The sequence below is a fragment of the Massilia aerilata genome (assembly GCF_042656905.1).
Taxonomy (GTDB): Bacteria; Pseudomonadota; Gammaproteobacteria; order Burkholderiales; family Burkholderiaceae_D; genus Telluria; species Telluria aerilata.
The window spans coordinates 112,737-225,595 of record NZ_JBHSMZ010000006.1; the positions used below are offsets into that span (position 1 = coordinate 112,737).

Annotated in this window: 104 protein-coding genes (2 of these 104 cut by a window edge); 43 read left to right on the forward strand and 61 right to left on the reverse strand. The window is 66.1% G+C overall.

What is annotated here, in order from left to right; genetic code table 11:
• The 7 genes from tssF to tssA form a co-directional block, all read right to left on the reverse strand.
• Nucleotides 1–62 carry the beginning of a type VI secretion system baseplate subunit TssF gene (gene tssF / locus ACFPO9_RS09680; RefSeq protein WP_379769960.1) on the reverse strand. The gene continues 1,807 nt to the left of window position 1, outside the view, so 62 of the gene's 1,869 nt are visible here — the first part of the coding sequence; its start codon is at nt 60–62; its stop codon lies beyond the left edge, outside the window.
• Nucleotides 59–571 carry a type VI secretion system baseplate subunit TssE gene (gene tssE / locus ACFPO9_RS09685; protein WP_379769962.1) on the reverse strand — a complete coding sequence of 171 codons (513 nt, stop codon included), beginning with the start codon at nt 569–571 and terminating at the stop codon, nt 59–61. Before tssE ends, tssF begins: the two co-directional genes overlap by 4 nt.
• Nucleotides 564–1,352, reverse strand: coding sequence for a type VI secretion system accessory protein TagJ (locus tag ACFPO9_RS09690; protein WP_379769964.1), 789 nt, complete (start codon nt 1,350–1,352; stop codon nt 564–566). The genes tssE and ACFPO9_RS09690 overlap by 8 nt, the downstream gene beginning before the upstream one ends.
• An 87-nt stretch (nt 1,353–1,439) precedes the next feature.
• Nucleotides 1,440–1,928 (reverse strand): Hcp family type VI secretion system effector, encoded by a 489-nt coding sequence (locus ACFPO9_RS09695; RefSeq protein ID WP_379769967.1) that lies wholly within the window; start codon nt 1,926–1,928, stop codon nt 1,440–1,442.
• 95 nt (nt 1,929–2,023) lie between these two features.
• The gene (gene tssC, locus ACFPO9_RS09700) at nt 2,024–3,511 is read right to left on the reverse strand and encodes a type VI secretion system contractile sheath large subunit (RefSeq protein WP_379769969.1); all 1,488 of its coding nucleotides are present in this window, start codon (nt 3,509–3,511) and stop codon (nt 2,024–2,026) included.
• A 17-nt stretch (nt 3,512–3,528) separates the two neighbouring features.
• Entirely contained in the window at nt 3,529–4,035 is a 507-nt protein-coding gene (gene tssB, locus ACFPO9_RS09705; RefSeq protein ID WP_230028867.1) for a type VI secretion system contractile sheath small subunit, read from the reverse strand.
• Between the two features lie 28 nt (nt 4,036–4,063).
• Nucleotides 4,064–5,122 (reverse strand): type VI secretion system protein TssA, encoded by a 1,059-nt coding sequence (gene tssA / locus ACFPO9_RS09710; protein ID WP_379769971.1) that lies wholly within the window; start codon nt 5,120–5,122, stop codon nt 4,064–4,066.
• Between the two features lie 545 nt (nt 5,123–5,667).
• Here tssA and ACFPO9_RS09715 point away from each other — a divergent pair.
• Complete coding sequence (locus tag ACFPO9_RS09715; RefSeq protein WP_379769973.1) at nt 5,668–7,425, forward strand: protein kinase domain-containing protein; 1,758 nt, start codon at nt 5,668–5,670, stop codon at nt 7,423–7,425.
• A 12-nt stretch (nt 7,426–7,437) separates the two neighbouring features.
• On the opposite strand, the gene ACFPO9_RS09720 is transcribed toward ACFPO9_RS09715, so the two are convergent.
• Nucleotides 7,438–7,986 (reverse strand): OmpA family protein, encoded by a 549-nt coding sequence (locus ACFPO9_RS09720; RefSeq protein WP_379769976.1) that lies wholly within the window; start codon nt 7,984–7,986, stop codon nt 7,438–7,440.
• Between the two features lie 512 nt (nt 7,987–8,498).
• Between ACFPO9_RS09720 and ACFPO9_RS09725 the strand changes: the two genes are divergently transcribed.
• The 5 genes from ACFPO9_RS09725 (at nt 8,499) to ACFPO9_RS09745 (ending at nt 22,363) form a co-directional block, all read left to right on the forward strand.
• The gene (locus ACFPO9_RS09725; RefSeq protein WP_379769978.1) at nt 8,499–10,019 is read left to right on the forward strand and encodes a ShlB/FhaC/HecB family hemolysin secretion/activation protein; all 1,521 of its coding nucleotides are present in this window, start codon (nt 8,499–8,501) and stop codon (nt 10,017–10,019) included.
• Nucleotides 10,020–10,042: 23 nt separating this feature from the next.
• Nucleotides 10,043–16,606 (forward strand): YDG domain-containing protein, encoded by a 6,564-nt coding sequence (locus ACFPO9_RS09730; protein WP_379769981.1) that lies wholly within the window; start codon nt 10,043–10,045, stop codon nt 16,604–16,606.
• A gap of 43 nt (nt 16,607–16,649) precedes the next feature.
• Nucleotides 16,650–16,826, forward strand: a complete 177-nt coding sequence (locus tag ACFPO9_RS09735; protein ID WP_379769983.1) for a hypothetical protein — start codon at nt 16,650–16,652, stop codon at nt 16,824–16,826.
• Nucleotides 16,799–16,969, forward strand: coding sequence for a hypothetical protein (locus tag ACFPO9_RS09740; protein WP_379769985.1), 171 nt, complete (start codon nt 16,799–16,801; stop codon nt 16,967–16,969). The genes ACFPO9_RS09735 and ACFPO9_RS09740 overlap by 28 nt, the downstream gene beginning before the upstream one ends.
• Nucleotides 16,970–17,320: 351 nt before the next feature.
• Nucleotides 17,321–22,363, forward strand: coding sequence for a diguanylate cyclase (locus tag ACFPO9_RS09745; RefSeq protein ID WP_379769987.1), 5,043 nt, complete (start codon nt 17,321–17,323; stop codon nt 22,361–22,363).
• A gap of 18 nt (nt 22,364–22,381) precedes the next feature.
• Here the strand turns inward: ACFPO9_RS09745 and ACFPO9_RS09750 are convergent, their stop codons facing one another.
• Nucleotides 22,382–24,586, reverse strand: a complete 2,205-nt coding sequence (locus ACFPO9_RS09750; protein WP_379769990.1) for an OsmC domain/YcaO domain-containing protein — start codon at nt 24,584–24,586, stop codon at nt 22,382–22,384.
• Nucleotides 24,587–24,686: 100 nt separating this feature from the next.
• On the opposite strand from ACFPO9_RS09750, the gene ACFPO9_RS09755 reads away from it, so the two are divergent.
• Both ACFPO9_RS09755 and eutC read left to right on the forward strand, forming a co-directional pair.
• Nucleotides 24,687–26,072 (forward strand): ethanolamine ammonia-lyase subunit EutB, encoded by a 1,386-nt coding sequence (locus ACFPO9_RS09755; RefSeq protein WP_379769992.1) that lies wholly within the window; start codon nt 24,687–24,689, stop codon nt 26,070–26,072.
• 15 nt (nt 26,073–26,087) lie between these two features.
• Nucleotides 26,088–26,873 carry an ethanolamine ammonia-lyase subunit EutC gene (gene eutC / locus ACFPO9_RS09760; protein WP_379769995.1) on the forward strand — a complete coding sequence of 262 codons (786 nt, stop codon included), beginning with the start codon at nt 26,088–26,090 and terminating at the stop codon, nt 26,871–26,873.
• Here eutC and tcuC read toward each other — a convergent pair.
• Nucleotides 26,828–28,120 carry an MFS transporter gene (gene tcuC / locus ACFPO9_RS09765; RefSeq protein ID WP_379769997.1) on the reverse strand — a complete coding sequence of 431 codons (1,293 nt, stop codon included), beginning with the start codon at nt 28,118–28,120 and terminating at the stop codon, nt 26,828–26,830. The two genes, eutC and tcuC, sit on opposite strands and share 46 nt — an antisense overlap.
• A 103-nt stretch (nt 28,121–28,223) precedes the next feature.
• Between tcuC and ACFPO9_RS09770 the strand changes: the two genes are divergently transcribed.
• The gene (locus ACFPO9_RS09770; protein WP_379770000.1) at nt 28,224–29,138 is read left to right on the forward strand and encodes a LysR family transcriptional regulator; all 915 of its coding nucleotides are present in this window, start codon (nt 28,224–28,226) and stop codon (nt 29,136–29,138) included.
• On the opposite strand, the gene ACFPO9_RS09775 is transcribed toward ACFPO9_RS09770, so the two are convergent.
• From ACFPO9_RS09775 to ACFPO9_RS09795, 5 genes are all read right to left on the reverse strand, one after another.
• Nucleotides 29,139–30,497: an MBL fold metallo-hydrolase gene (locus ACFPO9_RS09775; protein WP_379770003.1), complete on the reverse strand. Its 1,359-nt coding sequence runs from the start codon at nt 30,495–30,497 to the stop codon at nt 29,139–29,141.
• Between the two features lie 16 nt (nt 30,498–30,513).
• The gene (locus tag ACFPO9_RS09780; RefSeq protein WP_379770005.1) at nt 30,514–30,741 is read right to left on the reverse strand and encodes a hypothetical protein; all 228 of its coding nucleotides are present in this window, start codon (nt 30,739–30,741) and stop codon (nt 30,514–30,516) included.
• 381 nt (nt 30,742–31,122) lie between these two features.
• Nucleotides 31,123–32,325, reverse strand: coding sequence for a 3-oxoadipyl-CoA thiolase (gene pcaF, locus ACFPO9_RS09785; protein ID WP_379770008.1), 1,203 nt, complete (start codon nt 32,323–32,325; stop codon nt 31,123–31,125).
• A complete protein-coding gene (locus ACFPO9_RS09790) occupies nt 32,318–32,989 on the reverse strand; it encodes a CoA transferase subunit B (protein WP_379770010.1) in 672 nt (223 codons plus the stop codon). The genes pcaF and ACFPO9_RS09790 overlap by 8 nt, the downstream gene beginning before the upstream one ends.
• Complete coding sequence (locus ACFPO9_RS09795) at nt 32,986–33,651, reverse strand: 3-oxoacid CoA-transferase subunit A (RefSeq protein WP_379770012.1); 666 nt, start codon at nt 33,649–33,651, stop codon at nt 32,986–32,988. Before ACFPO9_RS09795 ends, ACFPO9_RS09790 begins: the two co-directional genes overlap by 4 nt.
• 128 nt (nt 33,652–33,779) lie before the next feature.
• On the opposite strand from ACFPO9_RS09795, the gene ACFPO9_RS09800 reads away from it, so the two are divergent.
• Nucleotides 33,780–34,604: an IclR family transcriptional regulator domain-containing protein gene (locus tag ACFPO9_RS09800; RefSeq protein WP_379770014.1), complete on the forward strand. Its 825-nt coding sequence runs from the start codon at nt 33,780–33,782 to the stop codon at nt 34,602–34,604.
• A 12-nt stretch (nt 34,605–34,616) separates the two neighbouring features.
• On the opposite strand, the gene ACFPO9_RS09805 is transcribed toward ACFPO9_RS09800, so the two are convergent.
• Nucleotides 34,617–35,525, reverse strand: coding sequence for a LysR family transcriptional regulator (locus tag ACFPO9_RS09805; protein WP_379770017.1), 909 nt, complete (start codon nt 35,523–35,525; stop codon nt 34,617–34,619).
• 103 nt (nt 35,526–35,628) lie between these two features.
• On the opposite strand from ACFPO9_RS09805, the gene ACFPO9_RS09810 reads away from it, so the two are divergent.
• The 10 genes from ACFPO9_RS09810 (at nt 35,629) to ftsZ (ending at nt 45,314) form a co-directional block, all read left to right on the forward strand.
• Nucleotides 35,629–36,738 carry a muconate/chloromuconate family cycloisomerase gene (locus tag ACFPO9_RS09810; RefSeq protein WP_379770020.1) on the forward strand — a complete coding sequence of 370 codons (1,110 nt, stop codon included), beginning with the start codon at nt 35,629–35,631 and terminating at the stop codon, nt 36,736–36,738.
• A 9-nt stretch (nt 36,739–36,747) separates the two neighbouring features.
• Nucleotides 36,748–37,038, forward strand: coding sequence for a muconolactone Delta-isomerase (gene catC / locus ACFPO9_RS09815; protein WP_379770023.1), 291 nt, complete (start codon nt 36,748–36,750; stop codon nt 37,036–37,038).
• 43 nt (nt 37,039–37,081) lie between these two features.
• A complete protein-coding gene (catA, locus tag ACFPO9_RS09820; RefSeq protein ID WP_379770026.1) occupies nt 37,082–38,002 on the forward strand; it encodes a catechol 1,2-dioxygenase in 921 nt (306 codons plus the stop codon).
• Nucleotides 38,003–38,011: 9 nt separating this feature from the next.
• Complete coding sequence (gene benA / locus ACFPO9_RS09825; protein ID WP_379770028.1) at nt 38,012–39,409, forward strand: benzoate 1,2-dioxygenase large subunit; 1,398 nt, start codon at nt 38,012–38,014, stop codon at nt 39,407–39,409.
• Nucleotides 39,406–39,909, forward strand: a complete 504-nt coding sequence (benB, locus tag ACFPO9_RS09830; RefSeq protein WP_379770030.1) for a benzoate 1,2-dioxygenase small subunit — start codon at nt 39,406–39,408, stop codon at nt 39,907–39,909. The genes benA and benB overlap by 4 nt, the downstream gene beginning before the upstream one ends.
• Before the next feature lie 18 nt (nt 39,910–39,927).
• Nucleotides 39,928–40,971 (forward strand): benzoate 1,2-dioxygenase electron transfer component BenC, encoded by a 1,044-nt coding sequence (gene benC, locus ACFPO9_RS09835; RefSeq protein ID WP_379770032.1) that lies wholly within the window; start codon nt 39,928–39,930, stop codon nt 40,969–40,971.
• Nucleotides 40,971–41,753 (forward strand): 1,6-dihydroxycyclohexa-2,4-diene-1-carboxylate dehydrogenase, encoded by a 783-nt coding sequence (locus tag ACFPO9_RS09840; RefSeq protein ID WP_379771001.1) that lies wholly within the window; start codon nt 40,971–40,973, stop codon nt 41,751–41,753. The genes benC and ACFPO9_RS09840 overlap by 1 nt, the downstream gene beginning before the upstream one ends.
• A 10-nt stretch (nt 41,754–41,763) precedes the next feature.
• Nucleotides 41,764–42,540, forward strand: coding sequence for a 3-oxoadipate enol-lactonase (gene pcaD, locus ACFPO9_RS09845; RefSeq protein ID WP_379770035.1), 777 nt, complete (start codon nt 41,764–41,766; stop codon nt 42,538–42,540).
• 28 nt (nt 42,541–42,568) lie between these two features.
• Entirely contained in the window at nt 42,569–43,984 is a 1,416-nt protein-coding gene (locus ACFPO9_RS09850) for a sodium:solute symporter family protein (protein ID WP_379770037.1), read from the forward strand.
• A 187-nt stretch (nt 43,985–44,171) separates the two neighbouring features.
• A complete protein-coding gene (gene ftsZ / locus ACFPO9_RS09855) occupies nt 44,172–45,314 on the forward strand; it encodes a cell division protein FtsZ (protein ID WP_379770039.1) in 1,143 nt (380 codons plus the stop codon).
• 4 nt (nt 45,315–45,318) lie between these two features.
• Here ftsZ and ACFPO9_RS09860 read toward each other — a convergent pair whose 3' ends face one another.
• From ACFPO9_RS09860 to ACFPO9_RS09890, 7 genes are all read right to left on the reverse strand, one after another.
• The gene (locus ACFPO9_RS09860) at nt 45,319–47,379 is read right to left on the reverse strand and encodes an alkaline phosphatase D family protein (RefSeq protein ID WP_379770041.1); all 2,061 of its coding nucleotides are present in this window, start codon (nt 47,377–47,379) and stop codon (nt 45,319–45,321) included.
• A 311-nt stretch (nt 47,380–47,690) separates the two neighbouring features.
• Nucleotides 47,691–49,046 (reverse strand): HlyD family efflux transporter periplasmic adaptor subunit, encoded by a 1,356-nt coding sequence (locus ACFPO9_RS09865; protein ID WP_379770043.1) that lies wholly within the window; start codon nt 49,044–49,046, stop codon nt 47,691–47,693.
• A complete protein-coding gene (locus tag ACFPO9_RS09870) occupies nt 49,030–50,577 on the reverse strand; it encodes an FHA domain-containing protein (protein WP_379770045.1) in 1,548 nt (515 codons plus the stop codon). Before ACFPO9_RS09870 ends, ACFPO9_RS09865 begins: the two co-directional genes overlap by 17 nt.
• A 14-nt stretch (nt 50,578–50,591) precedes the next feature.
• Entirely contained in the window at nt 50,592–52,022 is a 1,431-nt protein-coding gene (locus ACFPO9_RS09875) for an efflux transporter outer membrane subunit (protein WP_379770047.1), read from the reverse strand.
• A 25-nt stretch (nt 52,023–52,047) separates the two neighbouring features.
• Complete coding sequence (locus tag ACFPO9_RS09880) at nt 52,048–53,988, reverse strand: HD domain-containing phosphohydrolase (protein ID WP_379770050.1); 1,941 nt, start codon at nt 53,986–53,988, stop codon at nt 52,048–52,050.
• A gap of 7 nt (nt 53,989–53,995) precedes the next feature.
• Nucleotides 53,996–54,418 (reverse strand): DUF4399 domain-containing protein, encoded by a 423-nt coding sequence (locus tag ACFPO9_RS09885; protein ID WP_379770053.1) that lies wholly within the window; start codon nt 54,416–54,418, stop codon nt 53,996–53,998.
• A gap of 39 nt (nt 54,419–54,457) precedes the next feature.
• The gene (locus ACFPO9_RS09890) at nt 54,458–54,883 is read right to left on the reverse strand and encodes a DUF4399 domain-containing protein (RefSeq protein ID WP_379770056.1); all 426 of its coding nucleotides are present in this window, start codon (nt 54,881–54,883) and stop codon (nt 54,458–54,460) included.
• Between the two features lie 116 nt (nt 54,884–54,999).
• Here ACFPO9_RS09890 and ACFPO9_RS09895 point away from each other — a divergent pair, with 116 nt between their 5' ends.
• Nucleotides 55,000–56,124: a formylglycine-generating enzyme family protein gene (locus ACFPO9_RS09895; RefSeq protein ID WP_379770059.1), complete on the forward strand. Its 1,125-nt coding sequence runs from the start codon at nt 55,000–55,002 to the stop codon at nt 56,122–56,124.
• 15 nt (nt 56,125–56,139) lie between these two features.
• Here the strand turns inward: ACFPO9_RS09895 and ACFPO9_RS09900 are convergent, their stop codons facing one another.
• Nucleotides 56,140–58,227, reverse strand: a complete 2,088-nt coding sequence (locus ACFPO9_RS09900; protein ID WP_379770061.1) for a serine/threonine protein kinase — start codon at nt 58,225–58,227, stop codon at nt 56,140–56,142.
• Between the two features lie 327 nt (nt 58,228–58,554).
• Between ACFPO9_RS09900 and ACFPO9_RS09905 the strand changes: the two genes are divergently transcribed.
• The 15 genes from ACFPO9_RS09905 to ACFPO9_RS09975 all read left to right on the forward strand — a co-directional run bounded on the left by ACFPO9_RS09905 (nt 58,555) and on the right by ACFPO9_RS09975 (nt 64,229).
• On the forward strand, nt 58,555–58,833 hold the full coding sequence (locus tag ACFPO9_RS09905; RefSeq protein ID WP_379770064.1) for a hypothetical protein: 279 nt from the start codon (nt 58,555–58,557) through the stop codon (nt 58,831–58,833).
• Between the two features lie 50 nt (nt 58,834–58,883).
• On the forward strand, nt 58,884–59,162 hold the full coding sequence (locus ACFPO9_RS09910; protein WP_379770065.1) for a hypothetical protein: 279 nt from the start codon (nt 58,884–58,886) through the stop codon (nt 59,160–59,162).
• Between the two features lie 45 nt (nt 59,163–59,207).
• Nucleotides 59,208–59,483, forward strand: coding sequence for a hypothetical protein (locus ACFPO9_RS09915; protein WP_379770068.1), 276 nt, complete (start codon nt 59,208–59,210; stop codon nt 59,481–59,483).
• A 12-nt stretch (nt 59,484–59,495) separates the two neighbouring features.
• Nucleotides 59,496–59,744: a hypothetical protein gene (locus ACFPO9_RS09920; RefSeq protein ID WP_379770070.1), complete on the forward strand. Its 249-nt coding sequence runs from the start codon at nt 59,496–59,498 to the stop codon at nt 59,742–59,744.
• 87 nt (nt 59,745–59,831) lie between these two features.
• A complete protein-coding gene (locus ACFPO9_RS09925) occupies nt 59,832–60,026 on the forward strand; it encodes a hypothetical protein (protein ID WP_379770073.1) in 195 nt (64 codons plus the stop codon).
• A 333-nt stretch (nt 60,027–60,359) separates the two neighbouring features.
• Complete coding sequence (locus ACFPO9_RS09930; protein ID WP_379770075.1) at nt 60,360–60,638, forward strand: hypothetical protein; 279 nt, start codon at nt 60,360–60,362, stop codon at nt 60,636–60,638.
• A gap of 50 nt (nt 60,639–60,688) precedes the next feature.
• Nucleotides 60,689–60,964 carry a hypothetical protein gene (locus tag ACFPO9_RS09935; RefSeq protein WP_379770077.1) on the forward strand — a complete coding sequence of 92 codons (276 nt, stop codon included), beginning with the start codon at nt 60,689–60,691 and terminating at the stop codon, nt 60,962–60,964.
• 13 nt (nt 60,965–60,977) lie between these two features.
• A complete protein-coding gene (locus tag ACFPO9_RS09940; RefSeq protein ID WP_379770079.1) occupies nt 60,978–61,229 on the forward strand; it encodes a hypothetical protein in 252 nt (83 codons plus the stop codon).
• Between the two features lie 451 nt (nt 61,230–61,680).
• Nucleotides 61,681–61,959, forward strand: coding sequence for a hypothetical protein (locus ACFPO9_RS09945; RefSeq protein ID WP_379770081.1), 279 nt, complete (start codon nt 61,681–61,683; stop codon nt 61,957–61,959).
• A 46-nt stretch (nt 61,960–62,005) separates the two neighbouring features.
• Nucleotides 62,006–62,284, forward strand: a complete 279-nt coding sequence (locus ACFPO9_RS09950) for a hypothetical protein (RefSeq protein ID WP_379770083.1) — start codon at nt 62,006–62,008, stop codon at nt 62,282–62,284.
• Nucleotides 62,285–62,333: 49 nt separating this feature from the next.
• Nucleotides 62,334–62,612 (forward strand): hypothetical protein, encoded by a 279-nt coding sequence (locus ACFPO9_RS09955; RefSeq protein WP_379770085.1) that lies wholly within the window; start codon nt 62,334–62,336, stop codon nt 62,610–62,612.
• A gap of 64 nt (nt 62,613–62,676) precedes the next feature.
• Entirely contained in the window at nt 62,677–62,931 is a 255-nt protein-coding gene (locus ACFPO9_RS09960; RefSeq protein ID WP_379770087.1) for a hypothetical protein, read from the forward strand.
• An 8-nt stretch (nt 62,932–62,939) separates the two neighbouring features.
• On the forward strand, nt 62,940–63,167 hold the full coding sequence (locus ACFPO9_RS09965; protein WP_379770089.1) for a hypothetical protein: 228 nt from the start codon (nt 62,940–62,942) through the stop codon (nt 63,165–63,167).
• Nucleotides 63,154–63,444 (forward strand): hypothetical protein, encoded by a 291-nt coding sequence (locus ACFPO9_RS09970; RefSeq protein WP_379770091.1) that lies wholly within the window; start codon nt 63,154–63,156, stop codon nt 63,442–63,444. Before ACFPO9_RS09965 ends, ACFPO9_RS09970 begins: the two co-directional genes overlap by 14 nt.
• A 26-nt stretch (nt 63,445–63,470) precedes the next feature.
• Entirely contained in the window at nt 63,471–64,229 is a 759-nt protein-coding gene (locus ACFPO9_RS09975) for a PP2C family protein-serine/threonine phosphatase (protein ID WP_379770093.1), read from the forward strand.
• A gap of 18 nt (nt 64,230–64,247) precedes the next feature.
• Here the strand turns inward: ACFPO9_RS09975 and ACFPO9_RS09980 are convergent, their stop codons facing one another.
• The 5 genes from ACFPO9_RS09980 to guaB form a co-directional block, all read right to left on the reverse strand.
• On the reverse strand, nt 64,248–65,531 hold the full coding sequence (locus tag ACFPO9_RS09980) for a sigma-54 interaction domain-containing protein (protein WP_379770095.1): 1,284 nt from the start codon (nt 65,529–65,531) through the stop codon (nt 64,248–64,250).
• Nucleotides 65,528–68,596 (reverse strand): peptidase domain-containing ABC transporter, encoded by a 3,069-nt coding sequence (locus ACFPO9_RS09985; RefSeq protein ID WP_379770097.1) that lies wholly within the window; start codon nt 68,594–68,596, stop codon nt 65,528–65,530. The genes ACFPO9_RS09980 and ACFPO9_RS09985 overlap by 4 nt, the downstream gene beginning before the upstream one ends.
• A gap of 37 nt (nt 68,597–68,633) precedes the next feature.
• Nucleotides 68,634–69,395 carry a peptidylprolyl isomerase gene (locus tag ACFPO9_RS09990; protein ID WP_379770099.1) on the reverse strand — a complete coding sequence of 254 codons (762 nt, stop codon included), beginning with the start codon at nt 69,393–69,395 and terminating at the stop codon, nt 68,634–68,636.
• Between the two features lie 241 nt (nt 69,396–69,636).
• Nucleotides 69,637–71,247, reverse strand: coding sequence for a glutamine-hydrolyzing GMP synthase (guaA, locus tag ACFPO9_RS09995; RefSeq protein ID WP_379770101.1), 1,611 nt, complete (start codon nt 71,245–71,247; stop codon nt 69,637–69,639).
• Nucleotides 71,248–71,297: 50 nt separating this feature from the next.
• A complete protein-coding gene (guaB, locus tag ACFPO9_RS10000; RefSeq protein WP_379770104.1) occupies nt 71,298–72,758 on the reverse strand; it encodes an IMP dehydrogenase in 1,461 nt (486 codons plus the stop codon).
• A gap of 177 nt (nt 72,759–72,935) precedes the next feature.
• Between guaB and ACFPO9_RS10005 the strand changes: the two genes are divergently transcribed.
• Entirely contained in the window at nt 72,936–73,436 is a 501-nt protein-coding gene (locus ACFPO9_RS10005; protein WP_379770107.1) for a DUF4124 domain-containing protein, read from the forward strand.
• Nucleotides 73,437–73,491: 55 nt separating this feature from the next.
• Here ACFPO9_RS10005 and ACFPO9_RS10010 read toward each other — a convergent pair whose 3' ends face one another.
• Together ACFPO9_RS10010 and ACFPO9_RS10015 are read right to left on the reverse strand one after the other, a co-directional pair.
• Complete coding sequence (locus ACFPO9_RS10010) at nt 73,492–73,785, reverse strand: RnfH family protein (protein WP_379770109.1); 294 nt, start codon at nt 73,783–73,785, stop codon at nt 73,492–73,494.
• Nucleotides 73,775–74,209 carry a type II toxin-antitoxin system RatA family toxin gene (locus ACFPO9_RS10015; protein WP_379770111.1) on the reverse strand — a complete coding sequence of 145 codons (435 nt, stop codon included), beginning with the start codon at nt 74,207–74,209 and terminating at the stop codon, nt 73,775–73,777. Before ACFPO9_RS10015 ends, ACFPO9_RS10010 begins: the two co-directional genes overlap by 11 nt.
• 67 nt (nt 74,210–74,276) lie before the next feature.
• On the opposite strand from ACFPO9_RS10015, the gene smpB reads away from it, so the two are divergent.
• Both smpB and ACFPO9_RS10025 read left to right on the forward strand, forming a co-directional pair.
• A complete protein-coding gene (gene smpB / locus ACFPO9_RS10020; protein WP_379770113.1) occupies nt 74,277–74,726 on the forward strand; it encodes an SsrA-binding protein SmpB in 450 nt (149 codons plus the stop codon).
• A gap of 117 nt (nt 74,727–74,843) precedes the next feature.
• Nucleotides 74,844–78,977 carry a CheR family methyltransferase gene (locus tag ACFPO9_RS10025; protein ID WP_379770115.1) on the forward strand — a complete coding sequence of 1,378 codons (4,134 nt, stop codon included), beginning with the start codon at nt 74,844–74,846 and terminating at the stop codon, nt 78,975–78,977.
• A 15-nt stretch (nt 78,978–78,992) separates the two neighbouring features.
• On the opposite strand, the gene ACFPO9_RS10030 is transcribed toward ACFPO9_RS10025, so the two are convergent.
• From ACFPO9_RS10030 to ACFPO9_RS10055, 6 genes are all read right to left on the reverse strand, one after another.
• Nucleotides 78,993–79,361: an amidohydrolase family protein gene (locus tag ACFPO9_RS10030; RefSeq protein ID WP_379770118.1), complete on the reverse strand. Its 369-nt coding sequence runs from the start codon at nt 79,359–79,361 to the stop codon at nt 78,993–78,995.
• Nucleotides 79,340–79,861 (reverse strand): amidohydrolase family protein, encoded by a 522-nt coding sequence (locus ACFPO9_RS10035; RefSeq protein WP_379770121.1) that lies wholly within the window; start codon nt 79,859–79,861, stop codon nt 79,340–79,342. Before ACFPO9_RS10035 ends, ACFPO9_RS10030 begins: the two co-directional genes overlap by 22 nt.
• A gap of 30 nt (nt 79,862–79,891) precedes the next feature.
• Nucleotides 79,892–81,082: a multidrug effflux MFS transporter gene (locus ACFPO9_RS10040; RefSeq protein WP_379770123.1), complete on the reverse strand. Its 1,191-nt coding sequence runs from the start codon at nt 81,080–81,082 to the stop codon at nt 79,892–79,894.
• 57 nt (nt 81,083–81,139) lie between these two features.
• The gene (gene lepB, locus ACFPO9_RS10045; protein WP_379770126.1) at nt 81,140–81,823 is read right to left on the reverse strand and encodes a signal peptidase I; all 684 of its coding nucleotides are present in this window, start codon (nt 81,821–81,823) and stop codon (nt 81,140–81,142) included.
• Between the two features lie 122 nt (nt 81,824–81,945).
• Nucleotides 81,946–82,125 (reverse strand): hypothetical protein, encoded by a 180-nt coding sequence (locus ACFPO9_RS10050; RefSeq protein ID WP_379770128.1) that lies wholly within the window; start codon nt 82,123–82,125, stop codon nt 81,946–81,948.
• Nucleotides 82,122–83,324: a PepSY-associated TM helix domain-containing protein gene (locus tag ACFPO9_RS10055; RefSeq protein ID WP_379770130.1), complete on the reverse strand. Its 1,203-nt coding sequence runs from the start codon at nt 83,322–83,324 to the stop codon at nt 82,122–82,124. Before ACFPO9_RS10055 ends, ACFPO9_RS10050 begins: the two co-directional genes overlap by 4 nt.
• Nucleotides 83,325–83,417: 93 nt before the next feature.
• On the opposite strand from ACFPO9_RS10055, the gene ACFPO9_RS10060 reads away from it, so the two are divergent.
• The gene (locus tag ACFPO9_RS10060) at nt 83,418–85,607 is read left to right on the forward strand and encodes a TonB-dependent receptor (protein ID WP_379770133.1); all 2,190 of its coding nucleotides are present in this window, start codon (nt 83,418–83,420) and stop codon (nt 85,605–85,607) included.
• 9 nt (nt 85,608–85,616) lie between these two features.
• Here the strand turns inward: ACFPO9_RS10060 and ACFPO9_RS10065 are convergent, their stop codons facing one another.
• The 6 genes from ACFPO9_RS10065 to ACFPO9_RS10090 all read right to left on the reverse strand — a co-directional run bounded on the left by ACFPO9_RS10065 (nt 85,617) and on the right by ACFPO9_RS10090 (nt 90,679).
• Nucleotides 85,617–86,777, reverse strand: coding sequence for a porin (locus ACFPO9_RS10065; RefSeq protein WP_379770136.1), 1,161 nt, complete (start codon nt 86,775–86,777; stop codon nt 85,617–85,619).
• 72 nt (nt 86,778–86,849) lie between these two features.
• Nucleotides 86,850–87,788, reverse strand: coding sequence for an RNA-guided endonuclease InsQ/TnpB family protein (locus tag ACFPO9_RS10070; RefSeq protein ID WP_379770138.1), 939 nt, complete (start codon nt 87,786–87,788; stop codon nt 86,850–86,852).
• Nucleotides 87,701–88,066: a helix-turn-helix domain-containing protein gene (locus tag ACFPO9_RS10075; protein ID WP_379770139.1), complete on the reverse strand. Its 366-nt coding sequence runs from the start codon at nt 88,064–88,066 to the stop codon at nt 87,701–87,703. The genes ACFPO9_RS10070 and ACFPO9_RS10075 overlap by 88 nt, the downstream gene beginning before the upstream one ends.
• A gap of 417 nt (nt 88,067–88,483) precedes the next feature.
• Nucleotides 88,484–89,290, reverse strand: a complete 807-nt coding sequence (locus tag ACFPO9_RS10080) for an SDR family oxidoreductase (RefSeq protein WP_379770142.1) — start codon at nt 89,288–89,290, stop codon at nt 88,484–88,486.
• On the reverse strand, nt 89,290–90,210 hold the full coding sequence (locus ACFPO9_RS10085) for an SPFH domain-containing protein (RefSeq protein ID WP_379770144.1): 921 nt from the start codon (nt 90,208–90,210) through the stop codon (nt 89,290–89,292). Before ACFPO9_RS10085 ends, ACFPO9_RS10080 begins: the two co-directional genes overlap by 1 nt.
• A gap of 46 nt (nt 90,211–90,256) precedes the next feature.
• The gene (locus tag ACFPO9_RS10090; RefSeq protein ID WP_379770146.1) at nt 90,257–90,679 is read right to left on the reverse strand and encodes an NfeD family protein; all 423 of its coding nucleotides are present in this window, start codon (nt 90,677–90,679) and stop codon (nt 90,257–90,259) included.
• 126 nt (nt 90,680–90,805) lie between these two features.
• Between ACFPO9_RS10090 and ACFPO9_RS10095 the strand changes: the two genes are divergently transcribed.
• Together ACFPO9_RS10095 and ACFPO9_RS10100 are read left to right on the forward strand one after the other, a co-directional pair.
• Nucleotides 90,806–91,975, forward strand: coding sequence for a GGDEF domain-containing protein (locus ACFPO9_RS10095; protein ID WP_379770148.1), 1,170 nt, complete (start codon nt 90,806–90,808; stop codon nt 91,973–91,975).
• A 21-nt stretch (nt 91,976–91,996) separates the two neighbouring features.
• Complete coding sequence (locus ACFPO9_RS10100) at nt 91,997–92,329, forward strand: YnfA family protein (protein ID WP_379770150.1); 333 nt, start codon at nt 91,997–91,999, stop codon at nt 92,327–92,329.
• 57 nt (nt 92,330–92,386) lie between these two features.
• Here the strand turns inward: ACFPO9_RS10100 and ppsA are convergent, their stop codons facing one another.
• Nucleotides 92,387–94,828: a phosphoenolpyruvate synthase gene (gene ppsA / locus ACFPO9_RS10105; RefSeq protein WP_379770152.1), complete on the reverse strand. Its 2,442-nt coding sequence runs from the start codon at nt 94,826–94,828 to the stop codon at nt 92,387–92,389.
• Nucleotides 94,829–95,010: 182 nt separating this feature from the next.
• Between ppsA and ppsR the strand changes: the two genes are divergently transcribed.
• Nucleotides 95,011–95,859, forward strand: a complete 849-nt coding sequence (gene ppsR, locus ACFPO9_RS10110) for a posphoenolpyruvate synthetase regulatory kinase/phosphorylase PpsR (protein WP_379770154.1) — start codon at nt 95,011–95,013, stop codon at nt 95,857–95,859.
• Nucleotides 95,860–96,090: 231 nt separating this feature from the next.
• On the opposite strand, the gene ACFPO9_RS10115 is transcribed toward ppsR, so the two are convergent.
• The 17 genes from ACFPO9_RS10115 to rpsB form a co-directional block, all read right to left on the reverse strand.
• Nucleotides 96,091–97,302, reverse strand: coding sequence for an EAL domain-containing response regulator (locus ACFPO9_RS10115; RefSeq protein ID WP_379770156.1), 1,212 nt, complete (start codon nt 97,300–97,302; stop codon nt 96,091–96,093).
• A gap of 50 nt (nt 97,303–97,352) precedes the next feature.
• A complete protein-coding gene (locus ACFPO9_RS10120) occupies nt 97,353–98,147 on the reverse strand; it encodes a TrmH family RNA methyltransferase (protein WP_379770158.1) in 795 nt (264 codons plus the stop codon).
• Nucleotides 98,144–98,812 carry a ribonuclease HII gene (gene rnhB / locus ACFPO9_RS10125; RefSeq protein WP_379770161.1) on the reverse strand — a complete coding sequence of 223 codons (669 nt, stop codon included), beginning with the start codon at nt 98,810–98,812 and terminating at the stop codon, nt 98,144–98,146. Before rnhB ends, ACFPO9_RS10120 begins: the two co-directional genes overlap by 4 nt.
• 1 nt (nt 98,813) lies before the next feature.
• Nucleotides 98,814–99,971: a lipid-A-disaccharide synthase gene (gene lpxB / locus ACFPO9_RS10130; RefSeq protein ID WP_379770163.1), complete on the reverse strand. Its 1,158-nt coding sequence runs from the start codon at nt 99,969–99,971 to the stop codon at nt 98,814–98,816.
• On the reverse strand, nt 99,955–100,758 hold the full coding sequence (lpxA, locus tag ACFPO9_RS10135; protein ID WP_379770165.1) for an acyl-ACP--UDP-N-acetylglucosamine O-acyltransferase: 804 nt from the start codon (nt 100,756–100,758) through the stop codon (nt 99,955–99,957). Before lpxA ends, lpxB begins: the two co-directional genes overlap by 17 nt.
• Nucleotides 100,758–101,264 carry a 3-hydroxyacyl-ACP dehydratase FabZ gene (fabZ, locus tag ACFPO9_RS10140; protein ID WP_379770168.1) on the reverse strand — a complete coding sequence of 169 codons (507 nt, stop codon included), beginning with the start codon at nt 101,262–101,264 and terminating at the stop codon, nt 100,758–100,760. The genes lpxA and fabZ overlap by 1 nt, the downstream gene beginning before the upstream one ends.
• Complete coding sequence (gene lpxD, locus ACFPO9_RS10145) at nt 101,261–102,319, reverse strand: UDP-3-O-(3-hydroxymyristoyl)glucosamine N-acyltransferase (protein WP_379770170.1); 1,059 nt, start codon at nt 102,317–102,319, stop codon at nt 101,261–101,263. Before lpxD ends, fabZ begins: the two co-directional genes overlap by 4 nt.
• Nucleotides 102,320–102,406: 87 nt before the next feature.
• Nucleotides 102,407–102,946, reverse strand: coding sequence for an OmpH/Skp family outer membrane protein (locus ACFPO9_RS10150; RefSeq protein WP_379770172.1), 540 nt, complete (start codon nt 102,944–102,946; stop codon nt 102,407–102,409).
• 11 nt (nt 102,947–102,957) lie between these two features.
• Entirely contained in the window at nt 102,958–105,318 is a 2,361-nt protein-coding gene (bamA, locus tag ACFPO9_RS10155; RefSeq protein WP_379770175.1) for an outer membrane protein assembly factor BamA, read from the reverse strand.
• 54 nt (nt 105,319–105,372) lie between these two features.
• On the reverse strand, nt 105,373–106,719 hold the full coding sequence (gene rseP, locus ACFPO9_RS10160; protein ID WP_379771003.1) for an RIP metalloprotease RseP: 1,347 nt from the start codon (nt 106,717–106,719) through the stop codon (nt 105,373–105,375).
• 4 nt (nt 106,720–106,723) lie between these two features.
• Nucleotides 106,724–107,902: a 1-deoxy-D-xylulose-5-phosphate reductoisomerase gene (gene ispC, locus ACFPO9_RS10165; RefSeq protein ID WP_379770177.1), complete on the reverse strand. Its 1,179-nt coding sequence runs from the start codon at nt 107,900–107,902 to the stop codon at nt 106,724–106,726.
• 12 nt (nt 107,903–107,914) lie between these two features.
• Complete coding sequence (locus ACFPO9_RS10170) at nt 107,915–108,742, reverse strand: phosphatidate cytidylyltransferase (protein ID WP_379770179.1); 828 nt, start codon at nt 108,740–108,742, stop codon at nt 107,915–107,917.
• A 3-nt stretch (nt 108,743–108,745) separates the two neighbouring features.
• Entirely contained in the window at nt 108,746–109,498 is a 753-nt protein-coding gene (uppS, locus tag ACFPO9_RS10175) for a polyprenyl diphosphate synthase (RefSeq protein ID WP_379770181.1), read from the reverse strand.
• Nucleotides 109,499–109,600: 102 nt separating this feature from the next.
• Entirely contained in the window at nt 109,601–110,161 is a 561-nt protein-coding gene (gene frr / locus ACFPO9_RS10180; RefSeq protein WP_379770184.1) for a ribosome recycling factor, read from the reverse strand.
• Between the two features lie 40 nt (nt 110,162–110,201).
• Entirely contained in the window at nt 110,202–110,918 is a 717-nt protein-coding gene (gene pyrH / locus ACFPO9_RS10185) for a UMP kinase (RefSeq protein ID WP_230020738.1), read from the reverse strand.
• Between the two features lie 173 nt (nt 110,919–111,091).
• Entirely contained in the window at nt 111,092–112,000 is a 909-nt protein-coding gene (gene tsf / locus ACFPO9_RS10190) for a translation elongation factor Ts (RefSeq protein ID WP_379770187.1), read from the reverse strand.
• A gap of 115 nt (nt 112,001–112,115) precedes the next feature.
• A protein-coding gene (gene rpsB / locus ACFPO9_RS10195; protein WP_379770189.1) for a 30S ribosomal protein S2 crosses the window boundary here: on the reverse strand, nt 112,116–112,859 show its 3' portion. It continues 3 nt past the right edge of the window; only the last 744 of its 747 coding nucleotides appear in the window; its start codon lies off the right edge, out of view — the gene reads right to left on this strand; it ends in the stop codon at nt 112,116–112,118.

A 112,859-nucleotide genomic window follows, 5' to 3' on the forward strand; every position in this document is an offset into this window, starting at 1 on the left:
CCGCCCATCTCGCGCAGGTGCTGCAGCTCCTGGCTGTAGTAACGCAGGAAGCGCGGGTTCATGCCTCGCCCCTGGCGCCGGCGTCCGCCAGCGTGACGGCGCCGCGCTCCAGATCGAGCTCGGTCCGCAGGTACAGCCGCTCCGGATACGGCTGGGCCCACATGTCGGCCTCGATCTCGAAGGTGATCTTGTTGTGGTCGGCGCCGCCGTCGGGCAGCGCCCGCACCTTGACGGTGGCGCGGATCAGGCGCGGCTCGAAGTCCCAGATCGCCTGGCGGATGGCGCGTTCCAGCTTGCCCGGATTGATGTTGGAGATCGAGTTGCCGGACAGGTCGGGCACGCCGTAGTTCAGCACCGAATTGGCCACCTGCGGCAGGCGCGGCGCGTCGAGCGCGGACAGCAGCGCGGTGGTGTTGAACAGCCAGCCCAGGTCGCGCAGCACGCCTTCGCGCAGCGCGCGCAGCGACAGCACGCGGCGCTCGCGCGGCTCGGCCTTGTTATCCGGCTCTTCGTCGGTCAGGCGGTCGAGCAGCGAGGGCTGCAGCCGCTCGCGTGGCGCCAGGTCAGCCATTGTCCGCACCGTCTCCATCGAACACGATTTCGCGCACATTCATCAGCGGATGGTCGCCGGCGTCGCTGACCAGCATGCGCTGGCCGCAGACCTCCCCGCCTATCCATTCGGTGCGGCGCGCCAGCAGCAGGGCGTCAATGGCCGTGGCGACCGTGCCGCTGTAGCGCGTCGGAATCAGGCCGACGCCGGTGGCGCCGTTGGTCCAGGTGAAGCTGGCGGGCGTCCACACCGTATCGCGCAGGTCGGTGGGCGGGTCCAGCTCGATGCGCCGGATGCGGGACAGCGGGATCCAGAAGTAGCGGCCGTTGACGACGGCCTCGAGCACGGGGCCGAGGCGCTGGTCGGCGTCGGCCAGCCAGGCGAAGGGCGCGCCGTCGATCGCGCCGCTGGATGCCGGCGCGGCCTCGAAGGCCTGCTCGCGCGCGGCGGCGGCGCGGGCCGGGTCGGTGGCGTCGTGCTGCAGCGCGTCGGCCAGCTGGGCCAGCCAGGGTTCGGGCTCGCCGAAGATCAGCGGCGCGCGCAAGCCGGCAAAGATGTCGGCGCGCAGGGCTTCGCACTGGATCGCCGGGCCGTAGGTATTCACCATCGGCAGGGTGGCGGCGTCGAGTTCGCCGGCCACGTTCAACTGGTTCAGCGCCCTGCTCCACTGGCCCATCACGGCCAGCAACTGGAACAGGAAGATGCGCAACTTGACATCGGCCGCATCCTTGCGCACCGCATCCTGCAGTGCGGCCAGCGCGGCGCCGGGCTTCCCTTCACGAACAAGCTGTTGCGCGAGCATGCATGGTCTCCTCGGCCTGGTTGGGATGCGCGCCTTTGCCGCGAGCGGCGCGGCAAAAGCGTTCGCATATAGGGCTTGGACTCGGGTTCAGGCCACGTTGCCGTGGTTTTCGGCGATATCCCAGGTGAAGGTCTTGTCGCCGGCAACGGTGCCCTTGCTGTCCTGCGGCGTGTAGGCGAAGCTGACCTTGCCGAAGTTGAGCGTGACGTTTTCGGTCAGGCGGTCCTCACCGCCGCTGCCGCCGGTCGAGATCGAGGTCACCAGCACTTCTTCCATCGTGATCAGGATGTACTTCTGCTGTCCCTCGCCGGCCTTGCGGACCAGCAGCGTGCACTTCGGCAGGTGGCTGCCCTTGGCCAGCGCGTTCATCAGCGCGTTCGACGAGCTGTCGATGTACTTGGTGAAGGACAGGTCCTGGAAGTTGGCCTTGCCGGCGCCGCCGCCGCCGCCGGTGTGGGTGGTGCCCGATTGGCTCATCCCCCAGCTCCAGGCGAGGATGTCGATCTTGTCCTTGTTTTCCTTGTCGCGCGACTCGCCCTTGATCGCACCCATGTCGACGAACATATCTAATGCCATGTCACTCTCCGGTTATTGCCGGGCGCCTCGGCCCGGCATGGTTGCACACCTCCGCGCGGGCGGCCCACCCGCCCGCGCGGCACAAATCCGAACCTTCAGGCCTTCGCCGACGGCAGCTTGGACACCAGCCGCAGCGACACCGTTAGTCCTTCGAGCTGGTAATGCGGCCGCAGGAAGAATTTCGAGGTGTAATAGCCTGGGTTGCCCTCGATCTCCTCGAGCACGACCTCGGCCGCGGCCAGCGGTTTCCTGGCCTTGGTCGACTCGCTCGAGCTGGCCGGGTCGCCGTCGACGTACTGCATGATCCACTTGGTCAGCCAGCGCTGCATCTCGTCTTTTTCCTTGAAGGAGCCGAGCTTGTCGCGCACGATGCACTTCAGGTAGTGCGCGAAGCGCGTGGTCGCGAACAGGTAAGGCAGGCGCGCCGCCAGGTTGGCGTTGGCGGTGGCGTCCGGGTCGTCGTACTCGGCCGGCTTGTGCAGGGACTGGGCGCCGATGAAGGCGGCGAAGTCGGTATTCTTCTTGTGCACCAGCGGCATGAAGCCGTTCGCGGCCAGCTCGGCCTCGCGCCGGTCCGAGATGGCGATCTCGGTCGGGCATTGCATGTCGACGCCGCCGTCGTCGGTCGGGAAGGAATGCACCGGCAGTCCTTCGACCGCGCCGCCCGATTCGATGCCGCGGATCCGCGAGCACCAGCCGTATTCCTTGAACGAGCGGTTGATGTTGACTGCCATCGCATAGGCCGCATTGGCCCAGGCGTAGTTCTTGCTGCCCGGCGCCGAGGTGTCTTCCTCGAAGTCGAAGGCTTCCACCGGGTCGGTGCGGCTGCCATAGGGCTGGCGCGCCAGGAAGCGCGGCATGGCCAGCGCCACGTAGCGCGAATCCTCGGACTCGCGGAAGGAGCGCCAGGCGGCGTGTTCCGGGGTCTGGAAGATCTTGGTCAGGTCGCGCGGATTGGCCAGCTCCTGCCACGATTCCATCAGCATCACCGAGGGCGCGGCGCCGGCAATGAAAGGCGCATGGGCCGCGGCCGCCACCTTCGACATCGAGCTCAGCAGCTCGACGTCGGGCGCGCTGTTGTCGAAGTAGTAGTCGGCCACGATGGCGCCATAGGGCTCGCCGCCGAACTGGCCGTACTCCTCCTCGTACATCTTCTTGAACAACGGGCTCTGGTCCCAGGCCGTGCCCTTGAACTTCTTGAGGGTCTTGCCGAGGTCGTTCTTCGAGATGTTCAGCACCCGGATCTTCAGCATCTCGTCGGTTTCGGTGTTGTTGACCAGGTAGTGCAAGCCGCGCCAGGCTCCTTCGAGCTTCTGGAACTCGGGGGTGTGCATGATCAGGTTGATCTGGTCGGTCAGCTTCTTGTCGAGGGCGGCGATCAGGCTTTCGATCGTCCCCAGCACGTCGCCGGAGATGACCTTGCTGTCCTTGAGCGCGACCTCCGCCAGCGTGCGCACCGCGGACTCGACCGACTCCTTGGCCTTGTCCGACTGCGGTTTGAATTCCTTTTGCAGCAGGCTGCCGAAGTCGCTTGCTTCGAGTGTGCCGCCTTCCTGTTCCATCCGTTCCTGTAGTTCAGCCATCGTCGTCTCCGCGCTTGTCAGGTAGATTCTTGGGGCTTCGGTGCCGATGCCAGGGCCTGCATCAGGGCAGGCTCGGCGAGCAGCCTGGCGATCAGTTCCTCGGCGCCGGTCTTGCCGTCCATATAGGTCATCAGGTTGGACAGCTGGGTACGCGCTTCGAGCAGCGTATTCAGCGAACCCACCTTGCGGGCGATCGCCGCCGGCGTGAAGTCATCCATGCTTTCGAAGGTCATCTCGACCGCAAGGTTCCCTTCGCCGGTGAGGGTATTCGGCACCTGCACTGCCATGCGCGGCTTCATCGCCTTCAGGCGCTCGTCGAAATTGTCGACGTCGATCTCGAGGAACTTGCGCTCGGCCACCGGCGCCAGCGGGTCGGCCGGCTGGCCCGACAGGTCCGCCATCACCCCCATCACGAAGGGTAGCTGCACCTTCTTTTCCGCGCCGTAGACCTCGACGTCGTACTCGATCTGCACACGCGGCGCGCGATTGCGTGCGATGAACTTCTGGCTACTCTCTTTGCCCACGATTGACACCCCCTTGATTGAACGTCATTCAATAATCCTTGTCCTGCTTCGAACCATCCGGTCCGCGTATCACCGCCAACTGCGCGACGCCTTCCGGCGCCAGGTCTTGCAAGAGCTCGAAGAAATTCATGGGTACCAGGCGCTTGGCACGCTCGAGCAGGATGGGGATCGGGCTCGAGGGCTCGTGCTGGCGGTAGTACTGGACCAGGCGGTCCAGCGCGCGGACGACGTCGTCGCGGCTGGCGATCTCGGCGCTGGCGGCCGGGCCGCCGCGCGCGGCCGTGGCCATGGCGGCCGGCAATGCGGCGCCGTCGGCCTGGGCGCCTTCTTCAGGGGCGCCGGCGGCCGCGCCTTGCTGGCGCTGCAGGAAGTCATGGGCCTTGCGCAGCGGGCGCGTGAGCCCGTCGAGGTTCAGCGCCTGCGAACTGCCCACCTGGCGCACCAGGATGACTTCGATGTTGACGGCCGCGGCCAGTGCGCGGCCGAGCGCATCGACGGCTTCGGCCAGCTTGTCCGGGTCGAGATCGGCGATCGCGCTTTCGATCGAGGACAGCGCGAGCGCTTCCTGGCCGGCCGGCGGCTGCAGTTCGCCGTTGGCGATCTCGAGCATCTTGATGTTGAGCGGGCCGAGGCCGGGCAGCACCAGCAACGGCGCGTCCTTCAGCTCGCGCACCAGGGTGCCGGCGTCGGCCAGGATGGCCAGCGAGTTGATGCGCTCGGTGGGGTCGTTGCCGTCGTCGGCGTCGAGTTGGGGATGGACGCTGTCCCAGCGCGTGTCGAGCAGGCGCTCGATCAGCGCCACGCCGTCGGCCATGCCGGCGATGCCGTGCAAGGCCAGGTTGGCGCGCAGCAGGTGGATGGCCAGGCGCAGGTCGCGGCTGCGCTGCAGCAGCTCGCCGGCCATGCGGCGCACCACCTTCCAGTCGGGCGGCACGGCCGGCGTGATGGTGGCGCCGTACTGCACTTCGGGCTTGCCTTCCGCTTCACGGTCCAGGAGCTGGTAGGCCGGGTCTTGTTCGAGGTTCGGCCCGCATGGCTTCCCCGCTTCGACTTCCACCAGCAAGGCATCGATATCGACAGTGCTCATCCGTACTCCGAAACATGCTGCGTTAGCAAAACATGAAGAAACGGCCTGGCTTTCCTTGCGCTCGCTGAAACCCGTCGCGTGCGCGGTCGCGATATTCCGGCCTATTTCAAGAGCATGACCGAAAGATATTGGACGGGGTAAATACTAAAACCAATTACAAAAATTGGATACAAAAAAAAATATCTTTTTTTCTCGAGCATTTGTTACCGAAACACAGCAATATGCATGATGAGAATGCGAACACAATATGCATGCGTGGCGCATTAATGGATGCGCGCGCATGCATTTTGTATTCAATAAATGAATCAGAGTTATTAGCCGGTGAGAATGACGATCCCTGGCATCCATCCCTGTGTTGGACCGTCCATTATTATGCTCGCAAGCCAGTGCGGCGGAAAACAAATCGTAGTCTTTCGCAAATAAACAACAAATTATCTATTTTGGGTAAATAACCACAAGTTAACAGCTGGCAGCAGGCATAAGATGACTAGCAGGCTGTTGCCAAGTAGATCATAATGAATCAACCAGCCAGCCCGTTTTCTCCCATGAGCCAAGTACCCGAAGACGACCGTACCGTACTCGCCGCCGCCGCCCTGCAGGCGCCGGCCGAGGGCAGCGAGCCTCAGCGTCCGCACACGCTGCCGCCCGGCACCCGGCTGGGCGAATTCGAGATCACCGGCGTACTGGGCGAAGGCGGCTTCGGCATCGTCTACCTGGCGCACGACAGTTCGCTCGAACGCCAGGTCGCGCTGAAGGAATACATGCCCTCGTTCGCGCGGCGCTCGACCCAGGCCCACGTCAGCGTCAAGTCGGCCCAGAACGCCGACAGCTTCGAAGCCGGCCTGCGCAGCTTCATCAACGAAGCGCGGATGCTGGCCCAGTTCGACCACCCCGCCCTGGTCAAGGTCTACCGCTTCTGGGAGGCGAACGGCACCGCCTACATGGTGATGCCGTATTACCACGGCCTCACCCTGAAACAGACCCTGCAGGAGCGCAGCGCGCCGCCCGACGAGGCCTGGCTGAAGGCCCTGCTGGGGCCGCTGCTGGACGCGATCGAGGTCATGCACCAGCACCAGTGCTTCCACCGCGACATCGCGCCCGACAACATCCTGATGCTCGACGAGGGCCGGCCGCTGCTGCTCGACTTCGGCGCGGCGCGGCGCACGGTCAGCGGCATGAACCAGGCCTTCACGGTCATCCTGAAGCAGAACTACGCGCCGATCGAACAATATGCCGAGATGCCGGGCATGAGCCAGGGCGCATGGACCGACCTCTATGCGCTGGCCTCGGTGGTGCACTTCGCCATCGACGGTCATGCGCCGCCGCCGGCACTGAGCCGGATGATGGCCGATCCCTATGTGCCGCTGGCCAGCCGCCATGCGGGCCGCTATAGCGAAGGCTTCCTCCAGGCCATCGACCAGGCGCTGGCCTTCAAGCCGGGCGACAGGCCGCAGAGCGTTGCCGCGATGCGCGCCATGCTCGGGCTGGATGCCGCGGCGCCGCACGAGCCTGCGCGGCCGGCGCCGGCGCCCGTGCCTCTGCCTGTGTCCGAGCCGCCCCTTGCCGCGCCGCCCCTTGCCGCGCCGCCGGCGCCTGGCAGCGTGGATGCGGCGCCAGGCACGAGCCGGCTGCTGATCGCGGGTATCGGGGTGGTGGTGCTGGGCGCGGCCGGGCTGTTCGGCTGGTCCAGGCTCAAGAGCCCGCAAGCGCCCGCCGCGCCCGCAGCCGCCAGTGCGCAGCCGGCGGAAACTGCCAAGCCGGCAAGGTTGCCGCCGCCGCCGGCTGCGCCCTTCAGCCCCCTTGCCGCCCTCGATGCGGTCCTGGCGGGGGCCAGCCCGGAGCGCAAAGTGAGCGTGCAGGTGGAGAACCAGCATTTACGGATCAACAAGGATAAAGTCGGCTTCACCGTCCGTGCGGCGCATGCCGGCTATCTCTATGTCTATGTGGTGAGCACCGAAAACAACTTCCAGTTGCTGTTCCCGAACGCGCTCGACCGCGCCAACCGTATCGCCGCCGATGAAGCGGTCAAGCTTCCCAGGCGCCCTTGGCTGTTGACGGCCCTGGGCCCGGCGGGCACCAATCATTTCGTGGCGATGGTGTCGGATGCGCCCAGGGATTTCAGCACGGCTGGATTGACAGAGGGCAATCCCTTCTCCGGATTCCCCCTTGACCGCGCCACCCGGCTGCACGCGGCGCACGCGGGAACGCGTCCCTTGTTCGCGGGCATCCCGGCATGCGCCGCCACGCCATGTCCCGATGACTACGGTGCGGCAGCTTTCTCCATCGAAGAGGTCGCGAAATAGACGGAGCCGGCCTTACCGCGACAGATTGACGATGGTAACGCGGCGGTTTTCCGGGGCCTCGGGTACGTTCTTGTTCAATGGTTCACGGTCGCCTTTGCCGATTGCTTCCAGCCTGGCCTTGTCGATGTTTTGTGCCTGGACCAGGTAATCGCGCACCGATTGCGCGCGCAGCTCCGACAGTTTCAGATTGGCGGCGGCACTGCCGCGTGGATCCGCGTGGCCTTCGATCGCAAAACGGTAGGTCTGGAGCTTCTCCGACGCCAAGGCCTGCCCAACGACATCCAGCGAATGCCTGGCGGCCGGCGTCAGGTCCGCGGAGTTGGTCAGGAAGGTCACTTGCAAATTCACGTTCCCGTGACTGGCCGAACCACCGGTCGCCTCCACGTCTTCGCGCGCAATGCCCAGGCTGCGGGTGCGCACCGGACGGTTCTGCGCCGGCGCCAGTGCGTCGATCAGTTTATTGGCGTCGACCTGCCCCTCCTTGATCAACTGTCCCTCCTGACCCGTCGCGGGCAAGGCCGCGACCATGAAGCAAACCGCAATCAGCGAACGTGCATTCATTTCCGACTCCTCAGTAATTAACGGGATTGAAAACGGCAACAAATCGTATCCATCGGGGAATCCTAGCCGAGCTCTTACCAATATTCAACGAATTTAATCGCCACCAGAAAGGCGCCTGGGCATCCACTTAATCCCACCGAATATTTTGCCATTCGGGAAAAATAAAACAAATGGATTCCCGCACTCTCTTATCGAGAACGCAGCAGTATAAAAAGGCGCATTTATTGAATGCGCATATTCCAAAAGTTATTAAAAAATTATCAGCAGTATAGAAGCGGATTCGTAAATACGCAAGCGGCGTTTTCGGAGCAGTTGCGGCTTATTCACAATTGAAAAAATATTTATGCCGCCCTCATCCTTCAGTCCGATAATCTGCCTTGCCAAATGCTCGTTTGTCGAATAAATGCATTAAATAAATTAATTCGATGCGCGGACGATGTCCCGCCTCGGCGAGTGGAGACAATATGAAGCTCACGCCTTTCGGTCTCTTGATGCTTATTCCCGGTATGGCAATGGCTCAGCAGCAAAAAATACCGGTGACCAGCGTGCACATCGAGGGCAATACCTTGCTGCCGGAGCCTGCACTGGCCAAGATGACGGCGGACCTGCCGGGCACCGAACGCAGCCTCGCGGAACTGAATGCGGTGGCCGTCCGCGTGCAGGACGCCTACCGAAACGCCGGCTACGGTGGGGTCGTCGCCTACGTCCCGCCGCAGGAAAATCCGGACGGCAAGGTCGTGGTAAGGGTGGTGGAAGGCCGGCTGGCCCAGGTCCGCGTGAGCGGCAACAGCTGGTTCGATAGCGCGAACGTGCGCGCCGGGCTGCCCAGCCTGCGCGAAGGCGCGACCCCGCGCGTGCGTGACATCGACCGCGACATCCAGTCGACCAACGACAATCCCGCCAAGCACGTGCGCGTGACGCTGATGGCCGGCGCCAGGCCGGGCGAGATCGACGCCGACGTCGGCGTCACCGACAGCAAGCCGCTGCAATACCTGATCGGTTTTAACAATACCGGCACCAGCGCGACCGGCACCCAGCGCCTGAGCGCCGGCATCCAGCACGCCAACCTGTTCGGCCTGGACCACGTCGGCACCTTCCAGTACCAGACCTCGCCCCAGCATACCGACCGCGTGCGGATCTACAGCCTGGGCTATCGTGTGCCGCTGTACGCGCAGGCCCTGTCGATCGACGCCTTCTACGCGCATTCCACCGTCAGCAACGGCACCACGGCCACCACCGCGGGGCCCCTGTCCTTCACCGGCAAAGGCACGGTGCTGGGCCTGCGCCTGAACCGCAACCTCGACCGCATCGGCGAGTACGACCATCACCTCACCTTCGGCATCGACCGCCGCGTGTACGACGACGACTGCTCGGTCGGCGTATTCGGATCGCTGGGCTGCGGCCCGGCCGCCGTCGACGTTTCGACCCTGCCGCTCAGCCTCGCGTATTCGGGCCAGAAGCAGAGCCCCGCGCTGGCCTACGGGATCAGCGCCGCGCTGTCGGCGAATGCCGGCGGCAGTTCGGACGCCACCTTCGAGGCCGCGCGCCCCGGCGCCAAGCGGCATTACGTGATCGCGCGCGTGGTGGGCTTTGCCGAAAAGGCGCTGCCCGCGGGCTTCTCCATCAACGGCCGCGTCGAGTTCCAGTACAGCCCCCACGCCCTGATCAGCGGCGAAAAATTCGGGCTGGGTGGGGTCGGCAGCGTGCGCGGCTACGCCGAGCGCGAACTGGCGGGCGACAATGGCTACCTGCTGCGCTTCGAGCTTGCCCCGGCCGCGCTGGAGCCGAAGGAAGGCTGGCGCCTGCGGCCTTACCTCTTCCTCGACCACGGCCGGGCGATGAACCACGGCGACATGCCATGCCGCGACGCCACCGAAACCAGCTGCGCGCTGACCGGCGCAGGCATCGGCGCGCGCCTGAACATCGGCAGGAAAGCCGGCTTCAGCCTGGACGTCGGCCGCGCATCGACGCGCGGCGTCGGCACGACCTCCGGCGACGTCCACGCACATTTCGCGCTCAATCTGGTCCTTTGATCGTCCCGCTAGGGGGTGCCATCATGAAGCAGTCCATCCGTATCAATTCCGTCGCCGCCGCCGTTGCCGCGGCCTTCGGCGCCGTCGCGGCGCCGGCCTTCGCCCAGCTGCCGAGCGGCCCGACCGTCGTCAACGGCAGCGCGGGCGTCGCCAGCGACGGCACCCGCATGACCATCACGAACAGCGCCAACGCGGTGCTGAACTGGCAGTCGTTCTCGATCGGCGCGCCGAACAGCGTGCGCTTCGAGCAGCCCAGCGCCTCCAGCCAGGTGCTCAACCGCGTGGTCGGCAACGATCCCTCGAACATCCTCGGCAGCCTGTCGTCCAACGGCGGCGTGTGGCTCGTCAATCCGCACGGGGTCCTGTTCGGGAATAGCGCGCGCATCGACGTGGCCGGCCTGGTCGCATCCTCGCTGGGGATCTCGAACGACGATTTCCTCGCCGGCCGCGTGAAGTTCGACGGCGGCGGCCTGCCGTCCGGCCAGGTACTGAACCGCGGCGAACTGCAGACCAGCTTCGGCGGCCATGTGTGGCTGGTGGGCGGCTCGGTGAGCAACGAAGGCCTGGTCCGCAGCCCCGGCGGGAGCATCGTGCTCGCCGCCGGCAAGAGCATCGAACTGGTCGATTCCGGCGCACCGAATGTCGCCGTGCGCGTGGCGGCGCCGGACAACCAGGCGCTCAACCTGGGCCAGCTGCTGGCGCCGGGCGGCGGCAGCATCGACATCCATGGCGGCATCGTCAACCAGCAAGGGATCGTGCGCGCGGACAGCGTGGGGCTCGATGCGGCCGGCCGGGTGACGATCAAGGCGCTCGGGGAGATCCAGCTGGGGGCCGGCAGCGAGACCAGCGCCAGCGCCGCGGGAGCGGGTACCGGCGGCAAGGTGCTGGTCGAGTCCGCGGACGGGGATACGCTCGTGCAGGGCGGCGTGAGCGCGGCCAGTGGCGCCGGCGCCGGCGGGCAGATTCACCTGCTCGGCAAGAACGTCGGCGTGTACGGACAGGCGCTGGTCGATGCGTCCGGTGCGGCCGGCGGCGGCGAAGTGCTGGCCGGCGGCGACTACCAGGGCGGGAATCCGGCGGTGCGGAATGCGGCCGCTACCTACCTGGGGCCGAACGCCACGGTGCGTGCGGATGCCACCGCGGCCGGCAATGGCGGCAAGGTGATTTTCTGGGGCGACGACAACACACGTATCTACGGCGGCATCGGCGCCAGGGGCGGGCCGCTGGGCGGCGATGGCGGCTTCGTCGAAACCTCCGCGCACGTGCTGGACGCCAGGCCGAAGCGCATCGACGTGGCTGCCGCCAGTGGCAAGGCCGGCACCTGGCTGCTCGACCCGGGTAACGTGGAAATCGTGGGCTGCTGTTCGCTGGAAGGCGGTATGGCGAACGACGACGTACCTGGCTTCAGCCGCATTTCGGACAGCGACAATGCCGCCATCGAAGCCAACACCATCGCCGACGCCCTGGGACAAGGCAGCAATGTCACCATCCGTACCGGCGGCGGTAGCCGCACGACGCAGCTGGGCGACATCGTCGTCTCGGAAAGCATCATCCTGGACAATCCGGAGAAATCCGGCTCGCTCACACTCGAGGCCCATAACGACATCGTCATGCGATCGGGCGTCGAGATCCGGTCCGGCGACATGCCCTTGCCCGTCAACTTCCTGGCGGACCGCGACCATAACGGCGTGGGCAGCATCCGCCTTGAAACCGGCGCCAAGATCATCACCAGCGGCGGCGACATCAATCTGACAGTGCCGGTACTGGCCCGGCTCTTTAGCGGCCAGATCAACCTCGCGGGCAAAAACGCGCTGGATGCAGGTACCGGACAGGTCAGCTTCACGGCCGCCTCGGTCTATGCCCGGGATGCGAGCACCGTCACCGCCAAGAATATTTTTGCAACCGGCGGCTACATCCAGCTGGACGATTCGTCGTTCACGGCCCAAGGCCTGAACGAGAGCACCATCAGGATCGACGTCAACGAAGTGCAGATGACGAATGCGCATCTCGACGCTTCCGTCACCGGCAGCTCGTCGACGGGAGATGCCCACGTTGGTTTGAACGTCAATTGGCTCAAGATGACATCGGACAGCGGTATCAGGGCCACCAGTGTCGCGCTCGACACCTCCGAAGCCAACATCGCCAACTCGGGCATCGACGCAAGGACCATCGGGATAGACGCATATTACCTCACGCTCGACCATGCAAATCTTTCCGCCAGCGCGAGCCTCGGCGAAAACAGCGAAGCGATCCGGATCACCACCAATACCTTGTCGAATACCGCGAGCACGCTGTCGGCGCCCCAAAGCCGCTGGATTGCTTATCTCAACCTGTATGACGGACCGTCTTTCCCGGCCGCCGCGCTCGGCGACCTCGATTACAAATTCGTGCAGGTCAATGCTGGCAGCTCCGCTCCAGGACCCGAGGCCGACGTCGGCCTGAACGGCATCCTGATCGCCCATCCGCTCGATGTGCAGATCAAGCTGAACGTGGACCGGGAATACGACGGCACGCGGCAGGCCAGCTTCACGGATGCGCTGTCGCACAATGCCTGGACCGGCCTGACGCTACAGAACAATACCCATGGCGCGACGCTGCTGGGAACATTCGACGACAAGAACACCGGCACCGGCAAGTCCATCGCCTATGTGTCGCAGACCCTGCCCTTCCTGGTCGTGACGGACGACGGCAGACCGGTCTACGGCAGTACCCAGTCCTATACCGGCGACATCCGCCCCCGCACGATTTCCGCTTCCGGCCTGGTTGCCGAGAACAAGGTCTACGACGCGACCCGCACCGCCACCATCTCCGGCACACTGTCCGGCATCGTGCCCGGCGACAGCGTGAGCCTGGCCGGCGCCACGGGCCTGTTCGACACCAAGAATGCCGGCACCGGCAAGACTGTCACCATTTCCAATGCCTCGCTCACTGGCGCCGATGCCTATAACTACACCATGTCCGACAGCGCCACCACCACCGCGGACATCACCCCGCGCCCGCTGGCGTGGGGCGGCATCCGGGCGGACGACAAGGTCTATGACGGCACGGCTCTGGCCACCCTGTCGGGCAGCCTGAACGGCGTCCTGCCCGGCGACGAGCTCGGAATCGACATCGCGTCCGCGCATTTTGACGACAAGAAGGTCGGCAACAACAAGCCCGTGACCATCACAGGCGGCGCACTGAGCGGAGCGGACGCAGCGAACTACGTCCTCGACGGCTCCTTGACGACCACCGCGTCCATCACACCCAAGCCGGTAACGATCGGCCTTACCGGCGAGACAGCGAAAGTTTACGACGCGACCACGAGCGCCAGCCTCGCCACGAACAACTTCACCCTGCAAGGCCTGGTTTCCGGCGACAGTGTCAGCATCAGCGGCCCTGCGCAAGGCAGCTACGACACACGCAAGGTGGGCCAGGAAAAGCTGGTCAGCGCCAGCGGCAGCTTCACCATTGCCGGCGTCGACGCGTCGAACTACAGCATCGGTGCGACGGTGCTGACCAGCGCGAACAACCTCATCGAGGCCAGCGCCAGCGGCAACATCGGCACGATCACGCCGGCATCCATCTCGGCGAGCGGCCTGAAAGCCGACAACAAGGTGTACGACAGCACCCGCACCGCCACGGTGTCCGGCACCCTCTCCGGCGCCATCGGCAACGACGACGTACACGTGACCGGGATCAGCGGCCTGTTCGACACCAAGGATGCCGGGCCAGGCAAGACCGTCACGCTCTCCGGCGGCTCCCTCACGGGCGCCGATGCGGGCAACTACCTGTTCACCGGCGGCGCTACCACCACGGCCGACATCACGCCGCGCCCGGTCTCGGCAGGCGATGTCCGCGCCGACGACAAGGTCTACGACGGCAATACCGTGGCGACGCTGTCGGGCAGCCTGTCGGGCGTCTTGCCAGGGGACGCGTTGTCCATCGGCGCGCTTTCAGCGTATTTCGACAACAAGAACGTCGGCAACGAAAAGCTGGTCACCATCACCGGCGGCGTCCTGAGCGGCGCCGACGCCGCCAACTACATGCTCGGCGGCCCGCTCACGACGACCGCGTCGATCACGCCCAGGCCGGCGGCCATCGGCCTCACCGGCGAGGTCGCCAAGGTGTACGACGCCACCACCGGCGCCACCCTGGGCGCCAGCAACTTCACCCTGCAAGGCCTGGTCGCCGGCGACGCCGTCAGCATCGGCGGCCCGGTCCAGGGCAGCTACGATACCCGCAACGCCGGCCAGAACAAGCTGGTCAGCGCTAGCGGCAGCTTCACCATCTCCGGCGCCGACGCCATGAACTACCGTATCGGATCGACCCCGCTAAGCGGTGCGACCAACATCATCAACGCCAGCGCCAGCGGCAACATCGGGTCGATCACGCAGAAGGCGATTTCCGCCGCCGGCCTGAGCGCCGAGAGCAAGGTCTACGACGGCACCCGGACCGCGAAGATGTCGGGCGCACCCTCCGGCATCATCGGCGGCGACAATGTCAGCGTGACCGGCATCAGCGGCCTGTTCGACACCAAGGACGCCGGCAACGGCAAGACCGTCACCATCGCCGGCGGCACGCTGTCGGGCGCCGATGCGGGCAACTACAGCTTCAGCGGCGGCGCCACGACCACCGCCAACATCACCCGGCGCCCCATCACCGCTGCCGGCATCCTCGCCGGCGACAAGGTCTACGACGGCACGACCGCTGCCGCGCTGTCCGGCGGATTCTCGGGCGCGCTACCCGGCGACACCCTGGTCATCGGGAGCACGGCGGGCGAGTTCGATACGAAAAACGTGGGGGCCGGCAAAACCGTCAGCTTCACCAGCAGCGTGCTGGCAGGCGCCGACGCCGCCAACTACATGCTGACCGGACCATTGACCACGACGGCATCCATCGCGCCGAAGCCGGTGACGATTTCCATCACGGGCGAGGTCCGCAAGGAATACGACGCCACCGCCAACGCCAGCCTGGGCGCCGGCCAGTTCGTCCTGAACGGCTTGATCGCGACCGATGCGGTCAGCGTCCGCGGTCCCGGCCAGGGCAGCTACGACTCGCCGAACGTCGGCCAGCAGAGGGCGGTGAGCGCGACCGGCCCGTTCGAGATTGCCGGCGCCGACGCGCCAAACTACAGTGTCGGCGGCGCAAGGCTGACGGGCGCCAGCAACACCGTCAACGCCAGCGCCAGCGGCAACGTCGGCGTCATCACCCCAGCAACCCTGGTCTATACTGCGAATCCGGCCACCGGCGAACCCGGCCTTCCCGCCACCGGGCTTGGCGGTACGATCACCGGCTTCAAGGGCAGCGACACGCTTGCGAACGCGACCACCGGCACGCTGGTGTGGCAGAGCGAGGCCACGCTGCAGTCGATGCCCGGCGCCTATCCCGTGAACGGCGCCGGTTTGAGTTCCGCCAATTACAACTTCGTGCAGGCGCCCACCAACGCAAGCGCGCTGGCCGTGAAATTCGACCTGTCGCCGGCCAAACCGCAGCTGCAGGCCCAGGAAAGCAGCATACAGGCGATCGGCACCGCGCTGCGCACGGCCATCCTGGCGGCCGAACAGCACGCGAGCGGCGGCGGCGTGTTCGACACATCGGGCCCGGCCGCCGCCCGCAGCTTCGGCAACATACGCATCGGTGCAATGAGCCAGAGCGAGCTGGCGCAACTGCTGGCCCAGCGTCGGGAATTCAAGCGCAAGCTGTTCGCGGAAGCGGTGTACAAGCTGGAAATCGATCCCAGCCTGGCCGACGTCCAGCTGTGCGCCAGCGCCGCGGATGCGGCAACCGGCGCCTGCCGCCTGACGCCGGCCCAGGTGGAACTGATCCATGCGACGAAACGTCCGGCACATTTGGCCGCGAAGAGCGCGAGCGGCCGGGTCGCCGCCCTACCCCAGATCGAGCGCAAGATCGTGGTCCTGTTCGGCATCAACGACTACCAGGACAAGGCCATTCCCCAACTCGAGAACGCCCTGCCCGACGTCGACGCCGTATCCCGCACCTTCGCCGAGAAGCTCGGCTACGAGGTGCGCGTGGTGCGCAACCCGAACAAGGCCGAGATGATCCGTACCCTCAACGGGCTGGCCGCCGAGATGAACAGCGCGGACAGCGTCATCATTTATTACGCTGGACACGGCTTCGCGCCCAAGGCGAACGGCCCCGGCTACTGGATTCCGTCGGACGCGAAGTCCAGCGACCCGCGCACCTGGATTTCCAACAGCGACGTCGCCAAGGCCATGGCCAATATCAGCGCAAAGCAGATGGCGCTCATTTCCGACAGCTGCTATTCGGGGGCCTTCGCGCGCGACGGCGTGGACGCGGTCGGCCACGACGTGAGCGTCGCCGACGTGCTGGCCAAGCGCTCGGTGGTGGTGCTGTCCTCGGGCGGCGACGAGCCGGTCGCCGACGAAGGCAAGGAAGGCCACTCGATCTTCGCATGGAACCTGATGCAGGTGATCGGCTCGGTGACCGACTGGAAGCCCGGCAGCACGATCTTCACGAACGTGCAGGCGGCAGTGAAGAAGGAATTCCCCCAGACGCCGCAGTATGGGTCGGTGACGGCTGCCGGACACCAGGCTGGCGGCGAGTACCTGTTCGAGCTGCGCTGAGGCGGCGCTTTCTTCGGTTGAGCTGGGGATGTCGACGCCGGTGATGAACACCACGTGCGAGCGGCCGGTCTGGGCCGAGGATTCGGCCCGGACCGGCAGCAAGGCTGTCGTCACCTTGCGCATACCGGCCGGAGCGGAAGGCGCGGTCAAGGACCTGAAGATTGCGAGGAGCAACGGCTACCGCGGCCTCGAATGGCCAGCTACCTCGACATCGACTTGAAAGTGCCGCGCGGCTTTGCAGGCGCGGAAGCAAGGCTGGAAGAACGTGTCGTGCCATTTCTGCGGCAGATATGGATCGCGGACTATTTGCTTCACACCATGGAGCATGAGATTGTTGCGGTGGCGCTGGACCGGTTTTCCTGAACATCGGGGAATTCCGCCGTCTCGAAAGACTTGCCGTCGCCAACCCGGGCGCGCTTTACTTCACCTACTGGCAGTACGCTCCCGCGGAAAACGGCACGCCGGCTTTTGTCGTCCAGGGCCTGCTGATTCCCGGGCAGCCCGCGGACATCGTCACGCACGCCAACTAGCGTAAAAGCGGCGCGTTACGCCGCCGTTGCCGCGCATCGCATCGCATCGCGCCGTACAGCCTGACCGACTGCGGCGGCGCCGTGCCGTTCGCCGTTCTCCTCCAGTATCGGCTGAGTTGAATCATCGTTTTTCAACCCGACCAACCCGCCTGATATAATTATTGCCATACCGCAAGGCCACCCTATGGACGCCCTCCTCGACCACGAGATCATCGAACAGCTGCACGACAGTTCCCGCTCGCTGGTCTATCGTGCCCGCGCCGGGGACGGCACTGCGCTGATCGTCAAGCTCCCGAACCAGGAATTCCCCTCCTTCCAGCAGCTCGCGCAATTCAAGCGCGAGTATGCGATCGCGCGCCGTTGCCGCCATCCGGGCGTGGTGCGCCCGCTCGCGCTGGCGCTGCGTGGCGGACGCTGGATGATGATCCAGGAAGACGTCAATGGCCTTGCGCTGGACAAGGTGCTGAGCGAACGGCTGGCGGCAGGACGCGCGCCGACCCAGCCCGCGCTGGCGCTGGACGATTTCTTCGACATCGCGCTGCAGCTGTGCGCGGCGCTGGAAGAAGTCCACGGCCATGGCGTCATCCACAAGGACATCAATCCGTCCAACCTGGTGTGGAGCGAAGAACGGCGCGTGCTGCAGCTGATCGATTTCGGCATTGCCTGCGAGCTGCCGCACGAGGTCCAGGGCATCGTCAATCCGCATGCGCTGGAAGGCACGCTGCGCTACATGGCGCCGGAGCAGACCGGGCGCATGAACCGGCGGGTCGACTACCGCGCCGACTTGTATGCGGTCGGCGCCACCTTCTACGAGCTGCTGACCGGGCAGGCGCCGTTCGAGGCGCGCGACGAGATGGAACTGGTGCATTGCCATATCGCGCGCAGCCCCGACTGGCTGCACCCGGTGCTGACCGCCCTGCCCGGCGCATTGCCGGCGATCGTCCAGCGCTTGCTGGAAAAGAGCGCCGAGCAGCGCTACCAGAGCCTGCAAGGCCTGCGCAGCGACCTCGAAGCCTGCCGCGCCGGCCTGTCCACCGTGGCGCCTGCCGCCCCGCTCAGGCTCTCCAGGCACAATGGCCGCTTCATGGTGCCGCAAACCCTGCACGGGCGCGAAGACGCCATCACCGCGCTGCTGGCGGCCTTCGAGCGCTGCGCCGAAGGCAGCTGCGAGATGCTGCTGGTGGCCGGCTACTCCGGCATCGGCAAGTCGGCGGTGGTGAACGAGGTGCACAAGCCGATCGTCGCCCGGCGCGGCTGCTTCCTGGCAGGTAAATTCGACCAGTTCCAGCGCGACCTGCCCTACGCATCGCTGATCCAGGCCTTCCAGGGACTGGTGCGCCAGCTCCTCGGCGAGCCGGAGGAAACGCTGCGGCGCTGGGCCGGCAAGCTGCACGGCGCCCTGGGCACGGGCCTGGGGGTGATGGTCGAACTGATTCCCCAGCTGGCCCTGATCGTCGGTCCCACCGAGGCCGTGCCTGCCCTGCCTCCGGACCAGGCCCAGCGCCGCCTGGCCCGCGTCTTTCCCCGCTTCGTCGAAGTGTTCGCCTGCGCCGGGCATCCGCTGGTGCTGTTCCTCGACGACCTGCAATGGGCCGATGCGGCCACCCTGCGGATGATCGAGCTGTTCATGGTGTCCGGCGACAGCGGCCACCTGCTGGTCATCGGCGCCTACCGCGACAACGAAGTCGACGCCGCCCATCCGCTCGTCGCCCTGCGCGACAAGCTGCGCGACAAGGGCGTGCGCCTGGCGACGCTGGCTCTGGACGCGCTGACCGGGCCGCAGGTGGCGCGGATGGTGTCGGCCACCGTGCGCGTGCCGGCTGCGGACTGCGCCCCGCTGGCCCGCCTGTGCTACCGCAAGACTGGCGGCAATCCCTTCTTCCTCAACCAGTTCCTGGGCTCGATCCACGATGCCGGCCACCTGCGCTACCGGCCCGCCGGCGATTGCTGGGACTGGGACCTGGCCGCGATCGAACAGGCCGCCTATACCGACAACGTGGTCGAGCTGCTGCTCGATAAAATCCGCCGCCTGCCCGCCGTCACCCAGCAGATGCTGCAGCTGGCGGCGTCGATCGGCAACCGCTTCACGCTCGACGCGCTCGCCCTGATCGAGGAACGGAGTCCCTGGCTGACGCAGCAGGATTTGTGGCCGGCGCTGGATGCGGGCCTGATCCAGCCGCTCGACGTAGTCTACAAATACATTGACACCGGCGCCGCCGCCGGCGACACGGGTGTCGGCTACCGCTTCCTGCACGACCGCGTCCAGCAGGCCGCCTACCTTGTCGCCGGCGCTGAGGCGCGCGCGGCGAACCACCTGCGCATCGGCCGCCTGCTGCTGCGGCATACGGCGCCGGCGGCGCAGGACGGGAAACTGTTCGAGATCGTCGAGCAGCTCAACGCCGGCCGTGCGCTGATCCTCGATAACAGCGAGCGCCTGCAGCTGGCCGGGCTGAACCTGCGCGCCGGCGCCAAGGCGCGCCGCTCCGCCGCCTTCCAGGCCACGCTGGAACATATGCGGACCGGTCTCGCGCTGCTGCCGCCGGCGGCATGGCAGGCGCACCCCGCACTCTGGCTCGACCTGCAGCTGGGCGCGGCCGAAGCGTCCTACCTGTGCGGCCAGTTCGACGCCGCCGAGGCGATCTACCCGCTGGTGCGGGCGCGCTGCGCCGCACCGCTGGACCAGGCCCGCTGCGTCGCTGTGCAGGCGCACCAGTACCAGTTGCAAGGGCGCCTGCCGGACGCCATTGCCGTGCAGATCGAGGGCCTGGCGCTGCTCGGCTTCGACATCCCGTACGAGGCGGCGCAGCGCAAGGCGCTCGCCGACGAGATGATCGAAGATCTCGGCGGCCAGATCGCTGCGCGTTCAGCCGACGCGCTGCTGGCGGCCGGCGAGATGCGCGATCCGATAGCGGTCGCGGCGATGCAGATGATGCACGGCTTGTGGATGGCGGGTTACTATGCCGGCCACCAGGACATCAGCGCCCTGATGGTGGCGATGACGACGCGCCTGTCCGTGCAGAAGGGAACCTGCGATATCAGCCCGATCGCCTACGTCGCCTACGCATTCTTCGTCACCCAGCAGAGTGGCGACGCCGGGCGCGGTTACCGCTTCGGCGCGATGGCGCTGGCGCTGGCCAGGTCGCGCGCCAATCTGCAGGCGCGCACCCAGACGGCATTGATGTTCGCCGCCATGATCCAGCACTGGACCCGCCCGCTGCGCGACTCCGAGTCGCTCTACGAAGAAGCCTTCGGCTGGGCGCTGGAGATCGGCGATTTCGTCCAGGTCGGCGTGGTCGCCGCGGTGCGCGCGACCGACCGCCTCATCCTCGGCGACTACCTGCCGGACCTGACGCAGGCCATCGAGCGCGATCTGGCGCTGATGCGCGCCAACGGCCAGCGGGCGATGGCCGACTGCTGCGTGGCGGCGGCGATCCAGCCGATCAAATCCCTGATGGGCCAGTTGGAGCGCAGCGACAGCTACGACGAGGAGCACTTCAGCGAGGCGGACTTCCTCGGCCGCTACGGCGACTCGCGCCTGTACCGTGCCTACTACCTGCAAGGCAAGATCCGCAACGCCTACCTGTTCGACGCCGCGGATGCCGAAGCCCTGGCCGGCCAGCTCGACGTCATCGCCCAGATCATGCGCGGCCAGGCCAAGGTGAACGAGTCCAGCTTCTATACCGCGCTGGTCCTGGTCCGCGCGCTAAGGCGCGCCCCTGCGCGGCCGGATGCGGCCGAGCTCTTGCAGCGCATCGACGCGCTCCAGGCCAGCCTTGGCCGCTGGGCGGCGCAGGGCCCGGACGAGAGCCGCGCCAGGCAGCTGCTGGTCGAGGCCGAGATGGCGCGCTGCCGCCAGGACCTGCCGCTGGCGACGCGCCGCTACCAACAGGCGATCGATGCCGCCGGCCTGGCCGGCTACGTGAACCTCCAGGCGCTGGCGAACGAGTTATGCGGCGAAGCCTGGATCGAGCAGGGCCAGCCGCGCGTGGCGGCGGTCTTCCTCAGGGACGCCGTCGCCCGCTATGGCCAGTGGGGCGCGCAAGGCAAGGTGGCGCAGCTGCGCGCGCGCCATGCCGGCCTGCTGTGGAAGGTGGAAGCCCGCACCATGCAGTCCGGTTCCGGCAAGCACGGCGCGGCCGCGCTCGACCTGGTCTCGCTGCTGAAAGCCACCCGCGCCCTGTCGAACGAAGTCGGCCTGCGCAGGGTGCTGCAGCGCCTGATCGCCATCGTGGGCGAGAATGCCGGCGGCCAGGTCGCGCGCCTGCTGCTGCTGGAAGACGGCGTCTGCCGGCTGGAGGCCGACAGCGACGGCGACGCCGTCACCGTGCTGCAGTCGCGCCGGGTCGACCTCGACGCCGACGCCGATCCGCAGTTCCCGCTGTCGGTGCTGCGCTACGTGATCCGCACCGGCGCCGAGGCGATCGAAGACGATATCGCCGAGAACGCGCGCTACGCCGCCGATCCCTATGTGCTGCTGCAGCGCCCGCGCGCCGTCATGTGCCTGCCGATCCGCCATGGCGGCCGCATCGGAGGCGTGCTGTATTTCGAGAACCGGCTGGCCGAGGCCTCGTTCACCGAGGAGCGCGTCGAGTTCCTGCGCATGCTCGGCGCCCAGGCCATGATCTCGATCGCCAGCGCCAGGCTGCACGACAGCCTGGAACAGCGAGTCGCCGAGCGCACCGCCCAGCTGGAGGACGCCAACCGCAAGCTGGCGGCGCTGTCGACCACCGACGGCCTGACCGGCGTGGCCAACCGGCGCCGCTTCGACGAGGTCCTGCGCAGCGAATGCGCGCGCGCTGCACGCCAGAAGCATCCGCTGGCACTGGTCATGCTCGACGTCGACTACTTCAAGCGCTACAACGACCACTACGGCCACCAGGCCGGCGACGCCTGCCTGGTCCGCGTGGCGCAAACCCTGGCGGCCGGTCCGCGGCGCGCGAGCGACCTGACGGCGCGCTACGGCGGGGAAGAATTCTGCGTAGTGCTGCCGAATACCGATGCGGAAGAGGCGCGGCAGATCGGCGAGGCCTTGCGCTGCGCGATCGAAGGCCTGGACATTCCGCACGCGGGGTCGAAGGCGGGACTGGTGACGATCAGCGTCGGCATCGCAGTCCAGCCGGCGCTGGACGCCAGCGACCCGGAAGCCCTGCTCCGGATCGCCGACGCGGCGCTCTACCGCGCCAAGGACGCGGGACGCAACCGCGTGATGCTCGGCGCCGCGCTTTAAAGGAAGCGCGCCTCGACTTTAACGGGAGCGCGCCGCGGCCTTCGCCCGCGCCGCATGCAGCTTGCGGTAGCTGTCCATCAGGCGCTGGTGGCGGTCCAGGCCTTCCAGCCCCATGCCGGTCGGCGTCAGGCCGTGGAAGCGCACGCTGCCGTCCACCGAGCCGAGCACCGCATCCATGCGCGGGTTGCCGAACATGCGGCGGAAGTTGGCGACGTAATCGTCCAGTTCCATCTCGTCGTCGAGCACCACTTCCAGCACCGCGTTCATCGCCTGGTAGAACAGGCGGCGCTCGACGGTATTGTCGTTGTACTGCAGGAAGGCGCCGACCAGTTCCTGCGCCTCCTCGAACTGCTCCAGCGCGAGATTGATCAGAAGGCGCAGTTCGAGCACCGTCAGCTGGCCCCAGTCCGTGTTCTCGTCGAACTCGATGCCGATCAGGGTGGCGATATCGGAATACTCGTCCAGCTCATTGTTCTCGAGGCGGTCCAGCAGCGCGGCCAGCGCTTCGTCGTCCAGGCGATGCAGGTTCAGGATGTCTTCGCGGAACAGCAGCGATTTATTGGTGTTATCCCAGACCAGGTCTTCGACCGGGTAGATTTCCGAATAGCCCGGCACCAGTATGCGGCAGGCGGTGGCGCCCAATTCGTCGTACACCGCCATGTACACTTCCCTGCCCATGTCTTCGAGAATGCCGAGCAAGGCGGCGGCTTCCTCGGCATTCGACTCCTTGCCCTGCCCCGAAAAATCCCACTCGACGAAATCATGGTCCGACTTCGCGCTGAAGAAGCGCCACGACACCACGCCGCTGGAATCGATGAAGTGCTCGACGAAGTTATACGGCTCGGTGACGGCTTCGCTGGCGAAGGTCGGCGGCGGCAGATCGTTCAGGCCTTCGAAGCTGCGGCCCTGCAGCAATTCCGTCAGGCTGCGCTCCAGCGCGACCTCGAAACTCGGATGGGCGCCGAAGGAGGCGAATACGCCGCCGGTGCGCGGATTCATCAGGGTCACGCACATCACCGGATACTGTCCGCCCAGCGATGCGTCCTTGACCAGCACCGGGAAGCCCTGCTCCTCGAGGCCCTGGATGCCGGCCACGATACCGGGATATTTCGCCAATACCTCCTGCGGCACATCCGGCAAGGCGAGTTCGCCTTCCAGGATTTCGCGCTTGACCGCACGCTCGAAAATCTCGGACAGGCACTGCACCTGCGCCTCGGCCAGCGTATTACCGGCGCTCATGCCATTGCTGGCGTAGAGGTTTTCGACCAGGTTGGACGGGAAATACACCGTCTCGCCATCGGAATGGCGCACATAGGGCAGCGACACGATGCCGCGTTTCACATTGCCGGAATTGGTGTCGACAAGGTGCGAACCGCGCAGTTCGCCGTCCGGGTCATAGATGCCGAGGCAGTACTCGTCGAGAATCCCGGCCGGCAGCGCATCGCCGGGGCCGGGCTGGAACCAGCGCTCGTCCGGATAATGGACGAAGGGCGCGTTCGCGATCTCCTCGCCCCAGTAGGCGCCCGCATAGAAATGGTTATTGCTGATGCGCTCGATGTATTCGCCCAGGGCCGACGCCAGCGCGCTTTCCTTGGTCGAACCTTTGCCATTCGTAAAACACATCGGCGAATGGGCGTCGCGGATATGCAACGACCACACGTTCGGCACGATATTGCGCCAGGATGCGATCTCGATCTTGATGCCCAGATTGGCCAGCAGGCCGGACATGTTCGCAATCGTCTGCTCCAGCGGCAGATCCTTGCCCGGAATATAGGTGCTCGACTCCAAGGACGGGTTCACGGTCAGCAGCGCCTGCGCATCGGCATCCAGGTTCGCGACTTCTTCGATCACGAATTCCGGACCGGCCTGCACGACTTTCTTCACGGTGCAGCGTTCGATCGAGCGCAGGATGCCCTGGCGGTCCTTTTCGGAGATATCCGGCGGCAGCTCGACCTGGATCTTGAAAATCTGCTGGTAGCGGTTTTCCGGATCGACGATATTGTTTTGCGACAGGCGGATATTTTCGGTCGGGATGTCGCGGGTATTGCAGTACAACTTCACGAAATAGGCTGCGCACAGGGCGGACGACGCCAGAAAATAGTCGAAGGGGCCGGGCGCCGAGCCGTCGCCCTTGTAGCGGATCGGCTGGTCGGCGATCACCGTGAAGTCGTCGAACTTGGCTTCGAGACGCAGCTTGTCGAGAAAGTTGACCTTGATTTCCATGGAAAAATACTCTTGCTTGATTAAGTAGTCGCTATTATCCGTTGTTTCAGTGGTGCGGGATAGGCACAGGCTTCCAGGGAAATGTGGCAGGATGCCTGACATGAGCCAGATTACCCATCTTGTCGGCAGCCGGACCTACCTTTTTGCGGACCTGCGCGAGTTGCTGGCCAAGGCCTCTCCCGCGCGCTCGGGCGACTACCTGGCCGGCGTGGCGGCCGGCAGCGCCGAGGAAAGGGTGGCGGCGCAGATGGCCCTGGCGGATCTTCCTCTCACGCGCTTCCTGAACGAGGCGCTGGTCCCCTACGAAACGGACGAGGTAACGCGCCTGATCCTGGACCGCCACGATGCCGCGGCCTTCGCGCCTATCCGCCACCTGACGGTCGGCGGCCTGCGCGACTGGCTGCTGGGCGACGAGGCCATCGAGCCCGTGCTGGCGCGGCTCGCCCCCGGCATCACGCCGGAAATGGCGGCCGCGGTGTTGAAGATCATGCGCATCCAGGACCTGGTGCTGGTCGCGCGCAAGTGCCGCGTCCTCACGCGCTTTCGCAACACCATCGGCCTGCCCGGCACCCTGTCGACGCGCCTGCAGCCCAACCACCCGCTGGACGCCCCCTCGGGCATCGCGGCCAGCCTGCTCGACGGCCTGATGTACGGCAGCGGCGACGCCGTCATCGGCATCAACCCGGCCACCGACAACGTCCCGCAGGTGATCAAGCTGCTCGGCATGCTCGACGAGATCATCGCCCGCTACGCGATTCCGACCCAGTCCTGCGTGCTGACCCATGTGACGAACACGATGGCCGCGATCGAACGGGGCGCGCCGGTCGACCTGGTGTTCCAGTCGATCGCCGGGACCCAGGCGGCCAACGCCAGCTTCGGCGTCGACCTGGCGCTGCTGGCCGAGGCGCGCGAGGCCGCCCTCTCGCTGCGCCGCGGCACCCTGGGCGACAACGTGATGTACTTCGAGACCGGCCAGGGCAGCGCCCTCTCCAGCAACGCCAACCACGGCCTCGACCAGCAGACCTGCGAAGCCCGCGCCTACGCGGTCGCGCGCGAATTCAAGCCCTTACTGGTGAACTCCGTGGTCGGCTTCATCGGCCCGGAATACCTGTACGACGGCAAGCAGATCATCCGCGCCGGCCTCGAAGACCACTTCTGCGCCAAGCTGCTCGGCCTGCCGATGGGGGTCGACGTGTGCTATACCAACCACGCCGAGGCCGACCAGGACGACATGGACGTGCTGCTGACGATGCTGGGCGCGGCGGGCTGCACCTATGTGATGGGTGTGCCCGGTGCGGACGACATCATGCTGAATTACCAGACCACGTCCTTCCACGACGCCCTGTATGCGCGGCGCGTGCTGGGCCTGCGGGCGGCGCCGGAATTCGATGCCTGGCTGCGCGGCATGGGCATCTTCACCGGCGCCGGGCCGGCCACCCTGAGCGGCGCGGTGCCGGCGGCCTTCCGGCCCGCGCTGCTGCCTTGAGCGCAAGGAGACGCGATGGACGATCCGGTTCCCGATCCGTGGCAGGGCCTGCGCCGGTTCACCGCCGCGCGTATCGGGCTAGGCCACAGCGGCATCAGCCAACCCACCCGCGCCCAACTGGACTTCCAGCTGGCGCATGCGCGTGCGCGTGACGCGGTGCACGATGCGCTGGACAGCGCGGCGCTCGGCGCAGCGCTGCGGCAGGCCTGGCCCGGTGCCCCCTCCCCGCTGGTGCTGCATAGCGCGGCGGCGGACCGCAAGGTCTACCTGCAGCGGCCGGACCTTGGGCGGCGGCTGGATACGCCGTCGCGCGAACGCCTGCGCGCCCTGCGTGGCGGCGACGATGCGCACGAACAGCCTGTTGACCTGTCCGTCGTTGTTGCGGACGGCTTGTCCGCCCGCGCCGTTGCGCAGAACGCCGCGCCCTTCCTGCAGGCCCTGGCCGCCCGGCTGGACGGTGCCGCCTGGCTACTGGCGCCGCTGACGATCGTCCAGCAGGGCCGCGTGGCAATCGGCGACGAAATCGGCGAACTGCTGGGCGCGAAGATCGTCGTGGTCCTGATCGGCGAGCGGCCCGGCCTCAGCTCACCGGACAGCATAAGCATCTACATCACCTGGGCGCCGTCGGCCGGCCTGACCGACGAGCGCCGCAACTGCATCTCGAACGTACGGCCAGCGGGACTGGGCGTCGAGGAAGCCGCGGACAAGCTGCACTGGCTGCTCGGCGAGGCGCGCAGCCGCCAGCTGAGCGGCGTTCAGCTCAAGGACGAGACCACGCGCGCGCTGGCCCAGGGACGATAGAGCGTGAGCGCCGCCACCAGGCCACAGGCCGCTGCCGCCGCCATCCAGTAGCCAGGCGCCGCCTTGTCGCCGGTAGTTTCGATCAGCCAGGTCGAAACCACCGGCGTGAAGCCGCCGAAGATGGCCGTCGCCAGGCTGTAGGCCAGCGAAAAGCCGACCGTGCGCACTTCCGGCGGCATGATTTCGGTGAGGGCGACCACGGTGGCGCCGTTGTAGCTGGCGTACATGAAGGACAGCCACAGCTCGGCCACCAGCATGTGGGCGAAGCTCGGGTCGTGCACCAGCCAGGACAGCACCGGATGCGCGGTCAGGATGGGCAGCACGGTGAACGTGACCAGCAGCGGCCAGCGTCCGATGCGGTCCGACAGCGCGCCCATCACCGGCAGCCAGATGAAGTTCGACAGACCGACGCAGAAGGTCACCAGCAGGCTCTCCGCGGCGCCCAGGTGCAGCACGCTCTTGCCGAAGGTCGGCGCATACACGGTGATCAGGTAGAAGGACACGGTGGTCATCACCACCAGCATCATGCCCAGCAGGACCAGGCGCCAGTTGCCGGCGATCGAGCGCAGGACTTCGCGGAAGGACGGATGGTGCCTGCGCGCCTTGAACGCCGCGGTTTCCTGCAGCGAGCTGCGGATGATGAAGACCACCGGGATGATGCTGCAGCCGATGAAGAAGGGAATGCGCCAGCCCCAGGCGCCGATGACGGCCGGCGCCAGCCACTGGTTCAGCAGGAAGCCGATCAGCGCCGCGGCCATGATCGCCGCCTGCTGGCTGGCGGACTGCCAGCTCACGTAAAAGCCCTTGCGGCCCGGCGGCGCCATCTCGGCCAGGTAGACCGAGACGCCGCCGAGTTCCACGCCGGCCGAAAAGCCCTGCAGCAGGCGGCCGCTCAGGACCAGCAGCGGCGCCAGCATGCCGATCGTGTCGTAACCCGGCACGAAGGCGATCAGCACGGTGCCGAAGGCCATGATGGCCAGGGTCAGGATCAGGCCCTTGCGGCGGCCGATGCGGTCGATGTAGCTGCCGAGGATGACCGCGCCGAGGGGCCGCATCAGGAAGCCTGCGCCGAAGGTCACGAAAGTCATCATCAGGGAGACGTACTCGTTCCCCGACGGGAAAAAGGTCTTCGCGATATAGCTCGCGTAAAAACCGTACAGGAAAAAGTCGAACATCTCGAGGAAATTGCCGCTGATGACGCGCAAGATGGTCGAGAACTGCGAGGGGACCGGGGCGACCTGGTGCATGATGTGCTCCTCTACTGCATTGGTTTATTGGTATTGCTGTTGTCGGCCAATGATCCTGCGTGTGGGATAATAAGTAAATTGCATAATAGTGATTGATCGATGCATGAACCGGATTGATCTCGAATTTGGCGACCTGCAGGCCTTCGTCGCCGTCGCCGAGGGCCTCAGCTTCCGTGCGGCCGCCGCGCAGCTGTTCATCTCCCAGCCGGCGCTGAGCCGGCGTATCGACAAGCTCGAAGGCGTGCTGAAGGTGCGCCTGCTGGAACGCACCAGCCGGCGCGTGTCCCTTACCGAGGCGGGCAGGCAGTTCCTCGAGCATGCGCGCGCGGCGATCGCCGAGATGCAGGTGGCGCTCGGCGCCCTCTCCGCGGCGGCGGCCAAGCGCAGCACGGTGGTGACCGTGGCTTGCGTGCCCTCGGTGGCCAACTATGTGCTGCCGGTCGCGCTGGAGGCCTTTTCCGCGCGGTTCCCCGAGGTGCGCCTGCGCGTCCTCGACGAAAGCGGCGCCCAGGTGGTGCAGTCGGTGGTGCGCGCGGAAGCGGACTTCGGCGTCAACTTCATCGGCGTCCAGGAAGCGGAGCTGGACTTCAAGGCGATTTATACCGAGGGCTATGTGCTCGCGCTGCAGCGCAGCCATCCGCTGGCGCGCGGGAAGACGGTGAAGTGGAAGGACTTGTGCGGAAGCCGGCTGATCTCGGTGTCGGCGCGCAGCAGCAACCGCGTCCTGCTCGACAACGCGCTGGCGCGGCTGGAGCAGCGGCCCGCCGTGTTTTGCGAAGTGAATCACGTGACGGCCGCGCTGGCGCTGGCGGACGCCGGCGTCGGCGTGACGGCGGTGCCGGCGCTGGCCTATTCAAAAGTGCGCTATCCCTCGCTGGTGACGGTGCCCCTGGTCGAACCGGAGGTACGGCGCACGCTTGGGCTCATCACGCGCAAGGGCGCGGCCCTGTCGGCGCCGGCCCAGGCCATGTACGACTTGCTGGAAAGCGCGGCGCGGAGCGGCTTCGACTTTCCCTGATCAGGCGCGCGCCAGTAGCCGGCGCAGCTGGGCCGCCTGGTAGGCGCCGAAGGTATCGCTGAACAGGCAGCGGATCAGTGGATCGTCGACCACGTCGGCGTCCAGCAGCGCGCGCTCGGTGTCGGCATCGAACACGGTGTCGTTGATGCGCATGTACATCGAGGTCAGGGACTCGCCCAGTTCGAGCGCGGCGTACAGTTTCGCCATCGGGATTTCGGTGGTCCAGCCCGGCGGCGCATCGCTATCGTCGACGGCTGCGCCCTCCGCGGGATCGAGTCGATAAAGGAAGCGCGTGACCTGTCCTTCGTGATCGACAAGCGACAGCTGCCAGATGCGCGGCCTGTCGAAGTATTCCGAGGCCGCCTCGACCTCGCCGTATTTTTCGAGCAGGCCTGCGCGGCAGTATTCCAGCACGCGCGCATGCTGGGCCGCCGTCAGCGGCGCGAAATGGCGCGCGATGTCGGCCGTGGACGGCGGCGCGGCGTTGCCCTCGTAGACATAGTCGACATCCTGCGCGCCGACCGGGATCACCCAGTCCAGCGGCAGCGCCGGCCGCAGCGAGGCGGCATCCAGCCGCACCGAGACCGATGGGTCGAGCCGCACCACCTGCGCGTCCGGCAGCGCGGCGCCCACCTCCTTCGCGAACTGCGCATACGTGATCGGGAAGAAGGCGCGGTTATACCAGGACCACGGCTCCTGCAGGAACTGGCAGGAGCTGGGCACGACGTAGCGCGGCGCCAGCGCCTGCAGCTGCGGCAGCCATTCCTCGGGCAGTTCCGGCGGCGCCGCGCTGGCCCGCGAGGGCGCCAGCACTTCGAGTTCGCGCATGGTCTGGAAGGGCCACAGCACCATGTCCCATGGTCCCTCCTCCACCAGTTTGGCCAGCGTGCCCTCGTCGATCCAGGAGTCGACCACGTTCAGGACATTCATCCCCGCCGCCTTCACCTGGAACATCGAATCGACATCGGCATCCATCGCTTCGCGCGGTATCACCTGGAAGGCGCCCACGTCCACCGGCTCGTTCAGGCGCAGTGCCTGCACCTGGCTGAAGCCCAGCTGGCGCACCATGTCGAACAGCTCGTCGAACAGGCAGTAGATGTAGAGCGGCGTGGCGCGGTCCAGCAGATCCAGGCTCTCCAGCGAGCAGTGATCGTCATGGAAATGCGAGATGAAGACGGCATCGAAACGCTGGCGCCGGATCTGCTCGTGGTCGAAGCGCACGGCTGGAAAGGCGTGGCAATTGCGGCTGAACGGGTTTTCGAAGATCGTATCGAAGGCGATGCGCGTGCCCGCGCATTCGAACAGGTAACCGGCGTGCAGGATGCGCGAGATGGTCAGCGACGGAGTCGAAGTCGGCATGCTTGTTCTGCGCGTCTCAGCCCAGGCGCATCAGGCGCTGGCCGTGGATGCCCCACTTGCACTCGGCGCCGTCGACGCTGCCGCACAGCGCCCAGCCGGTGCCGATCTTTTCGACCGTGACCGGGCTTTCGATCTCCCTGGCCAGCTTTTCGGCCCACATGCTGGCGGCGCCGCGGCCCTTGAAGAGTTCTTTTCCTTCGTAGATGACGGTGGCGTCGAAAACAGGGGCTGCAAATATGGTCATGACTTCCTCGGGTAGGTCGGTTGAGGGCGGTATCCTAACATTTGCCGCCGCGCCTCCTGAAGATTGGACTGTAAAAAGATCCATCGCGGGTAGTGCCACGTCTCTTCCAGCACCAGCTCCTGCTCGGCATCCGTAGGGGCTGAGCTTGAGCAGCACGCCATTCCACAATCCCTCGAGACGGCGGACCTCGAGACGCTCGTCCCGATAAGCCGCTGTGCACACCGGGTAGAGGCGGTCGTGGAACAGCGGCATGCCGAGATAGCCGTCCGCAAAGACGACGCCATGTGCGGCCGGTATCACACCACCCCATGGCGGCGTCCTGTTATCCGACCGAGGGACGCGCCACCGGCGTGTCAAAGCGCCGCGGCCCCGGCGCGGCGCTCAGACGCGCTCGATCGCGATCGCAATCCCCTGCCCCACGCCGATGCACATGGTGCACAGCGCATAGCGTCCGCCGCCGCGCTGCAGCTGCCAGGTCGCGGTGGTCACCAGGCGCGCGCCGCTCATGCCGAGCGGGTGCCCGAGGGCGATCGCGCCGCCGTGCGGATTCACGCGCGGGTCGTCGTCCGGCAGGCCGAGCATGCGCAGCACCGCCAGGCCCTGCGAGGCGAAGGCTTCGTTCAGCTCGATCAGGTCGAACTGGTCGAGCCGCATGTCCAGCTGGCGCAGCAGCTTCTGCACCGCCGGCGCCGGGCCGATGCCCATCACGCGCGGCGCCACGCCGGCCGTGGCCATGCCCAGTACGCGGGCGCGCGGCGCCAGGCCGTACTGCTGCGCCGCTTCGGCATTCGCCAGCAGCAGCGCGCAGGCGCCGTCGTTGACGCCGGAGGCATTGCCGGCCGTGACCGTGCCGCCGGGGCGCACCACCGGCTTCAGTTTCGCCAGCGCTTCCAGGCTGGTTTCGCGCGGATGCTCGTCGCGGGCCACGCGCAGCGGCTCCCCTTTTTTCTGCGGCACCAGCACCTGCACGATCTCCTGCTCGAAGATGCCGGCCTGCTGGGCGCGCGCGGCCCTGGCCTGGCTGGCCAGCGCGAAGGCGTCCTGGTCGGCGCGGCTGATGCCGTAGTCGTCGGCCACGTTCTCGGCCGTCTCCGGCATGGCGTCGGTGCCGTACAGCGTTTTCATCAGCGGATTCGGAAAGCGCCAGCCGATGGTGCTGTCGTAGATGTTGGCGCTGCGCGAAAACGCCGACTCGGCCTTGCCCATCACGAAAGGCGCGCGCGTCATCGACTCCACGCCGCCGGCAATCACCAGCCGCGCCTCGCCGCTGCGGATCGCGCGCGCCGCCACGCCGACGGCGTCCATGCCCGAGCCGCACAGGCGGTTGACGGTGGTGCCTGGCACTTCCTGCGGCAGCCCGGCCAGCAGCGCGGACATGCGCGCCACGTTGCGGTTGTCCTCGCCGGCCTGGTTGGCGCAGCCGTAGACCACTTCGTCGACGGCGCGCCAGTCGACGTCCGGGTTACGGCGCATCAGTTCGCGGATCGGCACCGCGCCAAGATCGTCCGCGCGCAGGTCCTTCAGGGCGCCGCCGTAGCGGCCGATGGGCGTGCGGATCGCATCGCAGATGAAAGCCTCAGTCATGGGAATTCTCCTTGTCGGTGAGCGGCAGCAGCGGCGCCGCGGTCATGGCCTGCAGGTCCTGGAAGCGCAGGCCGGGCGCCATCTCGCGCACCCGCAGGCCGTCCGTGGTCACGTCGAGCACGGCCAGGTCGGTATAGATGCGGCTGACGCAGCCGATGCCGGTCAGCGGATAGCTGCAGCGCTCGACGATCTTCGACTCGCCGCTCCTGGTCTGGTGCTCCATCATCACGAACACCTGCTTGGCGCCGATCGCGAGATCCATCGCGCCGCCGACGGCGGGAATCGCGTCCGGCGCGCCGGTGTGCCAGTTGGCGAGGTCGCCGCCGGCCGAGACCTGGAAGGCGCCCAGCACGCAGATGTCGAGGTGGCCGCCGCGCATCATCGCGAACGAGTCCGCGTGATGGAAGTAGGCGCCGCCGGTCAGCAGGGTCACCGGCTGCTTGCCGGCGTTGATCAGGTCTTCGTCTTCCTCGCCGGGCGCCGGCGCCGGGCCCATGCCGAGCAGGCCGTTCTCGCTGTGCAGGAAGACCTCGCGCTCGGGCGGCAGGAAGTTGGCCACCCTGGTCGGCAGGCCGATGCCGAGGTTCACGTAGGCGCCTTCGGGAATGTCGCGGGCGACCCGCTCGGCCATCTGTTCGCGGGTATAGCGGCTGGCGGTGCTCATGCGGCCTCCTTGACGACGCGTTGGACGAAGATGCCGGGGGTGACGATGGCTTCCGGATCGAGCTCGCCGAGCGGCACGATCTCCGCCACCTGGGCGATGGTGGTCTTCGCGGCGCTGGCCATGATCGGGCCGAAGTTGCGCGCGGTCTTGCGGTAGACGAGGTTGCCCCAGCGGTCGCCGCGCAGGGCCTTGATCAGCGCGAAGTCGGCGTGGATCGGGGTCTCGAACACATGGTTGCGGCCGTCGATGACGCGGGTTTCCTTTCCCTCGGCCAGCAGGGTGCCGTAGCCGGTCGGCGTGAAGAAGCCGCCGATGCCGGCGCCGGCGGCGCGGATGCGCTCGGCCAGGTTGCCCTGCGGGGTCAGTTCGAGTTCGATCTCGCCGGCCCGGTACAGGGCGTCGAAGTGGTGCGAATCGGCCTGGCGCGGAAACGAACAGACGATCTTGCGTACCCGCCGCGCGCGGATCAGCGCGGCCAGCCCGGTTTCGCCGTTGCCGGCATTGTTGTTGACGATGGTGAGTTCGCGGGCGCCCTGTTCTAGCAGGGCGTCGATCAGCGCGGACGGCATGCCGGCATTGCCGAAGCCGCCGATCATGACGGTGGCGCCGTCGGGGATGCCGGCTACCGCCTGCGCCAGCGATTCGCATGTTTTATCGATCATGGTGGACCTTTCGAGTTTGTGCGATAAACGAACACATATTCGCTTACCGCACAAAAAGTCTACGCCTGCGCCGCGCTGCCGGTCAAGCGAAAAAACCGGGGCCCGCGCCCATCGATTACAATTTCACCATGTCATCCACTACCGATCCCGTCGCCGGCCGCCAGGTCCGGCCCAGCGCCGCCGAAGAAATCGACGCCCTGACCGCCCCCGATTTCATGACCTCGTTCGCGCGCGGTCTGGCCGTGATCCGGGCCTTTGCCGACACGCGCAAGCCGCAGACCATCGCCCAGCTCAGCCAGCAGACCGGGATTCCGCGCGCCGCGGTGCGGCGCTGCCTTCACACGCTCAGGCAGCTCGGTTACGCCGACGCGGAAGGCAATAATTTCAGCCTGCGGCCGAAGATCCTGACGCTGGGCTACGCCTGGCTGTCGTCGACCCCCTTGACGCTCGCCGCCCAGCCCTGCCTGGACGGGATCAGCAAGGCGCTGGGCGAATCGAGCTCGCTGGCGGTGCTGGAGGAAGGCGATGTGCTGTATGTGGCGCGGGCCGCGACCGCGCGCGTGATGTCGGTGTCGCTCAGCGCGGGCAGCCGCCTGCCGGCCTACTGCACCTCGCTGGGACGCGTGCTGCTGGCGCACCTCCCGGAGCAGGAACTGGAGACCTACCTCGGGCGTACCGAACTGTTGCCGAAAACCGAGCGCACGATCACGGACAAGGCCAGGCTGCGCGAGGTGCTGGCGCAGGTGAGGCGCGACGGCTATGCGCTCAACGACGAAGAGCTGGAACTGGGCCTGCGCTCGATCGCAGTGCCGGTGCGCGGCGCCTCGGGCCGGGTGCTGGCCGCCCTGAACGTGGGCGCCCAGGCGCTGCGGGTACCGGCCGAGCGGATGGAACGCGAATTCCTGCCGGTGTTGCGCCAGGGCGCGCAGGAACTGTCGGTGCTGCTGCGCTGACAGCCGTCGCGATCAGAGGGATTCCCTGGTGTAGGCGATGCCCAGGTCGTCGTAGACCGAGTAGACCGTCGCCAGCATGTTCTCGAGTTCCGGCGAACGGTCCATGTGGCGCACGCTGAACAGGACCGGGGAGAACGCGTGCTTGTCCTCGATCGCGCTATAGACCACGTTCCGGTGCATGCCCTGCACGCTCTCGGGGACGACCGAGACGCCCTGCCCGGCCGCCACCAGTCCGATCGCGATCTGCAGTTCGCGGACCTCGGTCACGTGGTCCGGCACCAGGTTCGCTTCACTGAACACGCGCAACACCTGGTCGGCAAAGCTGGGCCGCGGCGCCTTCGGGTACAACAGCAGGTTTTCGCGCACCAGTTCGGTCAGGCGTAGCGCGCCTTTCCCCGCCAGCCGGTGCCCGCGCGACAGCGCCACCACCATCCTTTCGTCGCGCAGCAGGATCCGGCGGATGCTCGGGTCTTCGCTCTTCAGGCGCCCGAAGCCGACGTCGATCGCCCCTTCCTTCAGGGCCTTGAGCTGTTCCACCGTCGTCATCTCGTGCAGCGTCACCTCCACCTCGGGATGGCGCTCGCGGTAGCGGCGCACGATCTCGGGCAGCTGCCCGTACAGGGTCGAGGCCACGAAGCCGATCGACAGCGTGCGCTCCAGCTGGCCCACCCGCTGGGTCATGGCCTTCAGGTCGCGCACCTGGTCGAGCAGGGGCTTGGCGTGGGCCAGGAAAAACTGCCCGGCTTCGGTCAGGCGCAGCGGCCGCGAGCCCTTTTCGATCAGCGCCACGCCCAGGTCCTCTTCCAGCTGCTGGATCTGCCGGCTCAGCGGCGGCTGGGCGATATGCAGACGTTCGGCGGCCCGCGTGAAGTTCCTCTCCTCCGCGACGGCGACGAAATAACGCAGATGCCGCAATTCCATTTTCCATACCTTTCAGGTATTGAGCTGATACCAAAACGGTGTTGGACGCCCATCATGCACGGGAATATCGTGTCATCACCTCAGCGCATTATACGCAACGAATATGATACAGAAAATTGAAACCTTCCTCGTGGACGTGCCCACGATCCGGCCGCACAAGCTCTCCGTCGCAACCATGCACACCCAGACGCTGGTGCTGGTTCGCGTCACCTGCGCCGACGGCATCGAAGGCTGGGGCGAAGCCACCACCATCGGCGGCCTGGCCTACGGCGAAGAAAGCCCGGAAAGCATCAAGACGAATATCGACGCCCATATCGCACCGCTCCTGGCCGGCATGGACGCCACCCAGCCGGCCAGGGCCATGGCCAGGGTGCGCAAGACCATCCAGGGCAACCGCTTCGCCAAATGCGCACTCGAAACCGCCCTGCTCGACGCCCAGGCGCGCCGCCTGGCGCTGCCGCTGTCCGAACTGCTGGGCGGGCGGGTGCGCGACGCCCTGCCGGTGGCCTGGACCCTCGCCAGCGGCGACACCGCCAGGGACATCGCGGAAGCGGAACACATGCTGGACATCCGGCGCCACCGCATCTTCAAGCTGAAGATCGGCCTGCGCAGCGTGGCCGATGACGTGGCCCACGTGCTGGCGATCAAGCGCGCCCTCGGCGAACGCGCCAGTGTGCGGGTCGACGTCAACCAGGCCTGGAGCGAGCTGGAGGCGGTGCGCGGCATCGCCATGCTGGAAGCGGGCGGCATCGACCTGGTCGAACAACCGGTCAAGGCCGGCAACCGCGCCGCGCTGGCCCGCCTGAAGGAACGCTTTGACGTCGCCATCATGGCCGACGAAGCGCTGCACGGCCCGGAGGATGCGATGGCGCTGGCGCGCATGGACGCCGCCGACGTCTACGCGGTCAAGATCACCCAGTCCGGCGGCCTGACGCCGGCGCTGGAGGTGGCGACCGTGGCGCGCCTGGCCGGCATCGGCCTGTACGGCGGCACCATGCTGGAAGGCGGCATCGGCACCGCGGCCACCGCCCACGTCTGCGCGACCTTCCCCGAACTGGCCTGGGACACCGAGCTGTTCGGCCCCTTGCTGCTGACCGAGGAAGTGCTGCGCGAGCCGCTGGTCTACCGCGACTTCATGCTGCAGGTGCCGAGCGGCCCGGGCCTGGGCGTCGACATCGATACCGAGAAACTGCGCCGGATGCAGCGCAAATAAGGAGCCACCATGCTGTTCCATGTACGAATGAACGTCAAGCTGCCGGCATCGATGCCGGCTGAAGAAGCCGCCCGGCTCAAGCAGGTCGAGAAGGAATACTCGCAGCGCCTGCAGCGCGAGGGCAAGTGGCGCCACATCTGGCGCATCGCCGGCCAGTACGCCAACGTCAGCATCTTCGATGTCGACAGCGTCGAGGAGCTGCACACGCTGCTGACCTCCCTGCCTCTGTTCCCCTACATGCAGATCGAAACGATGCCGCTGTGCCGCCATCCGTCCTCGGTCCGCGAGGACGATCGCTGATCGCCTTTCAACCAAGCCTTTGAAATCCACGAGGAGACATGCAATGAATCACGAACAGATCGAAACCCTGGCCAGGCAATGGGTGGTGGAGGCCGCCGACCGTCCGGCCGACCCGCGCGTGCAGCAGGTGGTGCTGCGCCTGCTGGGCGACCTGTGCAAGGCCATCGAGGACCTGGACATCAGCCCGAGCGAATTCTGGAGCGGCGTCGCCTACATGGCCGCCGCCGGCGCCGCCAACGAACTGGGCCTGCTGGCCGCCGGCCTGGGCCTGGAGCGCTTCCTCGACATCCGCGCCGACGAAGCCGAGCAGAAAGCCGGCCTCGAAGGCGGCACCCCGCGCACCATCGAAGGCCCCCTGTATGTGGCCGGGGCGCCGGAAAGCGTGGGCTTCGCCCGCCTGGACGACGGCAGCGAGAACGGCAAGGGAGAAACCCTGTTCATGCAGGGCGCCGTGTTCGACCAGGCCGGCCGCCCGGTGCCGGGCGCGAAGGTCGAGGTCTGGCATGCCAATTTGCTGGGCAACTATTCGTTCTTCGACCGCACCCAGTCCGACTTCAACCTGCGCCGCACCATCGTCACCGATGAAAACGGCCGCTACCAGTTCCGCAGCATCCTCCCGTCCGGCTACGGTTGCCCGCCGGACGGCAGCACCCAGCAGCTGCTCGACCTGCTGGGCCGCCACGGCCAGCGCCCCGCGCACATCCACTTTTTCGTGACCGCGCCCGGCCACCGCAAGCTGACCACCCAGATCAACATCGACGGCGACGAATACCTCTGGGACGACTTCGCCTTCGCCAGCCGCGAAGGCCTGGTGCCGGCGGTCGTGCGGATTGACGACCCCGGGCAACTCGACCAGAAGCAGCTGGACCAGCCCTTCGCCTCGATCGACTTCGATTTCCGCCTCTACCGCGAGACCGAAGCCGCGCCGAGCACCCTGGTCGACCGTCCGCGCGCCGCCGCCTGAGGAGCCGCCATGATCCCCATCCTTCCCGTCAACGCGTTCCAGCCGACGCATCAGAAGCCGCGGAACCTCGACGACTACCTGGTCGAGGATGCGGCCACGGGCGACCACCGCCTGCACCGCAGCGCCTTCACCGACGAGGCCTTGTTCGAGCTGGAGATGAAGCACATCTTCGAGGGCAACTGGATCTACCTGGCGCACGAGAGCCAGGTCGCGAACGTCAACGACTACTACACGATCCATATCGGCCGCCAGCCGGTGTTCATCGCCCGCAACCGCCAGGGCGAACTGAACGCCTTCATCAATGCCTGCAGCCACCGCGGCGCCCAGCTGTGCCGCCACAAGCGCGGCAACAAGGCGACTTATACCTGCCCGTTCCACGGCTGGACCTTCAACAACAGCGGCAAGCTGCTGAAGGTGAAGGACCCGGCGGACGCGGGCTACCCCGAGTGCTTCAACAAGGAGGGCTCGCACGACCTGAAGAAGCTGGCCCGCTTCGGCAGCTACAAGGGCTTCCTGTTCGGCAGCCTGAATCCGGACGTGGCGCCGCTCGACGAGTTCCTCGGTGAAGCCGGCAAGGTCATCGACATGATCGTCGACCAGTCGCCCGAGGGCCTGGAAGTGCTGCGCGGCTCCTCGACCTATACCTTCGAGGGCAACTGGAAGCTGCAGGCCGAGAACGGCGCCGACGGCTACCACGTGACCGCGGTGCACTGGAACTATGCGGCCACCACCAGCCGGCGCAAGCAGGAAGAGCAGGCGGCGCGCGAAGACAAGATCCGCGCCATGGATGCCGGCAACTGGGGACGCCAGGGCGGCGGCTTCTACGCCTTCGAGAACGGCCATATGCTGCTGTGGTCGCAATGGGCGAATCCGGAAGACCGCCCGAACCATGCGCGCCATGCGGAATACACGGCGAAGCATGGCAAGGCCATGGCCGACTGGATGGTCGAGCGCTCGCGCAACCTGTGCCTGTATCCGAACCTCTACCTGATGGACCAGTTCAGTTCCCAGATCCGCGTGCTGCGCCCGCTCGCGGTCGACCGCACCGAGGTCACGATCTACTGCATCGCGCCCAAGGGCGAACCGCTTGACGCCAGGGCGCGCCGGATCCGCCAGTACGAGGACTTCTTCAACGTCAGCGGCATGGCGACGCCGGACGACCTGGAAGAGTTCCGCGCCTGCCAGCAGGGCTATCAGGGCGGCGCCATGCAGTGGAACGACATGTGCCGCGGCGCCACGCACTGGATCCACGGCGCCGACCAAGCCGCCAGGGACATCGGCCTGGCGCCTGTCATGAGCGGCGTGCGCACCGAGGACGAAGGCCTGTACACCGTGCAGCACCGCTACTGGCTCGACGTGATGAAAAAGGCGCTGCCGCAGCAGCCCGCCCCGGGAGAACCGGCATGAACGCCGCCGTGCCCATGATCGCGACCCAGGACGTCCTCGCCTTCCTCTACCGCGAAGCGCGCCTCCTCGACGACGGCGAGTGGGACGCCTGGCTCGCCTGCTACCACCCGGACGCCCGCTTCTGGATGCCGTCCTGGGACGACGACGGCACGCTGGTCGAGGACCCGGAGCGCGAGATTTCGCTGATCTACTACCCGAGCCGCCAGGGCCTGGAAGACCGCGTCTTCCGCATCCGGACCGAGCGCTCGAGCGCAACCATCCCGGACACCCGCACCAGCCACAACATCGCCAACGTGGAACTGGAAAAGGCCGACGGCGCGCTGCTCACGGTGCGCTTCAACTGGCACACCCTGAGCCACCGCTACAAGACCAATTACAGCCATTTCGGCATGTCGCGCTACTTGATCGATTTCTCCGGTCCGCAGCCGCAAATCCTGGACAAGTACGTGGTCCTGAAGAACGACTACGTCAGCCAGCTCATCGACATCTATCACATCTAGGAAATGGAGGAGCCGGTCATGAGCCATACGATCGCGCTGCAGTTCGAAGACGGCGTCACCCGCTTCATCAGCTGCCATCCCAATGAGAAACTGGCCGACGCGGCCTATCGCCAGAAGGTCAATATTCCGCTCGACTGCCGCGACGGCGCCTGCGGCACCTGCCGCGCCCTGTGCGAATCGGGCAGCTACGACATGCCGCCCGACAGCTACATCGAGGACGCGCTCGACGAGCAGGACGCCCGGGCGGGCCACGTTCTGGCCTGCCAGATGCGCCCGACCTCGGACTGCGTGGTGCGCATTCCCGCCACCGCGGCCAGCTGCAAGACCGGCAACAAAGCCTTCCCCGGGAAGATCGCCGCGGTAGAGCAGCTGTCGGCGTCGACCATCCGCTTTGCGGTGGCCCTCGACGACCCGGACCAGCTGGACTTCCTGCCCGGCCAGTACGTCAACGTGAGCGTGCCGGGCACCGGCCAGACCCGCTCGTATTCATTCAGCTCGGCGCCCGGCGCCGACCAGGCCAGCTTTGTGGTGCGCAACGTGCCCAATGGCCTGATGAGCAGCTGGCTGACCGGCCAGGCCAGGGCCGGCGACGCCGTTTCGTTCACCGGACCGTATGGCAGCTTCTACCTGCGCCCGCTCCAGCGTCCGGTGCTGATGCTGGCCGGCGGCACCGGCATCGCGCCCTTCCTGGCTATGCTGGACGTATTGGCCAGGCAAGGCTTTACCCATCCGGTGCGCCTGGTCTACGCGGTCACCAAGGACCACGACCTGGTGGCACTGGAGCAGCTGGAGCGCATCGCCGCGGCCCACCCGCGGTTCACCTACGTGACCTGCGTGGCTTCGGAGGCGAGCAGCCATCCGCGCAAGGGCTATGCCACTGCCCACGTCGAGCCGGGCTGGATGCACAAGGGCGACGTCGACGTCTACCTTTGCGGGCCGGTGCCGATGGTGGAAGCGGTGCGCGGCTGGCTGGCCGAAACCGGGGTCAAGCCTGCCAGCTTCCATTTCGAGAAATTCTCCGCCACCAGCACGGCAGACGCGAAAACCGGAGGCCCGGCATGATGCACCCGGACCGTTTCAAGGACCAGGTCATGATCGTGACCGGCGCGGCGCAGGGCATCGGCCGTGGCGTGGCGCTGGCCGCGGCAGCCGAAGGCGCGCAGCTCGTCCTGGCCGACCGTTCGCCGCTGGTGCACGAAGTCGCCCAGGAGGCGGCGGCGCTGGGCGCCCAGGTCGTGGTGCTGGAAGCCGACCTCGAAACCTGGGCCGGCGCTTCAAGCCTGGCCTTGCGTACCCTGGCCGACTACGGCCGCATCGACATCCTGGTGAATAACGTCGGCGGCACCATCTGGGCCAAGCCCTACCAGGAATATGCCGAAGCCGAGATCGAGGCCGAGATCCGCCGCTCCCTGTTCCCGACCCTGTGGTGCTGCCGCGCCGTGCTGCCGGCCATGATCGAGGCCGGCGCCGGCGCGATCGTCAACGTGTCCTCGGTGGCGACGCGCGGGATCCACCGCATCCCGTACTCGGCGGCGAAGGGCGGCGTGAATGCCCTCACCGCCAGCCTCGCGTTCGAACATGCCCAGGACGGCATCCGCGTCAACGCGGTCGCCACCGGCGGTACCGAGGCGCCGCCGCGCAAGGTGCCGCGCAACCCCAATCCCCTGAGCGCGCAGGAGCAGGCCTGGTACCAGGACATCGTCGACCAGACCAGGGCCACCAGCCCGATGCACCGCTACGGCACCATCGCCGAGCAGGTTGCGGCGATCCTGTTCCTGGCCTCGCGCGAAGCATCCTACATTACCGCAACCGTGCTGCCCGTCGGCGGCGGCGACCAGGGATAAGGAACCCGACATGCCAATCATACAAACGGATGAGGTCCGCCTGCACTACCGCACCGACGGCGAGCGCGGACGCCCCTGCCTGGTGCTGTCGAATTCCCTCGGCACCGACCTGTCCATGTGGGACGTCCAGGCCGATGCCCTCGCCGCCGATTTCTTCGTCCTGCGCTACGACACCCGCGGCCACGGCGCGTCGTCCACCGGCGCGCGCGCATTCGGCATCGAGCGGCTGGGCCGCGACGTGCTGGCCCTGCTCGACCACCTCGACATCGAACGGGCCGCGTTCTGCGGCATCTCGATGGGCGGCCTGACCGGGCAGTGGCTCGGCAGTCACGCGCCGCAGCGCATCGTCAAGCTCGTGCTGGCCAACACCGCGGCGAAGATCGGCAGCGCCGATGCCTGGACCGCGCGTGCGGACCTGGTCCGGGCCGCCGGCATGGACGCGGTGGCCGACGGCGCCGCGGCGCGCTGGTTCACGCCGCCCTTCATCGCCGACGCGCCCGCGACGGTGGCCGCCATGGTCGCCACGCTGCGGGCCCAGCCGGCGCAGGGCTACGCCGCCTGCTGCGACGCCCTTTCCGCCGCCGACCTGCGCGGCGCGGTCGGCCACATCGCCGCGCCGACGCTTGTCATCGCGGGCGAGCACGACCCGGTGACCACCGTGGCCGATGGCGACTGGCTGCGCGCACGCATCGCCGGCGCCCGCCTTGCCACCGTGCCGGCATCGCACATCTCGAACGTCGAGGCGGCGCCGGCGTTCACGCGCGCCCTGCGCGAATTTCTTTCATAAAAATAGAGAAGCAGTACTGGAGCAGACAATGGAAACGAGACTGGTCATCATCGCAGCGATCACGGTGGGCTACTTCGCCCTCATGTCCTGGATCACCTTCAGCGTGCGCAGGCACGCCAACAGCAGCGACGGCATGACCGCCGGAGGCCGCAACTATCCCGCCTACCTGATCGGCGCGCTGCTGCTGTCCGAATTCATCGGCAGCTCGGTCAGCATCGGCACCGCCCAGAAAGGCTTCGAGCTGGGCATCTCCGCCGCCTGGAACCTGGTGGCGCTGTCGCTCGGCTTCCTGCTGCTGGCGCTGGTCCTGGTCCGCAAATACAAGGAGAGCGGACAGTCGACCATCTCCGGCATCCTGGCGAGCGCCTACGGTGAACCGATCCGCTACGCCGCATCGGTGCTGACCATCGTCGCGCTGTCGATCGTCGCGGTGGCCCTGTACGCCGGCGGCGGCGCCGTGCTGGCGGCGGTCCTGCACATCGACAAGACCGTCGCCATCCTGCTGGTGGGCGCCATCACCGTCGCCTACGTCAGCCTGGGCGGCATGCGCTCGGTCGTGTACACCAACTTCGCCCACTCGATCATGAAATACGTCGGCATGATCCTGGCGCTCGCCTATGCGCTGGAAGCAACCGGCGGCATCCACACCCTGCAGGCCAGGCTGCCGGCGGCGATGTTCGACTGGACCGCCATCGGCTGGGGCCAGATCTGCGCCTGGATGATCGGCGGGATCGGCTCGATCTTCGCGACCCAGTACGTGATCCAGGCGCTGGTCAGCACCGACAACCCGGCGGTCGCCAGGCGCGCCTGCTTCTACGTGTCCTCGCTGATGATCCCGTTCGGCCTGATGGCGGCCCTGGTCGGCATGTGCGGCGCGGTGCTGTATCCGGGCGTGAAATCGATCGACGCCTTCCCGACCCTGATCGCGCACATGCCGGCGTTTTCGGCCAGCGTGATGGTGGTGGGCCTGGCCGGCGCGCTGTTCGGCGGCATCGCCGCGACCACCCTCGCCTCGGCCACCCTGGCCATGAAGGACTTCTACGACCCGATGTTCAACAAGGAGAAGAACGACCGCAAGTCGGTGCGTTTCATCCGCATCGCCATCCTGGTGGCAGGCCTGCTGCCGCTGGTGCTGGCCCTGTCCGCCGAAAAGCTGCTGCTGATCGCCTTCCTCGGCAAGGCCCTGCGCGCCACGCTGGCGGTGCTGGTCCTGATGGCCTTCTACGCGCCGCGCTTCGGCACGCCGCGCGGCGCCTTCGTCGGCGTGATCCTGTCGGTGATCGCGACCATCGGCTGGTTCCTGGCCGGGAACCCGTATGGCGTCGACAGCTCCTACCTGGCGCTGGCCGTGCCGCTGCTGACGATGGGGATCAGCCAGGTGTTCAAGCAGCCGCCGGCCGAGGCGCCGAAAGTGCCGGCTGCGCGGTCGACGGCTTCATTCTGATTGCCGCGGACACGGCAAACATTGTTTCATAGCCTTTGCACGCGATCTTACAATTTCTTTCGATTGAAACGATTTCAATCTTTCGCGTGCGCGGCTCAGCAAGTAGTCTAATGGGCTAGGCACTCGCCAGCGCCCGGCGCGGCATGCATGGCCGGCCGGTCGCCATTTCTTCAAAACGGAGTCTTCCTTGTCCGAACTACAAGTCCCCCAACCGGAAACGGTCATCAAGATCGTCGGCGTCGGCGGCGCCGGCGGCAACGCCGTCAGCCACATGGCGTCCACCGGACCGTCCGCCTTCGAATTCATCTGCGCGAATACCGACGCGCAGGCGCTGTCCAACACCCACGCCGAAAAGCGCATCCAGCTCGGCGAGAGCGGCCTGGGCGCCGGCAGCGACCCGATGGTCGGCCGTGAAAGCGCGATCCGCGAACGCAGCGTCATCGCCGACGCGCTCAAGGGCGCCGACATGGTCTTCCTCACCGCCGGCATGGGCGGCGGCACCGGCACCGGCGCCGCGCCCGTGGTCGCCGAAGTGGCGCGCGAGCTGGGCATCCTGACCGTCGGCGTGGTCTCGAAGCCCTTCGACTTCGAAGGCCCGCGCCGCATGCGCGTGGCCGAGGAAGGCATCGCGACGCTGGCGCGCTGCGTCGACTCGCTGGTCATCGTCCTCAACAGCCGCCTCGAGGAAGTCCTGGGCGGCGACGTCACGCAAAAGCAGGCCTTCGCCGCCGCCGACGAAGTCCTGAGCAAGGCGGTGACCGGCATCGCGGAGATCATCACCGTGCCCGGCATGATCAACGTCGACTTCGAGGACGTCCGCACCGTGATGCGCCAGACCGGCATGGCGATGATGGGCTCGGCCCAGCACAGCGGCGACGAGCGCGCCGTCAAGGCGGCCGAAGAGGCCATCGCCTGCCCGCTGCTGGACGGCTCGAACCTGCGCGCCGCGCGCGGGGTGCTGGTGAATATCGCCGCGTCCGAAGAGACGCTGAAGCTGCGTGAGACCAAGCAGGTGATGAACACGATCTGCACCCAGACCAGCGATGACGCCATCATCAAGTTCGGTGCGGTGTACGACGAGTCGCTCGGCGACGCGATGCGCGTGACGGTGGTGGCGACGGGCTTGAACCGGCCGAGCGACTTTGCCGGCGCGAAGCGCTCCCTGATCTCGCGCCTGGTGCCGGGATCGCCGGTGAACCAGGTGCGCGGCGGCGCGCCGAGGGAGAGCCAGGGTCAATCGGCACTGCGCCAGCCCGGCTCGCGGATGGGTGCGCAGCCGGGGTCGGCGCAGCAGGAGCAGCGTGCGGAGCCGGCGCCGCGGCAGGACTAGCCCCTCACATCGCCAGTCCGATGTCGCCCTCGAGCACCGCTGTCTTCAGGCGCGGCCGGGCGCCGCTCTTCCACAGTGCAGCGGTGTGCACGACCCGATAGCGAATGTCGCCGCCGTCCGGCCGTTCGCTGCGCGCGATCGGCCGCGGGATGCAGACGAACTCGGTGCGCATCTCGTCGGCCGACAAGCGCACCTTCGAATAGCCGTGTCCTCCAAGATCGACGAAGGCGAGGTGCGGCGCCAGGTCCGGGTTGGACAGCGCCCGCGCGCGTTCGAGGTCGAAGCTTTTTGCATATTCCAGGCATGAACGGACGCCGTGCTTCAGCAGCATGTTGTAGGTCCATTCCGGCTTGGCGCCCGCCCCCCTGTCCGCCAGGAACAGCGGGCGCAAGGGCGCGTCCTTCGGCAGCTTGTGTTCCTGGGCCTCCATGGCGCCGGGGCTGGTGAGCGAGCCGCCGACGAAGCTCAGCCCGACCGGCTCGAACTTCGCGGGCGGGAGCGCCGCCGCCGCGTAGCCGGCCCAGAAGCTGTGGCGGTCGCCGGAGACGATCGCAAAGCCCGTGATCTTCGCGTCGCGCACGAGATTGTAGATGTCGGCGCGCTCGGCCCAGGCCGTGCCGTAATCGTAGCCGCTCAGGGCGGCGTAGGTGTGCGGCGGCCAGGCTTCCTTCGTCAATCCGGCGGGCAGGTTCTGCGGATCGGCGCGCGTATCGAGCGCACCCTGCGAATTGCCCCAGATTTTCCAGGTCGCCGTGGAGGTCCGCAGCTTGTCCTTGAACCAGGCCTTCTGTTCCATCCCGAGGATCGTTTGCGGCGGCGCGTTCCGTTGCGGGTTGGGCACCTGGGTATCGTTGTGACTGAGGACCGCAGGCGGATTGCCGCCGTTGAAGTCCCGTCCGCCGTCCAGGATCTGCATCACCGATTCGGGGAACATGTCCATGTATTCCTTGCCGACCAGCTTATCCAGCGACTTGTCGCCGAAAGAATCCGCGCTCCGGTAGCTGTGCTGGTCGGTAATGATCAGGTCCAGGTGCCGGCCATAGCGCAGCGCCCGATAGCCCTGGAGGCTGTTGATCGCCGCCAGGTTGTTCGGCTCCGTCCCCAGTCCATGCGCATCGAACTCTTTGACCGGGACGTTCTTGACGGTGGGCGGGTCGAAGCGTTCGAGCAAGCGCTTCCCGCGCCTGACCCGTGCGGGGATATATTCGAACCAGGCCTGGTTCGCCGCCACCTTGACGCTCTGGCCGGGCTGCTCGAACGCGCCCGCCTTGACCACGCTTTGCCACCCCTGGAACGAGAATTCGTGGTTATCCCACATGGCGACAAACGGCCAGCGCGCACGCGCGTCCTGCAGGTCGGGATCGAGCAGATAGCCCTTGTAGATGGCCCGGTAGCCGTCCACGGTCAGCGGAATATGGAAGTTGCCGATCTTGTGGCCGTCCGGGATGCGCGCGACCTCGTAGATCGTGCGGTCGTAGCGGGTCTGCACTTCGTCCGGGTACTCGACCATCTCGTAGATGAAGTCGCCCAGGTGCAGGACAAAACCGAGCTGTTCGGCGGCAGGCGCGCGTTCGTCTTCGTAGATCATCCGGCGATAGGCGTTGAGCTTCCCCTCGTTGATGTCCTGGCAGCTCACGAACGCGAAGTTCACGGTGCGCGGATCGTCCGGCAAGGGCGCGGTGATCGTGCGGCCGACCCGGCTGCCCTTGCCCTCGGCGTCGGCAAACCGGTACCAGTAGATGCGCGCCGGCTTGAGGCCGCCGAGCAGGACGCGCGCGGTCCAGTCCTCGGCGCTGGAAACCGGCACCTTGGCGTGCGCGATGACGCGCTGGAAGGCCTCGTCCTCCGCGACCTCGACGGTCAGGACCTGGCGCGTATCGCCGTCAAACGGACGGCGGGTCCAGAGAATGACGCTGTGCGGATCGGGATCGCCCGAGGCGACGCCTTGCGGATACAGGTCGCGCCGCTCCTGCCAGCGGACCCGCGAGGCCCGGGCCGGGCCGACCCATGCCAGGGAAGCGCCGATGGCGGTGGCTTGGAGGAAGGATCGGCGGCTGGTGGTCATTGGTTTTCGCTCCGGATGAAAGCGCCAATGATGATCGATTCAGGCTTGGCGTTGGCATTTTTTTGATGCATATGTCCAGGCGTGAAAAAAGCCCCTGGGCAGCAGGGGCTTTCATGCTTGGCGTATCGCTGAGTCCATCAGCATGTGCGCCGGCGCGGCCCGATCCATACCACCAGGAATACCTTGGGCCGAGACGGCGGCGATAACCGGGGTCGGACGCGCCAGGACAGCTTGGCCGGCCGTTGCGCGTTTCGAATATGCGAGTCAGCCGAGAACCACGCTTTCGCACCGCATGCCTTCTTTCGAAAAGATTATCCGCCGATGTTGCGGAATGGATCCAGCGCCAGGTCGATCAGGCGGCGCTCGCGCACGACGATCTCGGCCACGGCCGTCATGCCGTAACGAAGCGGGTAGACGGTATCGCCGACCGTGTAGCGGTCCTGGTCCAGGGATACGCGGCCCTCGTACACCGGTTGCTTGTTTTGGGCGGATGGTTTCGTGGCGGGCGAGATGAATTGCAGCGTGCCGCGTATCAAGCCGTAGCGCTGGTAGGGAAAAGCGTTGAATTTCAACTGTACCGCCAGGCCTTCGCGCAGGAAGCCACGGTCGTGTTCGGCAATTTCAATCTTCATGATCGGCTTCGCATTCTTCGGCGCGATGCCGCCCAGCGGCGTGTTGGCCTGGATTTTGTCGCCGGGCTGGGTCGATGTCACGTCCGTGACCACGCCGTCGACCGGTGCGACGATCAGCAGGAAGTTTTCCTTGTCGATGTTCTCGAACTTGATGCGCGCCGCCGCGTCCGCCACCAGGCGCGCGGTCTGTACCTGCAGGCGCATCTTGTCCTCGGCATTGTCCATTTCGCGCTCCGCGGCTTCCAGCTGCAGGCGCAGCTTGGACAGGTCCTGGCCACTGGTTTCCAGTTCGGAGCGGGCCTGGGTCGTTTCGAGGCTCTGCCGCGCACCCAGTTCGGCGGTGCGCGACTGCGCCACGCGCACGGCGTTGTCGGCCGCCTGCAGCGCATTCTTTTTGCCCTCCACCTGCAGTTGCGATACGCCGCCGCCGCCGGGCAACGCGAACAGACGCGCGTACTTTTCGGCCTCGTCCTTTGCCGCATTGCGCGCGCGAATGGCTTCGTCCAGGTTGGCGCGCGCCTCCTGCTGCTGGGCTGCCTGGCCCTGCGCCAGCCGGCTGGTGCCCTGGGCCTGGCGTTGCTGGTGCTGCCGCTCCTCGACCTGGACCGCCTCCTTCAGCACCGCGACGCGGTGCTCCATCAGCGCTTTCTTTTCCGGGAATTCCTTCCAATCGCGTTCCGCATCGTCGAGCTTCAGGCGCGCCTCCAGCGCGTTCTTGGCCGCCTCGATGGCGCCGCGCGCGTACAGCCGCGCCACCACGTCGCCCTTGTTCACGGGCTGGCCCTCGGCGATGTAGATATTGCTCAGCTCACCGTCGATGGGCGCATACAGGCGCCGCACATCGGAGGCCGGCACCATGGCCCCGCCGGCCGTCACCAGGACGTCGGCATGGCCGAAGAAGGACCATACCAGCGCCGTGCACACCAGCGCCACCATTGCATACACCAGGCCCTGGGTAAAGCGCCACGGCACGGCGGTAAGGATGCCGATGCCCTCGGCGCTGTGATCCTCGAGCGCTTCACTCAGAGGCGTCATGGGCCGGGGTTTGGGGCTTCCGAAGTTCAGGGTCGGGAGTTTCATGGTTGGCCTCTTGCAATGCGAGCCTGCGGATATCGCTCAGCGCCGCGGCGTAGGCATCGCGATACGCCGGCACCTGGGCGGCGATGAGCACGAAGGCGCGCTGATGAGCGTCGCCCTGCTCTTCCCACTGTCTGAGGAACTGGCGGATACGTGCCGCATCGGCGCCACCGCGCACCGGCGCCTGCGCGCCCCCGCGCGCGGCCGCATAGGCACGCAGCTCACCGATCCATTCCAGCTCGGCCAGCAGCGGCGCCAGCTCGGGATTGCGCCCGTCCCGGCGCCGGATGGCGGCCACCAGGGCAGCCGCGCGCTGGTACTGGCCGCGCTCGATGGCCGCGATCCAGGCCGGCACCGCGGCCTTCAACTGAGCTTCGGTGTCGAGCGCGCGCAGATGGGCATTGTCCGGGTCGCGCTCGAGGCCCGCCAGGGCCACCGCCGCCGCCCGGCCGTAGTCGCCCCGGGCGAGCAGGTCCTCGGCCCGATCCGCGCTCCCGCCACCGCCCAGCAGGGTCCAGCCGAGCACGGCGGCCAGCACCAGCGCGGCCGCGCCCCACCACCGAAGTCGCCGCAGTTTCGCCAGCCGGCCACCGGCGGGCGCGGCCGTGCTTTCCGGCGCCGCCGCGCCCGGCAAGCCGGCATCCTGGTCCGAGGCGGGGTCGACGCAAAAGATGTCCAGGAAAGAATCGGCAGCCGCGACGAAGGTGGTGCGCTCGGCGTCCAGGGCGGGCGCTGCCTGGGTCATGCCGATCCGGGTCGGCGTGTCCGTTGCCGGCTCATCCCATTGCATGCTGGCGCGGTACACGAAATGGCGGCCGCCGAAGGCCAGCGTGTCGCCCTCGTGCAGCGGCACGGCCTGCTCCGCGACGCGGACGCCGTTGACGAAGCTGCCGTTGGTGCTGCCCAGGTCTTCGATCCAGGGCTCGCCGCCTTTCAGGAATACATGCGCGTGGCGCCGCGACAGGTAGTTGAGTTCGGCGGGCTCGGTATCGCGGTAGCGCGCGAAGCTGTCGTCGGACTTGCTGACCAGGAAAGGAAATTCATTGACAACGATGGCCTGCAGCCCCGAACCCTCCTGCACCGGTGCGAGCGCCAGGCTGCGCAGGCGCGCGCGCGGCGCCGGCGCCGGCCCGTGCTCCAGGCGCACGCCGTAGCGCAGCACCTTGCCCAGGCCGAGCACGTCGCCGTCGCGCAGCCTGGCGATCGCGGTTTTGACCGCTACCCCGTTGACGCTGGTGCCGTTGGTGCTGCCGAGATCAGCGAGATAGACCGCGTCGTGCTCGCAGAACAGGCGCGCGTGGCGGCGCGACAGCTCGCCGGCGAGTTCCTGCGGATAGGCATCGAAGGGCGGCTCGGCGCGGCCGATCGCAAACAAGCTGTCGTGGATGCGGATCGGCGCCAGTTCAGGATGGGACAGCGGCTCGAGCACGATCCCGACTGCGCCGCCCGCCAGGGGCGGCGGCGTGACGATGCTCATCTCGGCTGCCATGGCTGCCGCCCCGTTCAATCGCGCGCCGCATTGCGCACGTCGACCACCGGCCAGCCGCCGCCGAGCGCCTTGTACAGGGTCACGGTGTCGGCCAGCACCTGCTGGTGATTCGCCAGCAGCGCCAGTTGCGCCGCCAGCAGCGAACGCTCGGCTTCGAACACGTCCAGCTGCGACACCATGCCCTCCTTCAGCTGGGCTTCCACCTGGGCGGCGACGATGCCCAGGCGCTCCGACTGCTGCTGCAGCTCGATGCGCTGGCGACGGTGCGCGTCCAGGTTGACGAGCGCGTTCTCGACTTCCTCGAAGGCATCCATCACCACTTTCCGGTACTGCTGTTCGGACACCTCGCTGCCGGCCTGGGTGGTCTTCAGGCGGGCCTTGACGGCAGGGTCGAAAATGGGGAAGTTGATGCTCGGCAGCAATCCGAAGCTGAAAGACTTGAGAAGCGAGCCGAGTGCGAAGCTGGAAGTGCCGCCGCGTCCGGTCAGGCTGATCGACGGCAGCTGGGCAAGCTTGGCCTGGCCCACCATGTCGTACGACGCGAGCACGCGGTACTCCGCCGCCACGACATCGGGACGGCGCTTGAGCAGTTCGGACGGGAGGCCTTCTGGCACGGCTGGCAATTGCACGCGCGCCTGCAAGGCGCCCGTGGGCAGTTGAAAATTCCCGGCCGGCACCCCGAGCAGGGTCGCCAGCGCGTTCCCGGAGATCGCGCGCAACCGGTTGAGCTCGATCAAATCATTGCTGAGCCGGTTGATTTCGGCGCGCTGCTGGAGCACCCGCGTCTGCGGCAGCAGGCCCTGCTGCTGCATCGCCTCGTAATTGGCCAGGATCTGGCGGTTCTTCTCCAGCGTTTTGCCTTGCTGGTCGATTTGCTCGTCGAACTGGAGGATCTGGAAATAGGTCGTGGCGACTTGTGCGGCCAGGGTCAGGTAACCGGCCCGCCAATCGGCCTCGCTGGCGTGGAATTCCGCGGTCTGGGCCTCGGCGCCTTTGGCCACGCCGCCCCAGATGTCGATGTCCCAGTTGACCTGGGTGCCGAGGCTGTACTGCTTGGTGAAGCGCTGCCCTGAGCTTTTTTCGAGGGAAACACCGGCCCCGGCGTCCAGCGTGGGCAAGGCGCCGGCGCGCGCCTCGTCGATCTGGGCGCCGGCCACCTTCGTGCGCGCGGCCAGGATCTTGAGGTCGACGTTGTCGTGCACCGCGCGCGCCACCAGCCCATCGAGGTCGGGGTCGCCGAATCCTTTCCACCAGTCCTGCTCGATCAGCTTTGCCGGCGCGACCGGCGGCGAGCGCGTTGCCGCCCAGCCGGTCTTGGCCGGGGTGTCCGGGCGCTGGTATGGTTTCATGCTGACGTCGGCGCATGCGCACAGCAGCACGGCGGCGCCGGCGGCCGCCGCGGCATGAAGGGAACGTCGGCTATTGCATGCGCTTCGAAGTTTCATGGGTCACCTCCTGCCGAACCGCGCCTCAGGGGGCGGCACGCGCCTGCCAGGCCTTGGACTCGACGAAAACCTTGAACAGCCTGTCGTCCAGGTGGCCGGCCCGGCATTCCTCGGCGATCAGGTCGAGCGCACGCTCGGCCGGCACCCCCTGCTTGTACGGACGGTCGCGGGCCGTCAGCGCATCGTAGATATCGCTGATGGTCAGGATCCGCGTCTGCAGGCTGATCTCCGCGCCATGCAAACCCATCGGGTAGCCGGAGCCGTCCAGCTTCTCGTGGTGGCCGTGGGCGATCGCCGGCACGCCGGCCAGCTCGCGCGTCCAGGGGATCAGGATAAGGAAGGAGTAGGAGTCGGCCACATGGGCTTCGATCTGGCGCCGTTCGTCCGGCGTCAGGCAGCCTTTGCCGATGCTGAGCGCGGTGAATTCTTCGTCGCGGAGCAAGCGGAAGTCCGGCTCGTCGGTGCCCGCGCAGACGTGGTCGCGGATCGCGCACAGCCCTGCCGGCACGGCCGCGTGCGAGATCGACGGCTCGTTGGCGCGCACGATCGTGTCCAGGAACGCGTCCAGGCGCGCGCCCTCCTCCTCAAGCTCGGCCTCGATGCGCTCGCGCTCGCGGCGCAGGTCCTGCACGCCGAGCTCGCCACGCAGCTGGCGTTCGGTCAGGCTGCGCCACGCCTGCCGTTCGAGGCAGGCGCGGGCGTAGCGGAAGCGCTGTTCCAGCAGGCGCATGTCGGCATGGTGCAGTTTCTTTTCCTTGCGCAGCACGTGTTCGCGCACACCGACCTTGCCGAAGTCGTGCAGCAGCGCGGCATAGCGGATCTCGCGCAGCTGGGCCGGCGTGAACGCCGCAGCGCGCAGGGTGGCGTCGCCGGCATGCTCGAGCGCCATGGCCAGGCTTTCGGCATAGCCTGCCACCCGGAACGAATGCCCAGCCGTGACCGGATCGCGTTCCTCGATGGCCTGTACCGAGGCGCACACGAAGCCGTCGAGCAAGCCCTTGATGTCGGAATACAGCTGGAAATTCTTCAGCGCGACAGCGGTTTCCGCGCACACGCCGCTGAGGATTTCCAGGTCGGCTTCCTGGAAGGCGTCGCGGTTCGACGAGGTATCGACCTGGATCAGGCCCAGCACCTCGTCGCCCAGGATCAAGGGGACGCACATGACGCTCAGGATGGCCTGGGCGACGATCGATTCGTGGGCGCCGAAGTGGCGGTCGGCCAGTGTGTCGACCGACAGGATGGCGCGCTTGCGGTCCAGCACTTCGTTGACGATGGTGCGCGAGATCCTGATCCGGGACGGGTCTTCGACGATGCCGCTGCGGTGCCGCGCCGCGACCGGCTGCGGCAGGTCGCGCTCGTCACGCAGCATGATGAAGGCGCGTTCGGCGGCGGGGAACAGGTCGAAGATGAAATTCATCAGTTTTTCGATCAGCGTTTCCTGGTCGGTGACCGCGCCCAGCGCGATGCTGACCTGGGCCATCGCATGCAGCCGGTGCACGGTGTTCTCGAGCTCGCCACGTTCGGCGTTGCGGGTGTCCACCACCGGCGCGAAATGGGTCGCGTCCACCGAGCGCGTGATGACGGCCGGCGTCGCCGCGCGTTCAGGCAGCAGCAGCGAATGGAACACCAGGCGCGCCGAGGCCAGGCCCAGTTCATCGCCTTCGACCAGCACGTGCCAGGCGCCGGGCGCCAGCCGCTCGCCGGACACGAAAGTGCCATTGCGCGAATGCAGGTCCTCGACAAAATAGCTGGCCCCGTGACGCCGGATGCGGGCATGGCGCCGGCTCACCGTCTGCTCCGGAATGCAGACGTAACGGTCAGTGCCGAGGGCATCCTGGGCATCCCGGCCGAGCACGGCTTCCTCATGCAGTGAGAACACTGCCGGCGCGCCCGCCTCCGCGCCCATCCATTCGAGATAGGCGCGTACCGGATCGCTGGCAGGGGAAAAGGCGGCGTTCGCTGGCATGTCCTTGTTACCTGACGGTGATCGTGACCTTTCTCGACACGACTGGCGGCGTGTGGACGATGTGCTTGTCGTCGCCCATCACGAGCTGCAGCGTGTGCTTGCCGGGTGGAAGCTCGAGCGTGGTTTCGGTCTCGCCCGCGCCGAAGTGCAAGTGGTTGCGGTCGGACGGAATCTGTTGCCCTGCCGGCGGCGGGTCGGCATCGATCAGCAGGTGGTGGTGGCCGGTGTTCTTGGCCTCGACGCCTTTCGGTGCGACCCCCATGTTGCGCAGCCCGAACCAGACGCGGAACGGCTTCCCGCTCGACAGCACCGCGCCGTCCGACGGCCAGCCGATGTAGCAATACGCGCCGGCCGGAGCGTCGGTGGAAGCGGCCGGCGCACTTGCCAGGAAGGCCGCCAGGACGACGGCGGCGGGACACAGCTTGCGCATGATGGTCTCCCTCTGTGTGGCGGGCCGGCGGCCCGGCCGCTATCGGACCGTGATGGTGATCTTCTTGGACATGACGGGCGGTTTGAACGGCACGTGGTCCTTGTCGCCCAGTAGCAGTTGCAGGGTATGCTTGCCGGGCGGCAGCTCGATGCGGGCTTCGGTTTCGCCGGCGCCGAAATGCAGGTGGTTGCGATCGTTGGGAATCTGTTCCGTCATCGGCGGCGGATCAGTATCGATCAGGAGGTGGTGGTGGCCGGTGTTCGGCACCGCGGTACCCTTGGGCGCGACCCCCATGTTGCGCAAGCCCATGCGCACCCAGAACTTGCCACCGTTCACCACCGTACCATCATGCGGCCAGATGAAGTAGACCTGCGCATTCTCGGGCGCGGGCGATGGATCGGCGGCCTGCGATCCGGCGTAAGGGAGCGCTGCGAGCACTGCGGCTAAAAGCAAAGAAGGACGCATGATCGATAGCTCCTGTCTAGGCGGACTGAGGTGCGCGTCAATACTTCTAAATCTGGCACACTCTGGCTCAGATCGCAAGGCACTTCTACCGAACGCAGCAAAAATGGAGAGCGCTCATGTGGCAAAGGCTTCTGATGGTGTGCGTACTGGCCGGTCCGGCCTGCGCATGGTTTGCCGTGGCCCAGGACCAGCCGCCGCGCGCGTACCGGGTCGGCGTGGTGCCGAAGAACAGCGCCGAACAGTTCGAGCTGGCGTTCTGGGAATCGATCAAGGACAGCAACCATGTCAGCGACTACGAGGCCTACCTGAAGGCCTATCCGAAGGGCCGCTTCGCAGCGCTGGCGCAGGCGCGCATCGCCCGCCTGCGCGCCGCCGCGCCGCGCGGAGCGGCCGCCGCCGCCGAGCAGTCCGGCCCGAAGGAAGCGCCGCTCAAGGCGCCGCCAGCCTCCACGGCCACGGCCGCGCCGGCCAAGCCCACCGCGCCGCCCGCCATGCCTCCCGCGCCCGCCCGTGCCGTCGCGGCTGGGGCCGACATCAAGGATTGCCCGGCCTGCCCCACGCTGGTGTCTATCCCCGCCGCCAGTTTCAGCATGGGCAGCAACGCGAGCGATCCCAGCGAGAAACCGGCGCATCCGGTCAACGTGGCCGTACCCTTTGCGATCGGCCGCTACGAAGTCTCGGTCCAGGAGTGGAATGCCTGCGCGGCCGCGGGCGCCTGCCCGAAGGTCGACCAGTCGCCGAACAGCGGCCCGAACGCACCGATGCGCGACGTCAGTTGGGACGATGCCCAGCAATACGCGAAATGGCTGGCGCGTATCAGCGGCAAGCCCTACCGCCTGCCGACCGAGGCGGAGTGGGAACTGGCGGCGCGTGGCGGCACCACGACCTCCTACTGGTGGGGCGCGCAAATGGTGCAAGGCAAGGCCAATTGCAGGGAGTGCGGCAAACCCTGGTCCGAAGACGCGCCCGCGAACGTCGGCTCGTTCGCCGCCAATCCCTATGGCCTGTTCGATACCAGCGGCGGCGTATGGGAATGGGTTGCCGATTGCTGGCACAACAATTACAAGGGCGCGCCGGCCGACGCCCGCGCGTGGGACGAGCCGAACTGCCGGGTGCGCGTGATCCGCGGCGGCTCGTGGCGCGAAGGCGCGTCCTATATGGTCGCGACCACGCGCTTCAAGTACGACGCCAGCGTGCGCCACTCGCAGAACGGGTTCCGCGTGGTGCGTAGCCTCAAGTGAAGCCGTCCGGTGCGCTTAGCGCCTGCGTGGGCTGGTATTGATCTGCAAGAACTCGACCGCGACCTTGCCAGGCCCGCTGCGTGCGCGGATCTGAGCCAGGCGCGCCGCGACATCGGACAAATAGGCGGCCGCCGGCTCGGACACCGGGCGTAATCCGTCGAGCAGCGGCTCGGGCGTGGTCACCAGCACCACCAATTCCGCCCCGAACGGCTTGCCTATGCCCCACTCGCCGAGGCTGCCGACGGTCGCCGTATAGTTCGGCGGCGCCCGGTTGTCGCGCGCACGCGCGTTCGGCAGCAGGTGGGTGACGTTGCCGTCGAGCGAATAGTAATCCACCGCGATATAGGAGTCTGCCGCGGTGGTCGTCACGTCCACCATCAGCGAATCACCCTCGCTCAGGCGTCCGTCGGGGCCGTGCGTGCCGGCCAGCCGGAGCGCCGCGCCACCGCCGGCCAGGCGGTAGGCTGACCAGTAGGGTGCGAAAGCGGAAATGACCGGGCACTTGGCACGGTCGACCTGGCCGGCGTCCAGGCTTACGCTGGCCACCCCGGGCATGGCGGCCAGTTGTTCCTTCAGGCCGGCAAGCCCCGGTGGGTCCGACAGCAGGCCGCGCACGCTGAGCGCGTGGCCGTCGACGCTGCCGGCCAGCGCCGCGCATGGAATCTTCGCCAGGACGGCGGCCAGTGCCGCCGGCGTCGGCGCCGGCACTGGCGCGGGCGCCTGCAGCGGCGGCGCCGCGGTAGAAGCCTGCTCTGCGGAAGACGGGGGCGGCGCGGCGGCAGACTGCCCGTCAGGCGCCGCAGCCGGCGCCGGCGCGTGCGGCACCCCACCCAGATAATGCCAGCCAAGCATGCCCAGTCCGGCGAGCACGGCAATGCCGCCTACCGCCCCGGCCAGGGCACCGGCGCGCCGCGTCCCATCGCCTTTTCCAAACTCCTCCAGGAAGCGGTCGACGCTGGGCGTGCGCGCCTTGCGTTCGAGCGCCAGGGCGCACTTCAGCGCGTGCCAGGGCGCACGTCCCAGTCTGGCTGGGCGCTGGAGCTTCATCACCGCGCCACGCGCCTGTAGCGCCGATACGCCGTTGTAGGGCCGCTGCCCGGTCAACAGCTCGTAAGCGATGGAGCCCAATGCATAGATGTCGTCGCGCGGATCGGGATCGAGGTGCTCCAGCATCTCCGGACTTGCATAGGCGGGCGTCAGCGCGCCGAGGCTGCCGGGATCGAATACGGTGGCGTCGGCGTCGTCTTCGGTCTTCTGGAACACGCGGGCGATCCCGAAATCAATGACCTTGACATTGCCCGAGTCGGTGAGCACCACGTTGCCGGGCTTGAAGTCGCAATGGACGAAGCCGCGGGCGTGCGCATACGCCAGCGCCTTGCCCATGCCGTTCACGATGGGCAGCACGTCCTTCCAGGCCATGCCGGCAAAGCCCGGCGCCCGCAGCACCTGGCTCAAGGCCTTGCCCTTCAGGTATTCCATGGTCAGGTAGACCATGGGGCCGTCGCGGTCGAAGTCGTACACCGATACGATGTTCGGATGCGCCAGCTCTTGTGCCTTGCGCGCCTCGCGCTGCAGGGCAATCAGCGACTTCGGATGGCCGCGGAACTGGACGTTCAAGACCTTGATGGCGATATAGGGCTTGCGGTCCGAGGCCTCGATCTTGCGCAGGTCGAGCGCTTTATAGACCGTACCCATGCCGCCGAAGCCAATGCACTCTTCCAGTACGAAGCGGTTGTTGAGCGTGTCGCCGACGCCCTTCATCCGCTCGGGTTCGGGCTCGAATTCGTTATCGTCCGGCGCGCCGCGCGGCGCTTGGGAAGCTGGCGGCGCGCGCATGGTGGCGCCGTCGGGCCTGGTCTGGACGATGGTGTCGTCGCCCGCCCTGGGTTGGCGCGCCACGGCCAGGCGCTCGATCCGATGCTGGAGTTCGGTATAGACATCGGCCGCCAACGGTTTGCGCGCATGCCCCTCGCTCAGGACTTCGAGCAGGCGGCCGACACTCTCGGGAGCATTCTCGAGCACGCGATCGACCTGGGCAAAGAATTCGGTACGCGGCAAGGCGCCGGACTGCAACTGCCGGATCGCGTGGTCGAGACTGTCCATGGTTTGAATGTATAAAGCCCAGGCGGCTTCTTGAGCCTAGCATGAAATGCCGGATGATCAAGGGCTATGCAGTGTCCGCTTGCCTCGGATGTCGGGCCGTGCCGGACATGGCTGCGGAAAGCGTCGGGCGCAAGCCGTCGTATGCCATTTGAGGCCGCTGAGCCGAAAGCTTGCCGCAATCGCTGCACCACCAAATATATCCTTTTAATTCAAGCACTTAAAATCTCCACTTCGTGGCTGAGACCGGCTGGCACGCATCCTGCTGATAGTCCAATGAGCGCAAATGATTGCCTCGACCAACCAACCGAACTTCCAAGGAGATTTACCATGAAGACCCTGATCATCACTGACCTGGCCCGTACCGAAACCCTCGACCGCAGCGCCATGCGCAGCCTGCGCGGCGGCTGGAGCATGTTCTCGCCGTCCTACAAAGTGGGCGACGTCAGCTACGCCCCGAGCGACGACTCGTCGATCCACGCCACCCAGAACCTGGGCCAGGTGCAGAACGTGATGGTTGCCACCGCCAACGACTCGGCCTTCCTGGACGGCGTCAGCGTGCACAACAAGGTATCGCAGAACGGCCAGAACACCATCGTGCGCCGCTGATCCACAAGCCCAATCCATCCAATCCAATGCATTCATCGAGGAGCATCACCATGAAAACCCTGACCATCACCGACCTGGCCCGTACCGAAACCCTGGACCGCAGCGCCATGCACGGCCTGCGCGGCGGCTGGAGCATGTTCTCGCCTTCCTACAAAGTGGGCGACGTCAGCTACGCGCCGAGCTTCGACTCGTCGATCCACGCCACCCAGAACCTGGGCCAGGAACAGAACGCGCTGACGGCCACCGCCAACGGCTCGGCCTTCCTGGACGGCGTCAGCGTCCACAACAAGACGGCCCAGAACGGCCAGAACAAGATCATCGGCGGCTGACCGCCATCACGAACGGCATTGACACCACTTTCGAGGAGCATCACCATGAACACCCTGATCATCAAAGACCTGGCCCGTACCAAAACCCTGGACCGCAGCGCCATGCACGGCGTGCGCGGCGGCTGGAGCATGTTCTCGCCGTCCTACAAAGTGGGCGACGTCAGCTATGCACCGAGCTACGACTCGTCGATCCATGCCACCCAGAACCTGGGCCAGGAACAGAACGTCATGACGGCCACCGCCAACGGCTCGGCCTTCCTGGACGGCGTCAGCGTCCACAACAACGTGGCCCAGAACGGCCAGAACAAGATCATCGGCTAAAGGGAGCGCACCATGTCCATCGCAATCCACGACCTGGCCCATCAGGGCGAACTAGACCGTCATGCCATGGCGGCGGTCCGCGGCGGCTACGCCTTCGGCAAGGACGTCAACGTCAATGTGAACGTCAACCAGCAACTGGCGCAGTTCCAGCAGATCGGCGTGAACGTCCTCAACAACAACGGTGTCATCGGCGCCGGTTTCCACGGCCCCGATATCGATGTGGCCGCCGCGTTGAAGGGGCAGAACAAGCTGGTGTTCTGACGCGGTCCACGCTTCCCATCTTCCCATTGCCGGGTTTGGTCCCGGCAATGGGGTCATTCCGTTAACTTGCCATCTCCAGGAGGCATCATGGCTAACATCGTCATCAAGGACTTGTCGGAAAATGTTGAACTGGATCGCCAGGCAATGCTGGCAATCGCCGGCGGATCGCGCCTGCGTGCGGGGGGACGCTTCGTGCGGCCCGCTTCACAAAAGACCAGGCTGTTCGATCCGGCGCGCATCGCCGTCATCCAGCCGGGAACCAGTAGGCCAGGTTCGCGCTGAGTATCCTCCAGTTCACCCCCAATCCGAAGCCGTTCGGTTACCAGCCGAACGGCTTTTTTTCGTCCCGCCAGTTTGAAGAACACCCGCCGATGAGGGCCTGTCGGCCTGTTCCGGACAGGGGCTGACATGTGTCTGGTCCAGCCCGTCACAAGCGGCATTGCGGCGCTGAGGGAACTTCGCCGACTCCAGCACATCCATACTGTAAATTCCCTGTATTTTCAATGACTTGAGACATTCCAACTCACCGTAGAGACCGGCTGGCACGCATCCTGCTGATAGTCCAATGAGCGCAAATGATTGCCTCGACCAACCGAACTTCCAAGGAGATTTACCATGAAGACCCTGATCATCACCGACCTGGCCCGTACCGAAACCCTCGACCGCAGCGCCATGCGCAGCCTGCGCGGCGGCTGGAGCATGTTCTCGCCGTCCTACAAAGTGGGCGACGTCAGCTACGCCCCGAGCGACGACTCGTCGATCCACGCCACCCAGAACCTGGGCCAGGTGCAGAACGTGATGGTTGCCACCGCCAACGACTCGGCCTTCCTGGAAGGCGTCAGCGTACACAACAAGGTGTCGCAGAACGGTCAGAACACCATCGTGCGCCGCTGATCCACTAGCCCGATCAATCCAATCCAATTCATTCATCGAGGAGCATCACCATGAAAACCCTGATCATCACCGACCTGGCCCGTACCGTAACCCTCGACCGCAGCGCCATGAGCAGCGTGCGCGGCGGCTGGAGCATGTTCTCGCCGTCCTACAAAGTGGGCGACGTCAGCTACACCCCGAGCTACGACTCGTCGATCCACGCCACCCAGAACCTGGGCCAGGAACAGAACGCGCTGACGGTCACCGCCAACGGCTCGGCCTTCCTGGACGGCGTCAGCGTGCACAACAAGACGGCCCAGAACGGCCAGAACAAGATCATCGGCTAAAGGGGAGCCCGCCATGTCATCCATCGCAATCCACGACCTGGCCCATCGGGGCGAACTCGACCGTCATGCCATGGCGGCGGTCCGCGGCGGCTACGCCTTCGGCAAGGACGTCAACGTCAATGTGAACGTCAACCAGCAACTGGCGCAGTTCCAGCAGATCGGCGTGAACGTCCTCAACAACAACGGTGTCATCGGCGCCGGTTTCCACGGCCCCGATATCGATGTGGCCGCCGCGTTGAAGGGGCAGAACAAGCTGGTGTTCTGACGCGGTCCACACTTCCCATCATCCCATTGCCGGGTTCGGTCCCGGCAATGGGCTTCGTCCGTTAACGTGCGGTCAAGGGCTTGTCGGAAAACTTCGGTACGCCAGCGCCACGCTGAATATTCTCCAATCCCCCCATCCGCAGCCGTTCGGTTCCCAGCCGCGCGGCTTTTTTTCGTCCCGCCTGTTTGAAGGACACCTGCCGATAGCGTGCCTGTCGGCCTAGTCCGGACAGAGGCCGAAATGTGTCTGGTCGAGCCCGTCACAAGCGGCATTGCGGCGCTGACGGAACTTCGCCGAATCCAGCGCATCCATACGTTAAATTCCCTTTATTTTCAATGACTTGAACCATGAACACTCACAACAGAGACCGGCTGGCACGCATCCTGCTGATAGTCCAATGAGCGCAAATGATTGCCTCAACCAACCAACCGAACTTCCAAGGAGATTTACCATGAAGACCCTGATCATCACCGACCTGGCCCGTACCGAAACCCTCGACCGCAGCGCCATGCGCAGCCTGCGCGGCGGCTGGAGCATGTTCTCGCCGTCCTACAAGGTGGGCGACGTCAGCTACGCCCCGACCGACGACTCGTCGATCCACGCCACCCAGAACCTGGGCCAGATGCAGAACGTGATGGTTGCCACCGCCAACGGCTCGGCCTTCCTGGACGGCGTCAGCGTGCACAACAAGGTGTCGCAGAACGGCCAGAACACCATCGTGCGCCGCTGATCCACAACCCCGATCCCATCCAATTCATTCATCAAGGAGCATCACCATGAAAACCCTGACCATCACCGACCTGGCCCGTACCGAAACCCTGGACCGCAGCGCCATGCACGGCGTGCGCGGCGGCTTCAAGTTCGCCTCGCCATCCTACAGCTTCGGCAACATCGATTACGCCCCGAGCGACGACTCGTCGATCCACGCCACCCAGAACCTGGGCCAGGTGCAGAACGTGATGAACGCCACTGCCAACGGCTCGGCCTTCCTGGAAGGCGTCAGCGTACACAACAAGGTGTCGCAGGACGGCCAGAACACCATCGTGCGCCGCTGATCCACTAGTCAATCAATCCAATCCAATGCATTCATCGAGGAGCATCACCATGAAAACCCTGATCATCAAAGACCTGGCCCGTACCGAAACCCTGGACCGCAGCGCCATGAGCAGCCTGCGCGGCGGCTGGAGCATGTTCTCGCCGTCCTACAAAGTGGGCGACGTCAGCTACGCCCCGAGCTACGACTCGTCGATCCACGCCACCCAGAACCTGGGCCAGGAACAGAACGTCATGGCTGCCACCGCCAATGGCTCGGCCTTCCTGGACGGCGTCAGCGTGCACAACAAAGCGGCGCAGAACGGCCAGAACAAGATCATTGGCGGCTGAAGCAGAGCTGCGCGGGATCGGCGACGGTCCCGCGCAGCGCTACCAACCACGCTTGGAGAACATCATGTCATCCATCCACATCCACGACCTGGCGCACAGCGCCGCGCTGGACCGCCAAGCCCTGGCGGCGGTCCGCGGCGGCAGCGCCGCCTTCGGCAAGGACATCAACGTGAACGTGAACGTCAACCAGCAGCTGGGCCAGTTCCAGCAGATCGGCGTGAACGTCCTCAACGGCAACGGCGTCATCGGCGCCGGCATGATCGGACCGGACGTCCGGCTCGACGCCCCGCTATGGGGTCAGAACCGGCTCATGTTCTGAGCGGCACCATGAACACGCTGACCATCCTCGACCTGGCGCGCAGCGAACAACTGGACCGCCCGACGATGGCGGCCGTGCGCGGCGGCTGGAAAACACGCCCGCCCGCGGCCGCGTTCGCGATGGCGTCCCGGCGCCGCCAGGGCGAGGTCGGAAAAGTCGAGAATTTGGACTACACTGGAGAAACCCGAAGCGATCTCTCCATTACCACCACGGAGAAGCATCATGGCCACGATTAGCGTCAACGATCTCCCCTCCAGCCAGGTGCTGGACCGCAAGGCCATGACGGCGATCCGCGGTGGCGCCGGCGCGCCCTGGGTATTCGGCTGGATCCAGCCTTATCTGGATGGCGGGTCGGGCCAGGTCCCGGTGATCAACTTTTACCAGATCAATAATTTTGCCGACCAGATGATCAACCAGTTCCAGACCGTCTCGGTCAACAACACCGGCGCGAACGCGACCCTGAACGTGAGCGTGGACGAAAACAGCCTGAACAAGGCGCTGCACCAGTCTTGAGCGGTTCGCCTGCCAATGAGCCTCCGATGAGCCACGCCGCCCCCTTTGCCTGGAGTTCCGCCGCGCAGACCGACATCGGTCCGATCCGCAGCCGCAACGAAGACGCTTACCTGGCCCAGCCGCAGCGCGGCCTGTGGGTCGTTGCGGACGGGATGGGTGGCCACGCCTTCGGGGATGTGGCGAGCAGGACCGTCGTCGATACGCTCGACAACCTGCCTCAGGCGGCGAGCCTGTCCGCCTTCGTCGACGCCGCGCGCGAGCGCATCCTGCAGGTCAACGCCACGCTGCGCGCCGAGGCGCGCGTGCGCCAGGTGCCGGTGATGGGCAGCACGGTCGTCACCCTGCTCGCCTGCGGGACCGAAGCGGCATGCCTGTGGGCCGGCGACAGCCGCATCTACCTGTACCGCCATGGCCGCCTGCAGCAGCTCACGCGCGACCACAACCAGGCGGCGGAGCTGCGCGCGCGCGGCGCCGATCCCGCCCTTGCGGCCGCCAGCTCGAACATGCTCACGCGCGCCCTGGGCGCGAGCGACAGCCTGGAGGTCGACGTCGTCATGCTGGCGGTACGCAATGGCGACATGTTCCTGCTCTGCAGCGACGGTCTCAGCACGCCAGTGTCCGAGCAGGCGATCGAGGACGCGCTTGCCTGCGGCGCCTGCGCCCCGGCAGCCCAGGCCCTGGTCGGGCTGGCGCTGGCGAATGGCGGGCGCGACAACATCACTGTGGTGGTGGTGCGGGTCGACGACATGTCCGGCGACCAGACCTTGATGAACCCTGGCCTGTGAGCGCGGGCGCACCCTGCCTCAATGCGTCTTGCGAAAATCCTTCGAGTGCAGGCCGTGCTTTTTCAGCAGCAGCTGCAGGTGTTGGCGATTCATCTCCCAGCGGCGCGCCAGTTCGGCCACCATGCCGCTGACCTCCAGCAAGCCCTGCTCCAGGCAGCGGCGCTCGGCTTCGTCGCTGGCGGCCCGTTTTGCCTCGGCCAGCGAGGGAGTGGCCGGCGCCGCGCCGGCCGTGCCGGCGAGGGCGCCGGGCAAGGCGGGCCGGATGTCTTCCGGCAGATGCCCCAGGTCGGCGGTCTCGCCGGCCAGGCAGGAGATGCGGTACATGATGTTGCGCAGTTCGCGAATGTTGCCGGGATAGGCGTAGCGCAGCAGGAATTCGCGCAGGCGCGGCGTCAAGGCCGCCGGCCGCCGCTTGAGCGCTTCGGCCGCCTCGTCGCCGTAATAGGCGAGCAGCAGCGGAATCTCATCCTTGCGTTCGCGCAGCGGCGGCAGGGTCAGGTGGATCACGCTGAGCCGGTAGAACAGGTCTTCGCGAAAGCTGCCCTGTTCGATCAGCTTGCGCAGGTTCTTGTTGGTCGCGGCGACGATGCGCGCGTCCACCGAAATGGTCTCGTCCGAGCCAACGCGCTGGATCTCGTGCGACTGCAGGACGCGCAGCAGCTTGACCTGGCCGGGCAGCGGCAATTCACCGATCTCGTCGAGGAAGATGGTGCCCCGGTGCGCGCTTTCGAACTTGCCCTTGCGGTCGCGATCCGCGCCGGTGAACGAACCCTTCCGGTGGCCGAACAGTTCCGACTCCAGCAGGCTGTCGGGAATCGCGCCGCAGTTGACGGACACGTAGGGCATGTCGGCGCGCGTGCCGTTGGCGTGGATGACCTTGGCCATCAGCTCCTTGCCGGTGCCGCTCTCGCCGTCGACCAGCACCGGCAAGTCGGTGGGCGCCGCCTTCTCGGCGATTTCGAGGGCGTCCAGCAGTTTCGGATTGTCGCCGAAGGTACCTTCGAACACGAAGCTGCGGGCCAGCAAGGCGCGGCGCCGCTCGCCGGTCGATGGTTCTGGCGCCGCGGGTTCGGCGCCGCGGCGCTCGGTGTCGGCGCTGACGGCCTGGACGAAACGCTCCTTGTGCGACAGCTGCATCACCTCGTCCCGCAGCGCGCCGGCCTGGCGCAGCAGCTTGTCGACGTCGGGCTGCTCGAGCCGGCTCGACCAGCGCAGGGTGGAACGCATGATCTCGATCTTTTCCAGCAGCGCCGCATACGACATCGCCGATCCGCGTTCGCCGCCGGGATTGAACAGTTTCATGACATCCCCGCGCCCAGCTGTTTTTGCACCAGCTCGTAGTACATGCCACGCCGCGCGAGCAACTCGTCGTGGCGCCCCTGTTCGGCGATCTTGCCTTCGTACAGCACGACGATCTTGTCGGCCCGCATGATGGTGCTCAGGCGGTGCGCGATGATCACCGCCGTGCGTCCCGCCAGGATCGCTTCCATGTTCGCCATGATGTTGCTTTCGGATTGGGTGTCGAGGGCCGACGTCGCCTCGTCGAACACCAGCAGGCGCGGATCGTGGTACAGGGCGCGCGCGATGCACAGGCGCTGTACCTGGCCGCCGGACAGGCCGACGCCGCGCTCGCCCACCACCTGCTCGTAGCCGAGCGGCAGCTTGCTGATGAAGGCATGGGCGTCGGCCATCTTCGCCACCTCTTCGACCCGACGGCGGTCGGGGCTGTCGTCGCCGCTGGCGATGTTCTCGGCAATCGTGCCGGAAAACAGCAGGTTGCTCTGCATGACGTAGCCGACCTGGGCACGGAAATACCCGCGGTCGATGGCGCTCATGTCGTAGCCGTCGACGAAGATCTTGCCTTCGCTGGGCGGATAGAAGCCGACCAGCAGCTTGGCCAGCGTGGTCTTGCCCGAACCGCTGCGGCCGACGATCGCCACCAGCTGGCCGGGCTTGATGTCGATGTCGATATCCTCCAGCACCCAGGGCGTGTCCTCGCCGCCGTAGCGGAAGAACAGGCGCTCCAACCTGACCTCGCCCTGCAGGTCGGGCAGTACCACACGTGCCGCGACATCGGCGGGCTTCTGCTCCGGCTCGATGTCGAGCACGTCGCCGAGACGCTCCATCGCCACCGTGGCGTCGCCCATCCGGCTCCACAGTCCTACCAGCCCCATCAGCGGTCCCAGCACGCTGCCCATCAGGGCATTGAAGGCCATCAGCTGGCCGATCGTCAGCTCGCGCTCCAGCACCAGGCTGGCGCCGGCCCACAGGATCACGATTGTGGTGGCCGAATTCAGGATCTGGCTGCCCAGTCCGACCAGGATGCTGAACGATTGCGAGCGGTACTGGGTTTCCAGCGCCTTCACGTATTTCTTTTCCCACTTCAGGCGCACCGGGCGTTCGCTGCCCATGCCCTTGATGGTTTCGATGCCGCCCAAGGCCTCCATCAAGAACGATTGGGCGTCGGTCGATGCGGCGAACACTTCCCGCGCGTAGGCCTTGATACGAGGCGTCGCGACGACGGTCAGCGCCACGATCGGGATCACGAAGGCGATCAGCAGCATGGTCAACTTGACGTTGTAGAAGAACAGAATCGTGAAATAGATGAACACCATCAACAAGTTCAGCAAGGTCGTCACGGTCGACTCGGTCAGGAAGGCGCGGATCGTCTGGTTTTCCGAGAAGCGCGCCAGGATGTCGCCGGTCTTGCGCTTGGCGAAGAAGGAATACGGCAGGGACATCGTGTGCTTGAAGAACTGCGCCATCATCGAGAAATCCAGGTTGCGCACCATGTAGTTGGACAGGTAGGCACGCAGCGTCGACATGACCTGGGTGAAGGCGGTGGAAATGACCAGGCCCAGGATCAGCAGGTGCAGCAGGCCAAGGTTCTGGTGGACCAGCACCCCGTCGAGGATGTTCTGGATGATCAGCGGCGGCACGATGCCCAGCATCTGGATCACGAAGGTCGCCAGGAAAAGGTGCAGCAGGATCTTCCGGTACGGCCGCAGGTAGCCCACGAAACGCAGCCAGGGCGAGCGCACCGCCGCCGTCTGCAGCAGCTGCTCGCCCGGCGAAAACACCAGGCAGGTGCCGCTCCAGCCGCGCTCGAACTCTTCCACGCTCATCTTCTTGAAGCCGACCGCCGGGTCGGCCACCCACACATGCTGCGCAGATACGCCGTACACGACCACGTAGTGATATCCCTCCCAGTGCACGATGAAGGGCAGTTCGAAGCCGAGCAGCGCGTCGTAGGTACATTGCAGGCCGCGGGTGCCGAATCCGAGCGCCTCGCCGGCGCGCGCGAGGCTGTCCAGCGTCGCCCCCTGGGCGGTCACGTTCGCCAGCTCGCGCAGCTTGCCAAGTGTCATGTTAATGCCGTAGTGCCGGCACAGCATGGCCAGGCAGGCCGCACCGCAATCCATTTCCTCGGCTTGTTCGACCCAGGCGAAACGTTTGATGAGCTTTTCGCCGGCCTTCGGCTGGGACGCCATATCCAGCACGGCCGGACGCTTGCGCCGCTCGGCCAGCTTTTTCTGGCGGTGCAGTTCGCGCTCGAGAAAGCGCACACGCTCCTCGATCACTTCGCGGAAGCGGGCATTGCGTTCGAGGATGAAATGGGCCGACTTTTCCGGAATGACCAGCACGGTCGTGTCGCTTGCCGCCACCACCGTGGCCGGCTGCTCCTGGCGCATCAGGGAAGCGCGCTCGCCGAAGATCTCGCCCGGCCCCAGGGTCGCCAGCGTGTATTCATCCGTGCTGTCCTGCACGATCACCCGGACTTCGCCCTGGCGCACCACGTAAAGGCGGCGGTCGTCGCGCGCGCCCTGCTTCAGGATTTCCTTGCCGGCGGTGATGCGCTTGACGCCGACGCTGCGCACGAACTCGTCCAGTTCAGGCTTGCTGACCTTGCCGCGCAGGTCGAACAGCCGCGCGACCAGGCCACCCGCCGAGCTGACCGCGACATAGTTGTTGATGAAGTCGAGCGCCGCGGGATTGCGGGCCACCGCCGGTTCGATCGCCGTGCGAGGGATGAACCACAGTTCGGTCTTGAGGGCGGCACGCGCCGATACTTCGTGGCGCGAGCTGCGCAGCATGGCCATCTCGGCGAACACTTCGCCCGCCTTACGCACCCCCATGCTGATTTCCTTGCCGTGTTCCTCGCTGAACACGCGCACGGAGCCGGCGCGGATCACATACAGGCCGTCGGCCGTTTCACCGGCATTGCAGATGGTGTCGCCGAAGGCGTAGGCGCGCGTCTCGACGGCATCGGCGAGGCTTTCCAGTTCTTCCGCGGTGAAGATCGACAGGATCTCGACGGTCGCCAGGAATTCCGCAGGGGATTGCTGTTGTTGCGCCAATGAGTCCATGTCGGCGTCCCGCGGACCAGTCCGTCACGCCGGCAGCTCAGCGCGCGGGACAAGCCTCGATGATGTGTTCCTGGGCGCGCGCCGCCAGCCATTCCTCGCGCAGCAGCCGGCGCACCTCGACTGTCGTCTCCTCGTCCAGCATGGCCGGACACCTGGCATTGACCATGTAGATTTCGAACAAGGTCCGGTCGGATGAAGGAAATGGCCCCAGCAGATCCCCCGCCCCTGCATTGAACACGCGCGCCTCGATGTCCGGCTTGAGGGCGCCGCGCAGCACCTTGCCGATCAGGCCGCCGTTCTCGCGCGCTTCGCCCACGGAATATTCGCTGACCATCTCGGCGAAACTGTCGGGATCATCCTCCAGCGCCGACATCATCTCCCTCGCCTTGCCCTCGGCGTCGAGCACGATGCGGCTGATCTCGACGCTGTCGAACCTGGGCGAATTGAGCTTGAAATACTGTTCCACCGCCTGTGGACTGCATACCTGCTCCATCATCCTTTCCTGGATCAGTCCTTCGACGATGAAATCCTCGAACTCGTCCAGACTGACGCCGAGCACATCGAGGTAGTGATTCATGTCGGCGGCGCGATGCAATCCCTGGACGCGGCGGAACTGGTCGGCACGTTCCTGGATGGCTTCAGGGGCAGGCTGCATCCCCTGCTTCCTGGCCGCCAGTACGGTCAGCTTGTCGCGCACCATCTGCTCGACGAGGCCTTCGAACTGCCCAGTCAGTTTTAATGTCCGTATGAAATCATCCGTCTCGATCACGGTATCGTCGATGCGCACAATCCCGGCCATGGCTTCTCCCTCGGCACCCGCGGGCCGCGCAAGGCGGCCGCTGACACTGTTGTTCTTACCGGCACAGGTGCAAGTCCGCGCCGATCGACGTCCTCATCCTATCCGTTGTAGCAGGCAGAACCGTAAAGTCAATGACGATGCGCTCGGCGGGCGGCCGGAAACTTGGCGACGGGGGCCAAAAAAAAAGCTCGCCGAAGCGAGCCTTTTCAAAGCACACAAGCAGAGCTTCCTCTAGGAAATCTCACTCCCACTCAATCGTCGCCGGCGGCTTCCCCGAAATATCATAAACAACCCGGTTCAAGCCACGAACCTCATTAATGATCCGGTTCGACACCTTACCCAGCAACTCATGCGGCAGGTGTGCCCACTGCGCCGTCATGAAGTCCAGGGTCTGCACGGCACGCAGGGCCACGACGTACTCATAAGTCCGCCCATCGCCCATCACGCCCACCGATTTCACCGGCAGGAACACCGCAAACGCCTGCGAAGTCGCCTCGTACCAGTTCACCGGCGCCTTGCCGGCATCGATACCCGGCACCATCGGCGCCACGAAGGGCGTATTGCGCAGCTCTTCGATGAAGATCGCGTCCGCCTCGCGCAGCAGGTCGGCGTACTCGCGCTTCACTTCGCCGAGGATACGCACGCCGAGGCCCGGACCCGGGAACGGATGGCGGTACACCATGTCGTGCGGCAGGCCGAGGGCCACGCCCAGCTTGCGCACCTCGTCCTTGAACAGCTCGCGCAGCGGCTCCAGCAGCTTGAGGTTCAGCGTCTCCGGCAGGCCGCCCACGTTGTGGTGGCTCTTGATGGTCTGGCCCTTCTTGCCCTTGCCTGCCGACTCGATCACGTCCGGGTAGATGGTGCCTTGCGCCAGCCACTTCGCGTTGGTCAGCTTGCCCGCTTCGACCTGGAACACTTCGACGAACTCGCGGCCGATGATCTTGCGCTTCTGCTCCGGGTCGGTGACGCCGGCCAGGTGGCCCATGAACTGGCTCGATGCGTCGATGCGCAGCACCTTGACGCCGAGGTTTTTCGAGAACATGTCCATCACCATCTTGCCCTCGTCCTTGCGCAGCAGGCCATGGTCGACGAAGACGCAGGTCAGCTGGTCGCCGATGGCGCGGTGGATCAGGGCCGCGGCCACGCTGGAATCGACGCCGCCGGACAGGCCGAGGATGACTTCGTCGCTGCCGACCTGGGCGCGGATCTTCTCGACCGCTTCGCCGATGTAGTCCGGCATGTTCCAGTCGCTCTTGCAGCCGCAGATTTCGTGCACGAAGCGGCCGATGATGGCTTCGCCCTGGGTGGTGTGGGTGACTTCCGGATGGAACTGCAGCGCGTAGAAACCGCGCGCTTCGTCCGCCATGGCGGCCACCGGGCAGCTGTCGGTGGAGCCCATCAGCTTGAAGCCTTCCGGCATTTCCAGGACCTTGTCGCCGTGGCTCATCCAGACCTTCAGCATGCCGTGGCCTTCGCTTGTTACGAAGTCGTTGATGCCGTTCAGCAGTTTGGTATGGCCGCGGGCGCGCACCTCGGCGTAGCCGAATTCGCGTACTTTACCGTTTTCGACCTTGCCGCCCAGCTGGGCCGCCATGGTCTGCATGCCGTAGCAGATGCCGAGCACCGGCACGCCGAGTTCGAACACGGCCTGCGGCGCGCGCGGCGAGTCGCCTTCGAGGGTCGAGTTGTGGCTGCCCGACAGGATCACGCCGGAGGCGCCGTAGTTGCGGACGAAGTCGTCTCCGATATCGTAGGGAAAGACCTCCGAAAACACACCGGCGTCGCGCACGCGGCGGGCGATCAGCTGGGTAACCTGGGAACCGAAGTCGAGAATGAGGATTTTGGAATGCATGTAATTTTTCAGATAGCGGATACGAAAACGCGGCCGTCGGGCCGCGTTGTTTATTCGGAGCGGTAGTTCGGCGCTTCCTTGGTGATCTGCACGTCGTGCACGTGCGATTCACGCATGCCGGCCGAGGTGATCTCGACGAATTCGGCCTTCGAGCGCAGTTCTTCGATGCTGCCGCAGCCGCAGTAGCCCATCGACTGGCGCACGCCGCCGACCAGCTGGTAGATGATGGCCAGCACGCTGCCCTTGTAGGCGACGCGGCCTTCGATGCCTTCCGGGACGAACTTGTCGGCCTTGGACGAAGCCTCCTGGAAGTAGCGGTCGGCCGAGCCTTCGGCCATCGCGCCCAGCGAGCCCATGCCGCGGTAGCCCTTGTAGCTGCGGCCCTGGTACAGGATCACTTCGCCCGGCGCTTCTTCGGTACCGGCGAACATCGAGCCCATCATGACGGTGTGGGCGCCGGCTGCCAGCGCTTTCGAGATGTCGCCCGAGTAGCGGATGCCGCCGTCGGCGATGCAGGGCACGCCCGTGCCTTCGAGTGCTTCGGCCACGTTCGAGATCGCGGTGATCTGCGGCACGCCGACGCCGGCGACGATACGGGTGGTGCAAATCGAGCCCGGCCCGATGCCGACCTTGACCGCGTCGGCGCCGGCTTCGACCAGCGCGCGCGCGGCGGCGGCGGTGGCGATGTTACCGCCGATGACGTCGACCTGCGGATAGCTGTCCTTGATCCATTTCACGCGGTCGAGGATGCCCTGCGAGTGGCCATGGGCGGTGTCGACCACCAGCACGTCCACGCCGGCCTTCACCAGCAGTTCCACGCGTTCCTTGTCCTTGTCGCCCACGCCCACTGCCGCGCCCACGATCAGCTTGCCCTGTGCGTCCTTCGATGCGTTCGGGTGCTCGTGCGACTTCAGGATGTCCTTCACGGTGATCAAACCGCGCAGTTCGAAGGCGCTGTTCACGACCAGCACGCGCTCCAGGCGGTGCTTGTTCATCAGGCGCTTGGCTTCGTCGGTGTCCGCTTCTTCAGTGACGTACACCAGCTTTTCGCGCGGGGTCATCTTGGTGCGCACTTCCGCGTCCAGGTCTTCCTCGAAGCGCAGGTCGCGGTTGGTGATGATGCCCACCACTTGCGCGCCTTCGACGACCGGGAAGCCGCTGAAGCCATGCTGGTGCTGGAGCGCGATCACGTCGCGGATCTTCATCGTCGGCGGCACCGTGATCGGGTCGCGCAGCACACCGGCTTCGAAGCGCTTGACGCGCGCCACTTCGCGGGCCTGGTCGGCGGGACGCAGGTTCTTGTGGATGATGCCGATGCCACCCTCCTGCGCCATCGCGATCGCGAGGCGGGCTTCGGTGACGGTGTCCATGGCGGCCGACAGCAGCGGAATGTTCAGCGAGATATTCCGGGTCAGCTTGGTGCGCAGGGACGTGTTGGCCGGGAGGATGTTGGAGTAGGCCGGGACGAGCAGCACGTCATCGAAGGTGAGTGCTTTCTGAAGAAGACGCATAGTTTTATTTCCTATAGGCGCAAAAGCGAATTATACAGAAACTCCCATAAAACTTCTGCGAACATCCCAAAAATGCGGGAAAGCGGCTTGACACTCGGCCGTTTAGAACCCCTGCGCGAATTGACAGTGCCTCCGAATCGTGGCGAAATCAGGCCGGTGATAACAAGAGGAAACACGATGAATGCACGATGGTTGCGTCCGCTGTGCGCCGGCGCCCTTGCCCTGGCGTCCGTGTCCGCTCACGCCCAGTACAGCTGGATCGACGACAAGGGCATGCGCGTGTTTTCGGACCGTCCGGCGCCGCCGGGCACGCCGGCCGAGCGCATCCTGAAGACGCCGCGCAGGATCGAGGCCGCGTCCTTGCCGGCCGCCGTGCCCGCCGAGCCGGATGCGGCGCCGGATTGGAAAAAGCGCGAAGAGGATTACAAGCGACGCAGCGCCTTGCGCGCCGGGGAAGAAGAAAAGGCAAAGCTGGCGGCGCGCGAGACACAGCGATTGGCGCACGACATGCAATGCATGCGGGCGCGGGAAGCGCAGGGCAAGCTCGAGCAGATGGAGACTGCGCGCTTCCGGACTTGGGACAAGAGCAATGCACGCGAGCAGTTGCCTGAGCTGGAGAACCGGCAGCGGGAGTTGCTCAGGCTGCGGGCGGTGTTGGCCGGCTGCGTGCCGGGTTGAGGTTCAGCATGTGCGTGGGCACGTAAATCAGTCCCCCGGACTGATTTACCCCACCCTACCCTTTCTTGGCGGCGCGCCTGCGTCTTGAGTCCTTGGGGTCGGCCACCAGCGCGCGGTAGATTTCGATGCGGTCGCGCTCGCGCAGAACCGTGTCGAGCGTCTTCTTCTTGCCGTAGATGCCGACCGGCTGGGTCACCAGGCTGATCTCCGGGTAGCGCGCCAGCACGCCGCTGCCTTCGATGGCCTGGCCGATGGTGGTGCCGGGCGGGACGCGCATCGGATGGATGAATTCCTCGCTGGGTGTGGCGTACGCCACGCAGACCTGGACCTGTGAAGCCTCAGACACCATACACCTGCTCGGCGCGCTTGCAGAAGGAATCGACCATGGTGTTGGCGATCATGCCGAACACCGGCCCGACGATCTGTTCCAGGATCACGCTGGAGAACTCGTACTGCATGTCGAAGTCGATCTTGCAGGCGTCGGCGCGCAGCGGCTTGAAGGACCAGGTCGCTTCCAGCATCTTGAAGGGGCCGTCCACCAGGTGCATCTTCATCTGGGTCGGGCGCTGGTTGTGGTTGGCGGTGGTAAAGCTCTGCTTGACGCCGTGGAAGTTGATTTGCAGGGAGGCGGTCAGATTGTCCCCGGTCTGCTCGATGATCTTCACCCCATTGCACCAGGGAAGGAATTTTGGATAATCCTCGACCTTCGCCACGAGGTCGAACATTTGCTCGGCGCTATAGCCCAAGAAAACTGATTTGTGCACTACTGCCATTTGTCAGCCGTTTGTTATGATGTTGGATTAACAGTAGTTTAACCGACGCGCGCATTTTAGCTATTTCATGAGTATTATTGATAATAAGAAAGCCTTCTTCGACTACTTCATCGAGGACCGCTACGAGGCCGGCCTGGTCCTGCAGGGCTGGGAAATCAAGGCGATCCGCGAAGGCCGTGTCCAGATCAAGGAAGCCTACGTGGTCGTCCGCAATGGCGAGCTCTACCTGTTCGGCGCCCACATCAGCGCCCTCACCGCCACCTCGGCCTGGAGCCATCCGGAGGCGCTGCGCACCCGCAAGCTGCTGCTGCACAAGGCCGAGATCGAGAAGCTGGTCGGCAAGGTCGAGCGCTCAGGCTATACCCTGGTGCCGCTGAACCTGCACTTCAAGGGCGGCCGCGTGAAGTGCGAAGTCGGCCTGGCCAAGGGCAAGAAGCAGCACGACAAGCGGGATACCGAGCGCGACCGCGACGCCAAGCGCGAAGTCGAGAAGGCGATGAAGACCAACCGCCGCTGAGGCCGGCTCTTCCGTACCCGGCGCCCGCCCACCGCGATATGAAGTTTTCATCGTTTTATCGCGGTTCGCTGGCTGAATGCACTACACTGGCCGTTCGACCATTTAACGGCCTTCTCCATGCACGATTCAGCCAGTCCCGCCAGCCTTCCCTCCGACCCCGGCGTCGTGCCGAGCACGCTCAAGTTCCCGGTGGTTGGAATCGGTGCGTCCGCAGGGGGCTTGCCGGCGCTGCTGCGCTTCTTCGAGCACATGCCGCAAAATTCAGGCATGGCCTTCGTGGTCATACTGCACCTCTCGCCGAGGCACGACAGCTCGGCCGACCAGATCCTGCAGCGCGCCACGCGCATGCCGGTGACCCAGGTCGTGCAGACGGTCGACATCGAGGCCGACCACGTCTACGTGATCCCACCCAACTCGCACATGACGATGATCGACGGCGTCCTCGGCCTGACTGCGCTGGAACGTCCGCGCGGCGCCCACATCGCCATCGACCTGTTCTTTCGGACCCTGGCCGAAGTGCACCGGGAGCGCTCGGTGGCGATCGTTCTCTCGGGCACTGGCTCGGACGGCGCCGTCGGTCTCACGCGGATCAAGGAGCAAGGCGGCGTCACGATCGTGCAATTGCCCGCTGACGCGGAACACGACGGGATGCCGCAGGCCGCCATCGGCACCGGCATCGTCGACTTCGTGCTGCCGGTGGCCGACATGCCGCAGAAGCTGATCGATCTGTGGGAAAACGCCCGCATCATCGAGCTGCCGCCGTCCGGGGATGGCGAAGGCCCGATCGCCCACCTGCCCCAGCAGAACACGATCGAACTGGCGGAGGAAGCGCTGCAGCGCGTCGTCTTCCTCCTGCTGAACCGCACCGGCCACGATTTCAAGCAGTACAAGCGCGCCACCGTGCTGCGCCGTATCGAAAGGCGCATGCAGGTGCGCAGCGTGCATACCCTGCCGGCCTACTGCAGCCTGCTTGAAAACGATCCGCGCGAATGCCACGCGCTGCTCGACGACATGTTGATCGGGGTGACCAATTTCTTCCGCGACCGCGAAGCCTTCGAGGCGATCGAACGCGACATCATTCCGGAGCTCTTCAAGGACAAGTCGGCGACCGACGAGGTCAGGGTCTGGGTTGCCGCTTGCTCCACCGGCGAAGAAGCCTATTCGCTGGCCATGCTGCTGGACGACCACGCGGCCGAGATGCCGCATCCGCCTCCATACCAGGTATTCGCGTCGGACATCGACAACGACGCCATCGCCCAGGCCCGCAGCGGCGCCTATCCAGCCTCGATCATCACCGACATTCCGCCGACCCGGCTGCGGCGCCACTTCACCAAGGATGACGAGCGCTACAACATCCGCAAGCCGATTCGCGACCGCATCTTGTTTGCTTCGCATAACGTGCTGCGCGATCCGCCCTTCTCGCGGCTCGACATGGTCTCCTGCCGCAACCTGCTGATCTACCTGAACCGCGAGGTCCAGGCGCGGGTGCTGGAAATGTTCCATTTCGCGCTGAAGCCGGGCGGCTATCTGTTCCTGGGTGGCTCCGAATCGGCGGAGGCCGTGGCGGATTTCTTCGTCCCGATCGACAAGAAAAACCGCATCTACCGCGCCCGTCCGACCGCGCGCACGATGAACTCGGGCGCCCAGTTGTCCGGCCACGTCAGCCGACTGCCCGAACTGATCCAGCGCCCGCCGCCGCGCCGCCAGTTCTCGTACGCGGAAGTCCACCAGCGCGCGCTGGCGCAGGCGTCGGCGCCCTCGGTGGTGCTGGACCGCGAGGGGAACGTCGTCCACACCTCCAAGCAGGCAGGCCAGTACCTGAGGCTGGCCGACGGCGAGCCCTCGCGCAACGTGCTCAGCCTGATTCTTCCGGAACTGCGGCTAGAGCTGCGCAGCGCGCTGTACCAGGTCCAGCAAGGCAATGCCGGTGTCGAATGCCGCCATATCATGGTCGACGTCCAGGGCCGCGCTACGATTATCGGCATGACGGTCACGCCCTTCAACGACGAAGACAGCTCGGAAAACTTCACGCTTGTCGTGTTCAAGGAAATCCCGCCCGAGGCGGCGCCGGTCACGCCCGGTGCGCCGCGCGACGACCTGGTCCTGACCCAGCTCGAGACCGAGCTGCAGCGCACCAAGGAACAGCTGCAGGAGACCATCGAGCATTCCGAGATCTCGACCGAGGAGCTGCGCGCCTCGAACGAGGAGCTGCAGGCGATCAACGAAGAGCTGCGCTCGGCCACCGAAGAACTCGAAACCAGCAAGGAAGAGCTGCAGTCGGTGAACGAAGAACTCATCACCGTCAATTACGAACTCAAGGTGAAGGTCGAGGAAACCGGCAAGGCGAACGATGACCTGAACAACCTGATCGCCTCGACCGACATCGCCACCTTGTTCGTCGACAGCAGCATGCGCATCAAGCGCTTCACGCCGCGCGCGACCGACATCTTCAGCGTGATCGCCTCCGACCTCGGGCGCTCGCTGCTGGACCTGACCCACCGGCTCGACTACGACGAGCTGGCCGACGACGTCAGCGCCACCTTCGAGACCCTGCGCCCGGTCGAGCGCGAGGTGCGCAGCACCGATGGCCGCTGGTACATCGTGCGCCTCCTGCCCTACCGCACCACCGAGGACAGGATCGAGGGCGCGATCATGACCTTCTTCGACATCAGCGCGCGCCGCCAGGCCGAGGAAAAGGCCCGCGTCAGCGAGGCGCGCATGCGCATGGTTGCGGAGAGCACCCACGACTACGCCATCATCACGATGGATGCCGAGGGCCGCGTCACCAGCTGGAACAAGGGCGCCGAGCGGATGTTCGGCTATGACGAATCCGACATGCTGGATCGTAGCCTCGACATCCTGTTCACGCCGGAAGACCGCATGAGCGGTGCGCGCGAGGAAGAAATGCGCCGCGCCCGCGAGGAAGGCCGCTCCGAGGACGAGCGCTGGCACCTGCGCAAGGACGGCAGCCGCTTCTACGCCAGCGGGGTCACCAACCCGCTCGGACCCGCCGCCCAGTACGGCTTTGCCAAGATCGCGCGCGACGAGACCGAGCGCCTGCGCCAGATCAGCGAGCGCGACGAAGCGCTGAACCTGGAGCACCGCGAACGCGCCGGCGCCGAGCATGCGGCGGCGATGAAGGACCAGTTCCTCGCCATCATGTCGCACGAACTGCGCCAGCCGCTCAACATGATCGGCATTAACGCCGACCTCTTGTCGCGCATTCCGGAAGTGCGGGCCTCGAGCCTTGCCGCCCGTTGCGCCGAAACGATCCGCTCCTCCGTGCTCAGCCAGGCCAAGATCATCGAGGACCTGCTCGACCTGTCGCGCGTGCGCACCGGGAAGCTGGCGCTGTCGGTGGCGCCGCTCCATGCCGACAAGCTGGTCGGCGCCATCGTCGACGTCGCCCGCGCCGACCCGTCTGGCCGCGGCCTGCTGATCGAAGCCTTCGGCCTCGACCAGCCGCTGGTCGTGATGGCGGACGCCGTGCGCTTCGAGCAGGTCGTCATGAACCTGCTCAGCAACGCCATCAAGTTTACGCCCAAGGGCGGCAGCGTCCAGGTCAGGCTCGCGGCCGTGGACGGCGCCATGCGCCTGGACGTCCAAGACACAGGGCAAGGCATCGCGCCCGGCAGCCTGGCCAAGGTGTTCGACATGTTCGGCCAGCCGAATTCGGTGACCACGCGCGCCAAGGGCGGCCTGGGCATCGGCCTGGCGCTGGTGCGCGAACTGGTCAACCTGCACGGCGGGCGCATCGAAGCCCGTTCGGACGGCATCGGCAAGGGCGCCTGCTTCTCGGTCTGGCTGCCGCTCATCGAGCAGGATGGCCACGAGCTGAGCGGCGCCACGGGCGAGGGCCAGGCCGACATTGCCGGCCTGCGCATCCTGCTGGTGGACGACGTCGAGGACGCGGTGCTGGTCATGCAGTCGCTGCTGGAGATGTACGGCGCCGAGGTGCGCGTCGCCACCAGCGCGCGGCAGGCTCTCGGCATCCTCGGCGAGGAGGAGATCGACCTGCTGATCTCCGACATCTCGATGCCGGACATGGATGGCTACGGGCTGTTGCGCGAGGTCCGCAAGATGCCGCGCTACGCGACCCTGCCGGCGGTGGCGGTCACCGGACTTGGACGCGAGCAGGACATCGCCGCGGCGCGCCAGGCGGGCTTCGCCGCCCACCTCGGCAAGCCGCTGTCGGTGGATCGCCTGCTGTCCATCATTCCCGGCCTGAAGCGGCGCACGGCGGTAAGCTAGGTTTTCGCCCCCGCTTCAGCGGAAATACGGCGGCACGTTGCCGGCGATCCGCGCGAATTCGGCCTCCGTGAGCGGCAGCTTGCGGAAGGCGGCCCAGGATTCGCGCGGGCGCAGGTTGCCGCCCTGCGCCGAATCGGTCCCGTACAGCACCTTGTCGGTCCCCACCTGGCGGATGGTGTCCGCCACCAGCTTCGCCAGTTCGGGCCTGCGGTCGCGGTCGACGATGGAGGCGACGTCGAAGTACAGATTGCGGGTGTGCGGATCGTGGCGCGCCACGGCGGCCGCCATCACGGCCATCGCCTCGCGCGAAGGCGGATCTTCGTAACCCGGGCCGGCGCCGCCGAAGTGCGCCACCTGCACCGTCACATCCGGCGCCGCCGGCAAGACCCGTTCGATGAAGATCCTGGCCTGGGGCGTGCCACATGGGCCGGGTCGTCGAGCTGGATGTCCGAATTCCCGAAGTGGAGCTTGATGCCGCGCGCCATGCCGGGCGTGCCCGCGCAGCGCTTCAGTTCCTCGATCGCGTAGTCCTTCAGCGGGTTGAAGCTGCAAAAGGCGACCAGGCGGTCGGGGTAACACGCGGCCTGGGCCGCGGTCCAGTCGTTCTCGGCTTTGACCTTGGCGAGTTCGTCCTCCACCTGCCGTCCCGGCTTGCCGAACATGTAGGCGAGCGACAGCAGCGTGGCCTTGCGGATGCCGGCGGCGTCGAGCAGCGCGATCACATCCTTTGCATCCAGCGGCTGCAGGCCGGCATCCGGGCCGGCCAGCGCGATGTCGGCCGCGCTGAACACGTGCTGGTGGTAGTCGCCGACCGGGGTCTGGGCATGGGCCAGGCCGGCGATCAGGGATGCGGCGAGGACGAGGCGGCGGGCAAGCCTGGACATGGCGGTCTTCGGCATTTTCATGATGCCAGTCTAGCGCCGGCGCCCCCGCGCCGCCAGCCCCGCCAGGCACAGCGCCGCGTAGCTGGCGGCGAGGCCGACCGCCACGCCGCAGGCCAGCCGGAAGGCGCTGCCGAACAGGATGGGCGCGACCAGGCCCGAGACCAGCGCGAAGGACATCATCTGGATGAAGGCCAGCATCGAGGCCGCCAGCCCGCGGTTTTCCGGGAACAGGCCGAGGGCGGCCACCTGGATCGCCGGCATGGCGACCGCCAGGCCGAAGGTGTAGACCATCAGCGGCAGCACGGCCCAGGGGACGGTCACGGCGTCGCCGGCCCAGGCGGCGTAGCCGACGTTCAGCACGCAGGCCAGCGCCATCAGGCCGAAGCCGATCGCGCGCATCGTGGCCGGTGCGTGCGTCGCGGCGCGCTTGCCGCCCCAGGCCGAGCCGATCACCATGCCGCTGATCAGGGGGATGAACATCCAGCCGAAGGCGGTCTCCGGCAGGCGCAGGATCTCCATCACGAAGTTGGCGGCCGAGCCGATGTACAGCGACAGGCCGCCGAAGGCCAGGCCCACCGACAGCGACAGCAGCAGGAACTGCGAATGGCCCAGCACCTTCAGGTAGTTGCGCGCGATGGCGAGTCCGTGGAAGGCATGGCGCTTTTCGCGCGGCAGGCTCTCGGGCAGCAGGCGCCAGCAGACCAGCAGCATCAGCGTGCCGAACAGGGCCAGGAACCAGAAGGTGGCGCGCCAGCCGAAGTGCACGTGCAGCCAGCCGCCCAGCACCGGCGCGATGGCCGGTGCCAGCCCGAACACCATCATGATGTGGGACATCATCTTCTGGGCTTGGGCGCCGCTGAAGCGGTCCTGCACGATGGCCTGGCCGATCACGGAACCGGCGCCCGCGGCCAGCCCCTGCATCGCGCGGAAGGCGAGCAGCCAGCCGAAGCTGGGCGCCAGCGCGGCGCCGGCCGAGCCGAGGGTGTAGATGACGAGGGCCACCAGGATCACGGGGCGGCGGCCGAAGGAATCGGAGAGGGTCCCGTGGAACAGCATCATGAACGCGAACGTGAACAGGAACACGCTCAGGGTCTGCTGCACGGCGACCGGGCCGACGGCGAAGGCGCGCCCGATCGCGGGAATGGAAGGAAGATAGGTATCGATCGCCAGCGCACCCACCATCCCCAGGCAGGCCAGGATCACCGTCAACAGTCTTTGCATCTCTCGCCTTGCTTTACTCGAAAGGCGAGATTGTAGCGATGTTTCCGTGTTGGCGTTTCAGTTGGGGCGATACAGCGACATGCCGAAACGCTCGGTGCGCGGCATCCAGTTGCCCTGGTAGTCGGCCGAGACCAGCACCCGCTCCGCGCGGCCGATCAGGAGCTTGCGCGGCACCAGGCCGATCACGCGCGAGTCGGCGCTGTTGTCGCGGTTATCGCCCAGCATCAGGTATTCGCCGTCCGGCACCCGCAGCGGGCCGAAGGTGCGCGGCGCCACCACGTCCGGCAGCACCTGGATATGGCGGCGCTGGCCCTTGCCGCCTTCGATCGATTCCGACAGTTGCAGCGCGCGCAGGGTCGCGCCCTGGATCGAGTCCAGCGATTCCGCCACCATGTCGTAGTTGGCGCCCTTGCCGTTGATGTAGAGACGCTCGTTGCGCATCTCGACGGTGTCGCCGGGCAGCGCCACCAGGCGCTTGATCAGCAGGGTGCCGTCTTTCGGCGAGCGGAAGGTGACGATGTCGCCGCGCGCCGGCTCGCCCATGCGCGCCAGCACCATGTCGGTCAGCGGCACCTTCAGGTCGAAAGCCATGCGGTTCACCAGCACCACGTCGCCTTCCAGCAGGTTCGGGTGCATCGAGGCCGAGGGAATCGGGTTCCAGTCCGCCACCGCGGTGCGGAACACGCCGAACAGGACCAGGAAGGCCAGAAAGCCTTTGTTGTTGCGCACGAAGTTCTTCACGGCGGGACTCCTCGGGTTGATTGTATTCCGGTTTATACGCGGTATTGATGTGCAGATGCTTAATAGAAAATTAAAGCGGGTGTATGTATGGGGATGCGGACGTGGGCACGGGGTGCCCGCGTTCACCTTTTGCCGGCCGCCGGCTTAAATGCGTGCCACGCGCCCACGGCTACCGGCATCCCGAGCCCGATCACCGACACAAGATCCCACCAGCCATCCCCCAGCAGCCCCGCCACCAACCCGGTCGCGGTGAGCACCCCAAGCAAAATCGGCATCCCCCACAGCGAACGAAAACCCGTCATCGCGGCTCCCCTTCCCGCACCAGCGCCGGCTGCGGCGCCGGCTGCGCGGCCGCTTTGGCGCCGGCCTTCACGGCAGCCCGCCCGCGCTTCAGCCACAAATACAAGCCGCTGCCCAGCACCACGATGGTCGCCAGGTCCAGCAGCGCCCACAGCAACTTCATGCCCTGTCCGCCGTAGTCGCCGAAGTGCAGCGGCTGCGACAGCAGCAGGGTGCTCAGGTACCAGGGCAGCGTGCGCTGGTCGGTCACCTGGCCCGTGGCGGCATCGACCAGCACCGGCTTGTACAGCTTCGCCGTCAGCGCCTGGTCGCCGCGCATGTAGACGCCGTAGTGGTGCGAACTCGCGAAGGGCGTGCCCGGGAAGGCGACGAAGCCGACCCGCATGCCCGGCTGCAGCGCCTGGGCGCGCGCCACCGACTGCTCCATCGAGGCCAGCTCTTTCAACGGCGGCTGGCCTCGAATTTCTCCCTCCTTGGGCTGGACCATGGCCGCGATCTCGGTCGCCTGCCAGTATTGCAGCAGCACGTCGGCCAGGGTGTTGACGACGCCGGTCGCGCCCACCACCAGGGTCCAGACCAGGGTCACGATGCCGAGCAGGTTGTGCAGGTCCAGCCATTTCAGGCGCGCGGTACGGCCATGCCGGACGTCGCCGAATTCGAGCTTGCGCATGAAGGGCGCGTACAGCACCACCCCGGAGACGATCGCCACCAGCAGCAGCAGGCCCATGCAGCCGAGGAAGAGCTTGCCCGCCACGCCGGCGAACAGGTCGACATGCAGGTGGAACAGGAAGGCCATCACCTTGCCGCCTTCGATCGGCGGCTCGGCCACGTAGTGCGCGGTGCGGGCGTCGACCGCGATCGAGACGAAGTCCGGGTCGGTCGGATTCGCGCCCATGGTCAGGAACCACAGGGCCGGCTGGTCGGCCTCCTGCGACATGTACATCATCACCTTGCCGGGATAGCGCGCCTGGCCCGCGGCGATCACGCTGTCGAGGCTGGCGCGCGGCGGCACGGAGGCCAACTGCCCTGCCTGCGCGGCAGGCAGTACCGGCGGCTCGACCTCGTTGCCCAGCAGGTGGCCGATCTCGTGCGTGTAGATGAGCGGCAGGCCGGTCAGGCAAAGCAGCAGCATGAAGACGGTGCAGACCAGGCTGCTCCATTTGTGGATCCAGGACCAGCGGCGGAGGGAAACGGGGGACATGGGGCTAGATAATAATGGTTCTCATTTACAGAATCAAGCATGCTGGATATAATGCGAATCATTCTCATCCACACGCAAAAAGAAGAACACGCCATGCACTGCAAACTGACGCCGCTCGCCACCGCCGCCCTGCTCCTCGCCGCCTCGATCGCCCAGGCCCAGGAAGCCCGAACCGCCCAAGCTGTCCAGGCCGAACAGCCGGGCATCGCCACGGTCGTGGTCAGCGCCTCGGCCGATGCCTCGGCCCAGGGCCTGTCCTCGGCCTATGCCGGCGGCCAGGTCGCGCGCGGCGGCCGTCTCGGCCTGCTGGGCAATGCCGACATCATGGACGCCCCCTTCAACGCCACCAACTACACCCAGGCCCTGATCCAGGACCAGCAGGCGCGCAGCGTGGCCGACGTGGTCCAGAACGATCCCTCGGTGCGCGTGGCGCGCGGTTTCGGCAACTTCCAGGAACTGTACGTGATCCGCGGCTTCGCCGTGAATTCCGACGACATGGCCTACAACGGCCTGTACGGCCTGCTGCCGCGCCAGTTCGTCGCCTCCGAACTGCTCGAGCGCGTCGAGATCTTCCGCGGCGCGAACAGCTTCATCAACGGCGCCGCGCCGGGCGGCGGCGGCATCGGCGGCGCCGTCAACCTGGTGCCCAAGCGCGCGCCCAACCACCCGCTGAACCAGGTGAGCCTGGGGATCGAGTCGGGTGGCCAGGCGGTCGGCGCCTTCGACGTCGCACGCCGCTTCGGCGAGCAGGACCGCGCCGGCATCCGCGTGAACGCCGTGCACCGCCAGGGCGACACCGCGGTCGACCGCGAGTCGCGCGAGCTGAACGTGCTGTCCGTGGGCCTGGATTATCGCGGCCGTCTTTATCGTTTGTCGGCCGACGCCGGCTTCCAGGAGCACATGCTCGACAACGCCCGCCCCAGCGTGACGGTCGGCGCCGGCCTGCGCGTGCCTTCGGCCCCGGACGCCAGCCACAACTTCGCCCAGCCCTGGACCCGCTCGCTCGAGCGCGACACCTTCGGCACCCTGCGCGGCGAGATCGACCTGGCCCCGAACGCGGTCGCATGGGCCGCCTTCGGCGCGCGCACCGGCAGCGAGTTCAATGCGCTGACCACGACCACCACCACCGACAACAACGGCGGCCTGAACATGGGCCGCTTCGACAACCAGCGCAACGACCGCAACCAGACCGGTGAAGTCGGCATACGCGGCGAGCTGCGCATCGGCCCGGTCAAGCATACCTTGAGCGCCAGCGCCTCGGCCTTCGAACTGCAATCCTTCAACGCCTACGGCCTGAGCGACTTCGCCGGCTGGTCGACCAACCTGTACCGCCCGGTCGACGTGGCGGCGCCCTCGCCCAGCTTCTTCACCGGCGGCGACATGGCGCATCCGCTGCTGACCCACAAGTCCATCCTCGGCAGCTATGCGGTGGCCGATTCGATGTCCCTGCTGGACGATGCGCTGACCCTCACCGTCGGCCTGCGCCGCCAGCGCATCAAGGACACCAGCTACGACTACGGCAGCGGCCTGCAGAACGCCGGCTACGACGAAAGCGCCAACACCCCGCTGGCCGGCATCGTCTACAAGCCGATGAAGAACCTGTCGCTGTACGCGAACTATGCCGAAGCCCTGCAGCAGGGCCCGACCGCCTCGGGCTTCCCGGTGCCGCTCAACCAGGGACAGGTGTTCGCGCCCACCACCTCGCGCCAGAAGGAAGTCGGCGCGAAATACGACAGCGGCAAGCTCGGCATGAGCGCCGCCGTCTTCACGACCTCGCAGCCGCTGGGCGGCATCGAGAACGGCGTCTTCGGCATCTTCGGCGAGCAGCGCAACCGCGGCCTGGAGCTCTCGGTGTTCGGCATGCCGGCCAAGGGCCTGCGCGTGCTGGGCGGCCTGACTTTGCTGGACGCCGAGCAGCGCCGCACCGCTGGCGGCCTGAACGAGGGCAAGGACGCCATCGGCGTGCCGAAGACCCAGCTCAACCTGGGCGGCGAATGGGACATCGCCGCGCTGCCGGGCCTGTCGCTGAACGCGCGCGCCGTCTACACCGCCAAACAGTACGCGGACGCCGCCAACACCCAGCAGCTGTCGTCCTGGAGCCGCTTCGACCTGGGCGCGAACTACCTCACCCGTTTCAATGATCGGGACGTGACCCTGCGCGCGCGCGTCGACAACGCCTTCGACCGCAATTACTGGGCCTCGGCGGGCGGGTATCCGGGCGCCGGCTACCTGGTGCTGGGCGCGCCGCGCACCATCACGCTGTCGGCAACCGTCGACTTCTGATGTCGTCGTTCAGAAGTTGATGATCCCTCCCACGGAGATCCCGTTCATGTGGCTGGACGCACCGTTGAAGCCTTTCGAGCGCGTACGGCCCAGCTCACCGACCAGGGTCACGTACTTGTTCAGCCCGTAGTAGGCGCCCAGGGTGGTGTTGGCGTTCTCCTTCAAACCGAGGGTGCCGGGGGTGTTGTCGCTGTTCTTGCTGCGGCCGTAGTTGAGGCCGACCTTCAGCCGCTCGTCCGCCTTGACCATCGCCTGCAGGAACCAGTGGGTCGACTTGACGTCGGCCTGGTCGGCGTCCGACAGCAGGCCCAGTCCTTTGCCGCGCTGGAAGTTGACCAGGAAAGAGAATTGCTCGTAGTCCATGCTGGCGCCGACTTCGACGGCGTTCATGCGGAAGTTGTTGAAGGCGGCCGGATCGACGGTCTCGAAGTGCTGGGTCTTGTAACCCAGCCAGCCCTTGGCCGGACCGACGGCGCCGGTGAGCTGCAGCTGCACCTGGGGCGTCGACTTGGCCGCGTAGCGCGAGGGCGCGACGATGGGCGTGTCGGAAATCGGGCTCATCAGGCCGACGTCGACGCCGATCCCGTAGGGCAGCATGGACGGCGCCGAGTACACGACCTGGCCATAGTGGTTCAGGTAGGCATAGCCGGCGCCGATGTGGCCGAGCGCAACCCGGCCGCGCTGGGTGGCCTGCACCGGCGCGCCGATGCCCTGGATGGTCATGTCGCCGAGGATGGCATGTGAGCCGAATAGGCCATAGTCGCGGCCCAGCTTGACGGTGCCGAAGTCGGGCCGGCCGAAGCTGAAGAAAGCCTGGCGGATGTCGACCTCGCTGTTCTGGGCGATCGCGCTGTCGGTGGCGGTGGCGACGTAGATGCCGATCAGCGCCTTGACGTCCCAGCCGCCCTGGCTGGTGGTGGCGCTCGTCACCAGGGCGCTCGGCAGCAGGCCGTTGCCGATCGTGGTGCGGCGGTCTTCGCCGCCGCAGCCGAGCGAGGGCCCGGCCAGCGCCACGCCGCTGTCGAAGTCGCCCTTGCACCTGACCAGGGTATAAAAGGCATTCACGTTGCCGCCGACGTTGACGGTCCAGTCGCCGGCCTTGATGTCGACTGCCTGTGCAGGAGGTACGGCGGCAGCGGCAAGCAGGCCCAGCATGAGCATTCTCTTCATCGCGCTCTCCTCGTTGTGATTGGGGGATCGACACAGCGGCCGATGCATCCGTTCTCCCAGACTTACGCAAGGCTAACCATAATTAACTTTGCCGCTGGATTCCTGCTTCGCCGGGGCTGGTTTCGCCCCGTGCTTGCGCACGAGGCCAGCGCCTGCCCCTCCACAGGCGGTGACGGTAGAACTTACCGCCATATTCTTCAGGTTGATGGCTGCGTTGAGATCGCGGTCGTGTTCTGTTCCGCAACCGGGGCAGCGCCACTGACGCATGTCCAGCGCCAATGTCTCCAGCTTGTATCCGCAGCAGGAGCAGGTCTTGCTGCTCGGGTACCACCGCTCGGCCACGACCACCTCGGCACCGCGCCGGGCCGCCTTGTATTCGAGTTGGCGGCGCAGCTCGTAAAAGCCCATGTCGGCGATGGCACGCGCCAGGCGGCTGTTACTCAGCATGCCCTTCACGTTCAGGTCCTCGATGCCGATCGTGTGAAAGCGCCGCGTGATGTCTGTGGTTAGCTGGTGCAGACTATCCCGGCGCATGTTGCCGATCCTCGCGTGCAGCTTCGCCAGCCGCGCTTTCGCCCTGGCGCGGTTGCGCGAGCCTTTGACTTTGCGCGACAGCGCGCGTGACAGGCGGCGCAGGCGGTCCAGCAGGGAGCGCAGCGCCTTCGGTCCAACCCACGTTTCGCCGGTCGACAGGGTAGCCAGTGTCGACACCCCGAGATCCACACCTACCGCGTCTTGGGTTTCGGCTGGCGGCAAGGGTGGATCCGACGTATCGATGGTAATGCTGGCATACCAGCCGCTGGCCCTGCGCGAAACCGTGGCCGCGACGATGTGGCCAGAAAAACGCAGCCGTTCGCGCATCCTCACCCACCCCAGCTTCGGAATGTGGATGCGCTTGTCTTCGACGCGGAACTGGTCGTTGCTCAAACTAAAGCGATCGTCCTGGCCTTTCTTGCGAAACGTGGGATAACGCGCGCGGTGAGCAAAAAAATTCTTGAAGGCGTCGCCCAACTGGAGCCGGGCGTGAAACGCCTGGCGGCCATCTGCGGTGCGTTCTTCGTTACCTCGAGCATCCACGGAAACTTTGTGCGCTTGATGGCGTTGAGTTGGCGCCGCAATGACAATTGCGATGGCCGGGGTTGAGACGGATCGGCCTGGTGCGCCGCGTACTGGCGCTGCCATTCGGTCAGCGCCCAGTTATAGGCAAAGCGAGCAGTGCCCGCCGCTCGCGCCAGGTAGGTCGCCTGCACGTTGTTTGGATCGAGCGTGATCTTATGCGCAATTAGCATGGACGAGTCTCGGCAGCCTGGCCGCTCCGTTCATCATTCTATGGTGATCGTAAGGCCACCCAGCGGCGAAGACCATGACTCCCTGCATATCTCTAACCGGAACTTCTGCAAACACCATGGTGGACACTTTTGCCGCACCATGATGGCGGGCGACGAGTAAGACGGCGGGCACACGATGTTCCGGCGACAACCTGCCGCGTGTCGCCCAGGCGGCGTGACCGGTTGTCTCAAGGCATGGTTAGGTTTGCGCAGGTTTTGGTGCTACTGTCGGAGCCCTAACAAGGCAATAAGCGTACCCAGCGCGCATCAAGGGCAGAGACAGCCGGGAATCGGAAAAGCGTGCAGAAACTGAGCAGTATTCGTGCTGCTTGTGCCTGAGCCTGCTGCCCCGGTTTCAGAACAGATGAGTCGAGGCGCTCAATGCGGCCGGACGTCGTCCTTGAGGGCGGCCAAAGCCATTTTCTCGACCAGGCCGGGAGCGATCAGTTTAAGGAACCTGCCCGGCTTGCCTTTGCCCGTCATCACGACCTCGCGCTTGCGCCCCTCCATCCCGGCCACGATCGAACGCGCGCATTCTCCCACCGTCATCGCGCCCTCTTCGCGCAAGCCGCTGCTGCCCATCTCCTGGCCCAGCGCATTGAAGCCGCGGTAACGGATGCGGGTATCGACCACGCCCGGATAGGCGATGGTCACCGAGACGCCGGTGCTTTTCAGCTCCGCGCGCAGGGCCTCGAAGAAGCCGGTCATGGCGAACTTGCTGGCGCTGTAGGCGGTGCGCCCTGGCACGCCGATCAAGCCGGCCAGCGAGGACACGGCGACGATCCGCCCCTGCGATGCCTTCAGCTGCGGCAAGGCGGCCTGGGTGCACCACACGCTGCCCCACAGGTTGATGCGCATGAGCTCCTCGTACCAGCCCAGGTCCGGCACATCCTCGAACAAGGCATGCGCCGAGCGGCGGGCATTGTTGATCAAAACGTCGATGCGGCCGAAGCGCGCGACCGCGGCATCGATCAGGTGGCGGCACTGGGCCTGGTCGCCGACGTCGGTCGGCACCGCGAGCGCCTGTGCGCCGAGTGCCGTGCACTGGCCGGCAACCTGTTCCAGCTTGTCGCGGTCGCGCGCGGCCAGCACCAGGGCGATGCCGGCGCCGTCACGAGACGCCAGCTGGCGCGCGATCTCGGCGCCGATGCCGTCGCAGCCGCCGGTGATGACGGCAACGCGCATTACTTTTGCGCCTTGACGATCTGCAGCGCGCTGGCGATCAGGCCGCTCATGTTGCCGAGATCGGCCGGCACGATGATGGAATTGTTGGTCTTGGCCAGGTTGCCGAAAGCATGGACGTATTCCTCCGCCACGCGCAGGTTGACCGCATCCGCGCCGCCCGGGCTGCGGATCGCCTCGCCGACCTGGCGCAGCGCGGTCGCGCTGGCGTCGGCCAGCGCCACGATGGCGGTCGCCTCGCCCTGGGCGCGGTTGATCGCGGCCTGCTTCTCGCCCTCGGAACGGGCAATCGCGGCTTCGCGCTCGCCGCTGGCGATGTTGATCGCTTCCTGGCGCCGGCCCTCGGAGGCGGCGATCAGCGCGCGCTTCTCGCGCTCGGCGGTGATCTGGCGCTGCATCGAGTGCAGGATCTCGGCCGGCGGGGTGAGGTCCTTGATCTCGTAGCGCAGCACCTTCACGCCCCAGTTGGCGGCCGACTCGTCGATCGCGTTGACGATGGTCGTGTTGATGTGGTCGCGCTCCTCGAAGGTTTTATCGAGTTCCATCCGGCCGATCACGGAACGCAGCGTGGTCTGGGCCAGCTGGGTGATCGCCTGGATGTAGTTGGAGGCGCCGTAGGACGCGCGCATGGCGTCCGTCACCTGGAAGTAGAGGATGCCGTCGACCTGCAGCTGGGTATTGTCCTTGGTGATGCAGACCTGGGGCGGCACGTCGAGCGGGATCTCCTTCAGGCTGTGCTTGTAGGCGATGCGGTCGATGAAGGGAACGACGATGTTCAGGCCCGGCGCCAGCGTGGCGTGGTACTTGCCGAGCCGTTCGACCACCCAGGCGTGCTGCTGGGGCACCACGTTGATGGTCTTGATGACGAAGACCAGCGCGATGACGAAAATGACGAGTGCGACCGTACCGAATGAAAATAACATGAGCATCCCTTATATATCTGGTTATTTTTGAAGCAAAACTTATAAATCAGGAATTCGCCACCACCAGCCGGCTGCCCTGCACCTCGACGATGCGGAAATCGCCGGCCTGCGGCGTGGCGCCCTGGCCAAGCTCGACATCCCACAGTGCGCCGCGGTACATGACGCGGGCGCGGCCGTTGTCCCAGGCCGGCACGTTCACGCTCTGGCCGATGTCGAGATTGACGTTGCGGTCGCGGCTGGCGTCGCTGCGCGCCGGCCGTCCGAAACGCGAGCGGTGCAGCAGGGCCGTCGCCAGCACGCCGACCAGCGCCGCGCTTATCGTCTGCATCGGTCCGCTTGCTCCGGCGAGGGCGGCGAGGCCGCCGACCGCCAGCCCGATCGCGATCATCAACAGGTAGAACGTCCCGGTGAACAGCTCCAGGATCACGAGCACGCCGGCCGCCACGAGCCAGCCCATCCATTCAGCCATGGTGTACTCCTTCATTTTCAGTATGACAACAATGGCAGTCTACCCTGTCTAGACAAGGAGTCAACGGGTCAAAAACCCGACATGCAGATAGGGTTTTACGTCAATATTTGATACCATTGAGAAATTATGCTAATCGTCGTAAGCCTGCTGCTGCTCACCATGGCGCTGTCCGCCGTCATGCTGCTCGTTCTGTCCTCGCTGAGGAAGAGCGGCGCCCGCGGCATCCGCGAATGGTCCGCGGCCAATGCGCTGGCGGTGGTCTCGCTGCCGCTGTTCGCGGCGCGCGGCGTGGCGCCGGACTTCCTTTCGATCGAAGTCGCGAACACCCTGCTGCTCGGCACCACGGTGCTGATGCTGGCCGGCTTCCGGCGCCACCTGGACCTGGACCTGCCCTGCCACCGCCTGGCCGCCTGCGTCGGACTGGGCCTGGCCGCGATCCTCGCGCTGCACCATGGCGTCGACTCGGTCGGCGGGCGCGTGGTCGCGATGTCGCTTCTGCACGGCGCCCTGCTGGCGGAAATGGGTGTGGTGGTATGGCGGCAGCTGGCGCGGACCGGGCGCCGCTATCCGGCCCTGTTCACCGTCTGCGCGGCCTTCCTCAACGCCGCCGTCCAGCTGGTGCGCGCCCTCGTCTACGGCGCCCAGGCCGCCGGCGTCCAGCTGCCCTGGGAGGACGCGACCGTGAGCATGGTGTTCTTCTCGGCCGGCGCCCTGTCCCTGCCCGCGCTGACCCTGGGCGCGGTGATGATGGCGAACGCCGAGCTGATCGCGCGCGCCCGGCACGCCGCCGACCACGATCACCTGACCGGCGCCCGCTCGCGCCGCGCCTTCTTCGACCTGGCCACGCGCGAACAGGCGCGCGCGCTGCGCCGCGAGGCCCGGCTGTCGCTGCTGCTATTCGACGTCGACCATTTCAAGCGCATCAACGACACCCACGGCCACGCGGCCGGCGACCGGGTGCTGGTCGACATCGTCGAACGCACCTGCGCGGTGGTGCGAAGCATCGACACCGTGGCCCGCCTGGGCGGCGAGGAATTCGCGGTGCTGCTGCCGGACACCGGCGCCGACACCGCGCTGCTGGTGGCCGAGCGCCTGCGCCACGCATTGGAACATGTGCTCGAGCTCCCGTCCGGACTGCCGGTTGGCTACACTGTCAGCATCGGCGTGGCCACGCTCGGCGCCGGCGAAAGCATCGACGCCATGCTGTCGCGCGCCGACGCCGCCCTGTATGCGGCCAAGGCAAGCGGGCGCAATGCGGCGGTGGATGCGCGCGAACTGCCCGCTAAAATGGCATAAACCGTTTAGTCCGGACCAACCATGCCCGCACTCCCCAGGTTCGCCATCCTGTTCGCCCTCACCGCGCTGGCGGAAATCCTCGGCTGCTACCTGCCCTGGCTGGTGCTGAAGGCCGGCAAGAGCGCCTGGCTGCTGCTGCCGGCGGCCGTGTCGCTGGCGCTGTTCGCCTGGCTGCTGACCCTGCACCCGGCAGCGGCCGGCCGCACTTACGCGGCCTACGGCGGCATGTACATCGCCGTGGCCCTGCTGTGGCTGCGCTTCGTCGACGGCGTGGCGCTGACCCGCTTCGACCTGCTCGGCGCCGGCCTGGCGCTGGCCGGCATGGCGGTGATCGCGCTGCAGCCGCAGGCCTGAAAAAGAAAAACCCTCGCGGGCGGGCGCCGGCGAGGGTTCGATCGGTCCAGCGGAGATTTACATCGCCGCCAGCTTCTTCCAGGTATCGATCACCGAGTCCGGATTCAGCGACATCGACTCGATGCCCTCTTCCACCAGCCACTGCGCGAAGTCCGGGTTGTCCGACGGCCCCTGGCCGCAGATGCCGATGTACTTGCCCTTGGCGCGGCAGGCCTTGATCGCCATCGACAGCATCGCCTTGACGGCCGGGTCGCGCTCGTCGAAGTCCTTGGCCAGCAGCTCCATGCCGGAATCGCGGTCCAGGCCCAGGGTCAGCTGGGTCAGGTCGTTCGAGCCGATCGAGAAGCCGTCGAAGTGCTCCAGGAACTGCTCGGCCAGGATCGCGTTCGAGGGCACTTCGCACATCATGATGACGCGCAGGCCGTTCTCGCCGCGCTTCAGGCCATATTTGGCCAGCAGCGCGATCACCTTCTCGGCCTGGCCGAGGGTGCGCACGAACGGGATCATCAGCTCGACGTTGGTCAGGCCCATCTCTTCGCGCACGCGTTTCATCGCGATGCACTCCATCTCGAAGGCTTCGGCAAAGTCCTCGGCCAGGTAGCGCGCGGCGCCGCGGAAGCCCAGCATCGGGTTCTCTTCGTCCGGCTCGTAGCGCGAACCGCCGATCAGCTTCTTGTACTCGTTCGACTTGAAGTCGGACAGGCGCACGATGACCGGCTTGGGCCAGAAGGCGGCGGCGATGGTCGCCACGCCTTCGGCGAGCTTGTCGACGTAGAAGGCCTTCGGCGAGGCGTGGCCGCGCGCCACCGATTCCACCGCCTTTTTCAGGTCCGCATCGATGTTCGGGTACTCGAGGATGGCCTTCGGGTGCACGCCGATGTTGTTGTTGATGATGAACTCGAGACGCGCGAGGCCGACGCCGCCGTTCGGCACCGACTGGAAGTCGAAGGCCAGCTGGGGGTTGCCGACGTTGAGCATGATCTTGGTCTTCAGCGGCGGCAGTTCGCCGCGCACTTCTTCCGACACCTCGGTTTCCAGCAGGCCATCGTAGATGCGGCCTTCGTCGCCCTCGGCGCAGGAGACCGTCACGAAGGTGCCGTCTTTCAGGGTCTCGGTGGCGTCGCCGCAGCCGACCACCGCCGGCACGCCCAGCTCACGGGCGATGATCGCCGCGTGGCAGGTGCGGCCGCCGCGGTTGGTGACGATCGCGGAGGCGCGCTTCATGACCGGTTCCCAGTTCGGGTCGGTCATGTCGGCCACCAGCACGTCGCCCGGCTGCACGCGTTCCATTTCGGAGGGGTCCTTGATGACGCGGACCGGGCCGGCGCCGATCTTCTGGCCGATCGCGCGGCCGCTGGTCAGCACGGTGCCGGTGCCTTTCAGCTTGAAGCGCTGCTGGGCGTCGCCGGCCTTCTGCTGCGACTTCACGGTTTCGGGGCGCGCCTGCAGGATGTACAGCTTGCCGTCGCGGCCGTCCTTGCCCCATTCGATGTCCATCGGGCGGCCGTAGTGCTTCTCGATGATGACCGCGTACTTGGCCAGCTCGACCACTTCCTCGTCGTTCAGCGAATAGCGGTTGCGCAGCTCGACCGGCACGTCGACGGTCTGCACCGAGCGGCCTGCCTTCGCCTCCCTGGTGAACTCCATCTTGATCAGCTTGGAGCCGATGTTGCGGCGGATGACCGGCTTCTTGCCCAGTTCGAGCATCGGCTTGTGGACGTAGTACTCGTCCGGGTTGACGGCGCCCTGGACCACGGTCTCGCCCAGGCCGTAGCTGGAGGTGATGAAGACCACGTCCTTGAAGCCCGACTCGGTGTCGATGGTGAACATCACGCCGGCCGCGCCGGTGTCCGAGCGGACCATGCGCTGCACGCCGGCCGACAGCGCGACCTCGGCGTGCGTGAAGCCTTTATGGACGCGGTACGAGATCGCGCGGTCGTTGTACAGCGAGGCGAACACGTGCTTCATGGCTTCCAGCACGTTGTCGATGCCGACCACGTTCAGGAAGGTCTCCTGCTGGCCCGCGAACGATGCGTCCGGCAGGTCTTCGGCGGTGGCCGACGAGCGCACCGCGAACGACATCTCGGCGTCCGAATCGGCCACCAGCCGGTCGTAGAAGGCATGGATTTCCTGCTCCAGGCGCGGCTGGAACGGCGTCTCGACGATCCACTGGCGGATCTCGGCGCCGGCGGCTGCGAGCGCGCGGGTGTCGTCGATGTTCAGGTCCTCCAGGCGCAGCGCGATGCGCTGGCCCAGCGAGGGGCCGCCGTCGGCGCTGTGGCGCAGGAAGTCGCGGAAGGCGTCGGCCGTGGTGGCGAAGCCGCCCGGCACGCGCACGCCGGCCTCGGCCAGCTGGCTGATCATTTCGCCCAGCGAGGCGTTCTTGCCGCCGACCGACTCGACGTCGGTCATGCGCAGGTTTTCGAAGGAAGCAACGTAGACGGAATCGGCCGCCGCGGGATCCGGCGGCGTCAATGCTGCAGTAGACAGGTTAGTCATGATGAAACGCCTTTTTGATGATGGAAATCTTTCGTGGCTGTCCTGGGCGACCGGTGTCTTCTTGTTATTCTGGCGGCCGTGCAGCACAATCCAAACACCCGTTGCCGAGCATTTTACCGCGCGTTTGTGCAATGCACCGTGCGCCGGCTGCAACTTTGTCATCATCTTAGCAAAAAGGCACAATGACTTCCTCCAGCACTCCGGCCAATCCAAACGCGGCGCGCACCGTTTTCTTCGTATCCGACGGCACCGGCATCACCGCCGAAACCTTCGGCCACGCGGTGCTGAGCCAGTTCGAGATGCGCTTCCGCCAGATCCGCCTGCCCTTCATCGATACCATGGAGAAAGCCTACGAGGCGGCGCGCCGCATCAACGAGGTCGCCCTGGCCGACAACCAGCGTCCGATCGTGTTCTCGACCCTGGTCAAGCACGACCTGTCGGCCGTGATCCGCGCCGCCCAGGGCATGCACATGGACCTGTTCCAGACCTTCGTCGCACCGCTCGAACAGGAACTGGGCGTGAAGTCGACCCACACCATCGGCCGCATCCACAACGTGGTCGACAGCGAGGAATACAAGAGCCGCATCGAAGCCATCAACTTCTCGCTGGCCCATGACGACGGCCAGTCGCACAAGAACCTGGCCGACGCCGACGTGATCCTGGTCGGCGTCTCGCGCTCCGGCAAGACCCCGACCAGCCTCTACCTGGCGATGCAGTACGGGATCAAGGCCGCCAATTACCCGCTGATCCCGGACGATTTCGAACGCGGCAGGCTGCCCTCGGCGCTGCCGCCCTTCAAGCACAAGCTGTTCGGCTTGACGATCACGCCGGAGCGCCTGGCCGAGATCCGCAACGAGCGGCGCGCGGGCAGCAAATATGCGTCGCTGGAAAATTGCCGGTATGAGGTGAACGAGGCCGAAGTGCTGATGCGGCGCGAGGGGATACGCTGGTTGTCGTCGACGACCAAGTCGATCGAGGAGATTTCGACGACGATTCTTCAGGAGATCAAGCCGGATCGCCGGGAGTATTAGTCGGCGGAGGCCGCGGAGGGGTCAGAGCCCGGTGTTGGTTCTAAAGGGGCTCTGACCCCGGTGTTCCGTGGCGGCGCGTCAGAGCACCGGGGTCAGGAGCACCGGGGTCAGAGCCCAAGGCAATCGTGGCGGCGCCTCAAAGCACCGGGGTCAGACCCCAGGCAATCGTGGCGGCGCCTCAAAGCACCGGGGTCAGACCCCAGGCAAGCAAAACCGGGGTCTGACCCCTCCTTAGAAGAAATGCCGCCAGTCTTCCAGCCAACCAGGAAACGCCGAAGCCGCCATCGGATTGGCAATATGGTAGCCCTGCGCATACGTGCAGCCCAGGCCCTGCAGGAAATCCCAGTCCTGCCGCGTCTCGACCCCCACCGCCACCGACATCCGGTCCAGGCTATGCGCCAGGCCCAGACACGATTTCAGCACCGTGCCGAGCGGGCGCTTCTTGGAAGCGCCATCGACAAACGACCGGTCGATCTTGAGCTCCGAGAACGGAATCCGCGCCAGCAGCTGCAGGTTCGAACGCCCGGTGCCGTAGTCGTCGATCGCCAGGCCGAAGCCCATCATGCGCAGGCGCACCAGGCGTTCGATGAAGTCGGCGTCGAACTTCAGGATCGAGGACTCGGTGATCTCGAAAGTCAGGTAGTCGGGCATCACGCCGTGGCGCTTCATGCAGGACGATACCTGGCGGATGAAGTTGGGGTTCGCCAGCGTCTCGGCGGCCAGGTTCAGCGAGATCGAGATCGGGATGCCCTGGTCGTGGTACTGGCGGCAGCGCTCGACCGACAGCTCGATCATGGTCCAGTCGAGGAAATCGACGCGGTTGTTCTGTTCCAGCGCGTCGATGAAGGCGCCCGGGCCCAGCACGCCGTGCTCGGGGTGGCGCCAGCGCGCGAAGGTCTCCAGGCCCTTCACCTGGCCGGTGGCCAGCTCGATCTTGGGCTGGAAGAAGGGCTCGAACTGGCGCTGCTGCAGGCCGAGGCCGACTTCCGCGAAGCTGAAGGCGGGCGTTTTCGGGCTGGCGCGCGGACGCGCGGGCGGCTGGAAGTTGTCCAGCAGCGCCTTCAGCTTGGCGCTGGAGACCGGTTTGGCGATGGTGCCCAGCAGGTCGACACCGTAGGCCTGGGCCAGGGTCTCGACCGAGAACAGCACGCCGGCGGGCTGGGCGCCGATCACGATCAGGCGCACCGCCGACTTCAGCGCGGCAATCGCGCGCAGCAGCTCGAGGCCGTCCATGCCGCCCAGGGCCAGGTCGATGATGGCGACGTCGATCTTCGGCGTGAAGCTGGCCTGCAGGGTGCGCAGCGCGGTCGGGCCGTCCGGCACGTCGGTGACGCGGGTCGCGCCCAGCTGGCCGAGCGCCTCGATCAGCGCGCGGCGCTGCACCGGCTCGGCTTCCGCCACCAGAAAGTGTAGATTTTGTAAAGCTGACTGCATTGTGTCCATCGCGACTCCGCTTGCCCAACCCGAAGGGTACATGGCGCCGCGCATGCCGTCTATGGCTGGCGGTGCCGGGCCTGCCGTAACTGCTCGAAAAAGCACACGGCGGCGCAGGCGGCCACGTTCAGGGACTCGACCTGGCCCGCGTGCGGCACGGCCACGCGCCGGCTGGCCAGGTTCAGCAGTTCGTCGGACACGCCCTGTCCCTCGTGGCCCAGCACCCAGGCCACCGGCCCGGACAGCTCGACGTCGTACAGGCATTCGGCGGCGTAGCCGCTGGTGGCCAGCACCGGCAGCTTCGCATCGCGCACCAGCGCGGGCAGGTCGGCGTTCTCGAAGATCTCCAGCACGAAGTGGGCGCCCATCGCCGCGCGCAGCACCTTGGGCGACCAGCAGAAAGCAGTGCCGGGACTGCACCAGACCTGCTTGATGCCGGCGGCGCCGGCGCTGCGCAGGATGGAGCCAACATTGCCCGGATCCTGCACGCCGTCCAGCAGCACCGCCGATTCGGTCAGCAGCTTCGGCACGACGGGCGCCGGCGTATCGACCACGAACACCAGGTTGACGCCATGTTCGACCTGGCTGATGGCGCCGAACAGCGCTTCCGGCAGCGCCGTCACATGGCCGCGCGCCGCTTCGACGCGGCCGGCGATGGCAGCCACTTCCGGGTTCGCCAGGGCGTCCTCGGACACCACGCAATGGGCCGGCAGGCCGCGCAGGTCCAGCCAGGACTGGCACAGGTGCACGCCGTCCAGCAGCGAGCGGCCGGCCTTGCGGCGCGCCTGCGAGTTGGTGGCAAGGGCCTTCAGTTCTTTATAAAACGGGTTGTCGCGCGAGCTGACGGTCTTCATGCGGTGGCGCTTTCGAAGCTTGAAAACAGGTCCGGTTCGCACAGCGCGCGCACCGGCGCAAAGGAACGGCGATGCACCGGGCAGGGTCCGTGCAGGCGCAGCCGCTCCAGGTGCAGCGCGGTGGCGTAACCCTTGTGCTGGTCGAAGGCATACTGCGGATAAGCCTCGTGCAGGGCCCTTAGCGCGGCATCGCGCGCCGTCTTGGCCAGGATGGACGCGGCCGAGATGGCGTGCACCTTGTCGTCGCCTTCGACCACGGCGTGGGCGCGGAGCGGCGCCAAGAGCGTCGGGCAGCGGTTGCCGTCGATCAGGGCGATGGTCGGCACGGTGGCCAGCTGCTCGACCGCGCGGCGCATCGCCAGCATGGTCGCCTGCAGGATGTTCAGGGTGTCGATCTCATGGTGCGAGCATTCGGCGATGGCCCAGGCCAGGGCCTGCTCGCGGATGACCGGCGCCAGTTCGTCGCGGCGCGCTTCGGTCAGCTTCTTGGAGTCGCGCAGGCCCTCGATCGGCCGCCTGGGGTCGAGGATGACGGCGGCGGCATACACCGGCCCGGCCAGCGGACCGCGCCCGGCCTCGTCCACGCCGCAGACGATGTCGACCGCGGTAAACGGGCGTCCCCTGGTGGGCAGGCCGGGATAGAAATCGAACTTCTTCTTGCTCATTTCATTTCTTACCTATGACTTCGAGCACGGCCCTGCTGCTCTCTTCGGCACTGTTGCGCAGCAGGCTGTGGTGCATCTCCAGGAAGCGCTGCGCCAGCTTCGCGCGATTCGCCTCGTCCGTCAACTGGAACCAGACCGCGTCGGCCAGCGCCTGCGGCGTGGCGGCGTGCTGCAGGAATTCCGGCACGATGAATTCGCGCGCCAGGATGTTCGGCAGGCCGATCCAGGGCAGGTAGCCCATGTGGCGCATGATCTCCCATGACGCCCGCATCACTTTATACGCGATCACCATCGGCTTCTTGAACAGCGCCACTTCCAGGGTCGCCGTGCCGGACGCCGCCAGCACCGCGTCGGCCGCGGCGATGCAGGCATGCGACTGGCCGTCGACCAGTTCCAGCGGCACATCCTGCAGACCCGCCTTCGCCACCAGCTCCCTGAAAAACGCCTTCTGGCGTTCGCCCGCCATCGGTGCGATGAAGCGCACGGACGGGTCGCGCCGCGCCAGCAGCTTCACGGCGCCGGCGAAGGGCTCGCTCAAATACTTGATCTCGGCCATGCGGCTGCCCGGCATGACGGTCACGACCTTCGCATCTTCCGGGATGCCCAGCTGGTGCCTGGCGGCGGCGACGTCGGGCTGCAGCGGAATCTGCTCGGCCAGCGGATGGCCGATATAGGTGGCCGGCACGCCGGCCTGCCGGTAAATCTCTTCTTCGAAGGGGAAGATCAGCAGCATGTGCGAGACCGCGCGCTGGATCTTCTTGATGCGGCCGCCGCGCCAGGCCCAGATCTGCGGACCGACGAAATGCAGGGTCGGAATGCCGCTTGCCCTCAGCTGCTCTTCCAGGCCCAGGTTGAAGCCGGGGTAGTCGGCGCCGATGAAGGCCGCCGGCCGCTCGGCGATCAAGCGGTCGCGCAGCGTGTTCTGGATGCCCTTCAGTTCGCGGTAGCGCGGGATGACCTCGACCAGGCCGCGCACGGTGAGCGTGTCCATCGGGACGCTTGATACCAGGCCCTGCTCCAGCATGCGGGCGCCGCCGATGCCGGAGTAGCGGACATCGGGCAGCTGCGCACGCAGGCCGGCCATCAGGCGCGCCGCCAGCATGTCGCCGGAGACCTCGCCCGCTACCAGCGCAATATGGGTCTCAGCGGACGATGCCACGGGTGGTGGTGCCGAGGAAGTCGAGCATGGCCTGGACCGGCGAGGCAAGGTCGGAAGACTGCGCGCCGGCCTGCGCCGCGTCGGCCGCCAGCTTGGCCTTGGCCTCTTCCAGCGTCAGGCCGGAACGGTAGATGTCCTTGTAGGCGGCGCGGATGGCGTTGATCTGCTCGCGCGTGAAGCCGCGGCGCTTCAGGCCCTCGATGTTGACGCCATGCGCCTCGGCCGGGTTGCCGGACACGAGCACATAGGGCGGCACATCCTGGGTCAGGCTGGTGTACATGCCGATGAAGGCATGCGCGCCGATCTTGCAGAACTGGTGCACGCCGCAGTAGCCCGACAGGATCGCCCAGTCGCCGACCACCACGTGGCCCGCCAGCTGGGCATTGTTCGAGAAGATCGTGTGGCTGCCGACCTGGCAGTCGTGCGCCAGGTGCACGTAGGCCGAGATCCAGTTGTCGTCGCCCAGGCGGGTCACGCCGGCATCCTGGGCGGTGCCCAGGTTGAAGGTCGTGAACTCGCGGATGGTGTTGCCGCTGCCGATTTCGAGGCGGGTCGGCTCGCCGGCCCACTTCTTGTCCTGCGGCGCGGCGCCCAGCGAGGCGAACTGGAAGATCTTGTTGTCCTTGCCGATCGTGGTGTGGCCTTCGATGACCACGTGCGGGCCGACCACGGTGCCGGCATCGATGCGCACGTGCGGGCCGACGATCGAGTACGGGCCGACCTCGACCGAGCTGTCCAGCTCCGCCTTCGGATCGACGATCGCGGTCGGGTGAATCCGGCTGCTCATTACTGCCCCGCTGCCGGCGTTGCCGCCGCAGTCGCGTTCTCGTTGGCGCGGATGGTGCACATCAGTTCCGCTTCCACCGCCACCTTGCCGTCGACGCTGGCCTGCGCCTTGTATTTCCAGATGCCGCGCGAGCTGCGCAGGATCTCGACGTCCATCTTCAACTGGTCGCCAGGACCGACCGGGCGCTTGAAGCGGCAGTTGTCGATGCCGACGAAGTAGACCACCGAATTCTCGTCCGGCTTCACGCCCATGGTCATGAAGGAGAGAATCGCCGCGGTCTGGGCCAGCGCCTCGACCATCAGCACGCCCGGCATCACCGGCTGGTGCGGGAAGTGGCCGTTGAAGAACTCCTCGTTCACCGTGACGTTCTTGATCGCGGTGATGGTCTTGCCCAGCTCATAATCGACCACGCGGTCGACCAGCAGCAGCGGATAGCGGTGCGGCAGGTATTCCTTGATCTGGGTGATGTTCAGGATTTTCGAGGTGGAGGTCGATTCGGTCGTCATTTTTGTTCTGTGTTGTCGGTCAGGTTTTTGATCTGTTTTTCCAGCGCGCGGATCTTCTCGCGCATCGAGGACAGGTTGCGCACGATGGCGGCGCTCTTTTCCCATTCGGCGTTCTTGGCCAGCGGGTAGAAGCCGGTGTACTGGCCCGGCTCGAGCACCGAGCGCGAGACCATGCTGCCCGAGGAGATGTGGACATTGTCCGCGATTTCCAGGTGGCCGAGCACCATGGCGGCGCCGCCGAAGGTGCAATTCTTGCCGATCCTGGCGCTGCCCGCCACCCCCACGCAGCCGGCCATGGCCGTGTTGGCGCCGATATGGCAGTTGTGGCCGATCTGGATCTGGTTGTCGAGCTTGACCCCGTCTTCGATGACGGTGTCGGCCAGCGCGCCGCGGTCGATGGTCGTGTTGGCGCCGACGTCGACGTCGTCGCCCAGGATCACGCGCCCGGTCTGGGGAATCTTGATGTAAACGCCATTTTCGCGCGCGAAGCCGAAGCCGTCGGTGCCGATCACCGCGCCCGAATGCAGGATGCCGCGCTTGCCGATCCGGCAGCGCGCGTGGAAGCTGACGTTGGCGAACAGCTGGGTGTCCTCGCCGATTTCCGCATCGCGGCCGACGAAGCAGCCGGCCCCGATCACGGCGCCGGCCTTGACCACGGCGCCCGCTTCCACCGTCACCTGCGGCCCGATGTGGGCCGTGGGGTCGATCCGCGCGCTTTCGTGGACCACCGCGCTGGGGTGCACCCCGGCGGGCGGCGGCGTCTCTTCGAGCGCCACGAAGTACTGGGCGGCGCGGGCGAAGTAGGCGTAGGGATTGGTGGTGACGATGCGCGCGCCCTCATAGGTGGCGGCGACGGTGGCGTCGTCCAGCGGGGCGACGATCAGCGCCGCCGCCCTGCTCTGCGCAGCCAGCGCGCGCAGTTTGCTATTGCTCAGAAAGCTGATGTGCGAAGCGTCGGCGCCGTCGAGCGGTGCGATGCCCTGGACCTCGAGGTCCGGGTCGCCCACGAGCTGGCCACCGAAGCGTTCGACCAATTCACCCAGTCGAGTGCCCATCTGGTCGTCCGTATAAAAGTAAATCTGAATAATGATACGCCGGCCGGGCGCATCCGTCCGGCCGGCGTTCGTATCGTGTCCCGCCGCTTATCTGTCGAGCAGCTTGAGGATCTTGTCGGTGATGTCGATGCGCGGGCTGGTCCAGACGGCTTCCTGCAGGACCACGTCGAGGTGCTCCTGCTCGGCCACCTGCTCGATCAGCTTCGATGCCCGCTGGGCGATCGCCGCGCGCTCTTCGTTCTTGCGCTGGAAGAGGTCTTCGTTGAACTCGCGCTGCATGCGCTGCACGTCCTTCTCCATGTCGAGCAGCTCGCGGGTGCGGCGGGTGCGGTCGATATCGTTCAGCTTGGGCGCATCGTCGTCGAACTTCTCGCGTGCGCCCTTGTAGCGCTTGACCATGTCGTCGACCTGCTTCTGGCGCTTCGAGAACTCGTTCTGGATTTTCTCGTCCGCCGCCCGCGCCAGCTTCGATTCGGTCATCAGGCGCTCGGTGTACACGAAGCCGATGCGGCCGATGCCCGTCTGCGCCTGGGCGCACAGCGGCGCCAGGGCGCCGGCGCACAAGGCGGCCAGCAGCAGCGGCATACGCAGCAATTGCGGCAACGAGGAAATCGACTTGTTCAACATGGTTCTCCTGATCAGAAGCCGGTACCCATCTGGAACTGGAAGCGTTCCAGGCGATCGCCCGGCTTGGCGTTCAAGGGCTTAGCATAACTCAACTTGAGCGGACCCACCGGGGAAATCCACGACAGGCCGATACCGGCCGAGTAGCGCAGCTGGTCGGCGCGGAAGCGCTGGCCTTCCTGGAACACCTGGCCGGTATCGGCGAAGGTGAACCAGCGCAGCGATTTGTCGCTGCCGCCGCCCGGGAACGGGAACTGCAGCTCGGCGTTGCCGATCACGCGGCGGGCGCCGCCCAGCGCGTCCAGGGTGCGGTAGTCCACCAGGCCCAGCGACGAGCTCTCGTAGCCGCGCACCGAGCCGATGCCGCCGCCGTAGAAGTTCTTGAAGACCGGGTAGTCGCTGCCTCGCAGGCCGCCGCCGATATCCAGCTCGCCCTTCAAGGCCAGCGTCATCCAGCGTGTCACTGGACGGTACCACTGGTGTTCGTAGATCGCGCGGTAATACTTGTTATCGCCCACCATGTCGATTTCCAGGTTGGCGCGCTGGTAGCGGCCGCGGGTCGGCGTGACGGCGCTGTCGCGCGAATCGCGGCCCCAGGCCACGGTCAGCGGGATCGCGTTGCTGGTCGCGCTGCCCACGCCGGTGATCCTGGCCAGTGGGTCTTTCGAGTTCTGGCGAATGAATTCCTGGTAAGGCGTCGGCGAGCTTTCGTCGGTTTCCAGCTTGGTGCGTTCCAGGCCGGCGCCGAAGTAGACGTTGTCGGTTTCCGAGAACGGCACGCCGAAGGTCAGGTTGCCGCCCAACTGGCGCACGGTGTACGAGCCGATGTTCAGCGCCGGCGGACGCGAGGTGCGCAGGTACAGCTGGAAGGCGCGCGACACGCCTTCGTCGGTGAAGTACGGGTTGGTCTGGGCGAACGAGATCGTGCGGTTGTACTTGCTGGTATTCAGCTCGATGCCGACCGTGTTGCCGCTGCCGGCAAAGTTGGCCTGCGTGACCGAGGCCGTGAAGGTGAACTTCTCGGCCTGCGAGAACGCGCCGCCGATCATGAAGTTACCGGTCGGCCTTTCGGTGACGGCGATGTTCACGTCGACCTGGTCGGTGGTGCCCTGGGATTCCGGGGTCTCGACGGTCACGTCCTTGAAGTAGCCGAGGCGGTCGACACGGTCGCGCGACATCTTCACGCGGGTCGGGTCGTACCACGAGCTCTCGAACTGGCGGAATTCGCGGCGGATCACTTCGTCGCGGGTGATCGTGTTGCCCGAGATGGTCATGTGGCGCACGTAGGCGCGCTTGCCCGGATCGACGATGAAGGTGAATTTCACTTCATGCCTGGCCTGGTCGACTTCCGGATTCGCGTTGACGTTGGCGAAGGCGTAGCCGAAGCTCGCCAGGCGGTCCGAGATGCGCTTGTTCGAGGCTTCCAGCAGCTCGCCGGAATAGGTCTGGCCCGGACGCAGCAGGATCAGCTGCTTCAGCTCTTCCTCGCGGCCGAAGGTCTCGCCTTCCATCTTGACGCCGGTGACGGTGTACTTCTCGCCCTCGGTGATGTTGATGGTGAGGTAGATCTCCTTCTTGTCAGGAGTGATCGCGACCTGGGTCGATTCGACGTTCGCCTCCAGGTAGCCGTGGTTGGCGTACCAGGACTTGATCGATTCCAGGTCGCCAGTCAGCTTCTGCTTGGAGTACTGGTCGGCCTTCGAGTACCAGGTGAACCAGCCCGAGGTATTCAGCTGCAGCAGTTCGCGCAGCTGCTTGTCGCTGAAGGCCTTGTTGCCGACGATGTTGATGCCCTTGATCTTGGCGACGTCGCCCTCGTCCACGTTGAACATGACCGTCACGCGGTTACGCTCGATCGGGGTGACGGTGGTGGTGATCTTCACGCCGTACAGGCCGTGCGACAGGTACTGGCGCTTCAGCTCCTGCTCGGCGCGCTCGACCGAGGCCTTGTCGAAGATCTTGGTTTCGCCGACGCCGATTTCCTTCAGCGCCTTGACCAGCATGTCCTTCTCGAATTCCTTGGTGCCGGTGAAGTCGACGCTCGAAATCGCCGGGCGTTCCTCGACCAGCACCACCAGCACGCCGTTCTCTTCTTCCAGGCGCACGTCCTTGAAGAAGCCGGTCGCGTACAGGGCCTTGATCGCAGCCGTGCCCTTGTCGTCGTCGAAGGTCTCGCCGACGCGCACAGGCAGGTAGCTGAACACCGTGCCTGCCTCGGTACGCTGGATGCCTTCGACCCGGATGTCCTTCACGACGAAGGGAGCGCCGGCGGCGGCGTGGCCGGCGCAAAGCGCAAGCACTGCGGCGCCGATCAGGCTACGACGGGAAGGCATGGCGAAGCGTGGCAGTACAGGACGTTCAGAGTGTAATTTCATTGGCTAAATCAATGGGTCAGTCATTTGGACAACGTACGTATTCTGCGCCCGGTATCAGAACAGCCGCACCAGGTCGTTGAAGACGGCGAGCGCCATCAGCATGAGCATCAGGCCAAACCCGGCGAGCTGCGCGATCTCTCCTACTCGCGCTGGCAGGGGGCGCCCGGTCAAAACTTCCAGCGAATAATACAGCAATTGGCCGCCATCCAGAACGGGAATTGGTAACAGATTCATTACACCCAGGCTCAGGCTGATGAAGGCAAGTATCTCGATATAGGTCGAAAAGCCCGCATCGGCGGCCTGTCCGGCCACCCCGGCGATGGTCAGCGGACCCGACACGTTCGTCAGCGAGACCTCGCCGGTCAGCATCCGGCCGATCATCTTGAGGGTCGTGACGCTGCCGTCCCAGGCGCGCGCGGCGCCCCTGGCGACCGCGTCCAGCGGGCCGGCCTTGACCGTCACCAGCTCGGGCATCTGCGCCAGTTCGAGCTTGATCACGCCCTGCCCGTGCTTGGCATCGCGCTCCGGCACCAGCACCAGCTGCAGCGGCTGGCCGCCGCGCAGCACGTCGAAGCGCAGGCTGCGGCCCGGGCTCTTCCTCACAGCCATGATCACATCGACGCCGTCGATCACCGGCTTGCCGTCGATCGCGGTGACGAGGTCACCCTGGCGCAGGCCGGCGCGCGCGGCCGCCCCGTCCGGAAGGACCTTGTTGGCGACCGCCGGCGGGCGCCAGATCTGCATGCCCAGCTGCTCCATGATGTCGGCCTGGCCATCCGGGTCGAAGCGGGCCAGGGTCGCGGCCGGGATCACGGCGCGGTAGCTGCCGCCGCCCTGGCCATGCAGGACGAGTTCGGCGTCGCGCTTGTCGAGGGCGGCGCGCACGACTTCCCAGCGCAGCTCGCTCCAGGCCTGGACCGGGCGGCCGTTGACGGCGCCGACCGCATCGCCGCCGCGCACGCCGGCCACATACACCGCCGATTGCGACGGCATCGCGCGCAGGCGCGTGCCCGGCTCCTCCTTGCCCACCATGAACAAGGCCGCCATCAGCAGGATGGCCACCGCGAAGTTGACGATCGGGCCGGCGGCGATGATGGCGATGCGCTTCCACACGTTCTGGCGCGTGAACTCGCGCCGTTCTTCTTCGGCGTCGACCGGGGCCTGCGCCGGGACGCGGCTGTCGACCATCATCACGTAGCCGCCGACCGGAACGATCGACAGCGCCCATTCGGTCTGGTCGCGGCCGAAACGGCGCGACCACACGACGCGGCCCATGCCGATCGAGAAGCGGCGCACCTTCACGCCGCACCAGCGCGCGACGAAGTAGTGCCCCAGTTCGTGCAGGATGATCAGCGGCCCCAGCCCCAGGAGGAAGCCGAACAGGATGTGGCTGAAGCTCATGGCGTCAGGTCCGCGCCAGGCCGTCGACGATGCGGCCGGCGGCGCTGCGCGCCTGCGCATCCTGCTCCAGCACCGCCTCGATGCTGGAAGCCGCGCCGTGCTGCACCTCATTCATCACGCGCTGCACCACGCGGTCGATGTCGCGGAAGCCGATGCGGCGGTCGAGGAAGGCCTCCACCGCGACCTCGTTGGCCGCGTTCAGCAGGGCCGGCGCGGTGCCGCCCGCGCGCAGGGCGTCGAAGGCCAGCGCCAGGCAGGGGAAGCGGCGGAAATCGGGGGCGTGGAATTCGAGCGCCGCCATGGCGGTCAGGTCCAGTTGCGCGACCCCGGAAGCGATCCGCTCCGGGAAGGCCAGCGCATGGGCGATCGGGGTGCGCATGTCGGGGTTGCCGAGCTGGGCCAGCACCGAGCCGTCCACATAGGACACCATCGAGTGGATCACGCTCTGCGGGTGGATCACCACCTCGATCAGGTCGGCCGGGGCGCCGAACAGCCAGTGGGCCTCGATCACTTCCAGGCCCTTGTTCATCATGGTGGCGGAATCGACCGAGATCTTGCGGCCCATCGACCAGTTCGGGTGCTTGCAGGCTTCTTCCGGGGTCACCTGCTCCAGCGTCTCCACCGCCCGCTTGAGGAAGGGGCCGCCGGACGCGGTCAGCAGGATCTTCGCCACGCCGGCCGCTTCCGGCGCGCGCGCGTAATGCGCGGGCAGCGACTGGAAGATCGCATTGTGTTCGCTGTCGATCGGCAGCAGGGTCGCCTTGTGCTCGCGCACGGCGTCCATGAACAGCTGGCCGGACATCACCAGCGCTTCCTTGTTGGCCAGCAGGACCTTCTTGCCGGCGCGCGCGGCGGCCAGGGTCGGGGCCAGGCCGGCGGCGCCGACGATGGCGGCCATCACGGTGTCCGTGTCGCGGCTGGCGGCGATCTCGCACAGGGCCTGCTCGCCCCACGAGACTTCGGTCGGCAGGTCGGCGATCATGCCGGCCAGGCGCGCGGCGGCATCGGGCGAGCCGACCACGGCGCGGGCCGGACGGAAGCGGCGGCACTGGGCCGCCAGCTCGTCGACGCGGCCGTGGGCGCTCAGGGCATGGACTTCGTATTGTTCGGGATGACGTGCGAGCACGTCGAGGGTCGAGACGCCGATCGAGCCGGTGGCGCCCAGGATGGTAACGCGTTGCATGGGGTAGACCTTTTAAAGCCTGGAGCCGATCAGTGCTGCGAGCGGCAAAACGGGGATCAGTGCATCGATCCGGTCGAGCACGCCGCCGTGGCCCGGCAGCAGGTTGCTGCTGTCCTTCATGCCGGCGCGGCGCTTGAGCTGGGATTCGAACAGGTCGCCGACGATGCTGGCGGCGACCATCAGGACCAGGATGGCGAGCAGCGCCGGCCAGCCGAGGCCGTGCGCGACGCGCGCGGCGAAGGTGTCGGCGAAGGCGTCGCCGCCATACGCCACCGACAGCGAGGCCAGCACCAGCACGGCGATGCCGCCGCCGATCGCGCCCTCCCAGGATTTACCGGGCGAGATCGAGGGCGCAAGCTTGCGCTTGCCGAAGGCCTTGCCGGAGAAATAGGCGCCGATGTCGGCCACCCAGACGATCGCCATGACCGACAGCAGGAACACCGGCGAATGCGAGAACAGCACCACGATGGCGACGAAGCAGCCGAAGATGGCGAAGCCGTAGACCAGGCTCAGCAGCGTGTTGGAGGGGCTGCCCAGCGGCGGCAGGCCGGTCTTGAGCGAAGGCGCGAAGCGCGCGATCCACAGCGCCAGGCTGAGCGCGGACCAGAAGGCGGCGTTCAGGTGGCCGGACAGCATCGACACCGCGAACACGCCGGTCCAGACCAGGGCGATGATGTGGCCGTTGGCGGTGCCGGGATTGAACAGGCGCACGCATTCCCAGACCGCGGCGCCGAAGAACACCGTGGCCACCACCGCGAACGCCGTGAAATTGTTGAAATACAGGACCGGCAAGAGGATTGCCAGCAAGACCAGCGCGGTGATGACCCGGGTTTTCAGCATCGATTATTTAGCCTTGGTTGCTACCTGCTCGCCGGTGCGGCCGAAGCGCCGCTCCCGGCTCTGGTAGGACGCGATCGCGGTATCCAGCGCCTCCGGCGAAAAGTCCGGCCAGAAGGCGTCGGTGAAGTAGAGCTCCGAATAAGCCAGCTGCCACAGCAGGAAGTTGGAAATGCGCTCCTCGCCGCCGGTGCGGATGAACAGGTCCGGCTCCGGCGCGTAGGCCATCGCCAGGTGCGGGGCCAGCATCTCTTCGGTGTAGTCGGTGACGCCCGGATTGGCGGCCACCATCTTGCCTGTCGCCTGCATGATGTCCCAGCGGCCGCCGTAGTTGGCGCACACGGTGACGGTCAGGCGGGAATTGTTGGCGGTCTTGCGCTCGGCGTTGGCGATCATGTCCTGCAGCTTCGGATCGAAGCGCGACAGGTCGCCCACCACCTTCAGGCGGATGTTATTGGCATGCATCTTCGCCACTTCGCGTTCGAGCGCGGTGACGAACAGGCCCATCAGGTAGGACACCTCTTCGGCCGGACGGCGCCAGTTTTCCGAGGAAAAAGCGAACAGCGTCAGGTACCCGACGCCGCGCTCGACGCAGGCCTCGACGATCTTGCGCACGGCATCCACGCCCTTGACGTGGCCGGCCACGCGCGGCAGCAGGCGTTTGGTCGCCCAGCGGCCATTGCCGTCCATGATGATGGCGATATGGCGCGGCACCGCCGGCGCGTCGGGAACTGCGGTGGTCGAACTTTTGAAAATCATAAATCAGGCCGGAGTCGGCGGTAAAAACGAGGCGCCGGCACGGAAACCCGGGCCGGCGTACACGGTAGCGAGAACAGGACCAGGCGCCCTGCCCCGGCCAGCTTACACCGTCATCACTTCTTTTTCTTTTTCCGCGACGAGCTTGTCGATGTCGACCACGGCCTTGTCGGTCAGCTTCTGGATGTCGTCCGAGGCGCGGCGCTCGTCGTCTTCGGAAATCGCCTTGTCCTTGACCAGCTTCTTCAGCTGCTCGTTGCCGTCGCGGCGCACGTTGCGCACGGCGATCTTGGCGTCTTCGGCTTCCGACTTGCACAGCTTGACCATTTCCTTGCGGCGCTCTTCGGTCAGGGCCGGGGTCGGCACGCGGATCATTTCGCCGAAGGTCGACGGGTTCAGGCCCAGGTCGGAGTCGCGGATCGCCTTTTCGACGGTGCTCAGCATCTTTTTCTCGTACGGCTGCACGCCGATGGTGCGGGCGTCGATCAGCGTCAGGTTCGCGACCTGCGACAGCGCGGTCGGCGATCCATAGTACTCGACCATGACGGAGTCGAGGATGCCGGTGTGGGCGCGGCCGGTACGGACTTTAGCCAGGTTGGCCCGCAGGGTCTCGATGGACTTCGCCATCTTGTCCTGGGCATTCTTTTTAACGTCAGCTACGGACATGCTGCTCTCCTGTGTTTTTCTGAATTACAAATATCGGATTTTAAACGTGTACCAGTGTACCCTCGTCTTCGCCCATGATCACGCGCTTGAGCGCGCCGGGCTTGACGATCGAGAACACCTTGATCGGCAGCTTCTGGTCGCGGCACAGGGCGAACGCGGTGGCGTCCATCACCTGCAGATGCTTCGAAATCGCCTCGTCGAAGGAGATCGATTCATAACGGGTCGCGTGCGGATCCTTCTTCGGATCGGCAGTATATACGCCATCGACCTTGGTTGCCTTCAAAACAATTTCGGCCGAGATTTCCGAGCCGCGCAGCGCGGCCGCGGTGTCGGTCGTGAAGAAAGGATTGCCGGTGCCGGCGGCGAACACGACCACCTTGCCTTCTTCCAGGTATTGCAGGGCTTTCGGGCGCACATAGGGCTCGACCACCTGCTCGATGCCGATCGCCGACATCACGCGCGCGGTGATGCCCTGCTGGCGCATGGCGTCGGCCAGGGCCAGCGCGTTCATGACGGTGGCCAGCATGCCCATGTAGTCGGCGGTCGCACGGTCCATGCCCTGGGCGCCAGGCGCCACGCCACGGAAGATGTTGCCGCCGCCAATCACCACGGCCAGTTCCACGCCCAGCTTCTGCACCTCCGCCACGTCGGCAACCATGCGCTCGATGGTGGCGCGGTTGATGCCGAACTGGTCGTCGCCCATCAGCGCTTCGCCAGACAGTTTGAGAAGGACTCGTTGGTAGGCTGGTTTGGTCATGAATGGGCTCCTAGATTGTAGATGAATCGAATTCTGGTACTGCTGTCGTGGCGGCCAACCTGATTCGGCCGTCACGCGTGGGCACGGGGTGTCCACCCTACCGGGCATGCGGGCTTTTGGCCCGCATGCCCTTGCAAAAACGGGCCTTTCGGCCCGTCTTCATTTACTGCTGATTACTGCTTTGCTGCGGCCATCTGGGCAGCGACTTCGGCGGCGAAGTCGTCGACCTTCTTCTCGATGCCCTCACCCACCACGTACATGGTGAATGCCTTGACGCTGGCGTTGTTCGCCTTCAGCATCTGCTCGACGCTCTGCTTGTCGTTCTTCACGAAAGCCTGGTTGAACAGCGACACTTCCTTCAGGTACTTCTGCACCGAACCGTCGATGCGCTTGGCAACGATTTCTTCCGATTGCGGCTGCTTGCCTTCGGCGACGGCCTTGTCGGCGTCTTCCTTGGCCTTCAGCTGGGCGACCGAGCGCTCTTTCTCGATCATTTCAGCCGGCACCTGGTCCGACGACAGCGAGACCGGCTTCATCGCGGCGATGTGCATGGCGACATCCTTGCCGACTTGCTCGTCGGCGCCTTCGAAGTCGACGATCACGCCGATGCGGTTGCCGTGCAGGTAGGAAGCCAGCTTGCCGGCCGTGTCGAAACGCTGGAAGCGGCGAACGGTCATATTCTCGCCGATTTTACCGATCAGTGCCGTACGCACGTCGTCGAAGGTCTTGCCGTCGACCGGCAGGGCGCCCAGGGCGGCGACGTCGGCCGGGTTGTTTTCGGCGACCAGCTTGGCTGCCAGGTTGGCCATGGCCATGAATTCGTCGTTCTTGGCGACGAAGTCGGTTTCGCTGTTGATTTCAACCAGCGCGCCGATGTTGCCGGCGACATAAGCCGTCACCACGCCTTCGGCGGTGATGCGCGAGGCTGCTTTCGAAGCCTTGCCGCCCAGCTTGACGCGCAGGATCTCTTCCGCACGGGCCAGATCGCCTTCGGCTTCGGTCAGTGCCTTCTTGCATTCCATCATCGGTGCATCGGTCTTCGCGCGGAGTTCGCCGACCATCGCTGCAGTAATCGCTGCCATGTTATTTCTCCCAGAATGAGTTTGTTCTTGCTGAATCTGCTTGCAAAAAGGGGCGCTCGATCTTAGGCTCGGCGCCCCTTCCCTTACATCAGCGGACCGGAGTCCGCCCGGCTATTTATGCTTGCTCGGAAACTTCGACGAAGTCGTCGCCAGCCTTGGCCGCCTCGACGACTTCGTTGGTGGCGTTGGCACGGCCTTCCAGGATCGCATCGGCGACGCCGCGTGCGTACAGGGTGATGGCCTTCGACGAGTCGTCGTTACCCGGGATCACGTGGGTAACGCCTTCCGGCGAGTGGTTGGTGTCGACCACGCCGATGACCGGGATGCCCAGCTTCGAGGCTTCGGTGATTGCGCCCTTGTGGTAGCCGACGTCGACGACGAAGATCGCGTCCGGCACGCCGCCCAGATCCTTGATGCCGCCGATCGACTTCTGCAGCTTGTCCATTTCGCGCGAGAACATCAGCGCTTCTTTCTTCGACATCTTCTCGACGTCGCCGGCTTCGATCATGGCTTCCATGTCCTTCAGGCGCTTGATCGAGGTCTTGATGGTCTTGAAGTTGGTCAGCATGCCGCCCAGCCAGCGCTGGTCGACGTAAGGCACACCGGCGCGCTGGGCTTCAGCGGCGATGATGTCGCGGGCCTGGCGCTTGGTGCCGACCAGCAGGATGGTGCCGCGGTTGGCAGCGATCTGCTTGATGGTCTTCATCGCATCCTGGTACATCGCCATGGTTTTTTCCAGGTTGATGATGTGGATCTTGTTGCGATGACCGAAGATGAACGGTGCCATTTTCGGGTTCCAGAAACGGGTCTGGTGGCCGAAGTGAACACCGGCTTCCAGCATTTCGCGCATAGTGACGGA

Coding starts and splice junctions, on each gene's coding strand:
- catC (WP_379770023.1), top strand. CDS start 36,748: ATGCTGTTCCATGTACGAATGAACGTCAAGCTGCCGGCATCGATGCCG.
- ACFPO9_RS09975 (WP_379770093.1), top strand. CDS start 63,471: ATGAGCCACGCCGCCCCCTTTGCCTGGAGTTCCGCCGCGCAGACCGAC.
- ACFPO9_RS10075 (WP_379770139.1), bottom strand. CDS start 88,066: ATGCTAATTGCGCATAAGATCACGCTCGATCCAAACAACGTGCAGGCG.
- ppsR (WP_379770154.1), top strand. CDS start 95,011: ATGACTTCCTCCAGCACTCCGGCCAATCCAAACGCGGCGCGCACCGTT.
- pyrH (WP_230020738.1), bottom strand. CDS start 110,918: ATGACCAAACCAGCCTACCAACGAGTCCTTCTCAAACTGTCTGGCGAA.
- ACFPO9_RS10120 (WP_379770158.1), bottom strand. CDS start 98,147: ATGAAGACCGTCAGCTCGCGCGACAACCCGTTTTATAAAGAACTGAAG.
- ACFPO9_RS09945 (WP_379770081.1), top strand. CDS start 61,681: ATGAAGACCCTGATCATCACCGACCTGGCCCGTACCGAAACCCTCGAC.
- tssE (WP_379769962.1), bottom strand. CDS start 571: ATGGCTGACCTGGCGCCACGCGAGCGGCTGCAGCCCTCGCTGCTCGAC.
- ACFPO9_RS09930 (WP_379770075.1), top strand. CDS start 60,360: ATGAAGACCCTGATCATCACCGACCTGGCCCGTACCGAAACCCTCGAC.
- ACFPO9_RS09725 (WP_379769978.1), top strand. CDS start 8,499: ATGGCTCAGCAGCAAAAAATACCGGTGACCAGCGTGCACATCGAGGGC.
- ACFPO9_RS09810 (WP_379770020.1), top strand. CDS start 35,629: ATGATACAGAAAATTGAAACCTTCCTCGTGGACGTGCCCACGATCCGG.
- rseP (WP_379771003.1), bottom strand. CDS start 106,719: ATGAGCTTCAGCCACATCCTGTTCGGCTTCCTCCTGGGGCTGGGGCCG.
- tssA (WP_379769971.1), bottom strand. CDS start 5,122: ATGAGCACTGTCGATATCGATGCCTTGCTGGTGGAAGTCGAAGCGGGG.
- ACFPO9_RS10050 (WP_379770128.1), bottom strand. CDS start 82,125: ATGACGGGTTTTCGTTCGCTGTGGGGGATGCCGATTTTGCTTGGGGTG.
- ACFPO9_RS09955 (WP_379770085.1), top strand. CDS start 62,334: ATGAAAACCCTGATCATCAAAGACCTGGCCCGTACCGAAACCCTGGAC.
- ACFPO9_RS09740 (WP_379769985.1), top strand. CDS start 16,799: ATGGCCAGCTACCTCGACATCGACTTGAAAGTGCCGCGCGGCTTTGCA.
- pcaF (WP_379770008.1), bottom strand. CDS start 32,325: ATGACTGAGGCTTTCATCTGCGATGCGATCCGCACGCCCATCGGCCGC.
- ACFPO9_RS10040 (WP_379770123.1), bottom strand. CDS start 81,082: ATGCAAAGACTGTTGACGGTGATCCTGGCCTGCCTGGGGATGGTGGGT.
- ACFPO9_RS09980 (WP_379770095.1), bottom strand. CDS start 65,531: ATGAAACTGTTCAATCCCGGCGGCGAACGCGGATCGGCGATGTCGTAT.
- ACFPO9_RS10035 (WP_379770121.1), bottom strand. CDS start 79,861: ATGTCCAGGCTTGCCCGCCGCCTCGTCCTCGCCGCATCCCTGATCGCC.
- ACFPO9_RS09970 (WP_379770091.1), top strand. CDS start 63,154: ATGGCCACGATTAGCGTCAACGATCTCCCCTCCAGCCAGGTGCTGGAC.
- ACFPO9_RS09840 (WP_379771001.1), top strand. CDS start 40,971: ATGCACCCGGACCGTTTCAAGGACCAGGTCATGATCGTGACCGGCGCG.
- ACFPO9_RS09735 (WP_379769983.1), top strand. CDS start 16,650: ATGAACACCACGTGCGAGCGGCCGGTCTGGGCCGAGGATTCGGCCCGG.
- ACFPO9_RS09730 (WP_379769981.1), top strand. CDS start 10,043: ATGAAGCAGTCCATCCGTATCAATTCCGTCGCCGCCGCCGTTGCCGCG.
- ACFPO9_RS10090 (WP_379770146.1), bottom strand. CDS start 90,679: ATGGCTGAATGGATGGGCTGGCTCGTGGCGGCCGGCGTGCTCGTGATC.
- ACFPO9_RS09880 (WP_379770050.1), bottom strand. CDS start 53,988: ATGCCAGCGAACGCCGCCTTTTCCCCTGCCAGCGATCCGGTACGCGCC.
- ACFPO9_RS09850 (WP_379770037.1), top strand. CDS start 42,569: ATGGAAACGAGACTGGTCATCATCGCAGCGATCACGGTGGGCTACTTC.
- ACFPO9_RS09750 (WP_379769990.1), bottom strand. CDS start 24,586: ATGGAAATCAAGGTCAACTTTCTCGACAAGCTGCGTCTCGAAGCCAAG.
- tcuC (WP_379769997.1), bottom strand. CDS start 28,120: ATGCACCAGGTCGCCCCGGTCCCCTCGCAGTTCTCGACCATCTTGCGC.
- ACFPO9_RS09965 (WP_379770089.1), top strand. CDS start 62,940: ATGAACACGCTGACCATCCTCGACCTGGCGCGCAGCGAACAACTGGAC.
- eutC (WP_379769995.1), top strand. CDS start 26,088: ATGGACGATCCGGTTCCCGATCCGTGGCAGGGCCTGCGCCGGTTCACC.
- ACFPO9_RS09775 (WP_379770003.1), bottom strand. CDS start 30,497: ATGCCGACTTCGACTCCGTCGCTGACCATCTCGCGCATCCTGCACGCC.
- ACFPO9_RS09715 (WP_379769973.1), top strand. CDS start 5,668: ATGAGCCAAGTACCCGAAGACGACCGTACCGTACTCGCCGCCGCCGCC.
- ACFPO9_RS09755 (WP_379769992.1), top strand. CDS start 24,687: ATGAGCCAGATTACCCATCTTGTCGGCAGCCGGACCTACCTTTTTGCG.
- ACFPO9_RS09925 (WP_379770073.1), top strand. CDS start 59,832: ATGGCTAACATCGTCATCAAGGACTTGTCGGAAAATGTTGAACTGGAT.
- ACFPO9_RS09900 (WP_379770061.1), bottom strand. CDS start 58,227: ATGGACAGTCTCGACCACGCGATCCGGCAGTTGCAGTCCGGCGCCTTG.
- lpxA (WP_379770165.1), bottom strand. CDS start 100,758: ATGAGCAGCCGGATTCACCCGACCGCGATCGTCGATCCGAAGGCGGAG.
- lpxD (WP_379770170.1), bottom strand. CDS start 102,319: ATGGGCACTCGACTGGGTGAATTGGTCGAACGCTTCGGTGGCCAGCTC.
- ispC (WP_379770177.1), bottom strand. CDS start 107,902: ATGCAACGCGTTACCATCCTGGGCGCCACCGGCTCGATCGGCGTCTCG.
- ACFPO9_RS09795 (WP_379770012.1), bottom strand. CDS start 33,651: ATGATCGATAAAACATGCGAATCGCTGGCGCAGGCGGTAGCCGGCATC.
- ACFPO9_RS09720 (WP_379769976.1), bottom strand. CDS start 7,986: ATGAATGCACGTTCGCTGATTGCGGTTTGCTTCATGGTCGCGGCCTTG.
- ACFPO9_RS09910 (WP_379770065.1), top strand. CDS start 58,884: ATGAAAACCCTGACCATCACCGACCTGGCCCGTACCGAAACCCTGGAC.
- rnhB (WP_379770161.1), bottom strand. CDS start 98,812: ATGAGCAAGAAGAAGTTCGATTTCTATCCCGGCCTGCCCACCAGGGGA.
- ACFPO9_RS10115 (WP_379770156.1), bottom strand. CDS start 97,302: ATGGACACAATGCAGTCAGCTTTACAAAATCTACACTTTCTGGTGGCG.
- ACFPO9_RS09800 (WP_379770014.1), top strand. CDS start 33,780: ATGTCATCCACTACCGATCCCGTCGCCGGCCGCCAGGTCCGGCCCAGC.
- ACFPO9_RS09985 (WP_379770097.1), bottom strand. CDS start 68,596: ATGGACTCATTGGCGCAACAACAGCAATCCCCTGCGGAATTCCTGGCG.
- ACFPO9_RS09905 (WP_379770064.1), top strand. CDS start 58,555: ATGAAGACCCTGATCATCACTGACCTGGCCCGTACCGAAACCCTCGAC.
- ACFPO9_RS09780 (WP_379770005.1), bottom strand. CDS start 30,741: ATGACCATATTTGCAGCCCCTGTTTTCGACGCCACCGTCATCTACGAA.
- ACFPO9_RS09920 (WP_379770070.1), top strand. CDS start 59,496: ATGTCCATCGCAATCCACGACCTGGCCCATCAGGGCGAACTAGACCGT.
- ACFPO9_RS09860 (WP_379770041.1), bottom strand. CDS start 47,379: ATGACCACCAGCCGCCGATCCTTCCTCCAAGCCACCGCCATCGGCGCT.
- ACFPO9_RS09940 (WP_379770079.1), top strand. CDS start 60,978: ATGTCATCCATCGCAATCCACGACCTGGCCCATCGGGGCGAACTCGAC.
- ACFPO9_RS10060 (WP_379770133.1), top strand. CDS start 83,418: ATGCACTGCAAACTGACGCCGCTCGCCACCGCCGCCCTGCTCCTCGCC.
- tsf (WP_379770187.1), bottom strand. CDS start 112,000: ATGGCAGCGATTACTGCAGCGATGGTCGGCGAACTCCGCGCGAAGACC.
- ACFPO9_RS09915 (WP_379770068.1), top strand. CDS start 59,208: ATGAACACCCTGATCATCAAAGACCTGGCCCGTACCAAAACCCTGGAC.
- ACFPO9_RS10010 (WP_379770109.1), bottom strand. CDS start 73,785: ATGGTGTCTGAGGCTTCACAGGTCCAGGTCTGCGTGGCGTACGCCACA.
- ACFPO9_RS10085 (WP_379770144.1), bottom strand. CDS start 90,210: ATGTTATTTTCATTCGGTACGGTCGCACTCGTCATTTTCGTCATCGCG.
- ACFPO9_RS09895 (WP_379770059.1), top strand. CDS start 55,000: ATGTGGCAAAGGCTTCTGATGGTGTGCGTACTGGCCGGTCCGGCCTGC.
- fabZ (WP_379770168.1), bottom strand. CDS start 101,264: ATGACGACCGAATCGACCTCCACCTCGAAAATCCTGAACATCACCCAG.
- bamA (WP_379770175.1), bottom strand. CDS start 105,318: ATGAAATTACACTCTGAACGTCCTGTACTGCCACGCTTCGCCATGCCT.
- ACFPO9_RS10065 (WP_379770136.1), bottom strand. CDS start 86,777: ATGAAGAGAATGCTCATGCTGGGCCTGCTTGCCGCTGCCGCCGTACCT.
- ACFPO9_RS10025 (WP_379770115.1), top strand. CDS start 74,844: ATGCACGATTCAGCCAGTCCCGCCAGCCTTCCCTCCGACCCCGGCGTC.
- ACFPO9_RS09870 (WP_379770045.1), bottom strand. CDS start 50,577: ATGGCAGCCGAGATGAGCATCGTCACGCCGCCGCCCCTGGCGGGCGGC.
- benA (WP_379770028.1), top strand. CDS start 38,012: ATGATCCCCATCCTTCCCGTCAACGCGTTCCAGCCGACGCATCAGAAG.
- guaB (WP_379770104.1), bottom strand. CDS start 72,758: ATGCGTCTTCTTCAGAAAGCACTCACCTTCGATGACGTGCTGCTCGTC.
- ACFPO9_RS09745 (WP_379769987.1), top strand. CDS start 17,321: ATGGACGCCCTCCTCGACCACGAGATCATCGAACAGCTGCACGACAGT.
- ACFPO9_RS10095 (WP_379770148.1), top strand. CDS start 90,806: ATGCTAATCGTCGTAAGCCTGCTGCTGCTCACCATGGCGCTGTCCGCC.
- pcaD (WP_379770035.1), top strand. CDS start 41,764: ATGCCAATCATACAAACGGATGAGGTCCGCCTGCACTACCGCACCGAC.
- ACFPO9_RS09960 (WP_379770087.1), top strand. CDS start 62,677: ATGTCATCCATCCACATCCACGACCTGGCGCACAGCGCCGCGCTGGAC.
- ACFPO9_RS09885 (WP_379770053.1), bottom strand. CDS start 54,418: ATGCGCAAGCTGTGTCCCGCCGCCGTCGTCCTGGCGGCCTTCCTGGCA.
- ACFPO9_RS09805 (WP_379770017.1), bottom strand. CDS start 35,525: ATGGAATTGCGGCATCTGCGTTATTTCGTCGCCGTCGCGGAGGAGAGG.
- uppS (WP_379770181.1), bottom strand. CDS start 109,498: ATGATTTTCAAAAGTTCGACCACCGCAGTTCCCGACGCGCCGGCGGTG.
- ACFPO9_RS09950 (WP_379770083.1), top strand. CDS start 62,006: ATGAAAACCCTGACCATCACCGACCTGGCCCGTACCGAAACCCTGGAC.
- ACFPO9_RS10170 (WP_379770179.1), bottom strand. CDS start 108,742: ATGCTGAAAACCCGGGTCATCACCGCGCTGGTCTTGCTGGCAATCCTC.
- ACFPO9_RS09770 (WP_379770000.1), top strand. CDS start 28,224: ATGAACCGGATTGATCTCGAATTTGGCGACCTGCAGGCCTTCGTCGCC.
- ACFPO9_RS09865 (WP_379770043.1), bottom strand. CDS start 49,046: ATGACGCCTCTGAGTGAAGCGCTCGAGGATCACAGCGCCGAGGGCATC.
- ACFPO9_RS09690 (WP_379769964.1), bottom strand. CDS start 1,352: ATGCTCGCGCAACAGCTTGTTCGTGAAGGGAAGCCCGGCGCCGCGCTG.
- benB (WP_379770030.1), top strand. CDS start 39,406: ATGAACGCCGCCGTGCCCATGATCGCGACCCAGGACGTCCTCGCCTTC.
- ACFPO9_RS10015 (WP_379770111.1), bottom strand. CDS start 74,209: ATGGCAGTAGTGCACAAATCAGTTTTCTTGGGCTATAGCGCCGAGCAA.
- ACFPO9_RS10055 (WP_379770130.1), bottom strand. CDS start 83,324: ATGTCCCCCGTTTCCCTCCGCCGCTGGTCCTGGATCCACAAATGGAGC.
- ppsA (WP_379770152.1), bottom strand. CDS start 94,828: ATGACTAACCTGTCTACTGCAGCATTGACGCCGCCGGATCCCGCGGCG.
- ACFPO9_RS09890 (WP_379770056.1), bottom strand. CDS start 54,883: ATGCGTCCTTCTTTGCTTTTAGCCGCAGTGCTCGCAGCGCTCCCTTAC.
- smpB (WP_379770113.1), top strand. CDS start 74,277: ATGAGTATTATTGATAATAAGAAAGCCTTCTTCGACTACTTCATCGAG.
- ACFPO9_RS10100 (WP_379770150.1), top strand. CDS start 91,997: ATGCCCGCACTCCCCAGGTTCGCCATCCTGTTCGCCCTCACCGCGCTG.
- ACFPO9_RS10080 (WP_379770142.1), bottom strand. CDS start 89,290: ATGCGCGTTGCCGTCATCACCGGCGGCTGCGACGGCATCGGCGCCGAG.
- ACFPO9_RS09790 (WP_379770010.1), bottom strand. CDS start 32,989: ATGAGCACCGCCAGCCGCTATACCCGCGAACAGATGGCCGAGCGGGTC.
- catA (WP_379770026.1), top strand. CDS start 37,082: ATGAATCACGAACAGATCGAAACCCTGGCCAGGCAATGGGTGGTGGAG.
- frr (WP_379770184.1), bottom strand. CDS start 110,161: ATGTCCGTAGCTGACGTTAAAAAGAATGCCCAGGACAAGATGGCGAAG.
- ACFPO9_RS09695 (WP_379769967.1), bottom strand. CDS start 1,928: ATGGCATTAGATATGTTCGTCGACATGGGTGCGATCAAGGGCGAGTCG.
- ACFPO9_RS10150 (WP_379770172.1), bottom strand. CDS start 102,946: ATGTTGAACAAGTCGATTTCCTCGTTGCCGCAATTGCTGCGTATGCCG.
- tssC (WP_379769969.1), bottom strand. CDS start 3,511: ATGGCTGAACTACAGGAACGGATGGAACAGGAAGGCGGCACACTCGAA.
- ACFPO9_RS09935 (WP_379770077.1), top strand. CDS start 60,689: ATGAAAACCCTGATCATCACCGACCTGGCCCGTACCGTAACCCTCGAC.
- ACFPO9_RS09875 (WP_379770047.1), bottom strand. CDS start 52,022: ATGAAACTTCGAAGCGCATGCAATAGCCGACGTTCCCTTCATGCCGCG.
- ACFPO9_RS10005 (WP_379770107.1), top strand. CDS start 72,936: ATGAATGCACGATGGTTGCGTCCGCTGTGCGCCGGCGCCCTTGCCCTG.
- guaA (WP_379770101.1), bottom strand. CDS start 71,247: ATGCATTCCAAAATCCTCATTCTCGACTTCGGTTCCCAGGTTACCCAG.
- benC (WP_379770032.1), top strand. CDS start 39,928: ATGAGCCATACGATCGCGCTGCAGTTCGAAGACGGCGTCACCCGCTTC.
- ACFPO9_RS09990 (WP_379770099.1), bottom strand. CDS start 69,395: ATGGCCGGGATTGTGCGCATCGACGATACCGTGATCGAGACGGATGAT.